This is a genomic window from Acidithiobacillus ferrooxidans ATCC 23270, assembly GCF_000021485.1.
Classification (GTDB): Bacteria; Pseudomonadota; Gammaproteobacteria; order Acidithiobacillales; family Acidithiobacillaceae; genus Acidithiobacillus; species Acidithiobacillus ferrooxidans.
Window position 1 is genome coordinate 2,509,648 of the sequence record NC_011761.1, and the last position, 115,343, is coordinate 2,624,990.

105 protein-coding genes, 1 tRNA gene and 1 riboswitch (2 of these 107 only partly in view) are annotated in these 115,343 nt (G+C 59.9%); of the genes, 55 read left to right on the forward strand and 51 right to left on the reverse strand.

Going from position 1 to position 115,343, the window contains the following annotated elements:
* The 7 genes in view from AFE_RS12970 to cysM are tightly spaced (at most 25 nt apart) and all read right to left on the reverse strand, a layout consistent with a single transcriptional unit that may run on beyond the window.
* Positions 1 to 297: the 5' portion of an APC family permease gene (locus tag AFE_RS12970; RefSeq protein ID WP_012537413.1), read on the reverse strand. 1,845 nt of this gene lie to the left of the window's left edge; only the first 297 of its 2,142 coding nucleotides appear in the window; it begins with the start codon at positions 295 to 297; the stop codon falls past the left edge of the window.
* The gene (locus tag AFE_RS12975) at positions 298 to 840 is read right to left on the reverse strand and encodes a L,D-transpeptidase (protein WP_226833929.1); all 543 of its coding nucleotides are present in this window, start codon (positions 838 to 840) and stop codon (positions 298 to 300) included.
* The gene (rlmD, locus tag AFE_RS12980) at positions 821 to 2,143 is read right to left on the reverse strand and encodes a 23S rRNA (uracil(1939)-C(5))-methyltransferase RlmD (protein ID WP_009564760.1); all 1,323 of its coding nucleotides are present in this window, start codon (positions 2,141 to 2,143) and stop codon (positions 821 to 823) included. The genes AFE_RS12975 and rlmD overlap by 20 nt, the downstream gene beginning before the upstream one ends.
* Positions 2,118 to 2,951: a 3'-5' exonuclease gene (locus AFE_RS12985; RefSeq protein ID WP_012537415.1), complete on the reverse strand. Its 834-nt coding sequence runs from the start codon at positions 2,949 to 2,951 to the stop codon at positions 2,118 to 2,120. Before AFE_RS12985 ends, rlmD begins: the two co-directional genes overlap by 26 nt.
* Positions 2,936 to 3,628: a DUF1318 domain-containing protein gene (locus AFE_RS15830; RefSeq protein WP_012537416.1), complete on the reverse strand. Its 693-nt coding sequence runs from the start codon at positions 3,626 to 3,628 to the stop codon at positions 2,936 to 2,938. Before AFE_RS15830 ends, AFE_RS12985 begins: the two co-directional genes overlap by 16 nt.
* Positions 3,629 to 3,633: 5 nt before the next feature.
* Positions 3,634 to 5,673, reverse strand: coding sequence for a hypothetical protein (locus AFE_RS12995; RefSeq protein ID WP_012607543.1), 2,040 nt, complete (start codon positions 5,671 to 5,673; stop codon positions 3,634 to 3,636).
* Positions 5,674 to 5,698: 25 nt separating this feature from the next.
* Complete coding sequence (gene cysM, locus AFE_RS13000; protein WP_012537418.1) at positions 5,699 to 6,583, reverse strand: cysteine synthase CysM; 885 nt, start codon at positions 6,581 to 6,583, stop codon at positions 5,699 to 5,701.
* A gap of 105 nt (positions 6,584 to 6,688) precedes the next feature.
* Here cysM and pgl point away from each other — a divergent pair, with 105 nt between their 5' ends.
* Positions 6,689 to 7,399 carry a 6-phosphogluconolactonase gene (pgl, locus tag AFE_RS13005; RefSeq protein ID WP_012537419.1) on the forward strand — a complete coding sequence of 237 codons (711 nt, stop codon included), beginning with the start codon at positions 6,689 to 6,691 and terminating at the stop codon, positions 7,397 to 7,399.
* Positions 7,400 to 7,472: 73 nt separating this feature from the next.
* On the opposite strand, the gene AFE_RS13010 is transcribed toward pgl, so the two are convergent.
* From AFE_RS13010 to glgB, 3 genes are read right to left on the reverse strand one after another with little or no spacing between them, the layout of a single operon-like run.
* Entirely contained in the window at positions 7,473 to 8,411 is a 939-nt protein-coding gene (locus AFE_RS13010; RefSeq protein ID WP_009562054.1) for an SPFH domain-containing protein, read from the reverse strand.
* Complete coding sequence (locus AFE_RS13015) at positions 8,387 to 8,848, reverse strand: NfeD family protein (protein WP_012537420.1); 462 nt, start codon at positions 8,846 to 8,848, stop codon at positions 8,387 to 8,389. The genes AFE_RS13010 and AFE_RS13015 overlap by 25 nt, the downstream gene beginning before the upstream one ends.
* Positions 8,849 to 8,863: 15 nt before the next feature.
* Positions 8,864 to 11,062 (reverse strand): 1,4-alpha-glucan branching protein GlgB, encoded by a 2,199-nt coding sequence (gene glgB / locus AFE_RS13020; protein WP_009562056.1) that lies wholly within the window; start codon positions 11,060 to 11,062, stop codon positions 8,864 to 8,866.
* 242 nt (positions 11,063 to 11,304) lie between these two features.
* Here glgB and glgC point away from each other — a divergent pair, with 242 nt between their 5' ends.
* From glgC to murI, 5 genes are read left to right on the forward strand one after another with little or no spacing between them, the layout of a single operon-like run.
* Positions 11,305 to 12,612 (forward strand): glucose-1-phosphate adenylyltransferase, encoded by a 1,308-nt coding sequence (gene glgC / locus AFE_RS13030; protein WP_012607545.1) that lies wholly within the window; start codon positions 11,305 to 11,307, stop codon positions 12,610 to 12,612.
* Between the two features lie 5 nt (positions 12,613 to 12,617).
* Positions 12,618 to 14,324 (forward strand): glycoside hydrolase family 57 protein, encoded by a 1,707-nt coding sequence (locus tag AFE_RS13035; RefSeq protein ID WP_012537423.1) that lies wholly within the window; start codon positions 12,618 to 12,620, stop codon positions 14,322 to 14,324.
* Positions 14,321 to 16,339, forward strand: a complete 2,019-nt coding sequence (locus AFE_RS13040; protein ID WP_009565760.1) for an alpha-amylase/4-alpha-glucanotransferase domain-containing protein — start codon at positions 14,321 to 14,323, stop codon at positions 16,337 to 16,339. Before AFE_RS13035 ends, AFE_RS13040 begins: the two co-directional genes overlap by 4 nt.
* Positions 16,332 to 17,279 (forward strand): ROK family protein, encoded by a 948-nt coding sequence (locus tag AFE_RS13045; RefSeq protein ID WP_012537424.1) that lies wholly within the window; start codon positions 16,332 to 16,334, stop codon positions 17,277 to 17,279. Before AFE_RS13040 ends, AFE_RS13045 begins: the two co-directional genes overlap by 8 nt.
* Entirely contained in the window at positions 17,279 to 18,088 is an 810-nt protein-coding gene (murI, locus tag AFE_RS13050; RefSeq protein WP_012537425.1) for a glutamate racemase, read from the forward strand. The genes AFE_RS13045 and murI overlap by 1 nt, the downstream gene beginning before the upstream one ends.
* 12 nt (positions 18,089 to 18,100) lie before the next feature.
* On the opposite strand, the gene AFE_RS13055 is transcribed toward murI, so the two are convergent.
* On the reverse strand, positions 18,101 to 19,393 hold the full coding sequence (locus AFE_RS13055; RefSeq protein ID WP_012537426.1) for a DUF445 domain-containing protein: 1,293 nt from the start codon (positions 19,391 to 19,393) through the stop codon (positions 18,101 to 18,103).
* A 166-nt stretch (positions 19,394 to 19,559) separates the two neighbouring features.
* On the opposite strand from AFE_RS13055, the gene AFE_RS13060 reads away from it, so the two are divergent.
* Positions 19,560 to 19,748: a YqaE/Pmp3 family membrane protein gene (locus AFE_RS13060; RefSeq protein ID WP_009569363.1), complete on the forward strand. Its 189-nt coding sequence runs from the start codon at positions 19,560 to 19,562 to the stop codon at positions 19,746 to 19,748.
* 142 nt (positions 19,749 to 19,890) lie between these two features.
* On the opposite strand, the gene AFE_RS13065 is transcribed toward AFE_RS13060, so the two are convergent.
* Positions 19,891 to 20,361 carry a single-stranded DNA-binding protein gene (locus AFE_RS13065; RefSeq protein WP_012537427.1) on the reverse strand — a complete coding sequence of 157 codons (471 nt, stop codon included), beginning with the start codon at positions 20,359 to 20,361 and terminating at the stop codon, positions 19,891 to 19,893.
* Between the two features lie 86 nt (positions 20,362 to 20,447).
* Here AFE_RS13065 and uvrA point away from each other — a divergent pair, with 86 nt between their 5' ends.
* The 4 genes from uvrA to AFE_RS13085 all read left to right on the forward strand — a co-directional run bounded on the left by uvrA (position 20,448) and on the right by AFE_RS13085 (position 26,513).
* On the forward strand, positions 20,448 to 23,252 hold the full coding sequence (gene uvrA, locus AFE_RS13070; protein WP_012537428.1) for an excinuclease ABC subunit UvrA: 2,805 nt from the start codon (positions 20,448 to 20,450) through the stop codon (positions 23,250 to 23,252).
* 65 nt (positions 23,253 to 23,317) lie between these two features.
* Positions 23,318 to 23,872 (forward strand): hypothetical protein, encoded by a 555-nt coding sequence (locus AFE_RS13075; RefSeq protein WP_009564657.1) that lies wholly within the window; start codon positions 23,318 to 23,320, stop codon positions 23,870 to 23,872.
* A gap of 114 nt (positions 23,873 to 23,986) precedes the next feature.
* Positions 23,987 to 24,856 (forward strand): thioredoxin, encoded by an 870-nt coding sequence (gene trxA, locus AFE_RS13080; protein ID WP_012537429.1) that lies wholly within the window; start codon positions 23,987 to 23,989, stop codon positions 24,854 to 24,856.
* A gap of 136 nt (positions 24,857 to 24,992) precedes the next feature.
* Complete coding sequence (locus tag AFE_RS13085) at positions 24,993 to 26,513, forward strand: Do family serine endopeptidase (RefSeq protein ID WP_012537430.1); 1,521 nt, start codon at positions 24,993 to 24,995, stop codon at positions 26,511 to 26,513.
* A gap of 19 nt (positions 26,514 to 26,532) precedes the next feature.
* Here the strand turns inward: AFE_RS13085 and xerD are convergent, their stop codons facing one another.
* From xerD to AFE_RS13130, 9 genes are all read right to left on the reverse strand, one after another.
* The gene (gene xerD, locus AFE_RS13090; RefSeq protein WP_009564595.1) at positions 26,533 to 27,441 is read right to left on the reverse strand and encodes a site-specific tyrosine recombinase XerD; all 909 of its coding nucleotides are present in this window, start codon (positions 27,439 to 27,441) and stop codon (positions 26,533 to 26,535) included.
* A gap of 51 nt (positions 27,442 to 27,492) precedes the next feature.
* Positions 27,493 to 28,728 carry a hypothetical protein gene (locus tag AFE_RS13095; protein WP_012537431.1) on the reverse strand — a complete coding sequence of 412 codons (1,236 nt, stop codon included), beginning with the start codon at positions 28,726 to 28,728 and terminating at the stop codon, positions 27,493 to 27,495.
* Between the two features lie 14 nt (positions 28,729 to 28,742).
* A complete protein-coding gene (gene rplS / locus AFE_RS13100; RefSeq protein ID WP_009564594.1) occupies positions 28,743 to 29,087 on the reverse strand; it encodes a 50S ribosomal protein L19 in 345 nt (114 codons plus the stop codon).
* 22 nt (positions 29,088 to 29,109) lie between these two features.
* Positions 29,110 to 29,853 carry a tRNA (guanosine(37)-N1)-methyltransferase TrmD gene (gene trmD / locus AFE_RS13105; protein ID WP_012537432.1) on the reverse strand — a complete coding sequence of 248 codons (744 nt, stop codon included), beginning with the start codon at positions 29,851 to 29,853 and terminating at the stop codon, positions 29,110 to 29,112.
* Positions 29,853 to 30,335 carry a ribosome maturation factor RimM gene (gene rimM, locus AFE_RS13110; RefSeq protein ID WP_012537433.1) on the reverse strand — a complete coding sequence of 161 codons (483 nt, stop codon included), beginning with the start codon at positions 30,333 to 30,335 and terminating at the stop codon, positions 29,853 to 29,855. Before rimM ends, trmD begins: the two co-directional genes overlap by 1 nt.
* 16 nt (positions 30,336 to 30,351) lie before the next feature.
* Positions 30,352 to 30,612, reverse strand: coding sequence for a 30S ribosomal protein S16 (rpsP, locus tag AFE_RS13115; RefSeq protein ID WP_009568284.1), 261 nt, complete (start codon positions 30,610 to 30,612; stop codon positions 30,352 to 30,354).
* 70 nt (positions 30,613 to 30,682) lie between these two features.
* On the reverse strand, positions 30,683 to 32,059 hold the full coding sequence (gene ffh, locus AFE_RS13120; protein WP_012537434.1) for a signal recognition particle protein: 1,377 nt from the start codon (positions 32,057 to 32,059) through the stop codon (positions 30,683 to 30,685).
* A gap of 106 nt (positions 32,060 to 32,165) precedes the next feature.
* Positions 32,166 to 32,879: an arsenical resistance protein ArsH gene (arsH, locus tag AFE_RS13125; protein ID WP_009566875.1), complete on the reverse strand. Its 714-nt coding sequence runs from the start codon at positions 32,877 to 32,879 to the stop codon at positions 32,166 to 32,168.
* A gap of 14 nt (positions 32,880 to 32,893) precedes the next feature.
* The gene (locus tag AFE_RS13130) at positions 32,894 to 34,204 is read right to left on the reverse strand and encodes an arsenic transporter (protein WP_009566874.1); all 1,311 of its coding nucleotides are present in this window, start codon (positions 34,202 to 34,204) and stop codon (positions 32,894 to 32,896) included.
* A gap of 93 nt (positions 34,205 to 34,297) precedes the next feature.
* Between AFE_RS13130 and AFE_RS13135 the strand changes: the two genes are divergently transcribed.
* The 7 genes from AFE_RS13135 to AFE_RS13165 all read left to right on the forward strand — a co-directional run bounded on the left by AFE_RS13135 (position 34,298) and on the right by AFE_RS13165 (position 40,785).
* Positions 34,298 to 34,654: an ArsR/SmtB family transcription factor gene (locus tag AFE_RS13135; protein ID WP_012537435.1), complete on the forward strand. Its 357-nt coding sequence runs from the start codon at positions 34,298 to 34,300 to the stop codon at positions 34,652 to 34,654.
* Positions 34,654 to 35,145 carry an arsenate reductase ArsC gene (locus AFE_RS13140; protein WP_012537436.1) on the forward strand — a complete coding sequence of 164 codons (492 nt, stop codon included), beginning with the start codon at positions 34,654 to 34,656 and terminating at the stop codon, positions 35,143 to 35,145. Before AFE_RS13135 ends, AFE_RS13140 begins: the two co-directional genes overlap by 1 nt.
* Positions 35,146 to 35,392: 247 nt before the next feature.
* Positions 35,393 to 36,430, forward strand: coding sequence for an efflux RND transporter periplasmic adaptor subunit (locus tag AFE_RS13145; protein WP_012537437.1), 1,038 nt, complete (start codon positions 35,393 to 35,395; stop codon positions 36,428 to 36,430).
* Between the two features lie 3 nt (positions 36,431 to 36,433).
* Positions 36,434 to 38,212, forward strand: a complete 1,779-nt coding sequence (locus AFE_RS13150; protein WP_012537438.1) for an ATP-binding cassette domain-containing protein — start codon at positions 36,434 to 36,436, stop codon at positions 38,210 to 38,212.
* The gene (locus tag AFE_RS13155; RefSeq protein WP_009562639.1) at positions 38,209 to 39,324 is read left to right on the forward strand and encodes an ABC transporter permease; all 1,116 of its coding nucleotides are present in this window, start codon (positions 38,209 to 38,211) and stop codon (positions 39,322 to 39,324) included. Before AFE_RS13150 ends, AFE_RS13155 begins: the two co-directional genes overlap by 4 nt.
* Positions 39,324 to 40,433 carry an ABC transporter permease gene (locus AFE_RS13160; RefSeq protein WP_012537439.1) on the forward strand — a complete coding sequence of 370 codons (1,110 nt, stop codon included), beginning with the start codon at positions 39,324 to 39,326 and terminating at the stop codon, positions 40,431 to 40,433. The genes AFE_RS13155 and AFE_RS13160 overlap by 1 nt, the downstream gene beginning before the upstream one ends.
* 40 nt (positions 40,434 to 40,473) lie before the next feature.
* Entirely contained in the window at positions 40,474 to 40,785 is a 312-nt protein-coding gene (locus tag AFE_RS13165; RefSeq protein WP_009564528.1) for a hypothetical protein, read from the forward strand.
* 11 nt (positions 40,786 to 40,796) lie between these two features.
* Here the strand turns inward: AFE_RS13165 and AFE_RS13170 are convergent, their stop codons facing one another.
* Together AFE_RS13170 and AFE_RS13175 are read right to left on the reverse strand one after the other, a co-directional pair.
* Positions 40,797 to 41,078 (reverse strand): hypothetical protein, encoded by a 282-nt coding sequence (locus AFE_RS13170; protein WP_012537440.1) that lies wholly within the window; start codon positions 41,076 to 41,078, stop codon positions 40,797 to 40,799.
* Between the two features lie 227 nt (positions 41,079 to 41,305).
* Positions 41,306 to 41,548 carry a thioredoxin family protein gene (locus tag AFE_RS13175; RefSeq protein WP_012537441.1) on the reverse strand — a complete coding sequence of 81 codons (243 nt, stop codon included), beginning with the start codon at positions 41,546 to 41,548 and terminating at the stop codon, positions 41,306 to 41,308.
* Positions 41,549 to 41,627: 79 nt separating this feature from the next.
* On the opposite strand from AFE_RS13175, the gene AFE_RS13180 reads away from it, so the two are divergent.
* Together AFE_RS13180 and AFE_RS13185 are read left to right on the forward strand one after the other, a co-directional pair.
* Entirely contained in the window at positions 41,628 to 42,089 is a 462-nt protein-coding gene (locus AFE_RS13180) for a hemerythrin domain-containing protein (protein WP_009562378.1), read from the forward strand.
* Positions 42,082 to 42,528: a glycine cleavage system protein H gene (locus AFE_RS13185; RefSeq protein ID WP_009562377.1), complete on the forward strand. Its 447-nt coding sequence runs from the start codon at positions 42,082 to 42,084 to the stop codon at positions 42,526 to 42,528. Before AFE_RS13180 ends, AFE_RS13185 begins: the two co-directional genes overlap by 8 nt.
* 45 nt (positions 42,529 to 42,573) lie before the next feature.
* On the opposite strand, the gene AFE_RS13190 is transcribed toward AFE_RS13185, so the two are convergent.
* Both AFE_RS13190 and AFE_RS13195 read right to left on the reverse strand, forming a co-directional pair.
* Complete coding sequence (locus tag AFE_RS13190; protein WP_009562376.1) at positions 42,574 to 43,083, reverse strand: hypothetical protein; 510 nt, start codon at positions 43,081 to 43,083, stop codon at positions 42,574 to 42,576.
* A 314-nt stretch (positions 43,084 to 43,397) separates the two neighbouring features.
* Positions 43,398 to 43,760, reverse strand: a complete 363-nt coding sequence (locus tag AFE_RS13195) for a DUF192 domain-containing protein (protein ID WP_041646595.1) — start codon at positions 43,758 to 43,760, stop codon at positions 43,398 to 43,400.
* Between the two features lie 730 nt (positions 43,761 to 44,490).
* On the opposite strand from AFE_RS13195, the gene AFE_RS16245 reads away from it, so the two are divergent.
* The 3 genes from AFE_RS16245 to AFE_RS16630 are packed head-to-tail and all read left to right on the forward strand — an operon-like array spanning position 44,491 to position 45,771.
* Positions 44,491 to 44,952 (forward strand): hypothetical protein, encoded by a 462-nt coding sequence (locus tag AFE_RS16245; RefSeq protein WP_148208627.1) that lies wholly within the window; start codon positions 44,491 to 44,493, stop codon positions 44,950 to 44,952.
* On the forward strand, positions 44,949 to 45,365 hold the full coding sequence (locus AFE_RS16250) for a hypothetical protein (RefSeq protein WP_146235846.1): 417 nt from the start codon (positions 44,949 to 44,951) through the stop codon (positions 45,363 to 45,365). Before AFE_RS16245 ends, AFE_RS16250 begins: the two co-directional genes overlap by 4 nt.
* Before the next feature lie 4 nt (positions 45,366 to 45,369).
* On the forward strand, positions 45,370 to 45,771 hold the full coding sequence (locus AFE_RS16630) for a DUF6941 family protein (RefSeq protein ID WP_041646608.1): 402 nt from the start codon (positions 45,370 to 45,372) through the stop codon (positions 45,769 to 45,771).
* Positions 45,772 to 45,980: 209 nt separating this feature from the next.
* On the opposite strand, the gene AFE_RS15840 is transcribed toward AFE_RS16630, so the two are convergent.
* Positions 45,981 to 46,904 (reverse strand): LysR family transcriptional regulator, encoded by a 924-nt coding sequence (locus AFE_RS15840; protein WP_009562369.1) that lies wholly within the window; start codon positions 46,902 to 46,904, stop codon positions 45,981 to 45,983.
* 112 nt (positions 46,905 to 47,016) lie between these two features.
* Here AFE_RS15840 and AFE_RS13205 point away from each other — a divergent pair, with 112 nt between their 5' ends.
* Positions 47,017 to 47,640, forward strand: coding sequence for a DsrE/DsrF/DrsH-like family protein (locus tag AFE_RS13205; protein WP_009562368.1), 624 nt, complete (start codon positions 47,017 to 47,019; stop codon positions 47,638 to 47,640).
* Positions 47,641 to 48,396: 756 nt separating this feature from the next.
* On the opposite strand, the gene AFE_RS17015 is transcribed toward AFE_RS13205, so the two are convergent.
* The 7 genes from AFE_RS17015 to AFE_RS13230 all read right to left on the reverse strand — a co-directional run bounded on the left by AFE_RS17015 (position 48,397) and on the right by AFE_RS13230 (position 54,079).
* Complete coding sequence (locus tag AFE_RS17015; RefSeq protein WP_245451231.1) at positions 48,397 to 48,492, reverse strand: hypothetical protein; 96 nt, start codon at positions 48,490 to 48,492, stop codon at positions 48,397 to 48,399.
* 12 nt (positions 48,493 to 48,504) lie between these two features.
* Complete coding sequence (locus AFE_RS13210) at positions 48,505 to 50,616, reverse strand: helix-hairpin-helix domain-containing protein (RefSeq protein ID WP_012607555.1); 2,112 nt, start codon at positions 50,614 to 50,616, stop codon at positions 48,505 to 48,507.
* Entirely contained in the window at positions 50,613 to 51,377 is a 765-nt protein-coding gene (locus tag AFE_RS13215; RefSeq protein ID WP_012537446.1) for a PP2C family serine/threonine-protein phosphatase, read from the reverse strand. Before AFE_RS13215 ends, AFE_RS13210 begins: the two co-directional genes overlap by 4 nt.
* A 6-nt stretch (positions 51,378 to 51,383) precedes the next feature.
* On the reverse strand, positions 51,384 to 52,061 hold the full coding sequence (locus AFE_RS13220; protein ID WP_012537447.1) for a vWA domain-containing protein: 678 nt from the start codon (positions 52,059 to 52,061) through the stop codon (positions 51,384 to 51,386).
* Between the two features lie 282 nt (positions 52,062 to 52,343).
* On the reverse strand, positions 52,344 to 52,496 hold the full coding sequence (locus tag AFE_RS17135; protein WP_009566804.1) for an integrase core domain-containing protein: 153 nt from the start codon (positions 52,494 to 52,496) through the stop codon (positions 52,344 to 52,346).
* A 6-nt stretch (positions 52,497 to 52,502) separates the two neighbouring features.
* Positions 52,503 to 52,790 (reverse strand): DDE-type integrase/transposase/recombinase, encoded by a 288-nt coding sequence (locus tag AFE_RS15395; protein ID WP_012537449.1) that lies wholly within the window; start codon positions 52,788 to 52,790, stop codon positions 52,503 to 52,505.
* A gap of 362 nt (positions 52,791 to 53,152) precedes the next feature.
* A complete protein-coding gene (locus AFE_RS13230) occupies positions 53,153 to 54,079 on the reverse strand; it encodes a uracil-DNA glycosylase (protein ID WP_012537450.1) in 927 nt (308 codons plus the stop codon).
* Between the two features lie 166 nt (positions 54,080 to 54,245).
* Here AFE_RS13230 and AFE_RS13235 point away from each other — a divergent pair, with 166 nt between their 5' ends.
* Positions 54,246 to 55,316, forward strand: a complete 1,071-nt coding sequence (locus AFE_RS13235; protein WP_012537451.1) for a linear amide C-N hydrolase — start codon at positions 54,246 to 54,248, stop codon at positions 55,314 to 55,316.
* A gap of 212 nt (positions 55,317 to 55,528) precedes the next feature.
* On the opposite strand, the gene AFE_RS15855 is transcribed toward AFE_RS13235, so the two are convergent.
* Together AFE_RS15855 and AFE_RS13240 are read right to left on the reverse strand one after the other, a co-directional pair.
* Positions 55,529 to 55,915, reverse strand: a complete 387-nt coding sequence (locus AFE_RS15855; RefSeq protein WP_307871268.1) for a type II toxin-antitoxin system PemK/MazF family toxin — start codon at positions 55,913 to 55,915, stop codon at positions 55,529 to 55,531.
* Positions 55,909 to 56,160, reverse strand: a complete 252-nt coding sequence (locus AFE_RS13240; RefSeq protein WP_012537453.1) for an AbrB/MazE/SpoVT family DNA-binding domain-containing protein — start codon at positions 56,158 to 56,160, stop codon at positions 55,909 to 55,911. Before AFE_RS13240 ends, AFE_RS15855 begins: the two co-directional genes overlap by 7 nt.
* Before the next feature lie 319 nt (positions 56,161 to 56,479).
* Between AFE_RS13240 and AFE_RS16255 the strand changes: the two genes are divergently transcribed.
* The gene (locus AFE_RS16255; protein ID WP_146235847.1) at positions 56,480 to 57,061 is read left to right on the forward strand and encodes a hypothetical protein; all 582 of its coding nucleotides are present in this window, start codon (positions 56,480 to 56,482) and stop codon (positions 57,059 to 57,061) included.
* A gap of 102 nt (positions 57,062 to 57,163) precedes the next feature.
* Here AFE_RS16255 and AFE_RS13250 read toward each other — a convergent pair whose 3' ends face one another.
* Together AFE_RS13250 and AFE_RS13255 are read right to left on the reverse strand one after the other, a co-directional pair.
* Complete coding sequence (locus tag AFE_RS13250) at positions 57,164 to 57,580, reverse strand: PIN domain-containing protein (RefSeq protein ID WP_012537455.1); 417 nt, start codon at positions 57,578 to 57,580, stop codon at positions 57,164 to 57,166.
* On the reverse strand, positions 57,567 to 57,800 hold the full coding sequence (locus AFE_RS13255; RefSeq protein WP_009560865.1) for an AbrB/MazE/SpoVT family DNA-binding domain-containing protein: 234 nt from the start codon (positions 57,798 to 57,800) through the stop codon (positions 57,567 to 57,569). The genes AFE_RS13250 and AFE_RS13255 overlap by 14 nt, the downstream gene beginning before the upstream one ends.
* Here AFE_RS13255 and AFE_RS13260 point away from each other — a divergent pair.
* The 3 genes from AFE_RS13260 to AFE_RS13270 all read left to right on the forward strand — a co-directional run bounded on the left by AFE_RS13260 (position 57,799) and on the right by AFE_RS13270 (position 60,465).
* On the forward strand, positions 57,799 to 58,059 hold the full coding sequence (locus AFE_RS13260) for a hypothetical protein (protein ID WP_012607558.1): 261 nt from the start codon (positions 57,799 to 57,801) through the stop codon (positions 58,057 to 58,059). The two genes, AFE_RS13255 and AFE_RS13260, sit on opposite strands and share 2 nt — an antisense overlap.
* Positions 58,060 to 58,155: 96 nt before the next feature.
* Positions 58,156 to 58,506 (forward strand): DUF4870 domain-containing protein, encoded by a 351-nt coding sequence (locus AFE_RS13265; protein WP_012537457.1) that lies wholly within the window; start codon positions 58,156 to 58,158, stop codon positions 58,504 to 58,506.
* 96 nt (positions 58,507 to 58,602) lie between these two features.
* Positions 58,603 to 60,465: an ATP-binding cassette domain-containing protein gene (locus AFE_RS13270; RefSeq protein ID WP_012537458.1), complete on the forward strand. Its 1,863-nt coding sequence runs from the start codon at positions 58,603 to 58,605 to the stop codon at positions 60,463 to 60,465.
* On the opposite strand, the gene AFE_RS13275 is transcribed toward AFE_RS13270, so the two are convergent.
* From AFE_RS13275 to glnL, 9 genes are all read right to left on the reverse strand, one after another.
* Complete coding sequence (locus AFE_RS13275) at positions 60,462 to 60,785, reverse strand: hypothetical protein (RefSeq protein WP_012537459.1); 324 nt, start codon at positions 60,783 to 60,785, stop codon at positions 60,462 to 60,464. The genes AFE_RS13270 and AFE_RS13275 overlap by 4 nt on opposite strands.
* The gene (locus tag AFE_RS13280) at positions 60,778 to 61,089 is read right to left on the reverse strand and encodes a hypothetical protein (RefSeq protein WP_009566855.1); all 312 of its coding nucleotides are present in this window, start codon (positions 61,087 to 61,089) and stop codon (positions 60,778 to 60,780) included. Before AFE_RS13280 ends, AFE_RS13275 begins: the two co-directional genes overlap by 8 nt.
* Positions 61,086 to 62,840 carry a peptidoglycan D,D-transpeptidase FtsI family protein gene (locus AFE_RS13285; RefSeq protein WP_012537460.1) on the reverse strand — a complete coding sequence of 585 codons (1,755 nt, stop codon included), beginning with the start codon at positions 62,838 to 62,840 and terminating at the stop codon, positions 61,086 to 61,088. Before AFE_RS13285 ends, AFE_RS13280 begins: the two co-directional genes overlap by 4 nt.
* Before the next feature lie 148 nt (positions 62,841 to 62,988).
* Positions 62,989 to 65,049, reverse strand: a complete 2,061-nt coding sequence (locus AFE_RS13290; RefSeq protein WP_012537461.1) for an O-antigen ligase family protein — start codon at positions 65,047 to 65,049, stop codon at positions 62,989 to 62,991.
* 316 nt (positions 65,050 to 65,365) lie between these two features.
* Positions 65,366 to 65,442, reverse strand: a tRNA-Pro gene (locus AFE_RS13295).
* A 10-nt stretch (positions 65,443 to 65,452) separates the two neighbouring features.
* Positions 65,453 to 66,421 carry a polyprenyl synthetase family protein gene (locus AFE_RS13300; protein ID WP_012537462.1) on the reverse strand — a complete coding sequence of 323 codons (969 nt, stop codon included), beginning with the start codon at positions 66,419 to 66,421 and terminating at the stop codon, positions 65,453 to 65,455.
* Positions 66,422 to 66,529: 108 nt separating this feature from the next.
* Positions 66,530 to 67,474, reverse strand: coding sequence for a tetratricopeptide repeat protein (locus tag AFE_RS13305; protein WP_009561999.1), 945 nt, complete (start codon positions 67,472 to 67,474; stop codon positions 66,530 to 66,532).
* Positions 67,475 to 67,575: 101 nt separating this feature from the next.
* Positions 67,576 to 68,982, reverse strand: coding sequence for a nitrogen regulation protein NR(I) (gene ntrC / locus AFE_RS13310; RefSeq protein ID WP_012537464.1), 1,407 nt, complete (start codon positions 68,980 to 68,982; stop codon positions 67,576 to 67,578).
* The gene (gene glnL, locus AFE_RS13315) at positions 68,979 to 70,064 is read right to left on the reverse strand and encodes a nitrogen regulation protein NR(II) (protein WP_012537465.1); all 1,086 of its coding nucleotides are present in this window, start codon (positions 70,062 to 70,064) and stop codon (positions 68,979 to 68,981) included. The genes ntrC and glnL overlap by 4 nt, the downstream gene beginning before the upstream one ends.
* Before the next feature lie 309 nt (positions 70,065 to 70,373).
* Here glnL and AFE_RS13320 point away from each other — a divergent pair, with 309 nt between their 5' ends.
* The 12 genes from AFE_RS13320 to AFE_RS13375 all read left to right on the forward strand — a co-directional run bounded on the left by AFE_RS13320 (position 70,374) and on the right by AFE_RS13375 (position 88,076).
* Positions 70,374 to 71,144: a 20S proteasome subunits A and B gene (locus AFE_RS13320; protein ID WP_012537466.1), complete on the forward strand. Its 771-nt coding sequence runs from the start codon at positions 70,374 to 70,376 to the stop codon at positions 71,142 to 71,144.
* A 315-nt stretch (positions 71,145 to 71,459) separates the two neighbouring features.
* On the forward strand, positions 71,460 to 72,923 hold the full coding sequence (locus AFE_RS13325; RefSeq protein WP_009562631.1) for a circularly permuted type 2 ATP-grasp protein: 1,464 nt from the start codon (positions 71,460 to 71,462) through the stop codon (positions 72,921 to 72,923).
* The gene (locus AFE_RS13330) at positions 72,908 to 73,894 is read left to right on the forward strand and encodes an alpha-E domain-containing protein (protein WP_012537467.1); all 987 of its coding nucleotides are present in this window, start codon (positions 72,908 to 72,910) and stop codon (positions 73,892 to 73,894) included. Before AFE_RS13325 ends, AFE_RS13330 begins: the two co-directional genes overlap by 16 nt.
* A 39-nt stretch (positions 73,895 to 73,933) precedes the next feature.
* Entirely contained in the window at positions 73,934 to 77,296 is a 3,363-nt protein-coding gene (locus AFE_RS13335; RefSeq protein ID WP_012537468.1) for a transglutaminase family protein, read from the forward strand.
* Positions 77,297 to 77,753: 457 nt separating this feature from the next.
* Positions 77,754 to 79,688 (forward strand): PrkA family serine protein kinase, encoded by a 1,935-nt coding sequence (locus AFE_RS13340; protein WP_009566693.1) that lies wholly within the window; start codon positions 77,754 to 77,756, stop codon positions 79,686 to 79,688.
* A gap of 280 nt (positions 79,689 to 79,968) precedes the next feature.
* A complete protein-coding gene (locus AFE_RS13345; RefSeq protein ID WP_012537469.1) occupies positions 79,969 to 81,285 on the forward strand; it encodes an ammonium transporter in 1,317 nt (438 codons plus the stop codon).
* A gap of 101 nt (positions 81,286 to 81,386) precedes the next feature.
* Complete coding sequence (locus tag AFE_RS13350) at positions 81,387 to 82,691, forward strand: YeaH/YhbH family protein (RefSeq protein WP_012537470.1); 1,305 nt, start codon at positions 81,387 to 81,389, stop codon at positions 82,689 to 82,691.
* On the forward strand, positions 82,684 to 84,159 hold the full coding sequence (locus tag AFE_RS13355) for a SpoVR family protein (protein WP_009561017.1): 1,476 nt from the start codon (positions 82,684 to 82,686) through the stop codon (positions 84,157 to 84,159). The genes AFE_RS13350 and AFE_RS13355 overlap by 8 nt, the downstream gene beginning before the upstream one ends.
* Before the next feature lie 181 nt (positions 84,160 to 84,340).
* Entirely contained in the window at positions 84,341 to 85,513 is a 1,173-nt protein-coding gene (locus tag AFE_RS13360) for a porin (protein WP_012537471.1), read from the forward strand.
* 53 nt (positions 85,514 to 85,566) lie between these two features.
* Positions 85,567 to 85,905 carry a P-II family nitrogen regulator gene (gene glnK, locus AFE_RS13365; protein WP_009567505.1) on the forward strand — a complete coding sequence of 113 codons (339 nt, stop codon included), beginning with the start codon at positions 85,567 to 85,569 and terminating at the stop codon, positions 85,903 to 85,905.
* 54 nt (positions 85,906 to 85,959) lie between these two features.
* Positions 85,960 to 87,264 (forward strand): ammonium transporter, encoded by a 1,305-nt coding sequence (locus AFE_RS13370; protein WP_012537472.1) that lies wholly within the window; start codon positions 85,960 to 85,962, stop codon positions 87,262 to 87,264.
* Positions 87,265 to 87,362: 98 nt separating this feature from the next.
* Entirely contained in the window at positions 87,363 to 88,076 is a 714-nt protein-coding gene (locus AFE_RS13375; RefSeq protein ID WP_012537473.1) for a type 1 glutamine amidotransferase, read from the forward strand.
* 4 nt (positions 88,077 to 88,080) lie between these two features.
* On the opposite strand, the gene AFE_RS13380 is transcribed toward AFE_RS13375, so the two are convergent.
* Positions 88,081 to 88,467: a hypothetical protein gene (locus AFE_RS13380; protein ID WP_012537474.1), complete on the reverse strand. Its 387-nt coding sequence runs from the start codon at positions 88,465 to 88,467 to the stop codon at positions 88,081 to 88,083.
* Positions 88,468 to 88,714: 247 nt separating this feature from the next.
* Between AFE_RS13380 and AFE_RS13385 the strand changes: the two genes are divergently transcribed.
* Both AFE_RS13385 and AFE_RS13390 read left to right on the forward strand, forming a co-directional pair.
* On the forward strand, positions 88,715 to 89,086 hold the full coding sequence (locus AFE_RS13385; protein ID WP_012537475.1) for a glycine zipper domain-containing protein: 372 nt from the start codon (positions 88,715 to 88,717) through the stop codon (positions 89,084 to 89,086).
* Positions 89,087 to 89,403: 317 nt separating this feature from the next.
* On the forward strand, positions 89,404 to 90,489 hold the full coding sequence (locus AFE_RS13390; protein ID WP_012537476.1) for a septal ring lytic transglycosylase RlpA family protein: 1,086 nt from the start codon (positions 89,404 to 89,406) through the stop codon (positions 90,487 to 90,489).
* Here the strand turns inward: AFE_RS13390 and AFE_RS13395 are convergent.
* The 4 genes from AFE_RS13395 to pgi all read right to left on the reverse strand — a co-directional run bounded on the left by AFE_RS13395 (position 90,470) and on the right by pgi (position 95,103).
* Complete coding sequence (locus AFE_RS13395) at positions 90,470 to 90,778, reverse strand: superinfection immunity protein (RefSeq protein WP_009568061.1); 309 nt, start codon at positions 90,776 to 90,778, stop codon at positions 90,470 to 90,472. The genes AFE_RS13390 and AFE_RS13395 overlap by 20 nt on opposite strands.
* Positions 90,775 to 92,022: a voltage-gated potassium channel protein gene (gene kch, locus AFE_RS13400; RefSeq protein WP_180830455.1), complete on the reverse strand. Its 1,248-nt coding sequence runs from the start codon at positions 92,020 to 92,022 to the stop codon at positions 90,775 to 90,777. Before kch ends, AFE_RS13395 begins: the two co-directional genes overlap by 4 nt.
* A gap of 180 nt (positions 92,023 to 92,202) precedes the next feature.
* Entirely contained in the window at positions 92,203 to 93,372 is a 1,170-nt protein-coding gene (locus AFE_RS13405) for a D-alanyl-D-alanine carboxypeptidase family protein (RefSeq protein ID WP_012607567.1), read from the reverse strand.
* 111 nt (positions 93,373 to 93,483) lie between these two features.
* Positions 93,484 to 95,103: a glucose-6-phosphate isomerase gene (gene pgi / locus AFE_RS13410; RefSeq protein WP_009568056.1), complete on the reverse strand. Its 1,620-nt coding sequence runs from the start codon at positions 95,101 to 95,103 to the stop codon at positions 93,484 to 93,486.
* Between the two features lie 443 nt (positions 95,104 to 95,546).
* On the opposite strand from pgi, the gene AFE_RS13415 reads away from it, so the two are divergent.
* The 12 genes from AFE_RS13415 to AFE_RS13470 all read left to right on the forward strand — a co-directional run.
* Positions 95,547 to 97,238 (forward strand): ArnT family glycosyltransferase, encoded by a 1,692-nt coding sequence (locus AFE_RS13415; RefSeq protein ID WP_012537478.1) that lies wholly within the window; start codon positions 95,547 to 95,549, stop codon positions 97,236 to 97,238.
* Positions 97,237 to 97,300: riboswitch (Fluoride riboswitch) on the forward strand. It overlaps the preceding gene by 2 nt.
* Before the next feature lie 51 nt (positions 97,301 to 97,351).
* On the forward strand, positions 97,352 to 97,729 hold the full coding sequence (gene crcB / locus AFE_RS13420; protein WP_009569543.1) for a fluoride efflux transporter CrcB: 378 nt from the start codon (positions 97,352 to 97,354) through the stop codon (positions 97,727 to 97,729).
* A gap of 10 nt (positions 97,730 to 97,739) precedes the next feature.
* Positions 97,740 to 98,057: a DUF190 domain-containing protein gene (locus tag AFE_RS13425; RefSeq protein ID WP_009569544.1), complete on the forward strand. Its 318-nt coding sequence runs from the start codon at positions 97,740 to 97,742 to the stop codon at positions 98,055 to 98,057.
* Positions 98,058 to 98,150: 93 nt separating this feature from the next.
* Complete coding sequence (locus AFE_RS13430) at positions 98,151 to 99,029, forward strand: prenyltransferase/squalene oxidase repeat-containing protein (protein ID WP_012537479.1); 879 nt, start codon at positions 98,151 to 98,153, stop codon at positions 99,027 to 99,029.
* A 101-nt stretch (positions 99,030 to 99,130) separates the two neighbouring features.
* A complete protein-coding gene (locus tag AFE_RS13435) occupies positions 99,131 to 100,390 on the forward strand; it encodes an SAM-dependent methyltransferase (RefSeq protein WP_012537480.1) in 1,260 nt (419 codons plus the stop codon).
* A gap of 93 nt (positions 100,391 to 100,483) precedes the next feature.
* Positions 100,484 to 101,065: a TMEM175 family protein gene (locus tag AFE_RS13440; protein WP_012537481.1), complete on the forward strand. Its 582-nt coding sequence runs from the start codon at positions 100,484 to 100,486 to the stop codon at positions 101,063 to 101,065.
* Between the two features lie 130 nt (positions 101,066 to 101,195).
* On the forward strand, positions 101,196 to 104,588 hold the full coding sequence (gene recC / locus AFE_RS13445; RefSeq protein WP_012537482.1) for an exodeoxyribonuclease V subunit gamma: 3,393 nt from the start codon (positions 101,196 to 101,198) through the stop codon (positions 104,586 to 104,588).
* Complete coding sequence (recB, locus tag AFE_RS13450) at positions 104,585 to 108,181, forward strand: exodeoxyribonuclease V subunit beta (RefSeq protein ID WP_012537483.1); 3,597 nt, start codon at positions 104,585 to 104,587, stop codon at positions 108,179 to 108,181. Before recC ends, recB begins: the two co-directional genes overlap by 4 nt.
* 8 nt (positions 108,182 to 108,189) lie before the next feature.
* Positions 108,190 to 110,130 carry an exodeoxyribonuclease V subunit alpha gene (gene recD, locus AFE_RS13455; RefSeq protein WP_012607569.1) on the forward strand — a complete coding sequence of 647 codons (1,941 nt, stop codon included), beginning with the start codon at positions 108,190 to 108,192 and terminating at the stop codon, positions 110,128 to 110,130.
* 302 nt (positions 110,131 to 110,432) lie between these two features.
* A complete protein-coding gene (locus AFE_RS13460; RefSeq protein WP_229129743.1) occupies positions 110,433 to 111,227 on the forward strand; it encodes a winged helix-turn-helix transcriptional regulator in 795 nt (264 codons plus the stop codon).
* 112 nt (positions 111,228 to 111,339) lie between these two features.
* Entirely contained in the window at positions 111,340 to 113,745 is a 2,406-nt protein-coding gene (locus AFE_RS13465; RefSeq protein ID WP_012607571.1) for a TonB-dependent receptor, read from the forward strand.
* 195 nt (positions 113,746 to 113,940) lie between these two features.
* On the forward strand, positions 113,941 to 115,343 hold the 5' portion of the coding sequence (locus tag AFE_RS13470; protein ID WP_012607572.1) for a TonB-dependent receptor domain-containing protein. It continues 250 nt past the right edge of the window; only the first 1,403 of its 1,653 coding nucleotides appear in the window; it begins with the start codon at positions 113,941 to 113,943; its stop codon lies beyond the right edge, outside the window.

The window sequence follows — 115,343 nt, forward strand, 5'->3', positions numbered from 1 at the left end:
CAGGGTGGACGCAGTGTGATATCCGCCACCACCATCGGGGAACAGGGCGATGACCTGTCGGTAACCCGCCGAGATGACAAACACCGAAATCGGGATGCCGATGGCCAGGAAGACGGCCAGATATTCATGGCCCTTCAGGGCATAATAGATTTCCGGTGGACCGTAAGCGGAGGAAGACAAGGCATCCGAACCCAGGCCGACCCAGGCCAGAAAGGCCGCAAGCGAAAGGTTTTCGAACAACTTTGGATTGAACACGTTCACGGCGCGACGGAAACGGGGGAAACGGAGCCAGGCCATTCAGGACATCCTCAGCGGGGGGAAGTGCAGCGGTGGCTGCAGGCCGACAAAAACGGGGGTATTCACGGCACATTCGGCGAAGAGGGCGCATACCGCATCGGGCGCCATCCGCACGCAGCCTGCAGATACCGGTTGACCGAGATGGTCCACATCGGCTGTGCCATGGATGTAGATATAACGGCGAAAGGTATCCTGAAGGCCACCACGATTAAAACCCATTTCGCTGCCCGAGAGCCAGAGGATGCGCCCGAGAATCCAGTCCCGATGCGGCTGGCCGGCCGCCCACTCCGCACTGTAACAGGTACCGGTCCAGCGCCGGCCGCGCAGAATGGCCGTCGCGGGCAGGCCGGCGCCGATGCGCGCGCGCACTACGTGCCAGCCGCGCGGTGTGCATCCGCTGTCGATCTCTTCGCCCAGCCCCTTACGGGCCGTGGATACGACATACTCGGCGCGCGATTCGGCGCCGTGCATTTCATGCAGGCGTTGGGCGGAAACATCCACCCAGAGCCAGCGCGCGGGCCGCTCAGCGTTCGAAGAGGGCAATGGATTCGACATGGGCAGTATGGGGAAACATGTTGACGACGCCTGCCGCTCGCAAACGATAGCCGCGCTCGTGTACCAGATACTCGGCATCACGGGCCAGGGTCGCCGGATTGCAGGAGACATACACCAGACGGCGGACGCCGGGAGTCAGACTGCGCAACACTTCGATGGCTCCACTGCGGGGCGGATCGATGAGCATTTTGTCGATGGCGCCCGCCGGAGCAAAATCTTCCATCCGGGCCTGGGTGAGATCGGCTACGGCATACCGGGCTTTATCCGCCAGGCCGTTGGCGGCGGCATTCTCCGCAGCCAGCGCGACCAGCCGGGCATCCCCTTCGATGCCAAGCACCTGCGCTCCCAGTCGGGCGATGGGCAGGGTAAAATTCCCGAGCCCACAGAAGAGGTCCAGAATGTGCTCCCCCGGTTGTGGTTGCAGCAACGCCATGGCGCGGCGCACCATCACCTGATTCGCCGCCTGATTGACCTGAGTGAAGACCAGGGGATCAAAACGCAGGCGCAACCGATAATCCGGCAGGTCGTAATGGAGAGGCTCCGGCTGCTCCGGCCACAAGGGATACAGGGTCTCGGGCCCGCGCGGTTGCAACCATATCTGCAGGTCGTGTTGCTCACCAAAAGCACGCAGGTGCTGCAGATCACTTTCCGCCAGCGGCCGCATGTGACGAAACACCAGCGCGACGGCATCCGGCGTGGCCGCCACTTCGATCTGCGGGAAATCCTGGGGCGATTGCATCTGCCCGATCAGCGTCCGCAGGGACAGAATGCGTTGCCCGACGCGGGGGTCGAGGGTCAGACATTGCCCCATATCCACGACATAACTGCTGTTGCGTTCGCGAAAACCCACCATGGCACCCCGGGTTTTCGGCGTGCGCACCGAGAGCCGTGCCTTGCTGCGATAGCCCAGGCTCGGGCCATGAATGGGTGGCAGGACGCGTTCGGGGCGGACCTTGCCGATGCGCCAGAGATGATCTTCCAGCTGTCTTTGCTTGATGGCCACCTGCGCCGCCGGTTCCAGATGCTGCAGGCTGCAACCCCCGCAGACACCAAAGTGAGGACAAGGCGGCGACACCCGCAGGGAGGACGCCTTGTCCACCTGCAGCAACTCGGCACGATCGAAGCTCTTGTGGTTCTGGGTACGCCGTGCCCAGACCCGCTCGCCGGGCAGCGCCCCATCGACAAACAGTACCTTGCCCTCCACACGGGCAATTCCGCGTCCCTCGGTATCCAGACTTTCGATGAACACTTGCTCAGGCTGAGCGTTATGAATGGGCTTGGGACGCGACATGCAGATTCTCTGGCCACAGGGTGAGAAATTCCTGGACGTGGGCCTCGTCCCGGCCTTGCAGGTAAGACCGCAACCGGGTCTGGCAAACATCATAAGCCGATCTGTCGAGATGCCCGCGGGTCAGTTCAAAACGCAGGTGGACCAGGGCCGTGTTGAGCACATCGACTTCGCAGTAGTGGCGAATGCCCGCCAGCTCCCCTGCCTGATAATGGGTCCAGACCTCCGCACCGCTCATTCCCAGCTTGCCGGGCAGCCCCAGCAGCAACGCGATGTCCTGGAGACGGGCGACATTGCGCGCCTGATAGGCGGAGAGGACATCCATGAGGTCGAGATGGCGCTCGTGGTAACGGCTGGTGTAATTGTTCCAGCGATAGTTCTGGTCCTGTTCGCCGTGCTCCCAGTAGCGGGCGGCAGGAATGCCGTGGAGCAGGGCCCGATAATGCAGCACCGGGAGGTCAAAGGCCGCGCCATTCCAGGATACCAGTTGCGGGGCATGGCGCTGAATGAACTGGAAAAAGGCCGTGACCAGAGCGGCCTCGTCGTCGTCCACCTTGCCGAAACTGCTGAGCTTGACCTGTCCGCCCTGCCACCAGAGGGCGGAAATAGCGACTACCCGGTGCAGATAGGGGCGCAGAAACTCCGTTGCGCCCTGGGTTTCGATGCGACGCTGGTGCTGCAGCAATTCCGCCACGCCCGCGTCGTCCGCCAGTTCAATGCCATGCGTCCGCCGCCCGCCGGCAACGTCGGGCACCGTCTCGATGTCGAAAACCAGCACATTCTGCAAGGCAGTGGCTATTTCTTCTGCCATTGACCACTGGGCGACTGATACCAATATCCCGCCGGTGCCTTGTTGATCCAGGCCTGGGCAAACGTCTGCTGAATTTGACCCTCCCACTCGGGATGACCATTGGCATCAGCGATCTGCTGGTAGAGGTTGCTGAGTGCGCTGTTATTGCTGTTCACAAGACCATTCAGGGCCGCCCGCTGCTGCAGGGGCACGGCCGCGGCATCATGGATAGCAACCAGACCATTGGCGGTAAAACCCACGGCGCCGCTGACAAAATAAGGGCGCATCTGCGCCGCTATCGCCTCGAGCTGCGCCCTGGCCGACTGCACTCCGGGGCTGGAAGCATCGAGGTTGGCGGCGGCCTCCGCCGTGCCACTGATGGCGGAGAAGCCCATGGCGAGCAGGTAGCTGGCCGCATGGTAGGGGGATGCCATGCTCAAGGCGTTGCTGGCTGGGGCTGCGGACCGTGTGGGGGCCGCCGGCGGCGCGGGTACCGATACGGCGGGCGCAACCGGAGCCAGCAGGGCGCCTTTGGCGGCGGCCTTATACACCTCGCCGACCACCTGATCCGCCAGCTTCTGTGCCGCTGCAGCCGGGAAGTAAATGTTGACGGTCACACAAGCGGACAGCGCCATAAGCAACCCCAGTACCAGCACACTGCGCCAGCCCTGCGTTTTCAGCCAATCCTGCCTCGTCATAATGCTTACTCTCCTGTCTGAACCTGGGCGCCACTGCGCATGGCGGTTTGCAGACGCGCCAGCAGTTCGTTCCAATTTACCCGGCGATTGTACCCCACTATATCCACCCTGGGCAGCCCTTGGCCCTGGAGGATCACAAAACCGGAATCTTCGATCCCCACTCCGGACAATTCGGCAACACCATGCCTGAGCCGCACCCCCATCCCCAAATGCGCATAAGCAAAGGTTTTGAACATCCGCAGAAACAGGCCCTGAAAAAATCCGCCGATGCCGTCACCTCCACCCAGTCGGGTAAGGCTCTGGACCGCAGCGTAGCTGATTTCCTGACGTACGCCAGGAACGGGAACCGTATGGAACTGCGCGTCAAAGGCCTCCGGCGACCAGTTCAGCAGGGCGAGATCTTTTACGTCGCCATCGAGTACGCCGCTGATGTAGCCGAAGTGAAAAGCGTTGGTCAGAGGCTTCAGGCGCACCCCGGAAATCTCGATGTTGGCGCGCAACAGGGGCAAAACGCCAAAGAAATTCTCAACGTGCAGGTCATGCACTCGCACTGTACCACCAAATACGTGGGCGGAAAGTGCGCCGCTGGTGCTGAGATCCCCCGCATGATACTGCAGCTCCGGTATGGTCGCCGACACCGTTCCGGTAAACGGCGGCCAGTGCATGATCCTGGTCAGCTGGGCCATGCTGGCCCCCTGCAGGTCGCCGCTCATGCTGAAACCCGATCGGGGCCCCGCCCAACGCGCCGCCAGTTGCCGGAAATGCAGTGCGCCCCCCAACATGGTCAGGGTAAAGGGCTGCTGCAGATGGAAACCCTGGGGATTGACCACCAGATCCGCATGCAGCGGACCCACAGGGATACGATAGAGCGCCGCCGACTGCCAACGGAGTGTGGCAGCGGAAATTTTACCGGTACGACTCCATGCGCCCCGGCTATTCACGCCGGTCACCGCAAGAAGCCTGTTCGGGCTGGAAACGGCCGCATTGCGCAGATCCCATCGCAGCGCGTTCAGCCCTCCTTCTCCCGCCACGGAAAACCGCACCTGCCCCGAGGCCTGCAACCCGGCCGCCAGACCTCCGGGAAGGGTCAGCGGTTTGATCCAGTTCGCATACAGGGGCGCCATGGCCACATTCATATCCCGGATCTGCCAGCGCAGCAGTCCGCCCTGGGTCGGCCAGTACAGCGCAAAACCGCCCTGCCCGAGGCCGGGCCAACGGAGGCTTCCCTCGTCCAGTTGCCAAGCCTTGGACGTCTGTTGCCAGTTGGTTTGTACCTGCACCGGTTCTGCGGGGGCCGCCCAGTACCACGGACTCCAGAGAACGTCCCCTGCGGTCCAGCGCAGCCGGGCGCTGCCATGCCACCGCCCGCTGTAGACACCCGCCCCCCGGAGCTGCAATGCGACACCCTGGGCGCCCTGCAAACCGTCCGGGCTGCCGAACTGGAGCTGGCTGCCCTGCAGTTCAAAGGCCACCTGACGGGCCTGTGCCCAGCTTGCGCCCTGCGCCCGGACTCGCCACCGGGCCTGCCCCGAAGTCTGCCAGGAGGCGGGCAGCAGGGTGAAGGCGCGCACCAGACCGGCGACCGGCAGGCTACCCGCACCCGTCAGATGCCACTGTCCGGCGGCGGTACTTTGCGCCTGCACCCGGGCGCTGCCGAATTGCACACCACGCACCGCCAGCACGGCCTGGCCACTGCCGCCCACCCACCGCAACTGTACTTGCCCATCGCCATGCAGTGCGCCCCAGGGGCTGCCGTCCACCACCAGATGGCCCCGACGACACGCCCAACCCTGCGTCGTCCGGAGCCCGCATTGCAATCGGGCACGCCGCCAAAGCTTGCGCCTGCCCGCCCGCACGACACCCACCGCCAGACGCAACTGGTCGCCCTGGGCCGATGTGGCCAGCGTCACACGCGGGTGCTGCGCCGTCCAGCCTGCTCCGCTGACGTCTGCGGCGCTGACTTCCAGAATCTGCGCCCCGGCGCCGTTGCTGACCGCAAGTCCCAGGCATGTCCACAGCAGCCACCGGACGATTCTCGGCAACACCCTGCTGCGCCCTTGCATCATTCCGTCAGGCCGGAAAAACGCCCGTAGAGAGGTAGCGGTCACCCCGATCGCAGATGATGACGACGATCACGCCAACCTCCAGATGCTGCGCCACCCGTATCGCCGCCGCCAGCGCTCCGCCCGAAGAGATGCCCGCGAGCACTCCTTCTTCCCGCGCCAGGCGCCGGGTCATCTCCTCAGCTTCTTCCTGACTCACATCGACAATCCGGTCCACAGACCCGGGATGATAGATGCGCGGCAGATAGGCTTGCGGCCAACGGCGGATACCGGGAATCTTAGCCCCCTCCGTCGGCTGTACACCGATGATCTGGATACCCGGAGAGACTTCCCGCAAATAGCGAGAGGTACCCATGATGGTCCCCGTCGTCCCCATGGACGATACGAAATGGGTCACGGTACCGCGGGTATCGCGCCAGATCTCCGGTCCGGTCCCGAGGTAATGTGCCTCGGGATTATCAGGGTTGGAAAACTGGTCGAGCATGAAGCCCTCTCCCGCAGCCACCATCTGGTGCGCAAGATCGATGGAACCTTCAATACTCCGGGCCGCAGGGGTGAGAATCACCTCCGCACCGTAGGCACGCATCACCTGGCGCCTTTCGATGCTCATATTGTCTGGCATGATCAGCGTCATGGACAATCCGCGTACCGATGCCGCCATGGCCAGGGCGATGCCCGTATTCCCGCTGGTCGGTTCGATCAGACGTGTAGCGGGGGTGATGGTGCCCCGCTCCAGCGCCCGACGAATCATGTTCAAGGCGGGACGATCCTTGACCGAACCGGCGGGGTTGTTCCCCTCCAGCTTTCCGAAAATCCGCACCCCCGCATGGGGCGACAGACGCCGCAACTCACACAGGGGGGTATTGCCCACCCAGTTCTCCAGACCACCCATCTCTGCCTCCTTCAGGGCAATATTCAATAAGCAGCATCATAGACCCAAGCTGCAAAGTGGGGCTATCCTTTGCAAAAGATCGGGAGCACACGGGAGCACATCCGCATGGAAACAGCTCGGCATCGCAATACCTGGCATATTCATCCCGATCCGGAAGCGCTCGCCCGGCGACTCGCGGCCGCTGTCGCCCGTATGGCACGGGAGGCCATCACCGCCCGCGGCGCCTTCCATCTGGTGGTTGCCGGTGGCACGACCCCCCGCGCGGCTTACGCCCTGCTTCCGCAACTGGGCAGCGACTGGCAGTGCTGGCACCTCTACCATGGGGATGAGCGCTGTCTGCCGCCCCAGGATCCGGATCGCAACAGCCTGATGCTGGACACGGTCTGGCTATCCCGGGTGCCCATCCCGACACGGCAGATTCATCACATCCCAGCGGAACGGGGTGCCGATGTGGCCGCCCGCGACTATGCTGCGGTTCTTCCGCCCCATGCCTTCGACCTGGTCCTGCTGGGAGTAGGGGAGGACGGTCATACGGCCAGCCTGTTCCCCGGCCACGACTGGGGCATGGCAAAGAACGGCCCCGCCACGATCGCCGTCCACGACGCCGCCAAGGCGCCACCCCAAAGGGTGAGTCTGAGCGGCTGGCGCTTACAGTACACGCGGGAAATGTTTTTTATGGCTGCCGGCGGCGGCAAGCGCTCGGCACTCACGGCCTGGCGGCAGGGGGAGCCCATTCCCGCCGCCACGGTAGGCACGACAGCGGATATCTGGCTGGACAATACAGCCTGGCCGGAAGTAGTGCCCGGGACCATCTGACCCCATGCCCATGGCAACACCCTTTGTCCCTATGCCCCGCAACTCCCGGTTTCGCACGCACATCAGGCGGTGTTCAGGCTTTCGCTGCCCTATCCTGCCCGCTCGACTGTTTGACCATGGAGAGCGCCGTACCCACCAGTGCACCGATATTGCCCAGATCCGCCGGGATCACCAGACTGGTGCCCGCCTTGGCGAGGTTGCCCCATTTTTCGATATAGTCCTTGGCCAACTGCATCTGTAGGGCCTCGATACCGCCCGGGGCTTGCGCCGCATCGCCGATGACCCGGATGGCGGCTGCAGTGGCTTCTGCCACCAACTGGATGGCCGCAGCCTCACCCTGAGCACGAAGCACTTCCGCCTGCTTGCGGCCATCAGCGACATTGATGTCCTGCTGCCGTTGTCCCTCGGAGGTGTTGATCTGTTGCTGCCGTTGCCCTTCGGACTTGGCGATCAATGCCCGTTTTTCCCGCTCGGCCGTGATCTGCAGCTCCATGGCGCGGATGATCTCCTGAGGCGGAGTAATGTCCTTGATCTCATAGCGCAGTACCTTGACGCCCCAGTTGATCGCCGCCTCATCCACCGATGCCGCGACAGCGGTATTCAGCAACTGCCGGGACGAGAGCGCCGCATCCAGATGCAGCTTGCCGATCTCTGAACGCATGGTGGTCTGCGCCAGCTGTATCACCGAGGTAAAGGGGTTGCTGGAGCCGTAGGCCGCCTTTACCGAATCCGTAATCTGCAGATAGAGCACGCCGTCCACGGTCATCGTGGTATTGTCCAGGGAAATACACACCTGCGCCGGCACCTCCATGGGCACCTCGCGCATATCAAAACGGAAAGCGATGCGGTCCAGAAAAGGGATGATAAAATTCAGCCCCGGCTCCAGCACTGCATGATATTTACCAAGGCGCTCCACCACCCAGGCGCGCTGTTGAGGCACGACCCGAATGGTGGTTCGCAGGATGAAGAAAGCCGCAACGACAACGATCAGGACGACGATGAGGGAGGACATAGCGGCTCCTTGCCGGAATCTTGCTTGGGTAGCACTCCTAAATGTAGCAGATTATCGGTCTTGGCGATGATAACGGCGCGGTCTCCCGGATGGGGGGGCGGGCCATCATCGACGACCGCCAGCCACTCGGCACCGCGATAACGCACACTGTATTGCTGATTGCTGTCCGGTCCGCTGACGACATCCACCCCCTGCCCCAGATCAAAATCACCGAGGTCTCCGCTTTTGCCCGCCAGGCGATGCCGCAGCCACACTCCGGCGGGCAGCAGAACCAGACAGAATCCGAGAAAAACCCAGTGCAGCACCGCACCCGGCAGGAGCAGCCCGGTGATCGCGGTAAACAGCGCCGCCAGCGCTACCGCCGCGAGGTAGAACGTGCCCGTAAAAAGCTCCGCCAGCCCGGCGCCAAACGCAATGACGATATAAATGATCAACATCGTCACCCCCTGGGTTCAGCCTACTCCGGTAAGCTGTAGATAAATCGCGCCCAGGGGCGGCAGGACCAGTTCCAGCGAATGGGACAGACCCATCCACGACTGATCCTGGGCCTGCTGCGGCAGATTGCCCACATTGCTGCCGTGATAGGCGCCCGCGTCGCTGTTGAAGATCTCCCGGTACCGACCCGCAGCCGGCACCCCCAGACGATAATTGCGCCGAGGCACCGGCGTAAAATTGAACACCGCCAGCACGAAACCGCCGTCCCGGTCCCAGCGCAGAAAACTCAACACCGACTGATCGGCGTCATGGCAATCCACCCAGGAGAAGCCCTCGCCCTGAAAATCCTGCGCATACAAGGCCGGAATATCCCGGTAGAGACGGGCCAGATCTCGGCTCAACCGCTGAATGCCCTGATGCCAGTCCCAATGCAGCAGGTCCCAGTCCAGGGCCTGCCCGCAATCCCACTCCCGTCCCTGGCCGAACTCGTTGCCCATAAAATTCAGTTTCTTGCCGGGATGCGCAAACTGGTAGCTGAACAGCAGGCGCAGGTTGGCAAAACGCTGCCAGGCATCCCCCGGCATTTTGTCCAGCAATGAACGCTTGCCATGCACCACTTCGTCATGGGACAAGGGCAGCACGAAGTTTTCCGAATAAGCGTAAAGCTGGCTGAAGGTCAGGTCGTTCTGGTGAAAGCGCCGGTAGACCGGGTCCTGTTCCAGGTAGGCCAGGGTATCGTTCATCCAGCCCATATTCCACTTCATGGAAAAACCCAGGCCGCCCACATAGGTGGGGCGGGAGACCATCGGCCAGGACGTGGACTCTTCGGCAATGGTGAGGATGCCCGGATGACGCTCATTGAGGATCACATTCATCTCGCGCAGGAAATCAATGGCCTCGAGATTTTCCCGGCCACCGTACTGATTGGGAATCCACTCGCCCTCCTGACGCGAATAATCGCGGTAGAGCAGGGACGCCACCGCATCCACGCGCAACCCGTCGATATGGAAACTGTCCGCCCAGTAGCAGGCATTGGCCAGCAGAAAACCACGCACCTCGTTGCGTCCGAAGTTGAAAATATAAGTGCCCCAGTCGCTGTGCTCGCCCTCGCGCGGATCGGCATGTTCATACAACGGGGTGCCATCGAAGCGCGCCAGCCCCCAGTCATCCCGGGGGAAATGCCCCGGCACCCAGTCCAGAAGCACACCGATGCCCGCCTGATGAAACTGATCCACAAAGGCGCGGAAGCCGTCGGGCGTACCGAAGCGGCTGGTGGGTGCAAAATAGCCGCTCACCTGATAGCCCCAGGATTCGTCCAGAGGGTGCTCCATCACCGGCATCAGTTCGATGTGGGTATAACCCATATCCTTGCAGTAGGACACCAGACTTTCCGCCAGCGCCGCGTAACTGAGGAAATGGCCCGCCGCATCACGCTGCCACGAACCGAGATGCACTTCGTAGATGTTCATGGGGGCGTGCTGCCAGTCCTGACCGGTCCGAGCCGCCATCCAGTCCTGATCCTCCCAGACGTGGTCATTTTCCACCACGCGTGCCGCCGTACTCGGTCTGAGCTCAAAGGCATGGGCGTAGGGGTCGGTCTTGACGAATACCGCCCCGGAATCGCGGTGACGGATCTCGAATTTGTAGATTTCGCCAGTGGCGAGGTCCGGGATGAACAGTTCCCAGATGCCGCTCTGGCCACGCGCGCGCATGGGGTGGGCGCGGCCGTCCCAATCATTGAAATCACCGACGACACTGACCCGTCCCGCATTGGGCGCCCATACGGCGAATAACACCCCATCCACTCCCTCGTGATGGCGACGGTGCGCACCGAGGTGACGATAGGCTTCATAGAGGCGCCCCTCGCCGAAGAGGTACACCTCCACATCCCCCAACACCGGGCCGAAGACATAAGGGTCATGGCGTTCGTGGAATCCGTGCCGATCCTCCCAGCGCAGGCGGTAAGGCACCGGTATGACCTCGCCCTGATGGGTGAAAATGCCGGCCGGATGGCTCTGTTCCATGACCACCCATCCCGCTGGCGTCTGTATCTCCACGCCGAAGGCTCCGGGCAGAAAGGCCCGCTGCACGCTCCGCCCATCAACCGTATGCTGGCCCAGCCAGGCGAAGGGGTCGTGATGACGAGCCTCACGAATGGCCAAACCGTCTTCACTGTCGCCGGACGGACCGCCCCCCGTACTGCCACGCTTTTGCATTGCCGTCACTGCGCCCTCCTTCACCCGCCATCCAGAATGGAACCATTCCTGCTTCATCGTCATGCCAACACTTCTGAGCATAACACATCCGCAAAGCGGCGCCGCTCCACCCGGCGCCCGGCTTGTTCATGCATAGGCCCTTGCCGCCAACGGACAAGTTCAGTATCTTAAAAGCCAGCGCGCCGGCAATCTCACCTATACTCCAGGTAAGGTCGTATTCCGTGCCCGAAAAGGAGATGGTCATGTCGGAAGAAGGCAGTCTCGGAGTAACCAACTCACCCCGCTTCGTCAGCAACCTGACCAAAAATACCTTGGCTCTGGTGCTCGCCGGGGGGCGAGGCAGCCGCCTCGGTCCGCTGACCGACTGGCGCGCCAAGCCCGCCGTTCCCTTCGGCGGCAAGTTCCGCATCATCGACTTCTGCCTCTCCAACTGTCTCAACTCCGGGATTCGCCGCATCGGTATCCTCACCCAGTACAAATCTCACAGTCTCATCCGCCATATCCAGCTTGGCTGGGGTTTTCTCCGCGGCGAGTTCAGCGAGTTCACCGAGATTCTTCCCGCCCAGCAGCGCATGAATACCGGCTGGTACAAGGGCACCGCCGACGCCATCTTCCAGAACATCGACATCCTCCGTGCCCACCGCCCCCGTTTTGTGATCATCCTGGCGGGTGATCATATTTATAAGATGGATTATGGACAGATGCTTGCCGAGCACGTCCAAAACCAGGCCGACATGAGTGTCGCCTGCATCGAGGTGCCGCTGGAAGAAGCCAGGGCCTTCGGCGTGATGTCCGTCAACAGCGAGGATCGCATCACCGCCTTTACCGAAAAGCCCCAAGATCCGGTCCCCACCCCCGGCAATCCCGATCGCGCCCTGGCGAGCATGGGTATCTACGTATTCAACACCGACTTCCTCTATGAACAACTCATTCGCGATTCCGACAGCCCCGATTCCACCCACGACTTCGGCAACGACCTCATCCCTTATATGATATCGCGCTACCGGGTGATCGCGCATCGCTTCCGCAATAGCTGCATTGCCAGTTCCGAGGGGGCCAACAGCCGCTGTTACTGGCGGGATGTAGGCACGGTGGATGCCTACTGGGCCGCCAATATCGACCTCGTACACGTCACACCCGATCTCGACCTCTATGACAGCCGCTGGCCGGTCTGGACCTATCAGGAACAACTGCCGCCAGCCAAATTCGTATTCGACGACGAAGGCCGACGGGGCATGGCGCTGGACAGCATCGTCTCGGGCGGATGCATCATCAGCGGCGCCACCGTCCGCCGCTCCCTGCTCTTCTCCAACGTGCGGGTCAAGGACGGTCATACCTTGGTCGAAGACTCGGTCATCCTGCCCAACGTGCGCATGGGCGAAGGCGCCCGGCTGCGCAAGGTGGTAGTGGACAAGGGTACGATCATCCCGAACGGACTGGTGGTCGGCGAAGACCCGGCCGAAGACGCCCGCCGTTTCCATCGCACGCCCAACGGGGTAACCCTGATTACCCCGGAACTGCTGGGCCAGCAACTGCATTTCGTGAGGTAACCCCCATGCCCCCGGCGCGTGCGCTTCATGTCATTTTCTGCTGGCACATGCACCAGCCTGATTACCGCGATGCCGACGGCTTCTACACCCTGCCGTGGACCTACCTGCATGCCTGCAAGGACTACGCGGATATGGTGGCACATTATGAGGAGAACCCCCTCGCCCGGGGAGTGTTCAACTTCGTGCCGATATTGATCGAGCAGTTGGAGGACTATACCGAGCAATTCCGGAGCGGGCAGTTTCGCGATCCGCTGCTGATTGCACTGGCCACGGGAGACCTCAAGACACTGCCCAACGAACAGCGGCATTTCCTTCTGGAGCAATGTTTTCGCCTCGACCACGAGCACATGCTCACCCCCTTCCCGCCCTATCGTCGCCTGTATGAGATTTACCAGCTCATATTGGAGGACGTTAAGGAGATGGCGGATTATCTCTCGGTACAATACATCGCGGACCTTCTGGTCTGGTACCACCTGGCCTGGACCGGGGAAACCGTGCGCCGCGGCAGTCCCTTTCTCCAGTCACTGTTCGCCAAAGGCCATGCTTTCAGCCAGGAAGACCGCCGGCAACTGGTGGCGTTTCTCGGCGAACTCATCGCCGGCCTGATTCCCCGCTATCGCGCCTTGGCGGAAGCGGGACGTATCGAAATTTCCACCACCCCCTACTACCACCCCATCGGCCCCCTGCTGCTCGACTTTGCGGTAGCGCACGAGGCGGTGGCGGACGCGCCGTTGCCGGACTGTCCGGTCTACCCCGGCGGCACCGAGCGTGCCCGCTGGCACATCGACCGGGCGCAGAATAGCCATCCCCGGCATTTCGGGGTACCGGCGCAGGGCATGTGGCCAGCGGAAGGAGGGGTCTCTGCCGCCTTTGTCGAAATGATGGGCAGCGCCGGCGTGCGCTGGACGGCCTCCGGTGAAGGCATATTGACCCACAGCCTGCTGCTCGGCAACGACGACAACGGTCCCCGCGGCCGGGCGGAATACCTGTACCGCCCCTACCGACTGCAGGGGCAGGGTCCTGTGATCTTCTTCCGCGACGATGCCCTCTCCGACATCATTGGCTTCGATTACAAAACCTGGTTCGGCCACGATGCAGTCACGGACTTCATCCACAAACTGGAGGCGATCTGGCGGCAGACGGAACATGAGGAAAACCCCGTTGTCAGCATCATTCTGGATGGCGAGAACGCCTGGGAATACTATCCCTACAATGGCTACTACTTTCTCTCCGAGCTTTATAAATCCCTGGCCAATCACCCCCACATCCAGATGTGCACCTTCAGCGACTTCGTCAACCACCATGCCGATGGTATCCAGAGCATACCCCATCTGGTCGCTGGGAGCTGGGTCTACGGCAGCTTCAGCACCTGGATCGGCGAGGCTGCCAAAAACCGCGCATGGGACCTGCTCTGCGCCGCCAAACAGGAGGTGGATCAGCATATCGGGCAATTTCCTGCGGAGCAGCAGGCGCGCATCCTCGAACAGCTTGGCCGCTGTGAGGGCTCCGACTGGTTCTGGTGGCTGGGTGATTACAATCCCTCGGACTCGGTCCGCGATTTCGATCATCTATACCGCCTCAACCTCCGCAAGCTCTACACCCTGATGCAAATCCCCGCCCCCGACAACCTCAGCGAGTTCATCAGCCACGGCGGCGGCGCGGCGGAGGCCGGTGGTACCATGCGCCGTACCCACACCAAGGACCCTGAATGACCCACAGCACCCCGCTCCTCCTGGGCGTCCATGCCCACCAGCCGGTCGGCAACTTCCCCCACGTCATCGACGATGCCGTGGTCCGCTGTTATCACCCGTTTTTAGAGACGATGCACCGCTTTCCCGACTTTCCCTTCGCCATCCACATCAGCGGCTGGCTGCTCTCCTATCTGCTTGACCGGCACCCCAGAACCATCGCCCTGCTGCAGGAGATGGTAAGCCGTCAGCAGGCGGAACTGGTGGGGGCCGGCGATACGGAACCGGTGCTCGCCGCCATCCCCCACCTGGACCGCGTCGCGCAACTGGAGGCCATGGCCGGGCGTCTGGAGAAACACTTCGGACAGCGTCCTGCCGGAGCCTGGCTCACGGAACGGGTCTGGGACCCCAGCGTCGTGCCGGCGCTCAACGAAGCCGGAGTGAAATATGTCATGGTGGACGACTACCACTTCCTCTGCGCGGGCGCAGCAAGAGAGCAACTCGGTGGTTTCCACCGCACCGAGGAGAACGGCCAGTGTATCGATGTCTTTCCGATTTCCGAAGATCTGCGTTATCGCCTGCCCTTTTCCGAAGCGGCCACCACCGTTGCCCACATAGAGGGCATCGCTGAACAGCATCCGGACAGCGCCGGCATTTACTTCGACGATATCGAAAAATTTGGCCTCTGGCCGGAAACCTATAGCTGGGTCTATGAGAAGGGCTGGCTGGAACAGTTTCTGCGCGGCGTCCTCGATTCGCCCCACATCCAGCCCATGCACTACCGGGATTATCTCGCAGGAAACCGGCCCAGGGGCGTCATCTACCTGCCGACGGTGTCCTACAGCGAGATGAACGAGTGGACGCTGGCTCCCAAGGCGGCCCGTTGCTATGCCGCCTTCCTGGAGCAGGAAAAGACGGCGGGCCGACTCGAAAACCGCAAGGCATTCATCCGCGGGGGCATCTGGAAGAACTTTCTGACCCGTTATCCGGAGTCCAACTGGATGCATAAACGCATGCTGCAGCTATCTCGGCGCTTCCATGCCCTGCCCGGGCGCCAGCAGAGCAAAACCCTGCGCGCAGACCTACACGAAGCCCAGGCCAACGATGCCTACTGGCATGGCCTGTTCGGCGGCATCTACCTCCCGCATCTGCGCCGTGCGGTGTTTAACGCCATCGTGCGCCTGGAGGCCGGACTCGATCGGATCCAGCCCCGTCCGGAACTGGAGCGCATGGATCTGGATATGGATGGCAGCGATGAACTGCTCTATCACAATCACGCCCTGCAGATCATCATCCGCCCCGAATCCGGCGCCGCCGTCACCGAGTGGGATTGCTACGGGTTGCAGCATAATCTGGGAGATACCCTTGCCCGCCGCGATGAAGCCTACTACGACAAGATCCGCAACGGCGCCGTCAGCCCGGAACATACTGGCGAAGGCATCACTTCCGCCCATGACCGTATCGCCTTCAAGGCAGAAATCGGTCCGGACGATCTGACTCCGGATGCCTCTCCCTGCCACAGCTTTCAGGATTGGCTCGATGACGATGCCGTCAGTTACGGTGAGCACTCCCTGCAACAATCGCCCCACTTTTCCGGAGGTGTCGCCGATGCCTGGGCCGTCAGCAAACGTTACACCCTGACAGACAACCGCCTCACCGTAAATTATCGCGTCGAGTCGGCCCGCAAGGGCGCGGAATCTCATCGTTTCAGCACCAGGCTCTTTCTGGCGATGCCCAGTTGTGACGGCCCGGCGGGGCAGTTCTTTGCCAATGGCCGTTCTCAGGGCGGCTTTGGCAGTCCCATTCAGGGCGAAGGGACGAGTGAAATCGTGCTGGAGGATGCGGTCATGGGCGGCAAAATCATTCTGCGCTTCCATCCGCCCGTGCAGTGGCAAGGCGCACCCCACCTGACGGTATCACAGTCGGAGGCAGGATTCGAAAAAATCATGCAGGCCTTGCGCCTGGATCTGGAATGGCCTGTGCAGATGGGCAAGGCCCATGTCATAGAGGTACAGACGGAGGTTGTTCCCCATGACTGAGGGCCTGACCATCGGCATCGATGTGGGCGGCACCAACCTGCGTTTCGGCGTCTTTCGCGGTAACGAACTTCTGGACTCCACCCGCAGTGAAGTGGATTTGCGCGAGAAGTGCCGCCAGGCACCGGACCCGGAGGGTGCAGCGGCGCTGGTCACCACCCTCCTGACCGAAGGCATCGCCGACCTGCGTCGCCATCATCCCAATATCGCGCGAGTCGGTATTGCTTTCCCGGGCTTTATCGATGATGACGGCGTATTGCTGCAATCCCCCAACATTCCGCAATTGATTCAGTTCGATCTGCAAACCGCCGTCGGCGCGGCCTGCCAACTCCCCGTCCTCGTCGAAAACGACGCCAACGCTGCGGGCTATGGTGAATTCTGGGAGGAGAGGCAGGAGCACCCGGAACTGCAAAATCTGCTCTACGTCGGCCTCGGCACGGGAGTCGGCGGCGGCTGGATTCATCAGGGCCGACCTTGGCGGGGGGACCACGGCAGCGCCATGGAAATCGGTCATATCATCGTGGTGCCCGGAGGGCGGCGTTGTGGTTGTGGCAATCAGGGCTGCCTGGAACAGTACGCCTCGGCGCGCGGGGTGCAATCCACCTACGTGGAGCTGACCGGCACGGCCCCGGACGCCATGGTCATTGCCCAGATGGCCGGCGATGCCCACAGTGAAGCCGCCAGCGCCTTTCGGATGGCTGGTGGCTATCTGGGACAGGTGCTGGCCCACGTCGTCAAGGTAACCGATGTCGCGGTGGTGCGGATTGGCGGCGGCATGAGCGCCGCATGGGACCGCTTCGCCCCGGCCATGCTGCAACGCCTCGACGCGGATATGATTCCCGCGTTGCGCGGTAACGTCGAAGTGAAACGCGGCAATGACGACGACCTCGCCGGCATGCGCGGGGCCGCGCTACTCGCCGATCAAGAGTTTCTCCATAGCTGATGCGCATCGGCATATTCGACTCGGGCATCGGCGGCCTCAGCACGCTGCTCAGTTGCCTGCGCTACCTGCCTGACGCGCATTATCTTTTCTATGGCGACAGCGCCCACGCGCCCTACGGCGACAAAAGCCCTGCGCAGGTGCGGGAGTGGACGGAAGCAGCCTATGCATGGTTCATCGCCGCTGGCGTGGACGCGGTAGTGCTCGCCTGCAATACCGCCACCAGCGCCGCCGTCGCGCCGTTACGGGAGCGCGCCGACGTCCCCATCATCGGCATCGAACCAGCCATCCGGAAAGCGCTGACCGAGCACCCCCAGGGGGGCGTTCTCCTGCTCGCCACCAGCATCACCGTCGGCGGCGAAAAACTGCGGAACCTTCTGAACCTGCTGGAAAACGGGCAGGAACGCGTCCGCCCGCTGGCCTGCTCCGGGCTCGCCGAGATCATCGAGGCGCAGGACGCGGACTGGAGGCTCCGCGCCGGTCGTTATCTACAGGCGCAGGTCCGGCCCGCACGAACTGCGGATATCGGCGTGGTCGTCCTGGGTTGTACCCATTACTGCTGGATCGACGACCTGATACACGACACCTTGGGCGGGGATATTACCGTCGTCGATGGTAATGAAGGAGTTGCCCGTCAGTTATGTCGCCGACTGGGCGTCCCCATCCGGACGGACACGGCGCCGCCACTACCCCGTCACGCCCGGATATCCTTGTACTTCACCGCCAACAATGACGTAAAAAGCCACCTGGCTCGCCAGCTTTTGGCCGCAAGCGGGGTGCGCATGGATTCGCAGCCCGATTCGCCCCTCTGACCCATAGGGAGGCTATATCAGCAGCGGCACCGCCAGAGCCAGGGCATGAATGGCAATACCGATCATTCCGCCCACCAGCGTCCCGTTGACACGAATATACTGCAGATCCGTACCCACCCCTTCCTCCAGGAGGCGGACCATGTCCTTATCCGGCCAGGCATGTATCGTCGCTTCGATATGCTGGGCCAGACCATCGCGCAGGGCAGGCGCCAAACGACGGGCGCTGTCCTCCAGGTAGCCATTGAGTGCATCGCGCAATGCCGGTTGCTCGCCCAGGAAAAGGCCCAGTTGCTGGGACAGACGCTGCACCTGCCCCTGTAGCCGGGAATCCGGGCGCTGCAGGTCCGTTTCCAGCCAGGAACGCAAATCGCCGAGCAGGCCATCCACATAGGCCTGCGCCGCCGGATGAGTGATCAGACCATGCTGCCAGCGCTGCACCCGCGCCTGGAAGGCGGCATCCGTCTGCAAACGCAGAATGGCATCCTGCATCCATCGGTCAAAAGCCAGACGGCGCGGATGCTCCGGGTCATCCGCGATTTCCTGCAACAACTGATGCGCCGCCTTCACCAGATTGCGGGCCAGATTCTCACTCAGCGTGGCCGGGTCCATGACTGTCCCCATCCACGCGAACAGGGTCGGGTAGGCGCGCTCGAGCATCGCCCCGATCTGATCCGCCAGCAGGCTTTGGGTATCTTCACCATCCAGCCAGCGACGCAGGCGCTGAATGCCATCGTCGAGCAGGGTCTGATGGCGGTGATCTTCGGTCAGCAACGCCAGAATACTCCCCACCCAGCGCGCACCGTCCATGCCCTGCAGTTGCCGCCCCAACGCGGCACGCAGGGCGCTGCGCAATTCGCGGTCGTCACTGAGGGCCAACCCTTGTTGGAGCAAGACCGTCATCTGCCGGGCCAGCAGCGCGCTGTTCCCGGCATCACTCAGCCACTGCGCCAGCCAGGTGGCCGGATCGGCGCGTCGCAACAGGCGCACAATGGCCTCGGCCTCCAAAAAGTGATCGCGGATGAACTCCGCCAGACGGCGCGCCAGACGCGCCTTGTTCCGCGGCAGGATCGCCGTGTGTGGAATGGGCAATCCCAGGGGATGCCGAAAGAGTGCGACCACCGCAAACCAGTCCGCCAAAGCGCCCACCATGGCCGCCTCCGCAAAGGCCCCCACCCAGGCCCAGGGCCCGGCAAAGTCATGTGCGGCCGCCACCAGAAACAGCGCCAGCGCCCCCAGCAACAAACCCAGCGCCCAGCGGCGCAGCACACGTAGTCTTCGAGTCCGATCTGGTTTAACAGCGGTCACGACAGCTCCTGTAGGTGAGGGCGGGCCCGGGCATCCCTGGGGTATCTGGCCCGGAGTTTAGCAGAAGGCAGCGCATGCCCGTAAAAGTGCGGCAAGGGCTTGAAGCGCTGACAGCACCGGTCGTAATATGGACAGACGACAAAAGAAAGTCCTGCGGAGGGAACACATGCGTCTGTTTTTAGCTATTTTTCTGCCATTTCTGGTATTTTTCACCATTGGCCGCCCGATTGCGGGGATTATTTGCCTGATTTTGCAGATCACGCTGATCGGCTGGGTGCCCGCGGCCATCTGGGCGGTATATGCGCTGAGTCAGTACAAGACGGACAAGAAGATCGAAAGGGCGTTGGGGAGGTGACATCCCGAGAAAACTCATAAGCCGCACAATAGTCATCAGGAGTTCATTCGGCATCTTTCTCTGACAAGAGTGCCATTCAGATGGCCAAGCCCGCATTTCTGCAGGCTTGGCGACCATCGCAACACCCTACTCCAGGTAGTCCTCAGAACGGAATATCATCATCAAAATCCTCCGCCGGCGCGGGCGGCATCTCATTTTTCCGCGCGCCCCCGGCACTGCTGCCGCCACTCGGCCGGGACGGATCTTCCTCATCGAAGCTGGCCGCGCCGCCGCCACCGCCCCCACGCGCGCCCACCAGTTGCAGACGGTCTCCCACGATCTCCGTGGTGTAACGCTCCTGCCCTTCCTTGTCGGTCCACTTGCGCGTCTGCAGGCGGCCTTCCACATAGGCCATGCTGCCCTTGCGCAGATATTCGCCGGCGATTTCCGCAGTGCGTCCGAAGAGCACGACGCGATGCCATTCGGTGCGCTCCTGCTTGTTGCCTTCCTTGTCCTTGAAGGTCTCGGAAGTCGCGATGCTGAAGTTCGCGATGGCGCCGCCACTGGGCTGATAACGCATCTCCGGGTCCCGTCCCAGATGCCCCAACAATATGACCTTGTTCACTCCCGCCATCGTCTGATCTCCTTATGGTCAAGGGGACGGGCGTCCCCGAAAGCTTTATACTAACCCATTGTCCCAAAAAAGAGCATGTCGGCTGCATGGAACACATCCACATCCGGGGCGCCCGCACCCACAACCTCAAGAATATTTCCCTTACCTTACCGCGCGACCGCCTCATCGTCATCACCGGGCTGTCCGGATCGGGCAAGTCGTCGCTGGCCTTCGACACCCTCTACGCCGAGGGTCAGCGCCGCTATGTGGAAAGCCTCTCGGCCTATGCCCGCCAGTTTCTCTCCCTCATGGGCAAGCCCGATGTGGATGCGATCGAGGGGCTCTCCCCCGCCATCGCCATAGAGCAGAAATCCACCTCCCATAATCCTCGCTCCACCGTCGGCACCGTCACCGAGATTCACGACTATCTGCGCCTGCTCTATGCCCGTGCCGGTACCCCCTGGTGCTGTGGCGCGCCCATTCAGAGCCAGACCATCAGCCAGATGGTCGATCAGCTCCTGGCCCTGCCCGAGGGCGAAAAGCTCATGATCCTGGCGCCGGTGCTGCGTGACCGCAAAGGCAGCCACGAGGACGTCATCGGCAGCCTGCGCGCACGCGGTCTGATTCGCGCCAGGGTGGATGGTCAACTCCTCGAACTGGACGAAATCCCCGCCCTGGACAAGAAGCGCAAGCATCGCATCGAGGCCGTCATCGACCGTCTGGTGCTGCGCGGCGACAGCGGGCCGCGCCTGGCCGAATCGCTGGAAACCGCCCTCAGCCTCGCCGAGGATCAGGCCATCGTCGTCCTCATGGGGCCACAGCATGAGGAAGAGCGACTGTTTTCAGCTCACCATGCGTGCCCCAGCTGCGGGCGTTCCTTCCCGCCTTTGGAGCCGCGCCTCTTCTCTTTCAATAATCCCGCCGGGGCCTGCCCACGCTGTGACGGCCTCGGCGAGATCACCTTTTTTGACCCCGACCTCATCGTCCCCGATCCGGAACTGAGCCTGCGTGACGGGGCTATCGCCGCCTGGACCAAGCGCCATCAGGAGCACTACGCGCCCCTGCTCACGGCGCTGGCCGAGCACCTTCATTTTTCCCTGGATACCGCCTGGCAGGATCTACCCTTCGACATCCGCGAGCATATCCTCCATGGGAGTGCCGAACGCATCACCGTCCAGCAAGGGACGCACCGTCACAAGCTGAGCTTCGAGGGCGTCATTGCCGGGCTGGAACGCCGCCTGCGCGAAACCCAGTCCAACCTCATCCGCGAAGAAATCATGCGCTATATGGGCCGTCTGCGTTGCCCCGTCTGTAATGGCAGCCGCCTACGCGAAGAGGCGCGCATGGTCAGGGTTGGCCCGCTGGCCATTCAGGAGGTCTCTGCCCTCTCCATCCGTGACGCCTTGCAACACTTCACCCACCTGCAGCTGGAAGGGCAGGAAGCCCTCATCGCCGAGCGCATCCTCAAGGAAATCGGCAGCCGTCTGACGTTTCTGGTGGATGTCGGCCTCGACTACCTCAGCCTCGACCGCTCCGCAGAAACCCTCTCCGGTGGGGAAGCGCAGCGCATCCGTCTCGCCTCGCAGATCGGAGCCGGGCTGGTGGGCGTGATGTACGTCCTCGACGAACCCTCCATTGGCCTGCACCAGCGCGACAATGATCGACTCATCGGCACCCTCAAGCATCTGCGCGATCTCGGCAACACCGTCATCGTCGTCGAGCACGATGAAGACGCCATCCGCGCCGCCGATTATGTGGTGGACATGGGCCCCGGCGCCGGCACCCACGGCGGCGAAGTCATCGCCCAAGGTACACTGGAAGATATCTGCACCAATCCCAACTCCCTCACCGGGCGCTATCTGACCGGCGATCTGTGCATCGCCGTCCCCGGACGGCGCCGCGCCAATGTCAGCCAGCGCTGGCTGGAAGTGCAGGGCGCCACCGGCAACAATCTCAAGTCGGTGGACGTGCGCATTCCCATCGGCCTCTTCACCTGTATCACCGGGGTCAGCGGTTCCGGTAAATCGACCCTCATCAACGACACCCTCTACCCCGCCTGCGCCCGCGTGCTCATGGGCAGCAGCCAGAATCCTGCGCCCCACAGGCAGATACGCGGCCTGGAAGAACTGGACAAAGTCATCGCCATCGACCAGAGCCCCATCGGCCGCACCCCGCGCAGCAACCCGGCCACCTACACCGGCCTCTTCACCCCGATCCGCGAATTGTTCGCCGCGACCAGCGAAGCCCGTACCCGCGGCTACAATCCCGGCCGCTTCAGCTTCAACGTCAAGGGCGGGCGCTGTGAAGCCTGCGAGGGCGACGGCGTCATTCGGGTGGAAATGCACTTTCTGCCGGATATTTATGTGCCCTGCGACGTCTGCGGCGGCAAGCGCTACAAGCGCGAGACCCTGGATGTGCATTACAAGGGCAAAAGCATTCACGACGTCCTGGAGATGACCGTGGAGGATGCGCGGGCCTTTTTTGACCCTGTCCCCGCCATCGCCCGCAAATTGCAGACCCTGCTGGATGTGGGCCTCGGTTACCTGCGTCTGGGCCAGTCGGCCACTACCCTCTCCGGCGGCGAAGCACAGCGCGTCAAGCTCTCCCGGGAACTCTCCCGTCGCGACACCGGACGGACCCTCTACATCCTTGACGAACCCACCACCGGCCTGCACTTTCATGACATCGCCCTGCTCCTGGAGGTACTGCAGAAGCTGGCCGATGCGGGCAATACCATCGTCGTTATCGAACATAATCTGGACGTCATCAAGACGGCAGACTGGGTCATCGACCTCGGCCCCGAAGGCGGCTCGGGCGGCGGCCAGATCATCGCCACCGGCACACCGGATGAAGTGGCACACAATCCGTCTTCCCACACCGGGCGTTATCTGGTGCGGCATCTCCATCGTTGAGCTTTTTTGCACAGCCGCAGCCGATGCCGCAAAATAACCGGCAAACATTGACTGGAGTTCACCATATGCCCGTCCTCCCCGAACGCCGAGAGCAGATCCGCAGCGCCCACGCGGCACTCATCCTGCAGGTCGTCGCCGCCTGCCAGAATGTCCATCTCCGGGCGCCACTGGAAGAAAGCCTGCGCGTGGCGGCAGCCAACGGCTGGGGAGATCTGGTTGGCGTCATCCGCCATATATTGGCCGGGCAACGGGAGCCCGACCTGCTCCAAGGGCTGGACGAAGAAGACGGCACCATCATCGAATCCATTCTCATGGGCTTGCAGAATCCCGAAACCTTGCCCAAGGCCAGTGATCAAGCCGACCCCACGCTTGCCGCCCCTGGCCTTGCGAGCGTCATCCTCGCCACCCGCCGCGGTGAGCCGGAAGCCTTGGCGTGGCTGGGCCGTATGGCCACCCAGATGCAGCGGGCCGGCGGCGACATGGCACGCATGGGCGCGGCCCTTGGCCCTCTTTCCCGGGGCCACTACGATCGCCGCAAACTGGAGCGCGGCATGGGCCCCCTCGGGCGTAGCCTGCTCCAGGCCGTGCTGGACGCCTTGGCTAAAGCGGAACAGCAATAGCCGCCCCGGAAGCCAGCCGCGTCTTGAAAGCGCCCGGTTTTGACCATACCTGAAACGGTAAAGGAAAGCAGTACGGTCTATCCTCTTCTTCACCTCTTCTTCTCAGGAGTTCGTATGGCAGTCAGTGGACACGTTCTCGAAGTGAATCTCGATAATTTTCAGGAAGCCGTCGTAGGGCTGTCCCGGAAGGTGCTGGTACTGGTCGACTTCTGGGCACCCTGGTGCGCACCCTGCCGCGCTCTGGGTCCGGTCCTCGAAAAACTGGCGGAGGAGATGGGCGGCGCCTTCGTGCTCGCCAAGGTCAACTCTGACGAGAACGCCGACCTGTCGCGCCAGTATCAGGTGCGTGGCATCCCCGCCGTCAAGGCCTTCAAGGATGGCAAAGTCGTCGACGAATTCACCGGGGCGCTGCCCGAATCCGCCGTGCGTCGCTTCATCGAAAAAAACCTGCCGTTGCCAGGTGACGACCTGCGTGTGCAGGCGCTCGACGCCATCGCCCAGGGCAAGGCAGCGGAGGCCCAAGCATTGCTGGAACAGGCCATCAGCATCCACCCTGGGAACGATCCTGCGCGCCTGGCGCTGGCGCACCTGGCCATCCAGCAGGGCCGCCATGCCGACGCCCAGGCCCAGATCGACGCCATGTCTCCTACCTTCCAGATGGAAACCGAAGTCGAAGGCCTGAAAGCCCTGCTGGAATTCACCGAGACCGCCCACAGCGCGCCGTCCATGACCACACTGGAGGCCACCATCGCCAGCGAAAAGGGCGATCTCCGTGCGCAGGCCATGTATCAGCGGTCCTTGCTCCTTCTTTTGCAGGGGCAGGAAGAAGCAGCCCTGGACCAGCTCATCGAGATGGTGGAACGCCACAAAAACTACCAGGACGGCCTGGCCCGTAAAACCGTGCTGAAAATATTTGCTTTGCAGGGTAACCGGGGGCCTCTGGTGGAACGCTACCGGTCCCGTCTGTCCCGCGCTTTGCACTGAGGGCATTGCTAGCCATATCGTCTCTCATCGAGGTTTTATATGTTATGTTGTGATCGCTGGCCGGAACCCCGGCCTTTTCCCGGAGTCCAACCTGGAACGTACCAAGCTGCAAGACAAAATCCCGAAGGAGAGTCCTATGGCGAATGATCGCCCGAGTGTGATGTTGAAGCGCCCCAAACTGGTAATCACTGCCGTCGTGGCGGCATGTTTTGGTTTTTCACTGGGTGCAGCGGAGTGGGCGCAAGCCGACGCCCCCGCGGCCCCGGCCCTTTCCATCTCGACCAACACAGTTCCCCAGAAGGCGCTGGTCGCCTTGCCGGATTTTACCCCGATTATCGACCGTTATGGTCCCGCGGTGGTCAACATCAGCAGCACCACCAACAAGGTCATTCACCAGCAGGCCAATCCCTTTCCGCCAAACTCGCCTTTTTACCAGTTTTTCCATCACTTCATGGCGCCCGGACAGGGCGGTGGTCCCGGACCACAGCAGCATGAAAAAATCCAATCTCTCGGTTCCGGCTTCATCATCAGTCCCGACGGCTATATCGTCACCGCCGGTCACGTCGTTCGCGGCGCTAACCATATCGTCGTTACCCTCACCACCCACCACGCCTATCCGGCCAAACTGATCGGCCTGTCGGTGCGTTACGATACGGCACTGCTCAAAATCAACGCCAAGAACCTACCCACTGTGCCCATCGGCAACTCCGACGATTTGAAGGTTGGCCAGTGGCTGCTCGCCGTTGGCGCGCCGTTCGGTTTCTATAACACAGTGACCCAGGGTGTAGTCAGCGCCATGAATCGCCCGTTACCCGATGATGAATACATCCCCTTTATCCAGAGCGACGTACCCATCAATCCCGGCAACTCGGGTGGGCCACTCTTCAACATGAATGGCCAGGTGATCGGCATCAACGACCAGATCTATACCAACAGCGGTGGCTATATGGGTCTGTCGTTCTCCATCCCCATCAATACCGTGATGCGGGTGGTGCAGGACTTCAAAAATCACAAGGCAATTCAGTTTGGCTATCTGGGGGTCGAGGTACAGGACGTCACGCCGCAAATGGCGCAGGCGCTGCACCTCACGGAACCCGTCGGCGCCCTCATCGCGTCCGTGGAACCCGGCAGCCCGGCGGCCAAGGCGGGCATCAGGCCCGGTGACGTCATCGTCACCTATGATAACAAGCCGGTGTACAATGTCGGACAGTTGCCACCTATGGTAGGCAACACCCTGCCAGGCACCCACGCCAAGGTCGGCATCCTCCACCGCGGAAAAGCGGAAACCAAAGATGTCCTGATTGCCGCCCTGCCCAAAAACATGGAAGGGCCTTCCGGCAGCCAGGAACCTTCCACGGCCGCCAAAGTGGGCAAAGTCTCCCGCATGGGCATCCATGTCCAGTCGCTGACCCCCAGCATTGAGAAGCAGTTGGATGTGCATCATGGCGTCGTGGTGGTCGGCGTTAGTGAAGGCGCGGCTGCGGAGGCAGGGATCATGCCGGGTATGATCATCCAGCAGATCGATCAGCAGGACGTCAACAGTCCCGCCGAGTTGGAGCATATCGTTGCCGGTCTGCCGGCCGGTCAGCCCATCCCGCTGCTGGTGCGGCAAGGCAAGGCCAGCATCTACGTGGTGGTGACGCTACCCAAGAAGTAGAGGCGCGACAATACAGGCATCACCCGCGCGGGTGATGCTTCGCGTGCAGCGCCTTGAGCCGCGCCTGCGCCACATGGGTATATATCTCCGTGGTGGACAGGGCGGCGTGTCCCAGCATCAACTGCACACTGCGCAGGTCCGCGCCGTGATTCAGCAGGTGGGTGGCAAAGGCGTGACGCAGGCTGTGCGGCGATACGGTCTGAGTGATTCCCGCAGACCGGGCGTAACGTTCAATGTTTTGCCAGAAACGCTGGCGCGTCATGGCAGCCCCCCGCCCAGTCACAAAAAGGGCGGCACTGATGCGCTGACCCAGTATCTGCGGGCGACCCATCTGCAGATACTGGGTCACGCGGCCGGCCGCCACTTCTCCCATGGGCACCAAGCGTTCCTTGCGACCCTTGCCAAAGACCACCACCATATCGGCGCTGAGGTCCACTTGGCGCGTCTCCAGATTCACCAGTTCCGATACCCGCAAACCGCAGGCGTACATCAGTTCCAGCATGGCTGCGTCACGCAGGCCCAACGGGTGGGTACAATCGGGGGCCGCCAGCAGGGCCTCTATTTCCGTTTCGCTGAGAACGTGGGGTAGTACGCGGCCGATACGAGGACTCTGCAGGTTGCGACTGGGGTCACGGGATACCCAGCCCTCCCGCTCCGCGTAACCGTAAAAACGGCGCACACTGGAGAGCAGGCGGACTACGGAGCGCAGGGCGGCCCCGGACTGTAACCTCTGTCCCAGTATGCGCGCCAGGGCGCCGTCGTCAGCGGTAGTCAGGGTCAAATCCCACTCCGCGAGCGCGGCGGCTACCTGCAGCAAATCCTGACGATAAGCGGTCAGGGTATTTTCACCAAGGTTTTTTTCCAGCCACAGGGCGTCAAGAAAGGTGTCGATCCGCTGCCGTTCGGCGGACAGACCGGCACTAGGCATCGAATCCCCCCGCCGGATTATCGTGACACCAAGCGTCCGGGCGCCCCCGGGTCAGCCCGGAAACAAGCGTAGGACCACCAGAGGATGAATCCATGCCAACGCTGCTCCTCCCGTCAGGGAACCAGCACGCCGCGCCGTGCGCCACAGGGACCAGAAGCCGGGCAAGCCCGTTTGTGCTACTCCGCGCTCTGCCACCTGTAACCACCACTGGGGACCGGAGCCCGATGCCGCAGCGTATAAAGGCCCCTGCCAGCTAAAAGGTTCCGGCACCGGTTCGATGGCGGCCCGTTCACGATAAGCGGCCAGCATACTGAAGTGCGGCCAGTCTTCCTGACGCTGCCATCCGGCAAAACCAAAAGTGGTGGCTGCGGCACTGAACAGCACTTTCCGCGCCTGCCGCAGGCTGCGGTGGGGTAATGCCAGCAAACTGCCGAGCCAGACGTAAAGGCGCAGCAGCGGCAGGGGTTCCTTGCCGCCGCCGCCCTCGATGATCATCAGGGTAACCGTCAGGAAGAGCTGACGGATGGCATCTAAAGGCTGATCGCCGAGCGCGCGGATACGTCCCATGAAGGCAGGCAGATCGCGCTCCCGCAGGGCATGGAGCAGGGGTTTGTCTACCGCCGGATCACGACTGGCCCGCCCTTCGGGGACGACCACCGCCACTCCGGAAGGCAGTTGCCAGTGACTCTGCAACAGCGCCAGAGCCCCCAGCGAAAAAGTTCGGGCCGGCAGATCAGCCGCAGCGCCCTGCCACTGCCCGTAGAGGATAGTACGCAGGCCCTGGGCGTGGTTATCATCGGCCAGACGCTGGGCCAGACGATGGAGGACAACCCGCCGGGCATTGTCGTCCGCCGCCATACTGAACAGTAGCGGCGCCAGCGTCTCCAGATCACGGTCCTCAATAGCCTTGGCAAAGGTATCCGCCTCCATGTCCAGGGGCATGGGGTTGGCGGCCTCGGACATCAGCGCAGCCGGCAGCATGGCTGCCGGCTTCACCAGCGACGTCTCCTGCACCTGTAGGGCAGCCGCTAACAGTGCCGGGGGCAAAGATTCCGCCTCGGCGAGAAGGGCCAGGGTATCCGCCACAACCTGTAGTGCCTGCGCGTCTGCGGCGGCGGCCCACCAATGCGGCAACAAACTCTGCTGCCAAGCGGCGCGCAAGGCCAACCGCCGGGCGGCGTCGGCCCAGAGAAATTCCCACTCCGGGACAGAAGCGGAATGCCAGTGTTCGAGGATCTCCCGCGAACCCGGCGTCAGCACTCCTGCCCCCAAGCCGAACCCGGCCATGGCCGAGTGCCGCGTCAGCCCAGCTTTTCTTTAATGCGCGCAGCCTTACCCGAAAGATCGCGCAGGTAATAAAGCTTGGCGCGGCGCACATCACCACGGCGCTTTACTTCAACCTTGGTCACCAGCGGGGAATAGGACGGAAAAACCCGCTCCACCCCTTCTCCGTTGGAGATCTTGCGGACCGTAAAGGCAGAGTGCAGGCCGCGGTTACGGCGGGCAATGCAGATACCTTCAAAAATCTGGACACGCTCGCGGTCACCTTCCTTCACTTTCACGTGAACGGCCACCGTATCACCCGCACCAAAAGCCGGCAGTACCGACTGCATTTGTTCCTGATTGATTTCGTCAATGATGTTCATGCCCAACTCCTTAAGCCTAGTATTACTGCGCTTCGCCGCGCTGACGGCGATACTCTTCCAACAATATTTGCTCATCTGCCCGCAGCCCTCGCTGCTCCAGCAAATCCGGGCGCCGCTCAGCGGTGCGGCCCAACGACTGCTGCAGACGCCAGCGCCGGATACGTGCGTGATCTCCGGAAAGCAGCACCTCCGGGACTCCTTCCCCCGCCACCACCTCGGGCCGGGTATAATGCGGGCAATCCAGCAGGCCAGACGCCGCGAAACTGTCTTCTGCTGCGGAATCCGCATGACCCAGCAGACCCGGCAACTGCCGCGCCACAGCCTCCATCAGCACCAGCGCCGGCAATTCCCCGCCCGCCAGCACGTAGTCGCCGATGGACCATTCCGCATCCACTGCCGCCAGCACCCGCTCATCAATACCTTCATAACGACCTGCCAGCAAAATCAGACCCGGTGCCGCTGCAAAATCCTGCACCGCCCGCTGCTGCAGGCGCTGCCCCTGGGGTGACAAGTAAATCACCGGCGCCCCGGAGTTGGCCTGTCGCGCCGCCGCAATCGCCGCCAGCAAGGGTGGAGCCATCATCAGCATACCCGGCCCACCGCCGAAGGGGCGGTCATCCACCCGCCGGTAAGCGCTGTCACTGAAATCCCGAGGGTTCCAGGTATGCACCTCGATCAGCCCGCGGCTCAGCGCGCGTCCGACAATGCCTTCCTGCAAGTAGCCGTGGATCAGCCCAGGGAAGATGGTGAGGACGTCAAAACGCATCACCAGTCGGCTTGCCAGTCCACGACAATCTGCCCGGCAGGCAAATCCACGCCCGCAGAGGCTTCGGCCGACCACGGAATGAGCAGTTCACCACCCTTGCCATCGTCGATCACCATCACGTCATTCGCGCCGGTCTCCAGAAAAGCGGACACGGTGCCCAGAACGATGCCTTCCCGGTTCAGCACCCGAAGCCCGGTCAGCGTACTCCAGTAAAACTCACCGGCACCCAACTCAGGCAAATCAGCCCGGATCACGGCGATCTCCTGCCCGATAAGGGCGCGCGCCTGCTCACGGTCCTCTACCTGCGCCAGCTTGGCCACCACACCCTCGCCCTGCATACGTCCATCTTCCAGCACCCAGGGGCGCCGGTCGGGCCCGAGGTACCAGGGCGAGTAGTCGAGGATACTGTCACGCGACTCAGTGAAAGAAAAGACTTTCACCATGCCGCGCACACCGTAGATGCCGGAGACACGTCCCAGCACCACCCACTCCCCGGCTTCAGACGCTGGCAACACCCGTCTTGCTCACGCCTTCTTTCTTCAGAAAGCCGGCGACGGTATCGGACGGCTGGGCGCCCTGGCTCAACCAGTAAGCGGCGCGTTCCTTATCGATCCGCAACTCCGCTACCGCGCCAATGGGATTGTAAAAACCCAGACGCTCAATGAAACGGCCATCCCGACGGCTACGGCTATCGGCCACCACAATGTGATAAAAAGGCCGCTTCTTGGCGCCGCCCCGGGCCATACGAATGACTACCATGTATTCTCCTTAACCATGATCCTCTCCCACTGTGCGGGAGAAAGGCGCGTATCGTAACTAAAAACAAGCTCTAACGGAAGGGTAAACCGCCCTTCAGCATGGATTTGGGATTCATCCCCAGCAAACGGCTGAGTCCCCGGCCCCCTTTACCCATTTTTTTGAACATCTTTTGCATCATTTCGAACTGCTTTAGGAGCTTGTTCACTTCGGTCACGGTCGTCCCGGAACCCGCAGCAATCCGCCGCCGTCGCGAGGCCTTGATGATGTCCGGATGATGTCTTTCGCCGGGCGTCATAGAGTTGATGATGGCTTCCAGGCGGCGCATGGGCTTGCCATCCTGCATCGCGCTCTGCGCCTCGGCGGACAACTCACCCATACCCGGCAGCTTGTCCATGATGCTGGCCATACCGCCCATGCGCTCGAGCTGACGCAACTGCTCACGGAAGTCTTCCAGATCGAAGCCCTTGCCGCTGCGCAACTTCTGGGTCATTTTCCGGGCCTGATCCTCATCCACATCCTGCTGGACCTGCTCCACCAAACTGACGATGTCACCCATCCCCAGAATGCGCGAGGCCATGCGCTCGGGATAAAACGGTTCCAGACCCTTGCGAATTTTCTCACCGATACCGATGAACTTGATGGGCTTGCCGGTAATGGCTCGCACCGATAGAGCCGCGCCACCGCGGGCGTCGCCGTCCGCCTTGGTGAGAATCACGCCGGTCAGCGGCAGAGCGTCATTAAAGGCCTTGGCGGTATTCACCGCGTCCTGACCGGTCATGGCATCCACCACAAAGAGCAGTTCCACCGGCTTGACCGCCGCCGTCAGTGCCTGTGCCTCCGCCATCATCTCGCCGTCCACATGCAGACGCCCCGCCGTATCGACGATGAGCACGTCATAGACGCCGCGCTGCGCCGCCTCCACCGCATCCTGGGCGATACGCACCGGCTGCTGGCCGGGGCTGGAGGGAAATACATCCACCTCGATGTCCTTACCCAGATGCACCAACTGTTCCATGGCGGCCGGACGATAGACGTCGGTACTGACCATCAGCACGCGCTTCTTTTCCTTGTCCTTGAGCCACAGGGCGAGCTTGGCACTAGTGGTAGTCTTACCCGAACCCTGCAAACCCGCGAGGAGAATCACCGCCGGGGGACGGGCGCTGAGATCGAGACTGTCGTTATGCGCGCCCATCAACTGTACCAGTTCGTCGTGGACGATCTTGACGAAGACTTGCCCCGGCGTGAGGCTTTTGACCACGGCTTCGCCCATGGCCGATTCGCGCACGTTGTTGATAAAGTCCTTGACCACCGGCAGGGCAACATCCGCCTCCAGCAGCGCCAGGCGCACGTCGCGCAGGGCGTCACGGATGTTGTCCTCGCTCAGCCGTCCCTGGCCGCGCAGATTCTTGAAAGTCTGGGTCAGTTTCTGGGTCAGATTGTCAAACATGGGTCCCCCTCGTGTAGGGGTGGATTTTGGACTGTATGGAGCAGTCGCGCAATGCGTCAGTTGGCTCTTGCGTACCCCCAACCTCATGCCTTGCAACAGCCATGCGCTATAGGTTCTGTAGATTGACGCGCCGGGAAAGTTCCTCTGCGGATTCTTTGCGCTCGGAATAGCGATCCACCAGATAATCGCTGTTCCCGCGGGTAAGCAGGGTGAATTTCATGAGTTCTTCCATGACGTCCACGACCCGGTCGTAGTAGGCAGAAGGCTTCATCCGGCCACCATCGTCAAACTCCAGAAAAGCCTTGGGAACGGAGGACTGGTTGGGGATGGTGAGCATGCGCAGCCAGCGGCCCAGAATGCGCATCTGGTTGACCGCATTGAACGATTGCGACCCTCCGCAAACCTGCATTAACGCCAGCGTTTTGCCCTGGGTAGGGCGAATTGCCCCAGAATTGAGGGGAATCCAGTCCACCTGCGATTTGAACACCCCCGTCATGGCGCCATGACGCTCCGGAGAACACCAGACCTGTCCTTCCGACCATTCTACCAACTCCTGCAACTCCACCACTTTGGGATGTGTCACCGGGGCATCGTCGGGCAGGGGTAGTCCCGTCGGGTGAAAGACGCGGGTTTCCGCGCCGAAGTATCGCAGCAGACGTTCCGCCTCCAGCGTCAGCAGGCGACTGTAGGAACATTCCCGGTTGGAGCCGTACAGCAGCAGGATGCGCGGCGGGTGATCCGTTTCGGCGGCACTGCGCAAACACCGGACATCCGGCACCTGCAGCAGCACATCGTCGGTATTGGGCAAATTTCCAGACATGATGACCATCCTCCTCAAGCCAGCGGCAGCCACCAGGCCAGGGCCAGTAGCGTGACCAGCAGTACCGGCGGGGTAATGAGCAGACCCGTTCTCATGTACTGTCCCCAGGTCACGGTCATACCTTTGCGACTCAGCACATGCAGCCAGAGCAGGGTCGCCAGGCTGCCGATCGGGGTAAACTTGGGGCCGAGATCACAGCCGATAACATTGGCGTAGACCATGATCTCCCGGAGCAAGGGGTCTGTTGCTACCGAGGACAGTTGATGGATAGCCAGCGCTCCCACCAGTACCGCTGGCATATTGTTCATGATGGAAGACAGCAGGGCCGCGAGAAACCCCGTGCCCAGCGCCGCTGCTACGGTCCCGTGACCAGCAAACCAGTGCAGGGCCATGGCCACATAACTGGTGAGTCCGGCGTTGCGTAATCCATAAACCACCAGATACATACCCAGACTGAAGACCACGATCGCCCAAGGGGCTTCCCGCAGCACTTTGCGCACGGGAATCCGCGCGCCGCGCCCGCCCTGTAGCCAACGCCCGGCCAGAGCCAACAGGATCAACGCACCGGTTCCGGTCACCACGGAGACCGGAACCTGCCATTGCGCAGTGACAAAATAGGCCACCAACAACAGAATCAGAACCGGGAAACTGGCCCGAAAAACCACGTGATCCATGATGACAGAAGCAGGTTCGGGCAGGTCACGGGTCAGATATCGGCGTGGCACCACCCGCCGGAAATAGAGCCAGAGCACGCCCAGCGTCGCCGCCAGGGCCACCAGATCCACGGGCACCATCACCGTCGCATAACGGTCAAAACTGATGTTGAAATAATTGGCACTGACAATGTTCACCAGATTGGAAATCATCAGCGGCAGGCTGGTGGTATCGGCCACGAAACCCGTGGCGATGACAAAGGCAAAGGTGGCCGCCGGGGTGAAATCCAGGCGCAGCAATATGGCCATGACGATCGGGGTGAGCAGCAACGCCGCGCCGTCGTTGGCGAACACCGCAGCAATCATGGCCCCCAGCACGACGATCAAAGGAAAGAGCAGGCGCCCGCGACCACCACCCCAGCGAACCACATGCAGTGCCGCCCAGTGAAAAAATCCTGCCTCATCGAGGATCAGCGAGATGATAATCAAGGCCACAAAGGTAAAGGTGGCATCCCAGACAATGTGCCAGACAATGGGAATGTCACTCCAGGTGATGACGCCGGTGGCCAGCGCCACGACAGCGCCACCCATGGCGCTCCAGCCGATGCTGAGGCCCTTGGGTTGCCAGATGACGAGAATCAGGGTGACGAGAAATATGGCGACGGCCAGCATGCTTGGAGGAACTCCGGAGGTAAAACACAGAGCCAAGTCTTGACGAGCGCCACGGTCTTGTCAATACTGCAAGAAATATTCGTGGATAATACGATGGAACCACTACAAGACCCTGCACAAATCGTCGCCCGCCTGGAGGCCCTGGCCTCGCCGGTGCGCCTGGAGATTTTTCGCCTGCTGGTAGAACAGGAGCCGACGGGTCTGGTATCCGGCGATATTGCCGAGCATCTGGGGCAACCGCACAACGGCATTTCCTTTCATCTGAAAAACCTCCAGCACGCCGGGCTGGTCACCGTGCAGCGCGAAGGACGCTATCAGCGTTACCGGGCAGCCATGCCCGTGGTGCGCGCGCTGGTCGCGTATCTCACAGAAAATTGCTGCCATGGTACCCGGGACTGTGCCCTATCCGGTGAAACCCGCTCTCCCTCAGTCCAGGAAGGAAACCAGTGATGAAAACCCCGGAAATCCTTTTTCTCTGCACCGGCAACTCCTGCCGTTCCATTCTCGCCGAAGTCACCTTCAATGCGCTGGCCGGGCCGGGCATGCATGCCACCAGCGCCGGCAGCCATCCTGCAGGGTACGTCCACACTCGTTCCATAAACCTGCTAGAGCGTGAGGGCTTTCGTACGGACGGTCTGCACAGCAAATCCTGGGAGGACCTGAAAGAGACCCCGGACATCGTCATCACCGTTTGCGCCGATGCGGCCGGCGAAACCTGCCCCGCCTATCTGGGGCCAGCCATCCGTACCCACTGGGGCGTGGAGGATCCGGCCAAAGTGACCGGTACGGAAGCGCAGATCGAAGCGGCTTTCGATACTGCCTACCATATCCTGCGCCACCGCATCGAAGCCTTGCTGCAGTTACCGGTGGCGGAACTGCTGGAGAAAGATCCGGCAAAACTGCGGCAGGAACTGGAGCGCATCGGCACTTTGCTGCCTTAAGCCACCCATCAAGGCGCACAGCGCATGGGTACGATGATTCTGCAAACGAACGGCTTGGTGAGCATCCCCGTCACTTAATGCGTTTCTCCTAGAGGGATCCGGCTGGCTGTGACCCAGTCGATCCCGACATCCAGACCCCCCCCCAACTCCCGGGCAGCGCGGCGCGACCGTATCTGGAATCCGTCAATATCCTGTCAATAGGGCGCGAAGCGTTCTAACATAACGCGCATAATCATCGGAGATAAATATGGCCATTTCCCCCAAAAAACGTGCTCTGGCACTGGTAGTAGTGCTTATCGTTGCTGGTGCGGTCGCCTATTATTTTCTGAGCCGCCATCACGCCCCAGAAAAAACCGTCACCATCTACGGCAATATCGACATCCGCCAGGTACAGGCGGCCTTTGACGACAACGGCCGGCTTCTCGATCTCCGGGTACAGGAGGGCGACCGGGTAAAAAAGGGACAATTGCTGGCGGATCTGGACCCCGTACGGTTTCAGGACGCCGTAGATAAAGATGCCGCAGGTATGGCCGCGCAAGAGCAGGTGCTGGCGCGCCTGCTGGCGGGTTCCCGTCCGGAAGAAATCGCCGAGGCCCGGGCCGAAGCCGCTGCCGCTCAGGCGACCCTGAGCAATGCCGAGATCACCTGGCAACGCCAGCAGGCCCTTGCCGCACGGCAATATGTGCCCAAACAGAGTCTCGACAACGCCGCCGCCGCCCTGAAAACGGCTCGCGCCAATCTGGACCGCGCCCAGCAGGCACTGACCCTGGCCATCAAGGGGCCGCGCAAAGAAGATATTGCGGCGGCGCGGCAGCAGTTACAAGCCGATAAGGCAGGTCTGTCTCTGGCGCGCCGCGAACTCACGGACACCCGTCTTTATGCGCCAGAAGACGGTGTCGTTCAGGACCGTATTCTGGAGCCGGGCGACATGGTTTCCCCGCAGACTCCAGTATTCACTTTGGCATTGGACAATCCGGTCTGGGTGCGCGCCTATCTGCCGGAAAAGGCATTGGGGCAGGTGCGGCTGGGCATGAAGGCGACGATTAGCAGTGATTCCTTCCCGGGCAAATCTTTCCCGGGCTGGGTGGGTTTCATTTCACCCACTGCGGAATTCACGCCCAAGACCGTGCAAACCACGGAGTTGCGTACGGAACTGGTGTACCGGGTGCGGGTCTATGCCTGCAATCCGCAGCATCGCCTGCGCCTGGGTATGCCCGTCACCGTTCATATTCCGCTGACAGACAATCAGCCGCAAAAGCTTTCTGCGCATCCCTGCGGAAACTGAGCCGTGGCTGAGGCGGATACCCCACTGCGTTTTACCGAGGTCAGCAAGAGCTTCGCCCGCGGCCCGGCCCGGGTGCAGGCACTGGACCGACTGGAAATTGCGCTGCAGGCAGGCACCGTCACCGGTCTGCTGGGTCCCGATGGGGCCGGCAAAACGACGTTGATGCGTCTGGCGGCGGGTCTGCTCCGGCCGGATACCGGAATAGTGACGATCCTGGGCGCAGACACCCGCAGCCAGGCCAATACCATTCAGCGCGAAATCGGCTACATGCCCCAGCGCTTCGGCCTTTATGAAGACCTCACGGTACAAGAGAATCTGGATCTCTATGCCGACCTGCAGGGACTCGGCCGGGAGGATGCCCGCACCCGCCAGCAGGACCTGCTCAAGCTGACGGCCCTGGGTCCCTTTGGTGCGCGGCGTTCCGGTGCCCTTTCGGGTGGCATGAAGCAGAAGCTCGGCCTCGCCTGTGCGCTGTTACGCGCTCCGCAATTGCTGCTGCTCGACGAACCTACCGTTGGTGTCGACCCCATCGCGCGCCGCGAGCTCTGGGATATTGTTCAGGGATTGCGGGACAAGGGCGTGACGGTCCTCATGAGTACGGCCTATTTTGATGAGGCGGAGCGCTGCGACGAGATCATCCTGCTCCATCAGGGCAAACTGCTCAAGAAAGACACCCCCAAGGCCTTCAGCGCGCCCCTGCGGGGACGCTGCTTTCTGGTGACCAACAATGCTACCAGCAAGCGGCATCTACGCGAGGCGTTACAAGCCCGTCCGGGTGTTCAGGATGCCCGCATTCTGGCGGAGGGCGTGCGGGTGCTCTGCCGGACCACTGCGCAGCCCGCTGCTACCGAGGGCGAACAATGGCAACCCGTCGATCCGGCCTTTGAAGATGCGTTTGTGGATTTGCTGGGCGCGCCGGTGGCCGCAGCAGCTACCGCGGCGACCACCACACCTGCAACTGCGACATCCACCCCACCCCAGGCATCGGCCAGCGCACAACCGGGCCAGGAATCCGCGGCGAAAACCGTCATCGAAGTACGCGATCTCTGCAAATTCTTCGGTCACTTCGAGGCCGTCAAAGGCAACACCTTCAGTGTACGGAAAGGGCAGATTTTTGGCCTGCTGGGCGCCAATGGCGCCGGCAAGACCACGACGTTCCGCATGCTCTGTGGCCTGTTACCTGCGTCCTCCGGCACCTTGCGCGTCGCCGGGGTCGACATGCGCCACGCCAGCGGCCGGGCGCGGGCACGCATTGGTTACGTATCTCAGAAATTTTCGCTCTACGGCAACCTCAGTTGCGATCAGAATCTCGCCTTTTTCTCGGCGGCTTACGGCTTACGCGGCACCCGGCGGCAGGATCGTCTGAACTGGGCGCGTCAGGAATTTCAGTTGCGCGACTACCGCGACGTAAACGCCGATGATCTACCTTTGGGTATCAAGCAGCGTCTCGCCCTGGCCTGCGCGCTGCTGCACGAACCGCCCATCCTCTTCCTCGACGAACCCACCTCCGGTGTCGATCCTCTGGCGCGCCGGGAATTCTGGCAGCGGGTCAATGCCCTTGCCGAGTCGGGTGTCACCGTAATGATCACCACCCACTTTATGGATGAAGCCGAATACTGCGACAACCTGGTGCTGATGTCCCTCGGCGAAGTTCTCGCCCAGGGCAGCCCCGAGCAGGTGCGTGCCCAGGCCAAAGATGCGGAGCATCCCGACCCCAGCATGGAAGACGCCTTCGTTCTCCTGATCCAGGCCCACGAAGGCCAGATCCGGAGGGCGTCATGAATCTGCAACGCCTGCGCGGACTGATCCGCAAGGAATTCATCCAGATCCTGCGCGACCCTTCAGCCATCGCCATCGCCTTTTTCATGCCCGTATTTCTGCTGTTTCTGTTTGGCTACGGTGTATCTCTGGATGCCAAGCACGTGCCGGTCGCCGTCGTAGTGGACCAACCGACGGCGGAAACCAGTGCCTTCGTGGGCGGCTTGCAACAGTCCCGCTATTTCGAGCCACAGATATACACCAGCATGCACAGTGCCCGGCAGGCACTGATGGCACGCAAGGCCGATGGCATCCTCTGGCTACGCTCGGACTTCAGCCGCCAGATACTACGGGGAAATACCGCCTCCATCGGTGTTCTGATCAACGGGGTAGATGCCAACAATGCGCGCATTCTGGAGGGCTATATGCAGGGCATCTGGCAGAACTGGCTGCAACAGCGCGCGTTCAACGCCGGAGCCCCGCTGATCATCCCGGTGAACGGCGAAGACCGCATCTGGTTCAATCCCGCCCTGCGCAGCCGGGACTATCTGGTGCCGGGTCTGATCGCGGTGATCATGACCCTCATTGGCGCCTTGCTGACCGCCTTGGTGGTAGCCCGTGAGTGGGAACGCGGCACCATGGAGGCCCTCATGGCCACTCCGGTCACCATGAGCGAGATTCTGCTGGGCAAACTGATTCCGTATTTTATCATGGGCATGGGCGGCATGCTGCTCTCCGTGGCACTGGCCGTCTGGCTTTTCACCGTCCCCCTGGTCGGTAGTTTCTGGGTGCTGCTCGCCTGCTCGGCGCTCTTTCTGCTGACGGCGCTGGGCATGGGGTTGCTGATTTCCAGTGTCGCCCGCAATCAGTTTGTGGCCGGGCAGATCGCCATCATCGTCACCTTTCTGCCCGCCTTTATTCTTTCGGGCTTCATCTTCGATATCCAGTCGATGCCGGCGGCCATCCGCATCATCACCCATATTGTCGCCGCCCGCTATTTCGTGAGTATCCTGCAGACCATCTTCCTCGCCGGGGACGTCTGGCCCATCATTCTCTGGAACAGTCTGGCGCTGCTGCTGATGGCGGCGTTTTTCCTCGGCGTCACCTTGCGTCGTTCACACAAGAGGCTGGACTGATGCCGGCACGGATCTGGGCGTTGGTCATCAAGGAGTTCCTCGCGCTCTTGCGGGACAAGAAAAGCCGTTTCGTGCTCATCGGCCCACCCCTCATCCAGTTACTGGTCTTCGGCTATGCCGCCACCTTTGACCTGAGCCATATCCCCTATGCCGTCTACAACCAGGATACCGGATTCGCCTCCCGGGAACTGCTGGGGGATTTTCAAGGCTCTCCGGCTTTTCAGCAGGTGGCGACCATTGAAAACGAGGGGCAGATAGCCCCGCTCATCGATAATGAAAAGGCCTTGCTCGTCTTGCAGATCGGCCCCCACTTCACTCGCGACCTGCTGCTGCATCGGCCGGCTCCCGTGCAGGTGATCATTAATGGCCGCAACTCCAACACGGCCACTTTGGCCCTGAATTACGTCAATACGGTGCTGCTGTCCTTCGATACCCATTGGGCCGCGGACCATCATTGGGGCCGGCCGCCGGCGCAACTGGTGGTCCGTTCCTGGTTCAATCCCAATCTGCTGTCCCGCTGGTTTATTGTGCCGGGCATTGTGGCCCTGCTCATGCTGGTGGTAACGCTCCTGGTGACCGGCCTGTCGGTGGCGCGCGAGCGGGAGCAAGGAACCTTTGATCAGCTCCTAGTGACTCCCATGGGTCCGGTGGAGATCCTGGTAGGAAAAGCCCTGCCGGGTTTCATCATCGGCGGCATGGAGGGATTGCTCATCGCTCTGGTGGCGGTATTCTGGTTTCAGGTGCCTTTTGTGGGCAGCATACTCGCGCTACTGGTGGGTATGGCCCTGTTCCTGCTGGCGGCGGTAGGCATCGGCCTGATGATCTCCTCACTGGCAGTGACCCAGCAGCAAGGACTGCTGGGCGTGTTCCTCTTTCTGGTACCCGCCATTATCCTCTCGGGATTCGCCACCCCTATCGCCAATATGCCGGAACTGGTGCAGGATCTGACCTATATCAACCCCATGCGCTATTTTCTGGTGGTCGTGCGCGGGGTGTTTCTGGAGGGGGACAATATGCCCATGCTCTGGTCGCAATACTGGCCCCTGGCGCTTATCGCGATTTTCTCCATGAGTGCCGCCGCCTGGCTCTTCCGGCACAGGATGCAATGATGCGCCCGCTCTCTCAACACGCTTCCCAGAGGAATTGAAAATGCTGCGTATCCTGTTGATCGAGTGTTTGTTCAGCGCACTGCTCGGCGCAGTCATTTTTCGTCTGGCTTACGCCTTCCTGCAAAAACGCTGCTGCGCCTGGGCGGTTGCACTACTGACCGCCTTGCTGCTGGGGATCGGCGTCAGCGGTGTGCTGCATCCCTACCTGGTGAGGAGTCTGGCGGAAGCATCGAACAGGTGGATCCCGCCTCCGTGGTTTTCGCAACTCTCCCGGTCTCTCTGCTATCTCGTCGGAGCCTGGCTGGCCGATCATGTCGTACGCAGACGGGAGCGTCTCCAGCCCCGCCCTTAGGTCACCGTTCCTCAGAGCGTTTTCGTGGAACGTGCCATGGCTGCGGTGATTTCTTCGGGACTCAGGTCTCCCGCAATATGGATCTGGGTGCCGTTCTCTCCCTGAACCACCTCCATACCCGTCACCTTGGCTTTGGTTTCAGTGCTCATGCAGTCGCATTGACCGGTCTGGCAGTTTTCCACGATGGCAAAGACCTTTTTGGCCTCTACCGAGTTGTCGACGTGTACGGCTACACCCTCGGCCGTTTTTTGCACGGTGCTGACATCCTTGATGGTGCGATCACAGCAGGACATGGTAATGCTCCTTTTCGGTTAAAGAAATGCTGAGCGTATTCAGGGCCAAGGTATCCCGAGCCAATACCGGGTTTACCCTGCTCCATCCTTCAGATTAAATAATGCTTGTACAATATACGTACTTTCATTGATTCATTGCAATAGCGCCCTTCATGGAGCAATGTCACTTTCTCATCGTCGGGGCCTTCACTGCGATCAACGCCCTCGGTGCCCCGCTTCCAAGCGCGTCAGGCGCCGAGCAATTTCAAAACGTCACCTAACGGCTGGACGCCCACGGCTTTCAAAGTGCCATCCACCACCACCGCCGGGACGGTTTTGATGCGCAGTCGGCTGACGACCTCGCGACCATCCCGTTCAGCGACATCCAGAATCTGCAGGTCCATGGGTAATTTTTGTGCGGCTTCTGCCCAGATTTTTTCTGCCTGTGGGCAGGTGGGGCACCATTTCGACACCAACAGTTGCACTTTCATTTCCGACCTCTCTGGCGACATTGGGCTATGATGAGCCTTGTAACCGCTTTACCCGTTCCGCACTCAAAAGGAGAGCACCGTGAGTAGCATAGATCAGATCATGCAACACGACCATGAACGGCTGGATGCGCTTCTGGAAGCCTGCGCTACCGCCGTGCAAGAAAGTCGATGGCAAGATGCTGCAGGGCTGTTGGAACAGTTTCGTCGCGGCATCGTGGAGAGACATATGTTCGTGGAGGAAACGATGCTGTTTCCCGCATTCGAAGCGCTGGAGGGCGACGGCGAGCATTCCCTGACGGCCCTGCTGCGCAAAGGGCATCAGGACCTGCGGGTGTTCTTTCAAGAGATGGCCGAGGCCATAGAGGCGCGGGATGCCGAGGAGTTCAACGACTTCCTGAGCACGGTGCAGACCATTCTCAAGCAGCATGACGCCAGGGAGGAGGCGGAACTCTATCCCCATCTGGCGGACGCCATGCCGGATCACGGCGCCGCCGCAGCGCAGCGCATGGCGGATGGACAAAGGGAGAAAGGGCATGAGTGAGTTTCAAGGCTGTCAGTTGCCGGAAGACCTCCATTATGATCTGGACTATGTCTGGGCACGTCCCGAAGAGGATGGCACCTTCACCATCGGCGTCACCGATCCGGCCCAGACGATGTCGGGGCGCTTGCAAAAGGCCCGCATCAAAAAGGTGGGCACCCACCTGGAGGCCGGTCGACACGTGGCCACCCTGGAGAGCGGCAAATGGGCCGGCGGCGTGCCGGTGCCTTTTGCCGGGTCGGTGGTAGCGCGCAACGACACATTGCTGGAAAATCCCCATCTCATCAACATCGACCCCTACGGCGATGCCTGGATCGCACGGGTGCGGCCTGATGATCCGGCCACGGCCCTGGAGCGCCTCCATACCGGGCCGGATGCCGTCGCGGCGCTCCAGGCCTGGATCAAGCGCTACGACGTGCAATGCATGCGCTGTTCCGACTAAGGCGACAGCGCGCGGAAGCTTACGAACCGGCTGCCCGGAATTGGCTCATGGAGACACGCCGTTGCGGCGCCGACGCGGCCAATGATCGATGATACTGAACGCCAGATGCAGTACCCACAACAACAACAGAAAAGCGGCCAGGGTGCGGTGCCAGGGCAAAAGATCTCCCGCTCCCCGCCACAGCAAAATACCCAGGATCACGGTGACACTCGCCAGGAGCAGAAAGATCCCCGCCACGGCGGCGTCCAACCCCTCGCGCAGGGGAGTGCCATCGCGCCCCAAATTGCGCCACTGGCGAGCGACCCGCCGCCGTGTCGTCGCCGAAAATAGAAAGATCCGCGCCGCACTCCGCCGACCCACGCCATAGCCAAGGAGCCAGGACCATTCACCGGCGAGGAAAAGCGCGGCAACCAGACCATCGATGATGTGGAAGGGCAGAAGCCAGATCCAGCCCAAGGCCAGGAGCAAACCCGAGACGAGTTGCAGCGTCACCGTCAACACCACGCCGAGGAGCAGGAATAAGGCCCAGGTCGGCCGACGCTCATCCCTCGCCATTGCGCTAGATCCCGCCCGCGCGGCGCCCGGCGTCATACAGAAAACTTTCGGCCGCGGGGAGCGCATCGGCACGCAGGCACTGGTGTAAGACGACATACATGGCACAGGTCCCCAATCAAGCTAACGTCCATGCATTATTGGACAATTTTTACAGCCATTCCTTGATCTTGAGCAAGGAAAAGGCACCTCGCGGTCCCCGGTGTCCAGCGACCGTCTTCACGGGCACGGTACAGGTCCGCACAGAATACCAGAAAGGCCCTCCGATCCGGGGAACCACGGAATCCCGTTGCAGTCCTCTGGCCTATTCAAATCAGTCAAGGCCGCAATGATGCAGCCCGCCACGTAAGACACTGTCCCGAAGCCACCCCATGACGTTCCATGCCGCCCGCCGCCACCTCCAGCGTCATGCGGGCGCCCCGGCAGGATTTGAACCGCCATGGCCTGACACGCGAATGGCACGCCAATACCTTGAGGTCGGCATCCAGGAAAATGATATCGATGGGGAAACGCATACCTGCGGTGTGTACACTCCCGCAAGCAGTCAGCAACAACCCCTGCTGATCAGAGAGCCCGGCCTTGCCCAGCAAACCCTGCAAACGGTCGAGAAAACCGTCCGCCATCTGCGCCTCAGACCAGAGTACCTGATCCTCCCGACAAACCACGCCTCGTTGTGTCAAAAGCCGCCTTCCTGAAGAAACTTCATGTAGATGATACGCGTTCCAAAGTTGGACGGGAATGACTGCACACACTGCCCTGCCGCCGTTCATCTCTGAAGGACAGCGGCAGACTGGAAGCAGACGTTGAGTTGGATTACTCTTCGACGAGGATGATGGGTGGTGCTCAGGGCCAGCCTGCAGGGCGGGTCAAGACTGATTGCTGACATTGGATTGTCCAGATACCTGCTCTCCAGGTTTTTAGGAACCGATCCAGTAGTGGGTGATTTGGTCTGCTGATATAAACTATGATTTCCAGGAGCTGGCATATATGCATCAAGCTTTGTAGGACAAGCATGACGAAGTACTGGAGAGGCGCATGATGGTTCACGTCGACCCCGAGACGGACACCGATCTGCGTATCAGTGAACAACCTGTAGCAGAAAGCGACGAGCACGGCCTCTGGCGTGATTCTGGACTGTGGTAGCGGTAGCAACATTGAGTATATAATCGTTTATGCCTGTATGCGTTCTACGCATCACAACGGATACAGCAGCGACAGAATAATCCATAAGGCCTATAAATCTGTTCAGTGCCGCGTCGGGCATAAAGACGAGGATGCCAATGATTCATAAAGTTGCGTTACTGAACGTTCGACTCAGTGAACGCTCTGCATGTAAGCAACTGTTCGACCAAGCTCTTATTGCCTCAGTGTTAAGCTATATCTATGATTTTATAAAATAGGATTGCAGTCATGACAACACGAATAAGGCTTGAGACGTCATTAAGGCGGGGTATTGATAACTTGCAGGGCTTACCATTAATCAAATCAGATATTTATTCATTATCAATCATAACACAAAGCCATCCAAATGCTAGGCTTCGCACAAAACCAACAACGAGATATAACTGTCATGGGATGGTATTTGCGTCACGAAGAACGCAGGTTTTTAAATCCACAGACATAAGAAATATTATCGCAGATGATGGTTATGTTAGAATACAAAATGCGAGAGACGCAATTCCTGGTGACATTGTTTTGTATGTTGATGGTAGCGGTGACGTTAATCATTCGGGGATTGTTTTAGAAAGCGGTCAAAATCTTATTGCACCTATCGTTCTTAGTAAGTGGGGGCTTCATGGTGAATTTATACATGCTGTTCACGATGTTCCAAGCTACGGACCTAATTACGAATACTATAGGTGCAACCCATGATTAAAATAAGAAGACGCCAAATAGTTGAGGTTATTTCCATATACGCGATTTCAAATACGCCATCATTTTTATATAATAATTTACTGAAATGTTCGGCCGTAACAGAAATGATTACCCGAGAAAGCAGGTCTGAGATGATCGCGTATTATAACAAAATAACGTCTAAAGCAAAGCAAAATTTGATGACCATCGCATTAAGCTATGCTGTAATTACTGCTATATTATTTAGTGACGACACTTCTGGAAGCGTCAAAGATGTTGACTTGGGTATACTAGAATTTGGAGAATACATAAAAGAATGCGCAAAGTCCAAGCCATCAAATTCTACTATTTCAATGAATGCAGTTAACAGCACATTTAAGTATGATAATACTGGTTTTGGAAATATAATTATTCCTGAAAGGAGGACGTAAAATTATGATACGCGCTAAATATTCTTTAGTGGCAGAAGGTGCATGCATAGACGGTCAGACTGGACAATGCAGTATATTTAGTGTTCTCGATGATATTAACGCTGTCGCATTCCCAACCTTCATAGCAAAGGTTTGTTTTATATGTTTGTGGGAAAGAGATGATGTCGACACGGATGTAAAGGATGGTGAATTTATCATAAATGTCGGAGATCATGAGTTTATGAGAAATAAAATAAAAATTGAGTTTAATGGCAGAACAATGAACAGAAGTATATATCGTGTTAATGGTATAATTATAACAGAGCCTGGGATTGTCAAATTTATGGTAAAAATAGACAACGATGTATCTTGCGAATACTCGATGAACGTTAACCTTGCGAGAACTTCATCTGTTGATGATGTATAAAACGAAGACATTTGAACACTTTTGGTCTCGATCCGACTGGTCGGAGTGCTTATTTACTCGTCCATCTTTCTATGCCTAATAAATAATCACGATCACAGCGTTATGAGCGGAAATCGTCAGTCCCTGGACGGCAGCTTTCGCTGCACAGTCGACATTTGGTCCTTTGCGGGTGGCATCTGTCATGAATGATTTTCCATACGATAAAGCATCTAGCTTTCATTCCTGGTATCCCAGTATGGCACCTCACCGAATGTTTCAACCAGAAGCTCGATAAATACCCTTACCTTTGATGGCAAATGGCGGCGACTTGGATATACTACTTTTACATCAAACGAATACGGCACATAATCCCTCAATAAAGCTATCATTCTTCCAGATAAAATATCCCTCCATATATCCCAGGTAGGGCGAAGTGCAATACCGATGTCCGCCAAGATAGCCTCTCGCAAGGCGTCGCAATTATTTGTTTCGAAGTTACCGGATACCCTCACGGAATGTTGCTTCCCAAACTTGTCACTAAATCTCCATAGGTTTGAGGTGGTAGAATGAGCGAAGAGTAAGGCGTTATGTTTTATTAGATCGTCAGGCTGCTCAGGTGCACCATATTTTGCTATATATGAAGGTGTTGCAACGACTAAGCGTTTGTCAACACATAGATTCCTGGCTACGAGGTTAGAATCTTTCATTTCCCCTATGCGGACTGCTACATCATACCGTTCCTCAATAATATCTACGACATTATCCGATAGATGTAGGCAAAGATGCAGGTCGGGATGTCGGCGCAAAAACACTGGGACTAAAGGTGCAATATGTAATCTTCCAAATGCGGCAGGAACAGTTACACGAAGGGTGCCCTTTGGTTGGCGACTTCCAACAGTTATCAATGACTCAGCTTCTTCAAGGTCAGATAGCACACGAATACAATAATCGTAATACTCTGCCCCCTCGTCAGTCAGCCCTACCTTCCTTGTCGAACGATTGAACAGCCGGACTGATAACTGGTCTTCAAGGCGCTGTAATCGCTTGCTAACAACCGCAGCAGAAAAGCCTAACTCTCTGCCTGCAGTAGAAAAATTTCCGGCCTTTGCTGCATGTACAAAGATTGTTAGATCAGAAATGTTTTCAACGAGCATATTATTAACCTCACGGAGAAAGTGATTCAACAAGCCAATGCATTATCGATTCTTAGGAAACAATATATGATTCATATTCAACTTACAAGCCAGAACTTATGAGGATAAATTAATGGCACAACTAGATGAACGCTTGAATGGCTCTGACACTATTACGATATCAAAGGAAACCTTTGATCAATGGTTTAATGAAAAATTCACGATGGCCATGGATGATCGAGAGGCATCCCGCACACGCTCAATGGTGGTTATCGCAACAAAAGGGACTATGGATTGGGCATATCCGCCATTCATTCTCGCCACCACCGCCGCAGCAATGGGGTGGGACGTCACTATATTCTTTAGCTTCTATGGATTGGAGTTGCTTAGAAAAAAGCTATCTATTGGCATAACGCCAATAGGGAACCCAGCTATGCCCATGAAAATGGCGAGCGGGCCAGCATGGTTTCGTGATATAAAATGGAATATTCCGAACGCTATAATGGGCAACATGCCTGGTTTCGAAGCGATGACCAGGGCGATGTTTGAAGAGACTCTAAAGAAAAAAGGTGTGGCAACCATTGCAGAGTTGCGCGCCCTGGCTATTGAGGCGGATGTCCACATTGTCGCCTGCCAAATGACCGTTGATCTTTTTGGCTATAAACGGCATGAGTTCATTGATGAAATAAATGAGTGGGGCGGTGCTGCAACGATGTTGCCGATGGCTGCTGTGGCGGATATCTGTTTATTTATATAACTCTAGAATCTGATATGGTGAAGCCGAATTATTGGTCGATCGTTTTAGCGTGCCTTGCTAGCAGAAATGAATCTTCTGCATCACGGATGCCAAGATCATCAGATTTCTTCGATCGCTCCCGTCGAAAGTTGAACGGCAGGTTACGCTGCGACCCGGTCATTCGCATCCGCAGGTCGGGCATGATTAACCACTAGGCAGAGAATTTGATCACCGTGCCACGACCGCTTGTTCAACCCTGTTCTGCACAGAACGGCATATATTGAGAATGTTTCCAGTCAATCACTTTTTGCACACTACAGGCATTTCTCCCTTCACCACTACCTCATGGTTGCTAGTCAACCTCTTTTTGCATACAGCAGAATTTTCACAGGGTAGTATCAATCGTATTGGGATGTTATCAGAAGAGTGTGGTTTATAAGAGAACGGAACGCAAGAAAAAGCTGGCCAAACGATGCTAAACGCCGCGTGTTCCCTCTGCCCATCTTTCGGGTCACAAGGACCGCTACAAGATCAAGCTGCGGGGTGTCGGGTATCGGCTGGTTTTATGAAGTCAAAGACGCTGACATTTTGATCGTGGTCGTCGCGGTAGGTCAGCGCTAGCGTAATGAGGTCTATAAAAGGGCAGACGCCCGCAGTGTCACTTAGTTGCCTGTCTATCATGCACAAGATGCCACTGGCGCGGCTCGCCGCGCAAAGCTGGCAAAGCGGGGTAGAAGGGCCGGAGGCATCCCTTCGACGCGGAGGATGGTCTTCGCCCTAGATTGGCCGGGTTCCCGTGCAGCTTGGATAGCGTGAACAACCCCAAAATGGCCTGCCTGCGCGGGAGCCTCTGCGGGCGGTCCGTCGCACCATCCGGCTACCGCATTATGGGCAAGTGACCGCATGCGGTTGGGTCGGAGAGGGAGTAGCCTGCGTCCCGGCGATGGATGTCGCTCCGAAGTTTGTTGGCCGCCCGCCGCGCTGAAATGTTGAAACCGGGAGCACCGGCAGCGGCGTAACATTGGGTCGGGAGGGCACCGGAACCCCTAGGTGCGACAGGTCTGCTTCCGCTTGGGCGAGTTGCTGGGCTAGCCGAGTCAATTCAGGATCGTGGCTTGTTTTCCATCGTTCAAAGCCCTGCGCTTCCTGACGAAACTCACCGACCAACCTCTTGAGGCGCTCCTCAAGACCCTGCTGCTTCGTGATGATTTCATTCTGCGCTTTCTGGATATCGCGCTGATCTTCTGGCGTATAGGCGCTCTGAAATTGGAATTTGGCCTCCGCACGCCGAATCCATGCAGCGATGTTGGAAGCCTTGACCGGGCCGATGCCGCGGACCTGCTGCACGTCGCGCCGCCTTGCGTCGAACGCAGTAGTGAAACCGTAGGACGCGAGTTGGGCAATATCACCAGAACTAACCTTGGGGATGCGCGCGCGCCGGATAGGAAATTGTGAGAGGTGATCGTCTAGCTGCTTCTGCCGCCTGTGTTTCTCATACTCGCTTCGGATGTTTCTGAAGGCCGATGCGAGTTGCTTGAACTCGTCAATGGCATCCAGCGCCTCCGCCTTCTTCCGCAACACTTGCTCAATGGGACTTGTACGTTGAAGCTGCTCAATATGCGATGATACGGCATTGGTGGCTTTTCGATGTTCTGCCAGCAAACCATCTGCCGGGGAGGATGAGCGGAACATAAGCCAGCCGCCGAAACCGGCGATGCCCAGAGCGATAAGAACGGGGACATCGGATGCGAACGCATAGGCTGCGCCGAACATGATGCCGACCCCGGCAATTCTGGAGAGCGGGGCGAACCTCTTTTTTGACCGAGCTTCGCTTGCCCCCCGACTTGGCTTGGGCGTGCCCGGCACCTGAGGGATGGGGATGGATATGGAGGACGGGATGGCGACGCCGTTGATCGCAGAGAGGAGCGCAGGAATGTCCAAGACAAGCCCTGCCGCCAGGTCCAGACGACCATTCGGGACGTGGACGTTGGTGAGGTCCGTATCCAGAAACAGGGGGCGGCCATATTCGTTTTCCATCCGGCACCACGGACATTCCTTGGCGTTCCGGGCATAGCGATGGAGTTTATTGCGGCTGCAAACCCGCAAGGCGGATTCCAGTTCGCCAAGAGCTTCAACCCATGCTGGCGCGGACGGGCGTTTCCCGACATGGCTGGGAGAGAAGGCCAACTCAAAATAGCTGGCGATCTTCGGGGTAAAGTCATCAAGCCGAACGGTGCCAGGAGGCGGAATCATGCCAGTGTTTCGGGAGGAATAGGCGAAGCGGTATTCCAAGATGGCCTTTTCCAGCGGCATGTCCCCATGGCCCGTAAATCGGCCAGAAAACGGATGCCGGTCCATGCAAAGTAGCTGGAATAGGCACACAGCCAGCCCGAAAGCATCGTGGTCAGTGGTACGAACGATGGTTTTCAGGGATTTCCCCTGCAATTCGGGAGGCGTGTATTCGGGAACGCCGACGACGCACAGATAGCGTTGCGCGCCGTCGCTAACCTGAAAGCTGTCGGCGTCGATCAGCGCAACGGTAGCAGTTGGGGATACGAGAATCCCACGCTGATTAATGTCGCCAACCACGCAGCCCGTGGCATGGACTTGTGCGAACACGCGGGCGATATTTAGCGCGACGCGCACAATGAAGGCATAATCTGCTTTGGGGAAATGCTTTTGCCGTGACGACGGAGTTTGAAGCTCGTGGATTTCCTTGTGCTTCTCGACAAGGCGCATTACGAATCCGACAAAGGTTCCACGCCCGTCAACGGCGATCTGGTGGGGAAAGGCGACGAGAGGCGCGTTGTCGGCAAGTCGTGTGCTGACCATTGCGCGAATTTTCTTTTCGCGTTCTGCGACGATGCCGGGCAGATAGGTCTTCACCGCAAAACCCGGCATATTGCTGATGGCGAACACCTCTCCTTCGCCGCCTTTGCCGATGCGCTTTTCAATGTGCAGTTCGTGGCTACCTACGAACAGCTTGGCGGTCTTCATTTCAGTACCGCGACAATCAAGGTCTTGTCGTCGTCCGTCCGTTCATTGAGGCGGTCGCTGGCAAGGAAGGAGGCAAGGCTTCGGCTCAACGCGCAATCCCTGCCGGTGGCGGTCGAGGTGTCCAGCGGTTTTGCCATCGGTGTGAAAAATGCGGCTGACGCTGCACCGGTAACGCTGTCGAGGACAAGGTTTTCGATACCGTCAGAAAAGACCGCGATGGCATTGAACTGGTTGGGACACCTGCCGATGCGCAAGGTTGGCTGCGGGTCATCCGTAACGAAATAGGTAGTCGATGCGTATTCGCCGTGATGCGGTTTGCTAAGGACCCTCCAAAGGGCATTGTCCCTGTCGCGGACGACGATTGCGCCGTCGCCTATGTGCGCCGTGACGACGGCCTCCGGCGACGCCATGAACAGAACCAGCGTTGTGGCGAAATCTCTCGAGGTCAGTTCACGCTTCTTCGCGGCCCGTTGTATTCGGTCACGGGCAATATCCAGCCATGTCCAGATCGTTTCGTCATCCGGCAGCTCCGCTGCGTCGCGCAACGCGCTTCGGGCTTGGCTGGCAAGAGTGCGGCATATGATGGATGCGCCCTGTCCGCCGAAGTTGGCCGATCCCGCCCCGTCGGCAACCACGGCGAAAAGCACCCGCCGACCGTCGGTACCGCTGGCAACAAAGCAATGCTTGGCGTCCTGAAGTCTGGTCCCGGTGCGAATGTGTGACAGACCGACCACGGACGCGGCCGCGTAACACCACTCCATAAAGAGTTATCCGGCGGTTGCCCAACCATCCGGCGCGATGGGGTTCTCAAGCGGAACCTGATCGCCCGGATTGGACCGGGACATTGCGCCCAGCGAGTTGGAAAGCCATTGGAAGAACTCCTTGAACTGGAGTCCCTTGAGCTTGAGGGGCTGGCGGACGGAGATTTGCGCGAGGGTTTCGAGGTTCGCGCCTTCCACGCCGATTGCATAGAACATAAAGGCTTTTGACGTTTCGCCTTCCCGTATTTGTTGGGCTGCGTTTCTCCAGTCGTCGGTCGGTGCGCCATCGGTAATGAGGAAGACCCACGGACGATAGAAGCTGACGCCGTTGGCGCGGTAGCGGTCCTTGCGCTCACGCAGCATACGCAAAGCGGTTTCGATAGCTTCGCCCATGGGCGTGTTGCCCTGTGTGGACAAATGCGGCGGAAAGAAATTGGTGGCGCTGGTAAAAACCATTTCCGTGTTGACAGGGCCGAAGGTCACGATGGCAAATTCAACACGTTTGGCGGCAAGACTATCGCTCTGGATTTCCTCTTGCAGATGGCGCAACCCCTCGTTCAACTGGTCAATGGGTGCGCCCAACATTGATGCAGAAACGTCAAGAAGTAGGATACACGGGCATCGCGCCTGCGGGTTGTCGAGAAATTCTGCATCGCCGAACGGTTGTTGCTCAAAGTTAGTCATGTACCCCCCGCAAATAGGTTTCGCCCGTGCCAAGCTTGACACACAATACAACTTCCGGGCAGAGGAAAAAACCCGTTGTCTTACACTGTCTCGGTGATTCTTGACGATTGATAGGAAGCCGGGGAGATCCGGTGCAGGTGGAGCCTAGGAGCCTAGGAGCCTATCGGATTATTCATGTAACTCTTGGATTTATTTAATATCGAGGTGGCCCCTGTGAGTTGGGCAGCCTGAAAGGGGGAATAATCTCTGGACGATAGAATTTGCAGGTCAGGCTGCCTGCCGTTAAATGCCTGCAGCATAGACGGCATCCGGGGTCCTGTCACCCAAGGCGGAATCGGGGCGTTGAGCGTTGTACCAAGTGAAATAGGCCTTGAGGCCGCACCTGAACGCCATGCCGTTGTCCGCCGGGTTCAGGTAGATGTGCTCGTACTTCACCGTCCGCTAGGCCCGTTTCACCAAGACGTTGTCCAGGGCCCTTCCTTTGCCGTCCATGCTGATCCGAATCCCATGCCCCTTGAGCTTCCCGAGAAAGGCCTCGGAGGTGAACTGGGCGCCCTGATCGGTGTTGAAGATCTCCGGCAGACCGTAACGGTGCAACGCGTCCTGCAGCGCCTCTAGGCAAAAACCCATATCCAGGCTATTGGAGACCCGCGGGACAGGACGCGGCGCAAGTACCAGTGTCACGGGCCGGCAATATGGCGCCACCGAAGGTCGGCGTAATGGCGCCATTTCAAAGTGCCTAAATCGGGGTCTCAAACAGGCCTAAGCTTGGGCCATTTTGGGGCGCTTCGCAACGTCCTTTCTGGGGGGCTCCAGTAGAGGCATCCCGTCTGATGGACCTGATAGCCCTCGCCTGGCGTCGCCACCCCTGCAGCGTCACAGCGAGGACAGGCTCTTCCCAAAATGGGCCGCGCCACCAACCACACCAAGAATCCGGACGTCTGCTTACGCTGCATACCGTCCATTCACCCAACTATATGGCCTCTAATTTTAGTGGCTGTGGCCTATGGTGGACCCATAGAAGCCCCCAGACAGTTAGGAATATGGCCATTCCAGACCCCAGACGGACCTAACAACGAGACAATGATCCGTTATTTCTGCAACTCCGCAAACACCCCCAACGCCCGCTTCAGATCCTCCCAGACCTTGCGCTTGTCGATGGGGTTACGCAACAGATAGGCGGGGTGGTAGGTGACAATCAGGGGAATGCCTTGGAAGTGCTGGGTGGTGCCACGCAGTTGGCTGAGCGGCGTATTCACCTGAAGCAAGCCCTGCGCAGCAAAGCGTCCCAGGGCAACGATCACACGCGGCTGTAAAAGCGCGATCTGGCGCTGCAGATAGGGCGTGCAGGCATGCACTTCCGGACCCAGCGGATCACGGTTGTTGGGGGGGCGGCATTTGAGGATATTGGCAATGTAGGCGTCTTTGTCGCGACTCAGGCCCATGGCCTGGAGCATGTTGTCGAGGAGTTGACCGGCACGACCCACAAAGGCTTCGCCGCGGCGGTCTTCTTCCGCGCCCGGCGCCTCGCCGACAAAGAGCCAGGACCCGTGCGGGTTGCCCGCACCGAATACGGCATGTTTGCGGGTTTGGCCCAAGGGGCAGGCCTGACAGGTACTGACCATGTTACTGAGGTCACGCCAGTCCAGGGTGGCGATGCGGGCGGTGCGATGCGCCTCCACCGCAGTGACGCTGGCCTGATCAGCAGGTACCGGCGGCGGTGTGCCGCTGACCGGAATGGGGGCGGTCCCTGAGGATGGGAGTGCCGTGCCTGGTGCTACGCTACCTGCTACCGGGGGCTGTTCTTCGACGGGGGGCGGGCGCGGCACGGACGTCTCCACAAGGGGCGTCGGAACAAACTCCGACGCTGATGGCGCAGGTACAGATCGGTTCGCTGCGGCATCAGCGGCGGTTGCCGTCGTTTTGGCCTGCGCCAGCTCCGGCGGCGGATCGCCGGGCACGGGCATGCGCAAAAGTTGCAGGAACTGGCGCTGTTTGTCGCTGAGGATGTCGGGCATGGGTCTATGCTAAAGGTCCGGCCCATCGGTGGCAATCATTCTGCCAACGAGAAGGGACCGAGGGAGGAAACACCAATACCCACAGTTCTATCCGGCTGAAAAACAAATTATTATGGAAATCTAGTATATGATGTCATATGTTAGTGAACTGCATAGGAGAATGACCATGAGAATAAGCCTGCAGAGGGTCGTCTTTGGTGTAGCCGCCACACTGCTCTCGACCGTCACTGCTGCAGATGCCTGCACCCGCGTCGTATACCACGGCAATGACGGGCTGGTGATCACCGGTCGAACCATGGACTGGAAGGAACCCATGCATTCACGTTTGTGGATTTTCCCTCGAGGCCTGTCCTATGATGGGGGAGCTGGTCCCAACTCCATCCGCTGGACCTCTAAATACGGAAGTGTCGTGGTGACATCAATGGACTCTGCCGTGAGCGACGGCATGAACCAGAAAGGACTGGTTGCCAATATGCTCTGGTTAGCCGGTAGCAAGTATCCGGATGACTGTGGTAATGAGCCACGTCTGAGCTTGGCCGCCTGGGCACAATATTTTCTGGATAATTTTGCCACGGTCAAGGAAGCAGTTGCGGCGTTTAAGTCTCATCCATTTTGCGTTGTTTCAGACCGCATGCCGGGAAGCAATCGTTATACAACGCTACATCTATCCTTATCTGACGCACAGGGTAATAGCGCTATTTTTGAATATATCAATGGCAAGGTCGTCATTCATGAAGGTCGCGATTACCAGGTTATGACTAATGACCCAGAATATTCTGAACAATTGGCTATTCAGAAATACTGGAGCCAGATTGGCGGAACCACATTCTTGCCAGGGACCAATCGTCCTGCCGATCGCTTCGCCAGAGCAGCCTTTTATATTCACGCCATTCCCAAAACTGCCCATCAATTGCAAGGTGTGGCAGAAGTCATGAGTGTTTTGAACAATATTTCCGTACCCATAGGCATTTCGACACCAGATCAGCCGCACATTTCTTCTACCCGATGGCGCGTAGTGGCGGACCAGACGGGGTTGCGCTACTATTACAATTCTGTTACTAGCATGAGTACTTTCTGGGTGGATCTGAATAAAGCAGACCTGAAAAAAGGAGCTCCTATCCTACAATTACCGATGGGAAATAGCCAGGTTTATTCAGGAGATGTGACGGCAGATTTTAAGCCGGCCCCTCACCACTTTGAGTTTGCCACAGTACCACAAGAAAAATCGGACCAATAGATATTCAAGTAGATCATTTCTGCCTTATCCAACGGCTGACCGCGTGGGTGATTCTTATGAGTGTCTTGGAAAAACCTTTTCGGCGCTGGTTAGGATAGAATAAACCCCAATCCTGACGTGCGGTTTTGAGGGGCAGGACTTGGTGTTGATGGTACACCATCAGGCATTGCCCTTTGCATGATTTTCTCGGTTATTTTGTTGGTTTTTTGGTATCACGACGCGGATGGCGTTAACCCGATGATCTGATCCAGTATGCTGCACACCTGCCTGAACAGGGATTCAGGGAGGTTCCCGTGCGGATGAGGAGCGGCCTTTCTCGCGCGCCAGTCAAAGGATTTTGGCTGATGGCAAAGGACATAGCTGGTTTTACCCGCTTTGCGCCCCGATGCCGCACCAACAGATACCGCAAACGGATTGGTGGCGTTGTATTCAGCCGTGGTCATAGGCAAGCCGATAACCAGAGAGGTTCGGTCGTTGAACGCTTTTGGCGACAACACCAGAAAGGGGTGACGGTCCCGCATTTCCCTCCCGGCATGAGGGCTGCAGTCGATCCATAGGATTTCCTGCCGGTTTGGCACCCAGCCCACTGGCGTCACCACAATTCAGCACCAACCGGCTCAGCCGCCATGACCTCGCCACCATGTAAGGCGGGATCAAAGAGGTTGAGACGATCCTCCAGCGTCAAATCGGCGATTGTGCCGACTGGCTCGACGATAACACGTCCATGCTCAACGAAAAGCCTTACCTCCTGATCCGCATGGAGTCGAGCTTCGCTGGCAATGGTAGCGGGCAGCCTAACGCCCAAGTTATTACCCCATTTCTTTATGATGAGCCGAGTTCCCATGGAAATACCCCTTTCGTTTGTTTATACAAAAGTATAAACATATTGTGCGCGCCTGGCAAGGCGGCAATCCTGAGTAGCCAAGTGTGTCTCATGCGATCCTGCCAACGCCGTGGGGAGCTTCAGACTTCTCGCCGGACACGCCGTTGCTATTAACCTGATGCCTCTTGCTTCAGACGTTAGTCATCCAAAAGCCAACGCAGAAAACCCGCATTGGCCTTGTTACGACGCGGTGCGCTACCCGCGCACCACGGCGTGTCGAAGTCGTGCAACTGCTGGCGGCTGTATAGGGAATGGGGGCCGCAACCCAGCATCCAAACTATTGCCAAGACCAAAAAAGCAGGGCAAAATCATACCATTTTTGAGGATATTACGTGCCAAAGATCAAAAACTCGCCGCATCTTTAGCCATAGCCGCCACGGTCGCCGGATGCGGCATAATCGAACATCAGCCATACCCATACAAAACCAGCACAAAAAACTCGGCATTAGGCGCTTGGGAACTGGTACAGACTAGGATGAATAGTAAGTTCATGCCACTTTACCAGATCAAAACGGTGAAACCTGACAATATCTTGTTCGTCGGCAAAAAACATGCATGCCATGTTTCTCTCTATCAGGGCAAACCCACCGTGTCGCACATGGAAGCGGAGTCTGCAGGGGGCGCGTTGACTTTGGCCATGGGTCCCATTATCCCCGGAGAGGATACCGTCACCTATCGCGGCGCCACACTCAAAATGCGCCTGGAATCAGGGCCTTCTTTCCTTCTCGGTGGAACCATTTTGCGCCGATTGCCGATTGCCAATGCTCATGATGCCATTAACTATATCGGAAGCGCCCTCAGCGTTCCACATAAAGAAGCTAGACATATTATGGATTCGTGTATCCTTGGCGCAAAAAGCTAGAACGGTTTCGGCTCCACAAGCGTCAGAGTTGCTGTTAACGGACAATAAAGCATCATCCCGGAAAAGGTGTGTCTCTGAGAGAATAGCGCATTCCTAGAACAATCACTCGTCGGCCCGCAAAAATGGATTGATCAGTTGCAAGCGGTCTTCGAGGATCTGGCCGTGGTGCATATCCTCCGTGTAAAGAACGGCGCAATCAGCCAACAGGGCCGATGCGACAATCATTGCATCCCAAACATTGTATTTGTATCGCTCCGCAATCCTGAGGCCATGAATGTGCGTATCCAGGGTAAGATGCGCGACATCGCAAATTCGATGAATGGGGGTCAGCACCTCTCTGATTTCCAGAAAAGACATGCCCATCTTGCGCTGGGCAACGGAAGCAAATTCGTTCAACACCTGGGCACTGATCACACCACCATTCACCATGATGCCTTCTGCAACATCTGCCTTGGCCGTGTCCGCCGAAAGCAGATAAAGCAGCACGTTCGTGTCGAAGAACGCCTTACCGCTCGCCATGCGCTTCCAACCGGTCGAACCTGAAATCGGCAGGGAGCCTCCCTCGATAACGCCTTAACCTGGCCAACAACTCTTCCGCTTGAGGCGTTCGTTGAATCTGAAAACGGCGTTCGCCCACGACCTCAACCTCAATGTCGTCACCCTCTTTGATACCCAGCGCCTCTACCACGGAGGTTGGTATACGGACGGCCAGACTGTTGCCCCACTTGGATACCTGCATGATATTCTCCGATAGGTTGCGGCAAGATAAACATTACGTTTCATTGTATATCATGCTGCCCCTGATTGCGCAAGGGACCCGCAATCCAGCTCACCCACCAAAAAAAGCCAACGCAGAAAACTCGCATTGGCCTTGTTACGACGCGGTGCGCTACCGCGCACCACGGCGTGTCGAAGTCGTGCAACCGCTGGCGGCCATATCCGGCAATATCCTCCATCTCATTCTTGCTGACGGCTTTGATCAAAAGGCTATTCTTTGACAAAAAATTCAGTATGATAGTGAGCACGGGCCACACAGACTGGAACGCCACCCGGCAACCCCGGGCAAAATCCATCACCCTACAGGGAGCGTGAACATGGACAGCAATGACCTCGTTGAATCAGTCAGTAAGGACGATCGCAATATCGCTGCGCTCACCCACGCCGGCGGTATCATCTTCGGGTTCATCCCGTCGCTCATCGTCTATCTCCTCAAAAAGGACAGCGGCTCCGCCTGGCTGGTGCAGCAAAGCAGAGAGGCGCTGAATTTCCAGATCACGGTATTGATTGCCTGTGTGGTAGCCAGCATTCTCAGCGCATTCCTGATAGGCCTGTTCATTTTCCCGCTGATTTTTATAGGGAATTTAATATTCTGCGTGATCGCGGCCATCAAGGCCAGCAACGGCGAGGTCTACCACTACCCGCTCACCCTGCGTTTGCTGAGTTGACGCGCAGAACCCGAGAACATCCTTTCGGCTTGCGCCACTGCAGCGCGCCCCGTACCCTACGCCTTTATTTTGCATAACAAGGATGGGGTCGGCTGAATGTCTATTCTGCGGCTGGAGGCAGGGCAAGTGGAATGGGGTGGCCGGGCGCTGCTGGACCATGCCGAGTTGAATCTGGAGGCCGGCGAGCGGGTCGGCCTGATCGGCCGCAACGGTGAAGGCAAGTCTACCCTGCTGCAAGTGCTGGCAGGTCTCTGTCCCCTCGATGCGGGAACGCTGTGGGTGGCGCCCGGTATACGCCGGGCCTACTTGGCGCAGGAGCCAGAACTGGCCGGTGAGCACGACCTGCTCACCGCCATCAAATCCGGGCATCCTGCCTGGCGGCACTTGCAGAATGCCGATGCGGACGACGCCCATGCCCATGCCCTTGCCGACCATCACGATGCCTGGCAGATCGACTACAAGGCGGAGGCCCTGCGCGACAGCCTGGGGCTGCCCGCTGAAGGGGTGGTCAGCGCTCTTTCCGGCGGCCAGCGCAAGCGGGTAGCCATCGCCGCCACCCTGGTCGCCGAGCCGGATCTGCTCTTTCTCGACGAACCCACCAACCATCTCGATCTGCCCGCGATCCTGGCGCTGGAACAATCCCTGCTGCGCCATCGCGGCACGCTGGTCTTCGTCACTCACGACCGGCGTTTTCTCGACCGGCTGGCGACCCGCATCATCGAACTGGACCGTGGGATACTACGCAGTTTTCCCGGCACTTTTGCGGCTTATCTAAGCCGCAAGGCCGAAGTCCTCGCTGCCGAGGCTGCGGCGGACAGCCGTCTGGAAGGTCAACTGGCGGAAGAGGAGGCTTGGCTGCGCCAAGGGGTCAAGGCCCGCGCCAAGCGCAACCAGGGCCGCCTGCGCCGTCTGGAGGGGCTGCGTGAGGAGCGTGCCAGCCGTCGCCAGCAGCAGGGGCAGGCCACCCTGCAAATCAGCACGGCGGATCGTTCCGGCGTACTCATTGCCGAGCTGGATCATGTGTCTTTTGCCTATGGTGGGCGTCCGGTCATTCGCGATTTTTCCACCCGCATCGAACGCGGCGACCGGGTTGGCATTATCGGCCCCAATGGGGCGGGCAAGACGACACTGCTGCGCCTGATCCTGGGCGAACTGGAGCCACAGGAGGGTACCGTCCGCCGCGGCACCAAGCAGGAGGTCGCCTACTTCGACCAGATGCGCGCCACCCTCGACCCGGAAAGCCGGGTGTTGGACGCCATTGCGGACGGGAATGATTTTATCGACATCAATGGCGAACGCCGTCACGTGCTGAGCTATCTGCAGGATTTCCTCTTCCCGCCCAGCCGGGCGCGGGGGCTGATCAAAGCGCTCTCCGGCGGCGAGCGCGCACGTTTGCTGCTGGCCCGCCTGTTTGCCCGCCCCGCCAATATTCTGGTGCTGGACGAACCCACCAACGACCTGGACCTGGAGACGCTGGAGGTGCTCGAAGAACGTTTACAGAGTTACGCCGGCACGATCTTCCTGGTGTCCCATGACCGAGACTTTCTCGATAACGTGGTCACCCAGGTGATCGCCTTCGGGGAAGACGGGCAGATCAGCCAGAATGCGGGCGGCTACGAGGACTGGCTGCGCTGGCAGATGGAGTCGCAGCGCACGGCAAAATCGGTAGAAGGTGGCGGCGGCAAGGGTTCCGGCAAGCGGGATGGCGGCAAGGGCAGAAAATCCGCCATGAGCTACAAGGAGAACCAGGAACTCGCCGCCTTGCCGGCGCAGATCGAGGCGCTGGAGAAAGAAGAGGGTGAAATCGCCGCCTTGCTGGCCCTGCCGGAAACCTACCAGAACCCGGAGCGCTTGCGCGAGGTGCAGGCCCGCGCCGATGTCGTCAGTGCGTCTTTAAAGAAAGCTTATGGGCGCTGGGAGGCGCTGGAAGAAAAGGCGGCCCGGGCTGCCGACTTTTAGGAAGAAGACTTCGGTGTGCCATGCCCCTTGTCGCGCAGCAAAAAATGCAGCGCCACGCCGTCGACAATGGCCAGGAACAGGGTCGCGATCAGGCCCGCGGCCATGCTGGCCCAGGGTCCGGGGGGCACCTGGGGGTCGGGAACGAAACCCTGCCAGTGCCAGGCCATCCCGGTTATCCCATAGGCGATGATCAGCCCCGGAATCAGCAGCAGACCATCCACGGCCAGCAGTACCAGCACCGCCAGCAGCACGAGCAGCACCATACCCGCGCCTGCGATCAGCTCGCGCAGCCAGCGCAACCAATCACGTGGTTCAGCCACGGTACACCCAAAGCACGATATCCCGGCGCGGCAGAGTGACCGGAGCCCCATTTTGGAAGTCCAGGGTAGCGTTGGGCCAGAAGGCCGTATCGGCGAAACGCGGGGTCACCAAATAGGTCCCCGGCCAGTCGGGCGCGGCCACTGCCTGATGCCCTCCGACAATAATGGTGCGCGCCCCGGCCTCGTTCACATAGATGTGCGCCACAGGGATGCGGGTAAACACCGCCGTCATCAAGATCCCCAGCAGGATCGCCACAATACCTGCCGTAAGTACTCCCGCGACCCATTTGTCCAGCCTGCTCAATTACCGCCTCCTTCCGCCCAGATTTCCGCCTGGGTGGCCGTGATATGGTTTTCTTTGGAGGCACAGGCCTTGCCTCCGCACCAGCGTGGTGCAATGTTCAGCTCTTCCAGGGCATGGCGCATGGTCACCCGGAACACGGGGGCCGACTCCACGCCACCGAAGTTCCAGTAGCGACTACTTCCGCGCAAGGTTACCGCCATGACCAGTTTCGGTGCAAAGCCCGGTGCAAATCCGACAAACGTCGCATTGGTCTTGTTCTTCAAAAACCCGTCCTTTCCGTTGGCCAAGTTGGCGGTGCCCGTCTTGCCCGCCACTGCATAACCGGGGATCGCCGCGAGGATGCCCGTGCCGTTGGCGGCGCAGACCCCTTCCAGCCAGTGCCGCAGGTGCGCAGCGATGGGAGCGGGCATGATGCGCACGCGCTGCGCGGGCTGGCCGGCGATCAGTGTCGGCGCGACGTGATAGCCCCCGTTGGCGATGGCCGCATAACCTTCCGCCAGTTGCAGGGTCGTCACCGACACGCCGTAGCCCAGCGCTATGGTGGCATGGCGCGCCTTGTCCCAGGTCTGGGGCGGAGGCAGCACACCACTGGTTCCACCGGCAAAACCCAGATCCGGCTCCTTGCCATAACCCGCCGCCCGATACATGTCGTAGATGGCCTGGGCAGGTGTCCGCAGGGCAATCTTGGCTGCGCCGATGTCGCTGGAGTATTTGAGAATATGCGCCACGTTCAGTTCATGGTGTACCACATCGTCGCGAATACAAAACCCGCCCACGGGCAGGCAGTGGGAGACGTTAAAGCGTTGGTCCGGCTGGATACTGCCAGTTTCCAGGGCGGCCGCCACCATAAATGGCTTCATTACCGAACCGGGCTCGAAGGCCTGGTGCACGGCGTTATTGACATAATCCGCGGGATCGCCGCAACTGCCGCGCGCATTGGGATTACAGGACGGCACGCTCGCCATGGCGAGAATCTGCCCGGTATGTACATTCATTACCACCGCCGAGCCTTCGGTGGCGCCGAAATGTTGTTGCGCAGCCAACAACGTCATGTAGGCCCAGTACTGAATCTGAGGGTTGATGGTCAGGCGCAGGTCGTGGCCGGGTACCGGCGCCTGCCGCGCGCCGAGGAGGTGGAGCACTTCGCCCTGTCCGTCTACCAGCACCTTCTCACGGCCCGCCTTGCCCGACAACCAGGAGTTATAGCCCATCTCCAGGCCGGCAGCGCCCTGGTGATCGAGATGTACCAGGCCCAGCAGCGGTGTGGTTACCGCCCCCAAAGGATAATAAGTACGACTGGTCTTCTGGACATAGATACCGGGCACATGGAGGGCCTCCAGTGTGCGCCCCAGTTGCGGCTGCACCTGACGCAGGATATAGGCGAAGCCCGATCCACCGGACCGGACCCGCGCCGTCAGCTCGTCGGGACTGAGGTTCAGGGCCTGCGCCACCTTGTTCCAGTCCTTACGGTGGGCATTGAAGATGCGCGGATCCGTCCAGATGGTCACGGCCGGCACATTCACCGCCAGCGCATCACCGTTGCTACCGTAGATCACGCCACGGGCAGCGGGCAAAGGCCGCGACTGCAGGTAGCGCATGCGCCCCTGGACACGCAACTCGTGGGCTTGCCGCCATTGCAGTTCCGCATCCCGCGCCAGCACCACCACCAGCCCCACAAGAATGACGGCAAGGAGCAGTATCGCCCGCCAGCGCGGCAGCATGCGTTGCAGGCTTAAGCGTTCCGACGGCATGCGCAGCTCCTCGGCGATGTCCCCCGGTCGTCCCTATGGTAAGGCAAGGGCGCGCCGGCGGGATGTAGAATGAGCACCGCCGGCTGTTCGCGGTCGTCCTCCCCACGAACGTCACACGCAGCGAAGATGCCGGTCGGGATATCCATACTCAGTGCGATATTGCCGCCTCCTTCGCAGTCTGGCGATGAATGGATTGCAGCCAGGAAACAGCCGGAGTATAGCCCGGATTCGCGCGCAACAATTGCAACAGGGTGGCTTCCGTCGCATGTTTTTCACCTGCCCGCCATTGGGTGAGGGCGATTTCCATCTGCAGATTACTGCGCGGGTAAGGAAAGAGCGGCCGCCGTAACCCGGCAGACAAAAAGGCTATACCCTCCCCGACGTGCCCCTGATCCACATAGGCCAGTTGGGCGATTTTGTTGCGCAGGCCGACACTTTCGGGATTGATCGCCAGGCCTTTACGCCAGGCCAGCAACGCCAACCGGTCCTGCTGCGCCTTGTCCAGGCCGAGCAGGGCACCCTGCTCCAGATAGAGCGTGCCGATGGAATTCCACACGCCCGACTGCTGCGGAATTCCCACCAGACTCTGGCGATATTGACGGAGCGCCGCTTTTACCAGGGAACGGCGTTGGGCAATATCCGTCTGGTTTCCGCGATCTGCGAGGCTGAGATAGGTATTGGCCAGATACACATGGGGTTGGGTCGCCAACGGTCGTACCAGCGTCAGCGCATCCGCCGCTTTGAGTAGAAACACGGCACGCTGGTTCGCGTTGCTGATCAACCGGTTGAGCCAGCCGTTTTCGCTCAGCAGGGCGAAAGTCGCGCCATCGGCGGTCAGATTCCAGGAAGCCGCCACCACCGCCAGCACCAGGAGCGCTTGCACGATGAATCCATGGTTAATGCCGATCCGTGGTAGCAAGGGCATAGTCTCGGCCTGGATACCGTAGAACCGCCAGGCACGTGCCAGAAAGAGGCCAGCCAGCAGACTCAGGGGTAGATTGTAGAAAATGAAATTCCCCAGGGCATGGCCGGTAACGGCAAAAACCCCGAGCACCAGACCCAGGGCCTGCAAGCGGCGTTCATCCGGCACCTGCAAGACCTTACCCGCACGGTAAAGCAGACGGTACAGGGCGTACATCAGGGTCGCGGCAAAGCCGAGGAGAAAGCCCAGATTGATGAGCCCTCCCTCGGCCAGATATTCCAGGTAATCATTGTGGGCGTACGTACCCGCCGACGCCAGTTCGCCGGGCAGACGGTAGGCAGGATAATTCAGAAAATAAGACCCGAGGCCGGTACCCAGCCAAGGATGGCTGAGAAACATATGCCAGGTCGCCACCCACATCAACCCGCGGGCAACCGTAGAAAGGTTATGGGTAATGAAGCCTGGCGCCAGATGTCCCAGAAGGTCATAGCCCTGGGGATAACCCAGCAGGGAAAAGCTGATCAACGCCACAGCGGTTATCACAGCCATACGCGCCCAGCCGCCCGGGCGCCTTCCGAACGCCCAGAAAACAAAAGGCATCGTACTGACCCACGCCAGCAACCCACCCCGACTGTTCGTAGAAAAAAACGCGAGAAGGATTACGGTAAGCGTGGCGAGATAAAATAACCCGACCATGTTTAGCTGAAGCGACCCAAAGCGCGTACCGCGTTTCTCATCATCGATGAGGTAAACGGCAAGAATGGGGAAAAACAGGAGATTCAGCCACGCTGCGAAACTGTTGGTATCCAGTAGCGGACCATAAGGCCGCAAGCCGGATAGGCCAACGCCCTGCCCCATCCAGTGGTAATACTGCCAGAGCGCCATGCCGCTCAGAATCCAGGCGCTCAGCAGGATCCCTCGCCAAAACCAGGGCCAGGCCCGTTCTGCGACCGGCGCCGGGATCATCACGCTGATGAGAAATGTCAGCGGCAGAGCACCCAATACCCAAAAGTAGAACCAGCTCGTGTAAGGCGATCCGCTCCAGAACAGGGTCAGGCCAAACCACAGCAGCCAGAGCAGCATGAAGATCGGCAAAAACCCCCGCGGCCAGGCCAGTCCCTCCCCCAGGCGCGGCCACCAGACCAGGGCACCCCAGACCATCAAAACCATGCTGGTGACTGCCAGCAGCGGGATCATCTGACCGTTGTAATACCAGGAAAGAAAATAGGCGATCAGGGGAAAGGCCGCATAGAGCCCGACCCGATATGAGGGTACGGCAGGATTCACTGATCATCTCCGGCATGTTGTGGGCAACAGAAATCGCCGTCAGCCCGGCGGACCGCTTCCTGTAGTGGCAGATGCCGATTGCAGCGCGCGCATCGCACCAGTCGATCTATCCGAGGTGCCCGGGGGCGGCGGTGCCGCCGGCCATACCACAGCAGCGCCACAAACGCCATTAGAATCAGCCACTTCAGCATAAATACAGGTACCCGTGTGGTGCGGACTGACAGCGCCATGCCCTCCGCGGATCCGCCACAAAAACAGACTCGACGACCGCCAAGTCCTTATGAAAAAGGCCCGACAATGCGGGCCTTTCCTCAATTGGTCGGGGCGAGAGGATTCGAACCTCCGACATCCGCCTCCCGAAGGCGGCGCTCTACCAGGCTGAGCCACGCCCCGATGACATACTTCAAAAATCACGCCGCACGGCAAATGCCGCCAAAAAAGCCAGAGCTTCCTTCTCCATACCTGCCGGAAACCCGGACAGACAAGCAATGGCCTGATCCGCCTTTTCCTTCGCGACGCGCAAAGTGTAATCAATTGACCCTGTTCTGGCAATGATTTCCCAGACCGTTCCAAAGACGGCTGGCGCATTGCCGCTCAGTGCTTCACGCAAAATGGCCTGCTCCGCCGCCGTGGCATGCTGCATGGCGTGGATATAGGGCAGGGTTGCCTTGCCTTCCGCCAGATCGTCGCCCCGGTTTTTGCCCATTTTCTCGGCGCTGGTGGAGTAATCCAAGGCATCATCCATCAACTGAAAGGCGATGCCGAGCAGCGAGCCGTATTGCGCCAAGGCCTTCTCCGCAGCGGCATCCAGTTCGTTTACCAGCGCCCCGATACGGGCGGCGGCCTCGAAGAGCTTGGCGGTCTTGGCTTCTATGACCGCGAAGTACGCCTCAGGACTCAGATCGGGATCGTTGGCATTCTCCAGTTGCGCAACCTCTCCCTGGGCAATAACGCTGGTGGCCTCCGCCATGGTGGCGAGGATACGCATATCACCGTCCTGTACCATCATCTCGAAGGATCGGGCGTAAAGAAAATCCCCGACGAGTACGGCGGCGGCGTTGCCCCAGCGTTGATTGGCAGTCGCATTGCTGCGCCGCAGTTCGGAACCATCGACTACGTCATCATGCAGCAGCGTCGCCGTATGGATAAACTCGACAACAGCCGCCAGAGAGATCGGACGCGGACCACGCTCACCACCCATGCGTGCGGCGAGCAGCAGAACAATGGGCCGCAGCCTTTTGCCGCCGGCATTGATCAGGTAAGTCCCCATGGCCGGAATGGTCGGCACCCCCGAACGCAATTGTTCCTGGATAACGCTGTTCACCGCCGCCATATCGGCCCGTACGAGGCGGTTGACTTCCTCCAGATTCATGCCCTTGCTGCTCCCTGTCTGCCTCAGCACCCGCCACACACCGGTATGGTGCGGAGCCGTTGATTGCAGGCGATTGTCGTTAGCGCGGCACAAGCTTGTCAAGCGCGGTCATCCGCCTTGTGCCGCAGCGCCGGACAACCCGACCGGAATCTCCAGTTGGCGTGATCTGGCCAATCGTCTCAATACTTCCGGGTCGCCATTCCATTGTGCAAGGGTATCCCACAGGAGGTGCGGGCCGAGGTCTTCACCTGCCCGCAACATGCGTTCACGCAAGGTTTTGCCACCACTGCCCACCGCCAGGAAGAGCAGAATCAGGGTATTGATATAATCCTCGATACGGCGTTGCTGGTAGGTTATGCGCAGAAGTTCGGCATACAACGGCAGTCGCCGCGGTTCATGGGCGATAGCCCGCCACAGGATCGCCATGCCGTAGGCCGGATCGTGGTTGCGGGACACCAGGGCCAGCGCCATCTCCGCGGTCATGACGGCATCCGGAGTTCGCACTTGCGGAAGAGGGATGGCCATGCCCACTTTCTCGGCAAGCACGAGGAGTTCAAGATTGCCGGGATCCTGACTCAGACCGGTATTTACCCGTTCCCGCCACCAGGACTCGTCCATGGGGGCAGCCCCCGGCTTTTCTCCCAGACTTTCGAGCAGGTCGGCATAGCTGTCGATATCGGCCATGGCAAGATAGGCATCCAGGAGCATGTTGATGGGTTTGGTCACATGCGGGTTGATATCCACATACCAGCGCAACACGGTCGCGGCCTGCGCATAGTGGCCATACTCCAGGTAAATGGTCGCTTCATTGAGGAGGTCGTCAATGCTGAGCGCTTGCTGCTCGGCGCCACCGGTAGTGGTTACGGGTGGGACAACAGCATTTACGCCGGACACTTCGGGTCGAATCTGCAGCACGTCTGTGGCGGGTGCCGAACGCGCTGCTGAGGAGACTGGCGCGCTGCTTTTGTTCTGTAAACGGCGGCGCCGTGCCCTCAGACGAATGAAAACCTCCACCAGTAGCAGCAGGACGACAACGATTTCCAACAGTAACATTACACCTTGCATAGACACCCCAAGCGCGACCAAGCATACCCTTTATAACCACATACAAGGGGGTTTTAGTCGAAAGCCCGGGATTCGCCAGAACCGACGCCTTACGTATCCTCCGCCATGCCCAACTCTTTCAGCTTGCGGGTGAGCGTATTGCGCCCCCACCCGAGTTTGTGCGCGGCGCTCTGCTTATGGCCACGGGTATGTTGCAGGGCCGCTTCCAGCAGACAGCGTTCGAACAGCGGCTGAATCTTGTCCAGCAAGGCTTCTTCACCGCCAGCGAGACGCTGCCGCACCACCGCCCCCAGCAGCAGGCGCCAATCCTGGGTGTTCGGATCCGGCATCATGGCGGACATCGGCGATGCGGCCATTTCCGGCGGCAAATCCGTCACCTGGACCTCGCGGGTGGGTGCCATCACCGTAATCCAGCGACAGACGTTTTCCAATTGGCGCACATTGCCGGGCCAATGCCAGTTCATGAAGGCGGACTCCGCCTCCGGGCTCAATATTCGCCGCTCGACATCCAGTTGCTCCGCGCTACGACGGAGAAAATGGCGGGCCAGACGCGGAATGTCCTCACGCCGCTCGCGTATGGGCGGAAGATGGATATGGATGACGTTGAGACGGTGGTAGAGATCTTCCCGGAAGCTGCCATCGCGCACCTTGGCTTCGAGGTTCTGGTGGGTCGCGGCGAGGACGCGGACGTCCGCACGCTGGGGCGCGTGGCCACCGACCCGATAGAAAGTGCCGTCGGAAAGCACCCGCAGCAGGCGCGTTTGCAGGGCGGCCGGCATATCGCCGATTTCATCCAGAAAGAGGGTTCCCCCGGAGGCCTGCTCGAAGCGCCCCTGCCGAGTCTGCACCGCCCCGGTAAAAGCGCCCTTTTCATGGCCGAAAAGTTCCGATTCCAGCAACTCGGCGGGAATGGCCGCCGTGTTGATGGCAATGAAAGGTCCGCGCGCACGGGGGCTGTGCCGGTGCAGTGCACTGGCCACCAGTTCCTTGCCGGATCCCGATTCGCCGGTAATCAGCACATTGATCTGTGAGCGCGACAGACGCCCGATGGCACGAAACACCTCTTGCATGGCCGGAGCCTCACCGATCATTTCCGCCGGATCGCTCTCCTCCACACCCGCCGCGCCCGGTCCAGCCCGGCTGCCGAGGGCGCGCTGCACCAGCGTAACCGCCTCGTCCATGTCAAACGGCTTGGGCAGATACTCAAAGGCCCCACTTTGAAAAGCGGCGACGGCATTGTCGAGATCAGAGTGCGCCGTCATCACGATCACCGGCAGTTTTGGCCAGCGCGACTGAACTTCGCGCAGAAACGCCAATCCGTCCAGGCCGGGCATACGCAGATCGGTGACAACGGCCCCTGGCTGCTCACGCCCCAAGGCCCGCAGCGCGCTGTCGGCGTCTGCAAAGCTGCGCACCAGGATATCGGCCTGAGTCAACGCCTTCTCCAAAACCCAGCGAATGGAAGGGTCGTCATCGATAATCCAGACTTGTGTCATGCGGATGCCTCCCGGTGCGGTGACAGGGGCAGAGAAACGGAAAATACCGTTTCTCCCGGTTGTGAATGGCAGTGGACCACGCCGCCATGCCCGCGCACCAGTCCCTGTACGATGGCGAGCCCCATTCCCATACCCTCGGCACGACTGGTGACCAGGGGCAAAAAGATCCGTGGCAGCAGATCCGGGGAGATTCCCGGGCCGTTGTCGACTACATCCACACGCAGCGCCAGGCGGAACTTGTGGTGCAGCAGGGTAACGTAGCGTTCGACCCGGGTACGGATCAGAATTGCACCGTGGCGGTCCAGCGCCTGTTGGGCATTGCGCATCAGATTCAGAAAAACTTGCACCAGTTGCTCCTGGTCCGCCATAAGGTCGGGAATGGAGGGGTCGTAGTCGAAACGCACGGCAATACCGGTGGGCAATTCCGCATTCAGCAGACGACGCACGTGCTCCAGCACCTGATGGATATTCACCTCGGCAAAAACCGGGCGGCTACGGGGTCCCTGGAGGCGATCCACCAGATGATGCAGACGATCCACCTCATGGAGAATGACGCGGGTGTAATCTTTCAGTTCCGGGCGTTGCAACTCGCGATCCAGGAGTTGCGCAGCCCCGCGCAAACCGCCGAGGGGATTTTTGATTTCGTGGGCGAGGCCGCGCAGCATCTCCTGCGCTGCCCCGTAAATGCGGTCCTGCATTTCCTCCTCGGCGTGCCGCGCCGGCAGTTCCATGGGCCGCATTTCAATAATGAGGCCGTCGGTTGGTGCCGGTGTCACCACCAAATCCACCACGGCGCCGCCGCCCTCACTCAGCGCCAGGGGCAGGGCTCTACGCAGCGTTGCCGTGTTCGCCGCGATGGTATCCACGAAAAGTGTGGCAAATCGCTCTTCGCCAACGACGCTGCACAGCGCCGGCAAATATTGCCCCAATGCCTGGTGCTGGCTGATGCGCAGCAGATTCTCGGCGGCGGGATTCATATATCGGATATGGTAATCCGCTCCCAGAACCAGTACCGCTGATTCCAGGGCGTCCAGCACCATATTCTCCGCGGGCAGGGTGGTTATGTTTTTGCGGCGCGCCATGCAAGCTCCGATCTTATGATTCACCAAACAGGCTCCGTGCTCAGTAAAGCAAAAAGCGCACCAGACCGTCAGGAACACAGCCCCCTGCACCCGGCATACCATGGACATGCTTCCGCATCCCCGACGCAAACACCAGGCATGCCCTTATCGTGCGGCAGCCGGTTGCAGACGCATATGATGCACCATAATAGTGCATTATGGACGAGGCGCCTAGCGCCATTGCCGGCCGACCTCTTGGTCGGGCTTCCCAAGGACGGTATTTTCGGCGACTATCATCCATCCATGTCGTCGGGCTCACAGGAATACTCCATGACCTATTGCCTCACCACCCACGTCACCGGGGGTCTGGTTTTCTGCTCAGACTCGCGGACCAACGCGGGCACCGACAATGTCAGCATCTACTCGAAAATGCATCACTTCTGCTGGCCCGGGGATCGTTTTCTCTGCCTGCTTTCAGCGGGCAATCTGGCGACCACCCAGGGCGTGGTCAAGCGGATGCAGCAAGATATCGACCAGGACGCCGAAATCCATCTGCTCAATCTGGGCAGCATGGCGGAGGCGGCGGATTATGTCGGCCTCATCAATGCCGAGGTGCAGCGCAACCAAGCCAACCGCGATACCGCCAACACCAATTTCGAGGCGACCTTCATACTCGGTGGGCAGATCGGGGCAGAGATGCCAGCCACCTATATGATCTATCCACAAGGCAACTATATCCATGAATCGTCGGACCATCCCTTTCTGCAAATCGGCGAAATCAAGTACGGCAAACCGATCCTGGACCGCGTAGTCAGGCCCGACCTCTCGCTGGAGGCTGCGGCACGCTGTGCGCTGGTCTCCATGAATTCCACCATGCGCAGCAATGTCACCGTAGGTCCTCCGGTGGAACTGCTCATTTACCGCGCCAACAGCCTGCAGGTAGGGCGCTACCTGGCCTTTTCCGAAGAAGATCCTTTTTACCGCAGCATCGGTGAACGCTGGAGCCAGGGGTTGCTACGGGCGTTGGATGACCTGCCGCGCTTTGCCTGGGAAAGTGCGGCCACGAATCTCACGGAAGAGACAGAAAACGGCGGCCGTTGACGGACGAAATCAACCCTGCACTACGGCTGAGCCAAGCGCACCGTATTGGTGCATATCTCTTCTTTACTGCGACGCGGCCCCGCCGGAAATCCGGCCATTCAGGTGCAATCGACATCCAGGGACCACGAACTGCAGGAAATGCGATGACTGGTGACCGGAGAAGGAGGCGATCGCCCAGCCGGCATCTGGCATAATCTTTGCTGATATCACTCCAGCGACCACAGCACAGCCCGATCCGGCATCGGAACGAGGACGTCGTCTCACCGCCTTATTCAAAAGCGTGAGCGTGCATCACGCGAAGAGGAGAACCGGTTTATGGATTGGCTGAGCAAGCATTATCAACAGCAGAAGGGTTACGATGAGCTGGTAGGCGAAGGTGCGGTACCACGTCTGCCCGCAGCCCCCCTGTTTGACTACCTCAGCACCCTGGACAGCAGTGAACTGCGTGCCCGCCGACAGGCCGCAGATGCCGCCATCCTCGCCATGGGCATCACCTTCACGGTGTACAGCGAGGCGGGCGACATCGACCGCGCCTGGCCCTTTGATATCATTCCCCGCATCCTCTCCCGGCGAGAGTGGATGCGCATCGAAGAAGGGCTCAAGCAGCGTTTACAAGCCCTCAACCTCTTTATCGACGACATCTATAACGCACAGCGTATCGTTGTGGACGGTGTTTTCCCGGCCGAGGTCCTGGCCAGTTCCCGCAATTTCCGGGAGGCCTGCCGCGGCGTGCATCCACCTTTCGGAGTCTGGGCACACATCTGTGGGAGCGATCTGGTCCGCGATGCGGACGGCACGGTCTATGTTCTGGAGGACAACCTGCGGGTTCCCTCCGGCGTCTCCTACATGCTGGAAAATCGACAGATCATGAAGCGGCTCTTTCCTGAACTATTCAAGTCCTCGACTATCCTGCCCGTGGACGACTACCCCAACCGGCTCTACGACACCCTGGCCGCACTGTCGCCACGCGAGGGTGAGCGGCCCGTGGTCGCCGTGCTTACCCCGGGCATCTACAACTCGGCCTACTTCGAGCACAGTTATCTGGCGCAGCAAATGGGGGCTTATCTGGCGGAGGGCGCGGATTTCTTCGTCAGCAGGGACGATATCGTCTATCTCCGGACCATCTCCGGCCCACAGCGGGTGGATGTGATCTACCGCCGCATCGACGACGAATATATGGACCCCGAGGTCTTCTTCACCGATTCCGCTCTGGGTATTCCCGGATTGCTGCGCGCCTGGCGACGCGGCACGGTCGCCATTGCCAACGCACCCGGTGCCGGCGTCGCCGATGACAAGGTGGTATACGCCTTCGTGCCCGACATCATCCGCTACTATCTGGGCGCCGAACCCATCCTGCCCAACGTGCCGACCTACTTGTGCATGCGCGAGGCAGACCGCGATTATGTACTGAGTCACCTGCACGAACTGGTGGTCAAGCCGGCCAACGAGTCAGGCGGTTACGGCATGCTCATCGGACCGCGCGCCACATCCGAAGAGCGTGGGCGCTTCGCGGAACTGATCGCCGCCAACCCGCGTAATTATATCGCCCAGCCCACCTTGAATCTTTCCACCGCGCCAACCCTGGTGGAAGACCATCTGGAAGCCCGCCATCTCGACCTGCGTCCCTTTATCCTGCAGGCGGACAAGCTGTATGTGACCACCGGTGGCCTGACCCGGGTGGCCATGCAACCGGGGTCGCTGGTGGTGAACAGCTCCCAGGGCGGCGGCAGCAAAGACACCTGGATTGTCGATGAGGAGGCCCCATGCTTTCGCGCGTAGCTGAAAACCTGTACTGGATGGCCCGCTATCTGGAGCGGACCGAAGACATGGCCAGACTGATCAACGCCACCACACTGCTGCTGCTCGACCTGCCCCAGGGCGCCGAGTTCGGCTGGGACATTCTCTTGCAGGTGACGGGCGACGCCAAACTCTACATGGAGCACTACGGCACGCCGGAGGAAGGCCGCATCATGCGGTTTCTCATTGCCGACGAGCGCAACCCCAACTCGGTGATGGCCGCCATCCATCAGGCCCGGGAGAATTGCCGCACCTTCCGCGACCTGCTTCCCGCGGAGTTCTGGGAGCGCCTGAACACCCTCTTCCTCTTCGTCCGCGAACATGCCGGCACCAGTTCAGACAGCCGTCATGCACGTTATGCCTTTCTCAACGAGGTCATTTCCCGACGCCACGCCCTGGTGGGGCTGCTCATCAGCAGCATGAGCCAGGACAACGTGTACCAGTTCATCAAGCTGGGCCGCAACATGGAACGCGCCGACATGACCACCCGCATCGTCGACGTGACCAGCGCCGTGATCCTGCCCCAGGACCAGGGGCTACAGAAAACGACCACCAGCAGCCTCTGGCTGGGCGTGTTGCGTGCGCTCAGCGCCTTTGAGATGTACCGCCGTCATGTCTCGGTACAGGTGCGCAGCAATCAGGTGGTAGACTATCTGCTCAAGGATAACAAGTTTCCGCGCAGCATGAAGTACTGCCTGGGGGAGATGGAGGTGGCGCTCGCCTATCTGCCCAATGCAGGCATCCCCGCCGAGGCCGTGCGCCGCGCGCGGCGGCGCCTGGATGCCCTGAAACTGGCGAATTTGCGCCCGGACCTGCTCCACGAATATCTGGATCAGGCACAAAAAGATCTCGCCATGGTGCACCGCACGATTCATGGCACCTATTTTGCCCGGGATGATACCGGTTTCGACGGAGTGCCGAGCGGGCTGCTCCTGAATGCCGCGCAGGCCTGACCGCAGACGCGGCACCCACCCACTTCGGAGGAAATCATCATGGGCATCCATGTCGTACTGCGACACCAGACCGTGTATGACTTTGACCGGCTGGTGGATATCCACCCCCATGTGCTGCGCCTGCGCCCTGCGCCCCATTGTCGCACCCCGATCCTGGCCTACTCGCTCCATGTCGAACCGGCCAGGCATTTTCTCAACTGGCAACAGGACCCATTCGGCAACTACCAGGCGCGCCTGGTCTTTCCCGAGCGCGCGCGCTCGCTGAAGGTGGAGGTAGAGGTCATCGCCGATTTGACCGTGATCGACCCTTTTGATTTCTTTATAGAGCCCGAGGCCGAACACTGGCCTTTCCCCTATGATCCCATCCTCCGCAAGGAACTCGCACCCTACCTGGAACAGGAAGAGGCCGGCCCGTTGCTACGGCGTTTTCTGCTCGATATCCACCGCCAGCGCCAGCGTACCGTGGATTTTCTCGTGGCCATCAATCAACGCCTCCAGGGACAGATCGGCTATACCCTGCGAATGGAGGCCGGGGTGCAGACACCGGAGGAGACCCTGAAAAAGGCCAGTGGCTCCTGCCGCGACAGCGCCTGGCTGATGGTGCAGGTACTCCGCCACATGGGGCTCGCGGCTCGCTTCGTGTCCGGCTATCTGGTGCAACTGGTGGCCGATCAGGCGCCCCTGGACGGACCCGCAGGCCCCGCCAGCGATTTCACTGATCTCCATGCCTGGGCAGAAGTTTATGTCCCCGGCGCCGGCTGGATCGGTCTCGACCCGACCTCCGGACTGTTTGCCGGGGAGGGCCACATCCCGCTGGCCTGTACCCCGCATTATAAAAGCGCGGCCCCCATTACCGGCGCCACCGGTGCCTGCGAGGCCGGGTTTCACTTCACCAACACCGTGACCCGCCTGCTGGAAACGCCCCGCGTCACCAAGCCGTACACCGACGGGCAATGGGAACAGATCATGGGCCTGGGCGATGCGCTGGATAAGCGTTTACAGGCCGCCGACATGCGCCTCACCATGGGCGGCGAACCAACCTTCGTCGCCGCTGAAGGAGTGGATGCCGCCGAATGGAATCAGGACGCCCTCGGCATGCATAAGCGGGAACGCGCCGAAACGCTGGTGCGTCGCCTCGGCCAGCGCTTCGCGCCCGGTGCATTGCTGCACACGGGCGAAGGCAAATGGTATCCCGGCGAACCGCTGCCGCGTTGGGCGCTTGGTCTGTACTGGCGCAAGGATGGTATCCCCCTGTGGCGCGAGCCCCGGCTGCTCGCCGAGCCGCTGCACGACTACGGCTGGCAGGCCGATGACATCCACAGTTTCGCCTGTACCCTGACCCGCCATCTGCAGCTCGACAGCAACCGCCTGCTGCCCGCTTACGAGGACGCCTGGCATATCCTGCATCAGGAAGGCCGCACCCCGGTTAATATCGATCTCAGCACCCATCGCCTCGACGACCCGCTGGAACGCCAGGCGCTGATCGGCAAATTGCAGGCGGGACTCGATCAGCCGGTGGGCTGGGTACTGCCCCTCGCCTGGGAATGGAAACAGCAGCGCTGGTACTCGGCGCCGTGGAGTTTCCGGAGCGGGCGGCTGGTTCTGCTGCCTGGCGACTCCCCGCTGGGCATGCGTCTGCCCCTTGACAGCCTGCCCTGGGTGGTCGAAGCCCACAAAAAGTGGCAGCCGGAGACTGACCCCTTCGCGCCCATGCCACCATTGCCGGATATCCACGGCGAGATCACCGCGCGCAACAGCCACGTCCCTGAAGCGCAGCCATCGTCCAAGACGGACCGGCGACTCTGGGAGGAGATCCCCCATACCGCAGTCACCCTGGAAATCCGCAAGGGTTGCCTGTACTGCTTCTTTCCGCCCTTGCAGGTGATGGAACACTATCTGTACCTGCTCGGCGCGGTCGAACATAGCGCCACCGAACTCAATATGCCGGTGGTCATCGAGGGTTATGCGCCGCCCAGCGATCCACGGGTGGAGAAGCTGCTCGTCACCCCCGACCCTGGGGTCATCGAGGTCAATATCCATCCTTCCACGCACTGGCAGGAGATGGTGAAAAAGACCACGGCCCTCTATGACGACGCCCACGCCTGCCGACTGACCGCCGAAAAATTCATGCTGGATGGGCGCCATACCGGCACCGGCGGCGGCAATCACCTGACACTCGGCGGCGCCACCCCCGGCGACAGTCCCTTTTTGCGCCGCCCCGATCTGCTGCAGAGCCTCGTCACCTACTGGCAGCATCACCCGGCCCTGTCCTATTTTTTCAGCGGCATGTTTATCGGCCCCACCAGTCAGTCGCCGCGGGTGGATGAGGCGCGCCATGAGGCCCTTTACGAGCTGGAGATCGCTTTTGCTCAGGTGCCGCCCGGCATCGTGCCGCAGCCATGGCTGGTGGACCGTCTCTTCCGCAATCTGCTGGTGGACATCACCGGCAACACCCACCGCGCCGAAATCTGCATCGACAAGCTCTATTCGCCGGTCGGGGCCGCCGGCAGGCAGGGGCTGGTGGAACTGCGAGCCTTCGAGATGCCGCCCCACGCACGCATGAGCCTCGCGCAGCAACTGCTGGTGCGCAGCCTCTTGCTGCGTTTCTGGGAAACCCCCTATCGTCATGAACTGGTGCGCTGGGGCACCGCCCTCCACGATCGCTTCATGTTACCCCATTATATCTGGGAAGACCTGCGCGAGATTTGCGCGGACCTGCAGGAACACGATATTCCCTTCCATCTCGACTGGCTGGCGCCCTTCTCCGAGTTTCGCTTTCCACGATACGGTCACATCCGGATCGGCGAGATCGACATTGAACTGCGCGCCGCCATCGAACCCTGGCACGTTCTCGGCGAAGAGATGACGGATAGCGGCACGGCGCGCTATGTGGACTCATCGGTCGAACGGCTGCAGGTGCGGGTAACGGGCATGACTCCGGGACGCCATGTACTCGCCTGCAACGGACGACGGGTGCCACTGCAGGCCACTCGTGCGCACGATGCGCAGGTAGCCGGGGTACGTTACCGCGCCTGGCAACCGCCATCCGCGCTGCACCCCACCATTCCGGTGCATACGCCGCTGACTTTTGACCTGATCGACACCTGGAACGGGCGTAGCGTGGGCGGTTGCAGCTACCACGTCATGCATCCCGGCGGGCGCAATCCCGAAGCCTTCCCGGTCAATGCCTGGGAAGCAGAGGCGCGGCGCCAGAGCCGCTTCACCACGACCGGCCACAGTCAGGGCCCGCATCCGGAGCCAATCCTGCAGGGTCCGGGCGCGAGCCTTTTCGTGCCAACCGGCAGCGGTGAGCACGCCTGGCTGCCCCCCCATGCGGAAGATCAACCTGACTATCCCCATACCCTGGACCTACGCATGGCGCGGCCCATGGCCTCAGGCTGAAAGACCGCGTCGAACATGGCACGCTTCCTGCTACATAAATACCGATCATGGTCATGTGATCACTCCTCCTCAAGTGGCTTCCAGGGCGGTTATTCCGCCCTTTTTTTCGTCCTCAAGGCAACGTTCTTGAAAAGGACATGCATAACAATATGTTAAAAACACTCGCCATTCCCGAACCAAGCATCTACCAGGGAGAAAGCACCCGTGCTGCACTGGCGCACCCCCAGGATCTGCACCATACTTGTGCAATGGCGCACCACTCCAGCGCACCCTGTTCGGGGTGATTGCACACGATCATCTCCATGGTGGAACGGCAGGCAACTGGAGCAGCAAATTTCAGACTGGCACGGGAAATGCTAGTTTCATGGTGTACACGGGGTCTTCCCCATGAGCGAACCGCGATGACCGATGCAGGTCTAACCAATCGCAGACGCGGCAATGCCGCAAGGAGTGGCAAATGGCGTTATTCGACCGTTACCAGGAGCGTTTCCTGCAGCAGCAGGAAGTCACCCTTTCCATCGATGCCTATCTCGACCTTTGTGCCCGGGAGCCCATGGCTTACGCCACCGCCGCGGAGCGGATGCTGGCGGCCATCGGCGAGCCACAGGTGGTGGACACCCAGGCTGATCCCCGGCTGTCGCGCATTTTCATGAACCGTAAACTGCTCACCTATCCCGCCTTCAAGGACTTCTATGGCATTGAAGACGTGGTGGAAAACCTCGTCGCGTATTTTCGTCACGCAGCGCAGGGACTGGAAGAGCGCAAACAGATTCTCTATCTGCTCGGTCCGGTGGGCGCCGCCAAATCGTCCCTGGCGGAACGCCTGAAAAACCTGATGGAGCACTATCCCATCTACTGCCTCGCCGCCCATGGCAAAGTATCGCCGCTCTTCGAGTCGCCGCTGGGGCTCTTCGATCGAGATGAAGATGGTCCGGTACTGGAGGATCGCTTCGGCATTCCCTCCCGCGCCCTCAATGGCGTAATGTCGCCCTGGGCGGCCAAGCGGCTGCGCGAGTTCGGCGGTGACATCCGTAAATTCACCGTGCACCGCCTGATGCCGTCCCAGTTGCACCAGATCGGCATCACCAAGGTGGAACCGGGCGACGAGAACAATCAGGATATCTCCAGCCTCGTCGGCAAAGTGGATATCCGCAAGCTGGAAGATTTCTCCCAGGACGATCCCGATGCCTATTCCTATGCGGGCGGCCTCAACGTCGCCACCCAGGGCGTGCTGGAGTTCGTCGAGATGTTCAAGGCGCCCATCAAGATGCTCCATCCCCTGCTGACGGCCACCCAGGAGGGCACCTATAACGGTACCGAAGGTTTCGGCGCCATGCCCTTCCAGGGCATCATCCTGGCCCACAGCAATGAATCGGAATGGTCCGCCTTCCGCAATAACAAGCGCAACGAGGCTTTCCTCGACCGCGTCTATATCGTCAAGGTGCCCTATTGCCTGCGCGTCACCGAGGAGACGCAGATCTACCACAAGCTCCTCGAAAGCAGCGCCCTCAACACCGCCCCCTGCGCTCCCGATACCATGGACATGCTGGCCCGTTTCTCCGTCCTCAGTCGTCTCAAGGAGCCCGGCAACAGCAGTCTGTGGTCCAAGATGGAGGTCTACGATGGCAAGTCCCTCAAAGATAAGGACCCCAAGGCCAAAAGCCTGCAGGAATATCGTGATGCGTCGGGCGTGGACGAGGGCATGGACGGCATTTCCACGCGCTTCGCTTACAAAATCCTGTCACGCACCTTCAACTTTGACAGCGACGAGATAGCGGCCAACCCGGTACACCTCCTGCATGTGCTGGAAACACAGGTCCGTGCCGAACAGTTTCCGGCAGAACTGGAGTCCCGCTATCTCGCCTTCCTCAAGACCGAATTGGCTCCCCGTTATGCCGAGTTCCTCGGCCTGGAAATTCAGAAGGCCTATCTGGAGAGCTATGGCGATTACGGCCAGAATCTCTTTGACCGCTACATCCAGTACGCCGATTTCTGGCTGCAGGACACGGAATTCCGTGACCCCGATACCGGGCAGCTCATGGACCGCAGCCTGCTCAACGAAGAACTGGAAAAAATCGAGAAACCGGCGGGCATCGCCAACCCCAAGGATTTCCGCAACGAAGTAGTGAACTTCGTGCTGCGGGTCAAGGCATCCAACGACGGCGTCAGCCCGGCCTGGACCAGTTATGAGAAGCTGCGCGCGGTCATCGAGAAGAAGATGTTTGCCAATACCGAGGATCTGCTACCGGTGATTTCCTTCGGCAAGAAGAGCTCCTCGGATGACGAACGCAAACATCAGGACTTTGTCGCACGCATGACTTCCAAGGGCTACACCGAAAAGCAGGTACGCCTGCTGGTGGACTGGTATATGCGTTATCGCAAGCATCATTAGAGGCCCCGTGCCATCGCAAAGAGGGCCAACGGCCCGCGCTTCGACCTCTCCCGATATCCTGCCCGCACCCGCGGGCTTTTTTTGACCGGGAGGACCGGCTCCACCGTCGCGCGGTGGATAGAGCGCACCATTTTGGTGCGTTCGGCATTCCCGGTCTCCTGTCACGATCCATAAGCCCTTATTTTCCTTTAGCCTGCCTGGCTTGCACACTTATTGCTTGACGCTATCTGAGCAACCACGGGGCGAACGGCCCCATAACGGTCAAAAAAGGAGCGACAAGATGCAGAAGGGAGCGAAACACCAATTTTTACCGGTGGCGTCGGGAATCGGCGCATGGATATGGTTGGCCAGCCCGCTGGCCCAGGCCGATACCACCACACCCTTTAACAGCGGCGATACGGCATGGATGCTGAGCTCCACGGCTCTGGTGCTGCTCATGACCGTCCCCGGCCTGGCCCTCTTTTATGCGGGCATGGTGCGCAAGAAAAATGTCCTGGCCACGGCGGCGCAGAGTTTCGCCATCACGGCCCTGGTTTCCGTACTGTGGATGTTCATAGGCTACTCACTGACCTTTACCTCAGGCAATGCGTTCATGGGCGGGCTGAGTCGACTTTTCCTCAACGGCATGGGCCTGGATTCCGCCAATGGTCTGGCCCCCACCATTCCGGAATCGGTTTACATGACCTTTCAGATGACCTTCGCCATCATCACGCCGGCCCTGATCGTCGGCGCCTTTGCCGAACGGATGAAGTTCTCCGCCCTGCTCTGGTTCACCGGGCTCTGGTCGTTGCTGGTCTATGCGCCCATCGCGCACATGGTCTGGGGTCCAGGCGGCTGGCTGGCGGCGGATGGCGTCCTCGATTACGCGGGCGGCACAGTGGTGCATATCAACGCCGGTATCGCCGGGCTGGTCGCGGCGCTCGTCATGGGCAAGAGGATCGGTTACCGGCATGACGCCATGCACCCCAATAATCTGATGTATACCCTGATCGGCGCATCTCTGCTCTGGGTGGGCTGGTTCGGCTTCAACGCCGGTTCGGCAGTGGCAGCCAGCGACCGGGCGGGGATGGCCATGTCCACTACCCAGATTGCGACCGCCGTGGCGACCCTCTCCTGGATGTTTGCGGAATGGCTGGCGCGCGGCAAGCCGACGGTGCTGGGCATGACTTCTGGCGCCGTAGCCGGTCTGGTCGCCATTACCCCCGCCTCGGGTTTTGTCGGCCCCATGGGTGCATTGTGGATCGGCCTTGCGGCGGGCGTCATCTGTTTCTGGGCTGCGGTCTACCTGAAGAACCGGTTGGGTTACGACGATTCTCTGGATGCCTTCGGCGTCCATGCCATCGGCGGCATCATCGGCGCGTTGCTAACCGGCGTTTTCGCGGTGAAAGCCATCGGTGGTACAGCGGGCATGCTGGAAGGGAATACCGGACAACTGCTCATTCAGGCGACGGGTGTTGGTGTCACGATTGTCTATGATGCCGTCGTCAGCTTCATCATCCTCAAGGTCATCGACTGGACCCTGGGCCTGCGCGTCATAGGTGAGCAGGAACGGGAGGGGCTGGACATCACCCAGCACGGTGAGCAGGTCTACGAATAAACCGCGTTCCCGGTGGACCATCCATGGGGGAGGTCCACCGTAACCATTCGCCCCATTTTAGGTCATAATGAGGGTGAGGCGTCGCCACCAGGGAGTCTGCCATGAGCATGATCATCGACCGGCGCAGTTCCGGAACCCGATCCACGGCCAATCAGGACCGCCTGCAAAGACGTGTCCGCGCCCGACTCAAGGTCGCCGTCGAAAAAATGGCCCGCTCCGGCTCCATTGAGGATCTGGCCAATACCGACCAACCCGTTTCCATCCCCACCCGCGATCTCCATGAACCCAGCTTTCGCCGCGACCTCAGCGATACCTCCTGGGAGCGGGTGCTACCCGGTAACAAGGAATATCAGCGTGGCGACGAAATCAACAAGCCCGAGGGAGGCGGTTCCGGCAAGGGTCGGGCGGGGGCTCCGGACGGTCTGGGAGAAGACGAAGTCGCCATCGTCCTCTCCGCCGACGAGTTTCTGGACCTGCTCTTCGACGGACTGGCGTTACCCAATCTGCGTAAAATGGCGCAGGGGGATATCCAGGCCGATCAATGGCGGCGGGCGGGTTTCATCAAGGACGGCAGCCCCTCCCGCATGCACGTCGGCCGCACCATGCGTGCCGCCCGTGCCCGCCGGCTGGCCTTGCGTGCCGGAAAACGCCGGGAATTGCAGGATCTGCTGGATGCTCGCAACGTCCTGCAGGAGGAGATTCAAGGCCGTCTGGCACAGAAGCAGGATGTCTCCGTAGAGCAGGAGCGTCTCAGTGAACTGAATCATCAGATCGACGCGTTGGAGCGCAAAATCAAAGCGATTCCATTCATCGACGAGGCCGACCTGCGCTTCGCCCATATCGACCAGCAACCCCACCCCATTACCAACGCGGTGATGTTCTGCGTCATGGACGTTTCGGGCAGTATGGGTGAAAAGGAAAAGGACCTGGCCAAGCGCTTCTTTCTGCTGCTGTATCTGTTCCTGCACCGGCACTATCAGGCCGTGCAGATGGTGTTCATCAAGCACCACAGCACCGCCTCGGAGTGCAGCGAACAGGCCTTTTTCGGCGCCCGCGAGGGAGGTGGGACGCTGGTCTCTCCGGCCATCATCCTGAGTGAAGAAATCATGCGACAACGCTTCCCCCCGGATCGATGGAATGTCTACCTGGCACAGGTGTCCGACGGTGACAATTATTTTGCCGACAACGCCGTGGTGGAAGAGCACCTTCTGAACCTGCTGCCGCGCCTGCGCAACCTCTTCTATCTGGAGGTCAACCGGGACAGCGAGAGTGATCTTCTGCGACTCTACGATGCCATTGCCCAGGACTTCCCGGAGCTGGTCACCGCCCGCGCCAGCGAGCGCGAGGATATCTACCCGATGTTCCGGACACTCTTTGCCACTGAGGAGACGCCAAGCCATGTCTAGGTTCCTCTTTACCGACAACGACTGGACCTTCGCGCGGATCGATGCGGTCACCGAAGAAATTGCGGCCATCGCCGCAGATGAACTTCAGCTCGACACCTATCCCAACCAGTTGGAGATCATCAGCGCCGAGCAGATGCTCGATGCCTATGCCTCCATCGGGCTTCCGGTTTATTACGCCCACTGGTCTTTCGGCAAGCAACGTGCCATCGAGTCCGGGCAGTACCGTCGCGGCGAAATGGGTCTGGCGTATGAACTGGTGATCAACAGCAATCCCTGCATCAGCTACCTCATGGAAGAAAACACCATGACCATGCAGACTCTGGTGATCGCCCATGCGGCTTATGGGCATAACGCCTTTTTCAAGAACAACGTCTTTTTCCGGCAATGGACGGATGCGGAGGGCATTCTGGATTATCTGGCGTTCGCCCAGCGCTACATCGCCCGCTGCGAGGAACGCTATGGGATCGAGGCGGTAACCGACATATTGGATGCAGCCCATGCCATCAGCCGCAATGGCGTGGATCGCGCCCGCCGCCCGCGCCAGCTCTCGGCCCGCGAGGAAGAGCAACGCCGCGAAGAACGTGAACGCTACCTGCAGCAGCAGCTCTTGGAAATATGGCGCACCCTGCCTCCGCATGACACCAGCCAGCCCGTTGATTCCAACGTATTCCCGCCAGCCCCCCAGGAAAACCTGCTCTATTTCATCGAAAAAAACGCCCCACACCTGGAGGGCTGGAAGCGGGAAATACTGCGTATCGTGCGCAAGATCGCCCAGTATCTCTATCCCCAGGGACAGACCAAGATCATGAACGAGGGCTTCGCGTGCTTCGTGCATTACCATATCCTGCACAGCCTGCATGCCCGGGGGCTGATTACCGACGGCACCCTGCTGGAGTTTTACGCCAGCCACACCGCCGTCACCTTCCAGCCGGACTTCGATGATCCGCGCTACAGCGGAATCAACCCCTATGCCCTGGGTTTTGCCGTGTTCCAGGACATCAAGCGGATTTGTCTCGCGCCCACGGACGAAGACCGCCGCTGGTTTTCCTTTGCCGGAGACCCCGACTGGCGCAAGCAGATTCACTTCGCCATGCGCGAATTCCGTGACGAAAGCTTCGTCCTGCAATACCTCTCGCCCAAGGTCATGCGCAACCTGCACCTCTTTGCCCTGAGCAACGACCCAGACGCTACGACATACCGGGTCAGCGCCATCCATGATGACTCGGGCTACCAGTATCTGCGCCAGGCTTTTGCCCGACAAATCGCGGAAAGCGCCCGCCCGCCGGACATTCAGATCGTGTCCGTGGATCGCTGGGGGGACCGTCATCTGCGTCTACGGCAGATGGATTCTCAGCCCCTCGATCAGGATGAAGCCCAAAAGACCCTCCATTTGATTCACACCCTCTGGGGGTATGATGTTCATCTGGACATGGAAGAGCTTTCCCTGAGCGAATCCGGCGCACCCTGAAGATCCGACTCCGACAACCCCAAAGGTTGCACCATAATAGTGCGTGGCGCATTGAACTGGTGCACCAAATGCGGTCACTTCCATGCCATTTTCCAAAAAACGTTAAGTTATAGCCTGTTATAAGTTGGCACCAAGTTTGCTAGAAGCTCCCTGTAATTTCACACAAATGGGAGCAGCAAACATGAAGAGTTCCAAAAGGAGTTATGGTCATAAAATCATTCCGCTGACTGTACTCGCCCTATCGCCGCTGGCGATCGGGACTGGTCATGCATCACCTCTGGCATTGCCCAGCCCCCTGACCTTCCAGGCCGGCCCTTTGGGCACGCTGAACGTGCAGGGCGTGGCCAGCGGCTACGCCGTCTGGCAGGACAACAAGTTCGCAGGATCAGGCAATCCCGGCAACAAATCTGCGTCCGCCGACATCAGCAACGGTCAGGTGATCATCCAGAAGAACTCCGGTCTGGTGCAGTTCTATCTGCAGGCAGGGGCCTATAACGTCATGAGCCTCGGGTCCAATTTTGTCTCCACCGGCACCTTCACCCAGAACACCTTCGGTGCCCTGCCCGTCGGTTATCTCGAAATTGCCCCCACCGATAACTTCAATGTCCAGATCGGCAAACTCCCGACCCTGATCGGCGCGGAATACACCTTCAGCTACCAGAACTGGAACATTGAGCGCGGCCTGCTCTGGGGCCAGGAGAATGCCGTCAACAAGGGCATCCAGGCCAATTACACCATGGGGCCGGTCACCGCCTCGGTATCCTGGAATGACGGCTTCTACTCGAATCGCTTCAACTGGATGACCGGCATGTTGACCTGGGCGATCAACAAACAGAACAGCGTGTTCTTCCAAGGTGGCGGGAATCTGGGACAGACCGATTATGCCTACTCCTCCATCGCCACTACACCGCTGCAGAATAACGAAAGCATCTTCGACGTGGGTTACACCTACACGGGCGCAAACCTCGTCGTTACGCCCTACGTGCAGTATACCAGCGTACCGGCCAGCGCCATTCAGGCGCTGGGTGCCGGCACCAGAAAGACCAGCACCCTCGGGGCCGCCATTCTTGCCGATTACAGCCTGACGGACAAAATATCCATCGCCGGGCGGGTGGAATACATCAGCAACTCCGGCAACCCCAACGATGGCGCCGCCAACCTCACCGGCTTCGGCCCCGGTTCCCATGCCTGGTCGCTGACCGTGACACCGACTTACCAGGACGGCGGCTTTTTCGCTCGGGCTGAGCTTTCTTATGTTACCGCGTCCATGCAGAGCGGCACTGGTTTCTCGGGTAGCAACAGCCTCGCCCAGAACCAACTCCGGGGCATGGTCGAAACCGGCTTCATGTTCTAACCCCCGGGGTCGTTGCCCCCGCGATGTTCCAACCCTGCGCAAGAGGTGTCGTCATGAAATTGATTACTGCCATAGTTAAGCCCTTCAAGCTCGATGATGTCCGTGAGGCATTGTCGGCAGTCGGGATCCAGGGCCTCACGGTCACCGAAGTCAAAGGCTTCGGTCGCCAGAAAGGTCATACCGAACTCTACCGCGGCGCGGAATACGTGGTGGATTTTCTCCCCAAGGTCAAAATCGAGGCGGTAATCAGCGATGACGCCGTCGACCAGGCCGTTGAAGCCATCGAAAAAGGTGCCCGCACCGGCAAGATTGGTGACGGTAAAATCTTCGTCTCCGAAGTGCTGGAGACCATCCGTATTCGCACCGGAGAATCCGGTAATGATGCACTGTAATCACCTATAACCGTTTTACAACCGCTCCGAATCCTTATAGGGAGGAATTTCTTCATGTCAGTAGCTTGGCTTAATACCGGCGACAATGCGTGGCAGCTTACCGCAGCGACTGTCGTTGGCTTGCAGAGTGTTCCCGGGCTCGTCGTCCTGTACGCGGGCATCGTCAAGAAGAAGTGGGCCGTCAACTCCGCTTTTATGGCCTTTTACGCCTTTGCCGCAGTACTGATCGCATGGGTCCTCTGGGCTTATAACATGGGCTTCGGCAATCAATGGTTCCCTTTCGTCGGTACGCCGCATCCCATCATCAGTATGCAGGATGAGCTCAAACAGGCCCTGATTCCGGCCTCCAACACCAGCGCCGCCTTTCCCATGTCCACCATGGTATATTTCCAGTTTGTCTTTGCCGCCATTACTCTGGTGATTATGGCCGGCGCCGTATTGGGACGGATGAGCTTCAGGGCATGGATGATTTTCGTTCCCTTATGGCTCACCTTCTCCTATACCGTTGGTGCCTTCAGTTTGTGGGGTGGCGGTTTCCTCTCCAGCCTCGGCGTCATTGATTACTCCGGTGGTTATGTCATTCATCTCTCCGCAGGTGTCGCGGGCTTTGTGGCGGCCGCGGTGATTGGACCACGCCTCGCGCGTGACCGCGAAAACTTCCAGCCCAACAACGTACTGCTGATGTTGGTCGGTGCCGGTATCCTCTGGCTCGGCTGGAACGGTTTCAACGGTGGTGATCCCTACGCCGCCAGCCGCGATGCGGGTGCGGCGGTACTGAACACCAATATCGCCACGGCGGTCAGTGTCATTGTCTGGACCATCATGGACATCTTCTACTTCAAGAAGCCATCTGTCATTGGTGCCGTGCAGGGCATGATCACCGGGCTGGTGGCTATCACCCCGGCGGCGGGCGTGGTCGATGGCTGGGGTGCGATTGCCATCGGCATCAGCTCCGGCGTCATCCCCTGGCTCAGCATGAACCTGCTTGGCAAAACCGCACTGTTCCGCAAGGTGGATGATACCCTGGGGGTCTTCCATACCCATGCCGTGGCGGGTCTCCTCGGTGGTGTGATGACCGGTTTACTGGCAACCAAGGCGGGTTGTGCAGCCTTCAGCCTGAGCACTCCGGGCGGCGCCATCGAGGGCAACTGGCATCAGGTCTGGCTACAACTCGTCGGTGCGGCATTCATCATCGTGCTGAACATCGTAGTGACGTACATTCTGCTCAAGCTCATCAGCCTGGTCGTGCCTCTGCGCATGTCGGAAGAAGAACTGCTGATCGGCGACGATGCGGTGCATGGCGAGGAAGCCTACGCCTTCTTCGGTGACGGCGAACGCCGGCCGGTGACTGGTGACTGAACGCAACCACCCAACACCCCTACGGTCATACAACACGGCGGGCAACCGCCGTGTTGTATGTCATCATGGCATACCGGCATCACTGAAGGGCCTGCATCATGACCAAGATTCTTGTTTTACAGCATCATCCGGAAGAAGGGCTGGGAAGCCTGCACAATATTCTTGCGGCAGAGGGGCATCAAACGGACGTACACCGCCTCGATCTGGGCGTGCCGGCTCCCGATGACCTGGCCGACTATGGCGCCTTGATCATCATGGGTGGACCCATGAGCGTCCACGATACGGACCGGTACCCGTGGCTGCTCACCGAGCAACGAATCATTCGTCGGGCAGTGGTCGAAGAACTCCCCGTCCTGGGACACTGCCTCGGCGGGCAACTGATTGCCCAAGCGATGGGCGGCGAGGTGACCCCTAATCCGGATGGCCCGGAGATCGGCTGGTGGCCCGTCACCAAGACCCCCGAAGCAATGGGCAGCACCTGGTTCACGGAGCTTCCCGACACGTTTACGCTCTTTCACTGGCACGGCGAAACCTTTTCCCTGCCATCCGGTGCAGTGCCCCTGCTTTCCAGCGACCTCTGCGCCCAGCAGGCCTTTGCCATCGGCAAGCACTGCCTGGCGCTTCAAGGCCACCCGGAAGTCACCCCCACCACGGTGCAAGCCTGGACCGAAAGCATGGCGGATGACTTGCAACAAGCCGGTGCGGGCGTACAGAGCCGCCAGACCATTCACGACCATCTGGAGCGCCGATGTGAAGCATTGCTGGCCAGCGCTGCGGCCATCTACCGCCCGTGGTTGGAGCAGTTGCGCTGACCGTTCAGGGCCGCGCAATGGCCTGCCCTACATACTGGCCCATCCAGTGCTCGATCTCTTCCACCTCACGGAGGTGCCCATACAGACCGATACGTGCCGAGAATTTTGTCACCGCAGCACCCTTGGTTTGCAGGGTGATCAGGATGGCATTACCCTCTGGATCGTAGCCATGCACTTCTACGGTATCGGGACTGATCTGTTTGGATCCGGTAAACCGCATCCCCGCCTGGGGCAGTGCCTTCTCCGCCGCTGCCGTGACGACGCTGAGAGATGCCGGGTAAAAAGTATAGTACGGTACGGGGTTGACTTGCGGAGCCCAGCTGGCGGTGCAGCCACTCAACCCAAGAGCCAGCACCAAAGAAGCTACTGCAAGGCGTAAGGATAAGGTCATAGCATTCTCCATAGCGAAATTATGAGGCTGGTCCGGGGTGAACCTGGCTTTCCCATTATACGGCAAAAGACCGCGCAGGGGATTCCTTCGGGAAGGGACTCACCATGACGGCGCCCCGCCCCCGGAGCAGGCATCGCGACCGGCTGGGCCGTGGGGGTGTACCCCATTCACCACACTGGCATACCTGTGGGATTTTGCTTCATAATGAGACGTAACTGGCTCAAAACGATATGAGGAGATGATGACCATGAACACTGCACGCTGGTTAATGATTGCTGCACTGCCCCTGACGCTTGCGGGCTGCGCGAATAATCCCTACGCCACCAACGGCACTACGGCCAACACGGCGGGCGGTTCCCTGCTCGGCGCCGTCGCGGGCGCGGTCATCGGGAATCAAACCGGCTCGCCGCTGGCTGGTGCCGCCATCGGTGCCGGGCTGGGCGGACTCGCCGGTTACGGCCTCTCACACAGCCAGCAGCAGCCGGCGCCACAACCCGGCTATTATGCCGCGCCACAAGGTAACGTACCTTGCCCCTCCGGCTATGTGTGTACGCCAACGGCCCCGCAATACCAGCAGCCACCCGCCTGCCCGCCAGGATATACCTGCTCCCCGCAATAAGCGGAACCCAGAGAGGGTAGTCCGTCCCTCCGGCACCCCGCTGCAACCCATGCAGGGGAGACTGGAGGGACGGTGCGCTCCGGCGTGCCGGAGTCGCGCCGGCAATCTCCACGATAAAACCGATATGGCCCATAGCGGTAGAAGTCCCGGCAGTACAGACTCGTTGGCTGGCATTTCTAGCCTACAGCTTGAGGATAAACATCCAACCCCTAGCCTTGCTTGAACTTTTCAAATACTATGGCCTAAAATGCAGGGGTATTTCCAGACGGAGACCGCGCATCGGCAAACGTCCAGAACGGTTCCGACCAGGGGGAGACATGCGCGTACGGTTTCATCTGCGGCTTTTGAGGCTGGGGGCTTTTGGCCTTGGTGCCGCGGCATTAGCGGGTTGTGCGAGCATGCCTGATCATGTTGCGGGCCAGCCGCGCAATAGCTACGGTTCGGCCATGGCGGGCTCGGGATATTCCACCGGACAGGACTGCTTTGCCACCACGCCTGACCTGAATGCCGCCTACAACCAGCCTTACGAAATCAACGGTCGCTGGTACCATCCGCTGCGCGGTGACGCGGATTTCTCTGAAAATGGCATCGCCTCCTGGTACGACCGGCAGTCGTCCAGCGACGTGACCGCCATGGGTACCGCCTTCCACGCCCGGCAAATGACTGCCGCGAGCCGGACATTGCCACTACCTTCATGCGTGCGCGTCACCAACCTGAAGAACGGGCGCAGCATCGTCGTCCTGGTGAATGATCGCGGCCCCTTCGTGAGCGGCCGTATCATGGATATGTCCTATGGTGCCGCCAGCCGGTTGGGCATGCTCAGCCGAGGCACGACACCGGTACATATTCAGGTGATTCCCAGCAGTCCGGCACCTGGCGCACCGTTGCCCAGGGTACTGCCCGTGGTCCAACGCACCGTGCCCGGAACGGTACCCGCACCGGTCCCGCAAGCACCGGCGGCGATACCGATACCCGCCTATACCGCTCCCTCCACTGCCCATGCCAATGCCAGGCTGACGGCGGTTGTGGACGATACGTTTGCCAGCGGTCCGGTTCGCGCCATGCCTGCCGCCGCCCGCACGGTCCCGCCCGCTCACCTTCCACCACATAGGGAGACCACCGCCCATACTTTGGGACAGTGGCGGCAGGCACCGCGATCTGAGCAAATCTATCTGGAAACAGCAAGCCCCATGCATCTGCAGACCGCGGTTCGTGAGCGCAGCAAACTGCAGGATTTCGGCATAAGCACCGCGCAGATGGTGCCGGTACCCTCCACGACCGCGGGCGGGCTGTATAAGATCAAGATCGGTCCCATGGCCCCCACCGCCGCCCCGGAGGACTACGCGGCCAGCCTGCGACGCCTGCGCCTCGGGACCTTTGTGGTCAGCGAGCAGGAGGGTTAAAGGCGTCGGCGCCCAGCCTGCGCAGGGGTGGTTCCCTCCGTTCGCCGAGAATGGCCCAGACAATCAGAGCAATCCAGGCGATGCCCGACCAGCCGAGTACGATGTTCAATATCAGCACCCATAGAAAATGCTCGTGGTGGCGTGCGGCGGCGATGATGCTGGGGATAAAATAGATCAACAGACCGAGTATGGCAGCCAGCAACCATACCACCATGTGCAAAAACAGCGCCGCAACGCCCAGTGCAATCAAGGCAAATATGGCAATGCTTATGGCGATCAACGCGCTCAAATCTCAGCTCCTTCCGCCTTCGCGGTAAACAATTTATGGATAATGACATCTCCTGCCAGATTCTCACCGCTCAGGGCCAGCGCCAGCAGTTCCCCGCCCAACACTTCCGGAGAGATGATGAGGTCGACCCCGATCTGTCGCAGACGTTCCAGATGCTTGGCGTTCTGAACCGCCGCCACGGTTTTCCCGGAAACACCCAACTCTCTCGCCGCGAGAATGATAAAGGCATTTTCACTGTCATTCGCCCGCAATGCGAGCACTCCCAGGGCATACTGGGCTCCCGCCCTACGCAATACATCCAGGTCCGTTGCATCACCGATCATGAGATCTTCCGTGGCCATCCAGAGTCGCTCCGGGTGCACGGGCACCAGCACCAGTGCCGACAAATGCCTGGCGCGCAGCGCGCGGTAGGTATTCTGGGCCAGTGCGTTATCCCCGATGATCAGATAGTGACTACGGTGACTGCGCCGCTTCTCTCCCATGAGCAGACGCTGCATCCTGCCGTTTACCAGCGGTACCACAACCGCGGAAATAGAGGTTGCGAAAACGGTGATGCCCAGGATGATGATGGAGATGACAAAAATCCGGGCGTCTTCGCTTTTCGGCACGATATCTCCATACCCGACGGTGGACATGGTAACCACGGAGAAATACAGGGCATTCACCAGATTCATGATGGGCGGCGAAAAGCCCGCGCCCAGCACGTAACTGCCCAGCACCGCGTAACTCATCAGCAGCAAAATGGATATCGCCGCAAACAGGGTTCCCGCAGCCACGCTCGTATGCGCAAAATGGCGCCGGAACACCAGCAGAGCCATCAGAATCGCCGCATTGTAGGCAACGACGCCACTCCACACAAAACCGTAGTGGTGCAGCAACATGGCCAGCATCGCGGCCGCCAGCATCAGAGTAATGGCCCAGGAGAAGCGGGAGCGGAACAACAACCCGATGGCCATCAGCAACAGGACGATACCGACAATCGCCTCGGGTACCGTGCCCAGTGCCGACAAGAGCGGGGCCTGGGTCAGGCTGGCGGAGGGGGCAAGGCCTGCAAGCTCCGGAAAGATCCGGGTCAGGCGCGGCAATGCATTCAGGATCGCCAGCCCCCCCAACAGCCCAACGGCCAGCGCCATCGGAATCTGTGGAAACCAGACATCCAGATTCAATACCACACGCGCCTTGGCCACGAAGCGAAAAAACCGCTGTCGCAGTGACCATCTCATCACATCGGGGATTCTGATCATGGACAGACCCTTACTTTCGGAGGCCGGACACTTCTCAGCCCAAACATCGTCCGTACGGAACTGTAGCATTTGCGGATCGCTGCAGCGACCTATGGCTGGCGCAGCGCCCTGTGCATGCCGGCGCGACGAACCGTCAGCTTTTGATTTCCAGGGGTGTGGACACGCCCGACAGCACGGAGATCACAGCCAGGATTCTCCTTCGTGTAACAGGCGGGTGAACCATCCCGCCGGCTGCACGTCGCTCCGTGCAACCACCGGCACACTCTGCAGGATACGGCCGTGCCAACGGACAGACAGGGTACCGATGGGTGCACCGGCGCGAATCGGCGCCTTGAGACCGGCGGCGGGAATAAACCGCGTGTTCAGCCTGACACCCTGTTGCTGTTTGGGTTCAGACACCACGACGGCGCGGGTGGTCACCCCCTCCACCACTTCCGGACTCCAGTCCACATGACGGATTTGCGCGACCACCTGTCCGGCCTTATACAACGGAAGATTCTGCCAGCCGTTCCAGCCGTAATCCAGCAGCGCGCTCGCATCACTGCCCGCCGCACTGCGTGAAGGCGCCCCCAGCACGACGGCCACCAGGGTGCGTCCGCCGCGGGTCGCGCTGACATCCAGATTCCAACTGTTCTTTGCCGCCAGGCCGACACCCAGACCATTGATGTTTTCCTGACCGGCAAGCGGGTTGTAGTTGTACTGGGTGATATGGTTGTAAGTGTAAGAGACCTTCCCCGCCACCTGTAACACGTGCGGATACGCCTGGATCAAGCGTTTCGAGAGTCGCGCGATGTCCAGCGCTGTACTCGTCTGGCCCGGCTGGGGCAAGCCATCGGGGTTGGTAAAGTGGGTGTGTTGCAGCCCCATCGCCGCCGCATCATGATTCATCAGATCGACGAAACCACCGACGCTGCCGGCCACCGTTTGAGCGATGGCGACAGCCGCATCATTCCCCCCGTCAATCAACAGGCCATGCTCCAGTTGGGTCATGGTCACCGGCAGGTGGGGTTGAATAAACATGCGCGAACCCTGCGCATGCCAGGCCTCGTTGGAGACATGAACCGGCCGCTGCGGCGGCACCAGTCCCTGCTTTTCCGCCTGATACATGACGTAGGCCGTCATCAACTTGACCAGCCCGGAAGGGTTGAGGGGTTTTTCGGCGTTCTCCGCCACCAGTACCTGACCGCTGTTCACATCCAGGAGGACCGCGCCCTGTATGCCCGTCAGTTGTGGCGCCGGCATGGGTGGTGGCGGGGGCAGGGTTGGCAATGGGGGTAAATCCGGGGTCGCCGCGTTGGCACCCCCCCACACAAGCAGCGCCACGAGGGCCAGAATGTTTGGCGATTTCATTGTTTTTGGCGGTTCTTCAATCCGGCGGATAATACTGGGTTGGAAACCCCCTGACAGGGAAAAGTTCCCGGTCGGCATCGTAAATTTCCAGCAGCGGCACACCCGCCGGGATCAGCCACCCCGGCGCTGCAGATAGCGCTGCAGCAATGTGGCAGTCGAGGCATCGTGGGGATGGCGGGCCGTACTCTGCAGTTCCGCCACGATCCGCTGCGCCAACGCCTTGCCCAACTCCACGCCCCACTGATCAAACGAGTCGATACCCCAGATAACCCCCTGGGTAAAGACGCTGTGCTCGTAAAGTGCGACGAGCGCCCCCAGAGTATGGGGGTCGAGACGATCCCCCAGAAGGACGCTGCTGGGCCGGTTGCCGGGGAAAACGCGGAATGGCACCAACGCCTCGGCCACCCCTTCGGCACGCAATTCCTCCGCCGCCTTGCCAAAGGCCAGCGCCTCGGCCTGGGCGATGAGGTTAGCCATCAGCAACTCGTGCTGTTCGGCCAACGGACTGAGTGGCTGACAAAAGCCGATGAAATCACAGGGAATCAGCCGCGTACCCTGATGAATCAATTGATAGAAGGAATGCTGCCCGTCGGTGCCGGGCTCACCCCAGATAATGGCGCCCGTATCGACCGCAACCGGTTGACCATCCTCATCCACGCCCTTGCCGTTGCTTTCCATCTGCAGTTGCTGAAGATAAGCGGGGAAACGCGCCAGATCATGGGCATAGGGCAATATGGCCAGGGTCTGGGCACCCCAGAAATTGTTATACCAGAGCGCCAGCAAACCCATGAGCACCGGCAGGTTCTGCTCCAGGGGCGCCGTCTGAAAGTGGTTATCCATGGCATGGAAACCCGCCAGCATGGCGGTGAAATGCTCAACCCCCACCCCCAGCATGGTGGACAGGCCGATGGCCGAATCCATGGAATAACGCCCGCCGACCCAATCCCAGAAACCGAACATGTGTCCGGTATCCATCCCGAAGGCCTCGACAGCTTCGACATTGGTGGATACGGCGACGAAGTGCCGGGCCACGGCCGCCTCGCCCAAGGCCGAGGTAACCCAATGGCGGGCCTGTTGGGCGTTGGTCATGGTCTCCAGGGTGGTGAAGGTTTTGGAAGAGACGATGAACAAGGTTTCGGCAGGGTCCAGATGCGCCGTAACGTCGGTAAAAGTCGCGCCATCCACATTGGCGATGAAACCCAGCTCCATGCCGGGGTGACGATACGGGCGCAGAGCCTTCCAGGCCATTTCCGGCCCCAGGTAGGAGCCGCCAATCCCAATATTGATGATCTTGCGAATGGGCTGACCGGTCGCCCCTCGCCAGGTGCCATCGTGGATGGATCGGGTGAAGGCGGCCATGTGGTCCAGTACCTTATGGACTTCTGGCACCACATCCACCCCCGCCGTGCGCATGACATGGCCTTTGGGTGCGCGCAGAGCCACATGAAAAGCCGCCCGCCCCTCCGTGCGATTGATCCGTTCACCCGCGAACATCGCCGCACGGCGTTCTTCCAGGTGCCGCGCCCGCGCCAGGGTGATCAGCAGACGCAAGGTCTCCGGGTTGATGAGGTGTTTGGAATAATCGAGATAAAGGCCGCAGGCCTCGGCGGAAAAATTCCGGGCGCGCTGCGGGTCGTCCTGAAAGAGCTGACGCAGGGTCACGCCCTCCCAACTTTGCCGATGCTGCTGTAAATCCCGCCAGACGGATGAGGTATTCAAGGGTGCGGACACGAAAAAACTCCTTGCGCAAAACGGGACGGACGCGGAATGGTACTGACCCAAGAGTAGGCAAGGCGCGTCTCCACTGCAAGGGCAACGGTTTTGCACCGAAAAAATTCGCAGCATCATAGCGTTCAGGCAATGGCTTCGTGCCGTATACCGCCTTCGCCTGCGGGTCTGCGCCGATATTTCCCGTCCCGTCCAATTTCACCAGCTTATATTAATATTCATTTTTTATGATTTAATGTGTGAGAAAATTTGGCTACTTGGCAGATCAGCCCGTTTTTGCGCGTTTTTTGAAAAACCGGCTGAGCAGCTTATACTGCGGGTCTTTGTTGATCCGGAACCTCTATTCGCCTTGATTGTTGCCTCACTACCCGCCGTTTCGCGCGATAGCCCGTCCTGGTTTTCCGAGTCGCCGCCTGACGCCCGTGTAACTCCTCGGGGAGCTGCCCATGTTCTCCCGGAGTAGTGCCGTCGGACGAGTCTTCGGACTCAAGGCATCCGCGGTTTTTTTGCTGGCGCTGCTGTTTTTCGGCTGGGACGTGGGCAATACCAGTCTGTGGAACATCGATGAGCCCATCTATGCGCAATCCCTGAAAGAACAGATCGCCCAGCACAATCTGGTGGTACCGACCTTCAACGCACGGCTGATGCCTGACAAGCCGGCGCTGAACTACTGGCTGATGTGGACCGGCGTCAAAATGCTGGGAATGAACTCCTGGGGTTTACGAATGGGTTCCGCCGTTGCCGGCGCCCTGCTGGTTCTGTATCTGATCATCGGATTGCGGCGTCTGTATGGTGAAAACATCGCACTGATCAGCGGGCTGATGACCGCCACGGCACTGCACAGCACCGTGATTTTCCGCAGCGCCACCCCTGATCCGCTGCTGATCCTGACGGTGACGATCGCCCTGCTGAGCTACCTGCGCGGTTATCTGTTCCCGGACATACGCAGCCGCGAAATCCTCATCGCCTATGCCGCCATGGCCCTCGCCACGCTGGACAAAGGCCCCATTGGATTTCTCTTGCCCGGCCTGATCATCGTCCTGTTTTTGCTGCTGCGCCGGGAACTGTCCTTTCTCTGGCGGGAAGGCCGACTGACCTGGGGAGTACCGATCTTTCTGATCATCGCCCTGCCCTGGTATCTTGCCGTCGGCGTCGAAACCCACTGGGCCTGGGATCGCGCTTTCGTCTTCAAGCAGAACATCGGCCGCTTCAGTGACAGCATGCAGGGGCACCGTGGGCCTTGGGTCTATTATCTCATCAGCACCTTCCTCGGGATGCTGCCCTGGTCGATTTTTTTACCCCAGGTTTTCCGTGATGTATGGCTTTCCCGGCGGCAATTTTTGCGCAGCCATCCGAAGACATTGTTCCTGCTGGTCTGGGCGGCAGCGTGGATCGGCTTTTTCACCCTCTCCGCTACCAAACTCCCCAATTACGTCTGGGAAGCCTATCCGCCGCTCTTCATTCTGCTGGCCGCCTATTTCGAGAAAATCCGGGCGGGTACCACTCGTCCTGCGCGCCGGGGTTTGATCCTGTCGGCCGGAGTGCTGTTCCTGATCGGACTGGCCATGAGCCTTTTTGCGGGCTTGGTCCTACCGCTACGCGAGCCGCACCTGCCGGACATGGTGGAGATCGGCCTGCCTTATCTGCTGGCTGCGGCCGGCGCCGGCGCCCTGCTCTGGCACCGGCGCTGGGTGCCGGCATGGGCGACTTTGGGCGTCGGCGGCATGGCGCTGACTGCCTTGCTGGTCTTTGTCATCACCCCGTCCTTGAATGGGGTGAAGCCCTCCCGGGAGATGGGGCAACGTATTGCCGCCCTGCAAGGCCCGCAACCTTATCGGCTGGCGTCCTGGCAATGGTTTCAGCCGAGCTTTCTGTTTTATGCCGGGCGCGGCAACATGCCCATCCGTCATTTGCAGACCCTGACGGAATTACCGGCGGTGCTCGGTCCGGAGCCGCTCTATCTCGTCTGCCCGGAACACGCCGTCGCCGCAGTTCGCGCCGCCGTGCCCGCGGCATACCGGCAGCAGACCGTCCTGCTGCGCTACGAGATCTATAACCACGAAAATATCGCCCTGTTGCGGATCAGCCCGCGCACGAAAGGCCTTGACCATGCCATTGCGCCTTACTACCATGAATAAAACGTGTGGCGATGGAGTCCGCCCAATAACCGCCTTTATAGGCTGATGACTGCTACTGATCCCGATCGCAAGGTCGGGCGGTGGGGAGTTGGAAATCATATGAAGGGGTAGAGATGTTCGCCACTTTCGGCTTCATTGCGCTGTTCGCCGTGCTCGGCGCCTGGGCGCGTTATGGACAGACCCTGTTGGTGCAGGCGGCATTCGGCCGCGGTTTTCCCTGGGCCACCCTGAGCATCAATGTCCTGGGCTGTTTTCTCATGGGTTTTCTGTTTTTCGAGACCTTGGAACGTATTTCCGTGAGCCCGGAATTGCGCACGGGCATGCTCACCGGCGGCCTGGGTGCCTACACCACCTTTTCGACATTTTCCCTCGAAACCCTGGTGCTTTTTGAAAATGGCGAGGCCGTAAAAGGCTTGCTCTATATGTTTACATCACTGTTTCTCTGCGTCGGTGCCGCTTTTGCCGGGGCCTGGATTTCCCACAGTACCTGAGAGGTGCATCATGACGACCGTCTCTGTAGTACGCGTTTACATCAAGGAAGGCGACAAGCATGGCGGACACAATCTCATGGAGGAAATCTTCCGCATGCTCCACGACCAGTACAAGGTCCAAGGCGTTACCGCCTTTCGCGGTATCGCGGGCTTTGGCAGCAAGGGGGTGGTACATGCCGACGATGTTCTGCGCCTCAATGTGCATTTGCCGCTGGTACTGGAGTTTTTTGACGAGCCGGAGACTGTGGATGCGGTGATGCCGCACCTGCGGGAGTTGGTGCCACCGGGCCACATCCTGCGCTGGGAAGCCGATTGCGGTTGCGAATGAACCATCATCACTGCCCACTCTGTCATGCGGAAATATCCCTCGGCGCGATGGCCTGTCCGGCTTGCGGGTGGGATATCAGAGCGTTGGATGCCGATGACGGGCACGGACATGGACGATGACCAAAAACTCTGGGCACGGGCGCAAAACTATGTGCTGAGCCGTCAGTCGGCGGATAGCGGCTTTTGTTTCTACCGGGTCTGGGGCGTGGAAGAGTCCACCGCACCGGACACCTTTTATGCCGTCGCCATGCTTCGCCTCTGGGGCATGGCCATCCCCCACCGCGCCGAGTTGATCCGCTGGCTGCAATCCCTGCAGGACGATCAGGGGCGGTATTCCAGCCTGACCAATGCCAGTTTTGGCGTGCGCGCCCTGAGTCTGTTGGCCGACACCCCTCTCCGCGATCCGCGCCCTCATTTACTGAATTGGGCGACCCAGGCCACAGGCCATAAAAATGCAGCCAGCAGCGAGACGCTGCGGGACTGGCAGCGCTGCGTCCAACTGCAGCGCATGCTCGCCCCGGATGAGCCCCTGCCCGAAATCATGCGTAGCGGCGCCGAAGCGATTCTGCACGGCATGGAGGCCGCCGCCGGAGGCTTCGGCAGTCACCCCAACCTGGTCGACAGCGGCATCGCCTGGGCCTTGCAGCGGCTTCTGGGTCAGCCCCTTCGCCCGCAGGATCGAATCTTCCTGCATGCCTGCGAAGATGCCACCCTCGGCCTGCGTCTCAGCCCCGATGGCGCCAGCACCCGTCTGGAGGCCATCTTCTGGGGGATACTACAGATGGCGCATCTCCACATCGCGCCGCGGTATCCAGAGGCCGTCATGGCCTATGTGCGCGCATGCCAGCCGGTGAATGGCGGTTTCGGACGCCGCGCTGGCGCCATTGCCACCCTGGAGGGCACTTTTCATGCAGTAATGATCGCAGCGGGCTTATCCCGTAACCCGCTGTTACAGACATTGACGGGAATTTGAACGAGCGGGGATGTTCTACACTGAATTGGGGGGCAGACATTCGCACTGATGAGCAGGCATTTCTGCCGTTCGGCTTGGCTTGAAAGGACAGGAGTCTCAACGTGAAGGATCTACGCACCAACTTTTTGGACCACGTCAAAAAGGGTCTCAACGGAAAACCGCTGTTTCTGCGCATCATCTTCTGGGATGGCCATGAATACGCCTTCAACCAGGACATCCGCGTCACCATGCACATCAGCTCCGCCAAACTCATCTCGCGCATGCTCATGGGCAGTGCCCTGGATGTGCTTGGCGAAGGGTACGTAGAGGGCACCATCGGCATCGATGGTCGCTATCAGGATATTCTCGCGGTGGCGGAAGGGCTGAGTGACGCATTCCCCGCCAAAAAACCCAGGAGCGGCATTTTCCGCAAATATCACGCCGCCCACAGCAAATCCCGGGATGCCGACGCGATTCACTACCACTACGATGTTTCCAACGACTTCTACAAGCTCTGGCTGGACCGCAACATGGTCTACTCCTGCGGCTACTTCAAAACCGGCGCGGAAGATATCGACACCGCCCAAGAGCAGAAGCTGGACCATATCTGCCGCAAACTCCATCTGCAGCCGGGTGAAAAGCTTCTGGATATCGGCTGCGGCTGGGGTGGTCTGCTGAGCTGGGCCGCAACACATTACGGGATTCAGGGCGTGGGGGTCACCCTCAGCGAGCAGCAGTTTGCCTACGCCAAGGAACGTATGGAACGCGAGGGTCTGGCGGATCGGGTGGAAATCCGCCTGCAGGATTACCGCGACATTCCAGAACGGGATTATTTCGATAAGGTCTCTTCGGTAGGGATGTTCGAGCATGTCGGCCGCGCCAAGCTCGGAGAATATTTTGGCGTCATCAACCGGGTGCTCAGGGAAGGTGGCTGGGTGATGAATCACGGCATCACCGCCAGCCAGCAGGATGACGAAGACGGGCACCATTCCGGCAGCGATTTCATGGACAAGTACGTCTTCCCAGACGGCGAAATCCCGCATCTGTGGCGCCTGGTGCTGGAAATGGCGGGGCAGGATCTGGAAGTCCTGGACGTGGAAAATCTCCGCCCCCACTACGCCCAGACGCTCATCCACTGGGTACAACGTCTGGAAGCACACAAGGACAAAGCCATCGCCATGGTGGGGGACAAGCGCTATCGCATCTGGACCATCTACATGGCGGGCTGCGCCTATGCCTTCTGGCGCAACTGGTCGGCCCTGCACCAGGTGCTGGCCGTCAAACAGGGCGGTGCCGAGCTGACGCCGCGGCCCTGGGAGCGGCATTACCAGTATCAGGAGGACAGTTTCCGCCTGGCCGCGCCAGATTGGGGGGATTTGTAAAAATGACAGACTTGCAAAAATCAGCACGGCAAGTTATCTAACCAACAATCTTTATGGGCGCGGAGTCATCCGCCTGGGACACGGGAATACCGTATGGGCAGAAATCGACTGGAAGCCTTTAGCGATGGTGTGATCGCTATCATCATCACCATCATGGTCCTCGAAATGAAAGTGCCCCATGGTGAGCACCTGCATGCCCTCCTGCCGGTGCTCCCGGTGTTCCTCAGTTATGTGATGAGTTTTATCTACGTCGGCATATACTGGAATAACCATCACAACATGCTGCAGGCCAGCGGAAAGGTGAACGGCGCCATTCTCTGGGCCAATCTGCACCTGCTCTTCTGGCTCTCTTTGTTCCCGTTTGTGACGAGCTGGATGGGTGAAAACCATTTCGCCGTCGCTCCTACCGAACTGTACGGCGTCGTACTTTTTATGGCTGCCGTCGCCTATCTTATCCTCCAGTCCTGCATTATCGCCGCCGGGGCGCCGACATTGCGCCGCGCCATCGGTCGAGACTGGAAGGGGAAGGCCTCGCCCGCCCTCTACTTCATAGGTATTGTTTCCGCCCAATGGTCCCCCACGGCGGCCAAACTCGTCTATCTGGGCCTGGCCTTGTTGTGGTTGATTCCGGATCGCCGGATAGAAAATCTCCTCATCGACAGCCCTGAGCGATGATACATGTGGCAAATGAGGAGGCGGGAATGAGCCTGTACAGACGTTTACCGGATTGCTTTCATGCAGATGCCCGCAAACGGTCAAAGGATCTGTACCGAATCACACCGGTCGGCTCGGCGCCCGCCCCCGCATGAATCATCCGGAAATCGAACCGGGCTTTATCGTCCTCCACGGCGACCGTCTGGAGTGGCTCAGCGATGCCGTTCTGGAGTGGCTGCGCGCGCACCCGCTTCGGCCACTGGAAGAGGAAATCTTCCTCGTCCAGAGCAACGGCATCGCCGAGTGGCTGCAATGGACCCTGGCAGCCCATGAGGGCATCTGTGCCGCGGTGCGCGTCGCCCTGCCGGGGCGTTTTCTCTGGGAAAGCTATGCACGGGTGCTGGGCACCGGCATCGTCTCGGCCCGCTCGCCGCTGGACAAGGCACCGCTCACCTGGCGACTGATGCGGCTCTTGCCGGAACTGCTGGCCCATGCCGATTTCGCCCCCTTGCGGCATTTTATCGGCCAGTCACAGCGGCCGGACGGCGCATTGGAGCGGCGCTGGCAAATGGCCGCGCAGATCGCCGATCTGTTCGACCAGTATCAGGTCTATCGTGGCGACTGGCTGGCGGACTGGACCACGGACCAGTCCCTGCTGCGGCGGGGCGATGGCGAGCGGGTGACTCTGCCCGCCGACCAGCGCTGGCAACCCCGGCTCTGGCAGGCGTTACGGCAGGATCTGCACAGCCGCGGGCTGGACCAGGCTCCGGGCCGGGCGCAGGTGCATGAGCAATTTCTCGCCGCCCTGAATGCCGGGCGCCCCCCCGTAACGCCCTTGCCCCGCCGCGTCGTCATCTTCGGAGCAGCCACCCTGCCGGAACAGAGTCTGACCGCGCTGGCGGCGCTGGGCCGGCAGATGCAGGTGATCCTTGCGGTGCCCAACCCCTGCCGCTACCACTGGGCCGACATCGTCTCGGGGCGCGAATTGCTCAGACGCGAACGACGTCGCCAACCCCCGCGCAACGGCCACGATCTCTCCGCCACCGCCACAGAGGACCTGCATCAGTTCGGCAATCCCCTGCTCGCCGCCTGGGGCCGTCAGGGCCGGGATTTTCTCGATCTGCTGGACCAGTTCGATGAAACGGCGGCATTGCAGCGGCAGATGGACATCCCGCGCATCGATCTCTTCAGCGAAGATCAGGGCGACACCCTCCTGCGCCAGTTGCAGGTACAAATCCGCGATCTGGAAGGTATCAGGCCGGAAACCTGCACCGCACTGGACGACAACGATCACTCCGTGGTCTTTCACATCGCCCACAGCGCCCTGCGCGAGGTGCAGATCCTCCACGATCAACTGCTGGACCGCTTTGCCACTGGCAAACTGCAGCCCCGCGACGTGATCGTCATGGTCCCGGAGATCGGCGGCTTTGCGCCCCTCATCCGCGCCACTTTCGATCAGTATGACCGGGAGGACAGGCGTTACATTCCCTACCACATCGTCGATCTGCAGGCCCGCGACGAACAGCCCCTGCTCCTGGCCCTGGACTGGCTGCTGCGGCTGCCCGAGCAGCGCTGCCGACAGAGCGAAATCCGTGATCTCCTCAACTGCCCCGCCCTGCGCCGGCGCTTTGGTCTGGAACTGGAGGACCTGCCCATCGTGCAACACTGGCTGGCCGGAGCCGGCTGGCGCTGGGGGCTCTCGGCAGAGCACCGGGCCGCGCTGGGCATGCCCCATTGCGGTTCCCAGAACAGCGGCGACTTTGCCCTGCAACGCCTCTGCCTCGGCTATGCCAGCGGCGACGACAGCCATTTCTCCGGGATCGAGGCCTACGGCGAGGTGGGTGGGTTGGACGCCGCGCTCCTCGGCCCCCTCGGTCAATTGCTGGAGAAGCTGGCGCACTGGCAGCACGTTCTGGGCGAATCCCTGGTGCCGGAGCACTGGGGTGAAGCGGCCCGCAATCTGCTCACGGACTTTTTCAGCGCCAGCGATGACGACGATGAAGCCCTCCTGCAAAATCTGGAAGAGGCCCTGCGCCAATGGCAGACGGATTGCGCGGCGGCAGATTTTAACGAAGCGCTCCCCCTCGCGGTATTTCGCGGCGCCTGGCTGGAGATGCTGGATGCGCCGGATCTGGGGCGCAGCTTTCTTGGCGGCGGAGTCACCTTCTGCACCCTCCTGCCCATGCGCGCGGTGCCCTACCCGCTGGTCTGCCTGCTCGGTATGAACGAGGGCGATTACCCGCGGCGCAGCCCCCGTCCGGACTTCGATCTCATGGCGCTACCCGGCATGGCCCGCCCCGGCGACCGCTCCCGCCGCGATGACGACCGTTATCTGATGCTGGAGGCCCTCCTGGCCGCCCGTCGGGAACTCTACGTCAGTTGGGCGGGAAGGGATCAGCGCAATAACCATGAACGGGCGCCCTCCCTGCTGGTGGCGCAGTTGCGGGAGGCCATTCGCGACGGCTGGCCGCCGGCCCTGGAAAAGCGCACTTTCGAGCATCCCCTGCAACCCTTCAGCCCCGACTATCTGGCCGGCAAACCCGGCCTGCGCACCTGGGCTCGCGAGTGGTATCCCTCTCCGCACAGCGCCCCGGAAAACGCCGCGCTACCCGACCCCGCCGAGATCACCCCCCGCAGCATCCGCGAGCTGCTGGAGTTTTTTCGCCTGCCCGCTCGTGCCTTTTACCGGCAACGCCTGCGCACGGACTTCAACGAAGAAGATCCGGCTGAGGAGGACGACGAACCCTTCACGCTGGACAGCCTTGAGACCTATCATCTGCTTGAAGACCTGCTCCGCGCCGCGGAAAAAAACGGCCCTGACCGGATTGCCGAAAGGGTGCGGGCACAACGGCGCAGTGGTCGCTATCCCCTCGCGGGCATGGCGTCGAGGACCGCGACCGCACTGCTCGACGACGTCACTCCCGTCCTGACCGTCTGGCGGGAGATCGGCACGGAATGGACCGCAGCGCCGCAACGACGGGTCGTTCACCGTGCCCGCGGCCGGATATTGCTGGAGGACTGGCTGCCCGCCTTGTACCAAAACAACGCAGGAGACCTCGCCTTCGTCCAGCTCCGCGCCAGTCGCCTGCTGAATAAAGACAGCAAAAAACCCGAAGGGGATAAACTCGCAGCCCTCTGGCTCCAGCAGTTGCTCGCCAACGCCGTCGGCCTGCGCTGCGGTGGCATCGTGGTGGGCCGGGATGTGCTTGTCCGCGCCGCGCCACCGCCACCGGGCGCCATTGCCGCACTGGACGATCTGCTGGATCTCTGGCAGGAAGGTCTCTGCGAGCCCCTGCCGGTCACCCTCAAAACCGCCCTCGTCAGCCTGCAGGGCAAAAACCCGGCACCCATTTACGACGGCAATGACCGCCTGCCCGGAGAAGCCCGGAAAGATCTCAGCCTGTTCCGCGATTATCCCGACTTCGCCACCCTCAGCAGCGCCCGAACCGGGCCGCAACGACGCGGCTTTGCAGAATACGCCGCAGCCCTCTACCGCCCCTTCGCCGGCTGGCTGGAAACTTTGGAGTGGCAGGCGCATCCATGACCACCATCCTCGACCCCCTGCACCTGCCCCTGCACGGCAGCCGCCTCATCGAGGCCAGCGCCGGCACCGGCAAAACCTGGACCATCGCCGCCCTCTATCTGCGCATGATCCTTGGACACGGCAGCGAAGGTGAACATTTTCCCCGCCCCCTCCTGCCCGAAGATATTCTGGTGATGACCTTCACCCGCGCCGCCACCCAGGAACTCAAGGAGCGTATCCGCGATCGCCTGCAAACGGCTGCCCGATATTTCCGCGGCACCGAACACCCAGCGCAGCCGGATCCCTTTCTCGAAGCGCTGCTGGCCGACCATCCCGACCCCGAGGTCCGCGCCCGCGCCGCACACCAGCTTACCTTGGCGGCCGATGCCATGGATGACAGCGCCATTTTTACCATCGACGCCTGGTGCCAGCGCACCCTGCGCGAGCACGCCTTCGCCACTGGCAGCGATTTCCGCGAAACCCTGCTCCTGGATGAGACCGACCTGCGCGACGATGCCGTACGCGACTTCTGGCGGCAGGAAATCTACCCGCTGGGCGAACCCGCCCTCGATGAGGTCCTCCAGCTCTTTTCCGGCCCCGATAAGATCCGGCAGGAGACAGCAGCCCTGTGCAAACTCGATCCGCCCCTGCCCGCCCCCGCATCGAGGCTGGCGGACTGGCTGCCCGATGCCCTCGCCGCGCCCCGACGGCGACTCGCCACCCTCAAGGCGCAATGGGCGGCGGAGCATGATGCCTTTGCGGAGTGGCTGTCAGGGCTCGTAAACGGTCCCAAGGCAGACAATCCATTGAATGGTAATACCCTAAGCGCAGCTATTGTCAGTCGGGCCCTCGCCGCATTGCGTGATTGGGCCGACCGTTCCGATCCATTGATTCCCGACGAACTGGATAAATGCCAGCGCCTTTCTGCCAGCAAACTGCCCGAGTATTGCAAAAACAAACCGCCTCCCGTCCTCCACCCCGCTGCCGAGACACTGGATACCCTGTTCAGGGAGTTGGAGACCATCGCTCAACAGTTCACCCGACTGCACGGTGAAATTCGCACCCACGCCGCCGCCTGGATCAACGCCCGGCTGAGTCGGCTCAAGGCCCAGAGCGGACAGGTCAGCTTTGCCGACTATCAGCGGCGCCTCGCCAGGGTACTGCACGACAAAACCCAGGGACCGGCACTCGCCGCCCGCCTGCGGCAGAAATATCCCGCCGCCCTCATCGACGAGTTTCAGGATACCTCCGCCCTGCAATATCAGATCTTCGACGACATCTACCACGCCGCCGACAACAACCCCGACACTTTGCTTCTGCTCATCGGTGACCCCAAACAGTCCATCTACGCCTTTCGCGGCGCGGACATCGACAGTTATCTGCAGGCACGTCGCCTGACCGAGGGCCGCCATTACGCCCTCGGCACCAATTATCGCTCCAGCCACGCGCTGGTCAGCGCCCTCAACGCCATCTACACCGCCGCCGAACACGACGACCCGCAAGGCGCTTTTGCCTATGCCGCCCCCGGTGCCGACAACCCGCTCCCTTACCAGCCGGTGCAGGCCCATGGCCACCAGAAAGTCTGGCGGATCCATGGCAAAGCCGCCCCCGCCCTGACGTTCTGGGGTGCCGGCGAGAAGCTGAACAAAGGCGACTATCTGGAACGCTGCGCAGCACAGGCCGCAGAATGTATTGTCGGACTGCTCGACAATCCGGAAGCAGGATTCGCGCAGGAGGGAGAAATCACCCGACGGCTGGAGGCCAAGGACATCGCCATTCTCGTCCGCGATCGTCATGAAGCCGCCAGCATCCGTCAGGCCCTCCACCACCGCCAGTTACGCAGCGTCTTTCTCTCGGAGCAGGATTCCGTCTATGCCAGTGAGGAAGCCCGCGAACTGCTTCTCTGGCTGGAGGCGGTGGCCGAACCCGAAGATGCCCGCCGTCTGCGCGTCGCCCTCGCCCTGCCGCTGCTGGGACAACCCCTCAGCGCCCTGGATGCCTTTCATCAGAACGAAACGGCCTGGGAGGCGCAACTGGAGCAGTTTCAGGATCTGTCCCGGCAATGGCGGCGGCAGGGCGTGCTGGCCATGCTCCACCACAGCATCCATCAGTTCGGCATTGCCGCCCGCCTGCTGACGCAGCCCGAGGGCGAACGTCGCCTCACCAACCTGCTCCATCTCGGCGAACTCTTGCAGCAGGCGAGCGCCACCATCGACGGCCCCGAGGCCCTCGTTCGCCACCTGCATCAGGCCATCGCCGCCGGAAGTGATCAGAGCGATGCCCACATCCTGCGTCTGGAGAGCGATGCCGGACTGCTGCGCGTGGTCACCATCCACGCCGCCAAAGGTCTGCAATATCCCCTGGTTTTTTTGCCCTTCATCGCCACCTGCAAGGCCGCCAGGGCCAACCCCTTTACGGTCATCCACAGCGCGGAAGGACAGCCCGCCATCCACTGGGAAAGTGGCGACACGACGGCGGCGGAAAGGGCACGGTTGCAGGAAGATCTCCGCCTCCTCTACGTCGCCCTCACCCGTGCCGAGCACGCCCTCTGGCTGGGCCTCGCCGCACCGAAGACGGCGGGAACACCGATCTTTGCCGGCAGTGCCATCGCCCATCTGCTGGGTAGCGAACGCACCGCCCGCGATCTCGCCACCTTGCTCGAAGACTGCGCCCGCCTCTCTCCGGAGATTGTCGTCGAGACGCTACCGGACAGCATCCCCACGACGCTGTTCGTGCGGCCCCGCAACAACGCCCACAACCCGCCCCCAGAGTACACCGCCAGCTTCGAGAAGCACTGGGGCGTTGCCAGCTTCTCCCATCTGGTGCGCGAACTCCCTGCCGATCCGGCGGCGCCACCGACGCCCCGGCGCGCCCAGGCCGGCGCCCCCTGGCATCGCTACCCGCAAGGCATGAACGCCGGCACCTTTCTCCACGACCAACTGCAACGCCTCGCCCAGAATGGCTTTGCCCAAATCGGTCAGGACCAATTTGTCGAACAACTGCACAAGGCCTGTACCCAGGCCGGCCTGGGCGACTGGGTCGGGGAGACCGCCGAATGGCTGCAAGCCATCGTCCATAGCCCCCTTGCCCCCCTCACGGCGGCGCTCTGCGATCTCAGCGACACCCTGAGCGAAATGGCCTTCTGGTTTCCCAGCGACGCCTTGCGCAGCGACGACCTGGACAGGCTCTGCCAACAGCATATTTTCCCCGGTGCCGATCGCCCCAGGCTCCCCCAGCGGGTCATTCACGGCATGATGCGCGGCTTCATGGACCTCGTCTTCGAGCAAGGAGGGCGTTACTACGTCCTCGATTACAAATCCAACGTCCTCGGCAGCGAGGATGCCGATTACCACGCCAAAGCGCTGCGCGACGCCACCCTCGGTCATCGCTACGAACTGCAATCCAGCCTCTACCAACTGGCCCTGCACCGCCTGCTGCGCCAGCGCATGGGCAGCCGCTACCGGCCCGAGACCCATCTCGGCGGCACCCTCTTCTTCTTCCTGCGCGGGCTGCAAGGACCGGAGCGAGGCGTGCTCCATCTTCCCGCCGACCTCGCCCTGCTCGATGCCCTCGACGGCCTCTTCGGCTGGCCGCAGCGGGCAACCCAGCCATGAACCAGCCCATGACCAGCCTCATGATCGACCAACTCCGCGCCTGGACCAGCGCCGGCTGGCTACGGCCCCTCGACCTTGCCTTCGCGCAGTTCCTCATCCGCCTGGACCCGCAGGCCCCGGCCCTCCTGCCCCTGGCGGGCGCTCTCCTCGCCCGGCTGGAGGGAGAAGGCCACACCTGCATCGCGCTGGAAGACTTCCTCGGCGCACCCGAACGCTTCCTGGACTGGCCTGCGCCGGGGCACGCCATGCTGGCAACCGCACTCGGTGACTGGCCCCATGCCGCCCAATGGACAGAAACCCTCGCCCGGAGCCGCTGCGTACAGGTCACCGAGCGCAACGCCCCCGTCCCGGCAAACGGCGCAGAAACGCCCCTGGTCCTCAGTGCCGCCCGCCTCTATTTGCGCCGCTACTGGCGTGACCAGCAATTCATCGCCGAGGCCCTGCGCCAGCGCGCCCAACAGCGCGTCGCCGATGCCGCCAACCCCGAGGCATTAAGACCCTGGCTGGAGCAACTTTTCCCGGCGTCTGACGAACCCGGCGACGCACTCCCCTGGCAAAAAATCGCCTGCGCCCTCGCCCTGCGCAGCCACTTCAGCATCATCACCGGCGGCCCCGGTACCGGCAAAACCTACACCGCAGCTCGCTTCATGGCCTTGCTCATGGCGACCAGCAGCACACCCCTGCGCATCGTGCTTGCCGCCCCCACCGGCAAGGCCGCCGTGCGCATCGACGAATCCCTGCAGAGCGCGGTCGGCACTCTTCCGCAATTGAGCCAAATACCCGATATGACTGCCGCCTTCGCCCGCCTGCGTCCGGCGCGCACCCTGCACAGCCTGCTCGGCGCCCGCCCCGACAGTCGTCGCTTTCGCCACGATGCTGCCAACCCCCTCGAACTGGACGTACTCGTGGTGGACGAAGCCTCCATGATTCATCAGGAGATGATGGCCGCCCTGCTCCGCGCCCTGCCGCCTGCGGCCCGCCTCATCCTCCTCGGCGATCAGGACCAGCTTGCCTCCGTCGAAGCGGGCGCGGTGCTGGCCGAACTCAGTCTCGGCAGCGGTAAATATGATGCCGAGACCTGCCACTATATGCAGGCCAGTTGCGGTGCCGCGCCGCGGCCCGGCGACAACGGCCCCAGCCCCCTTGCCGCAAACATCATCCGCCTGCAACGCAGCCATCGCTTCAATGCAGAAATCGGCGCGCTGGCGGATGCCGTGCATGGCGGCCACCCCGAAACCGCCGTCCGCATCCTGCAAACGGCGCACACTGGCACTCTCGCCTGGCAACCCGCCCCTGCCATCCACCGGATACTGGAACTGGCCCGCCCGGAAAGCGCCTATGGTCGGGTCTGGCAAGCCGCGGGCCAGCCGCCACCCAAAGACCGGCAACAACATAGCGCATGGGTTAAAACCATCCTCAACGACTACGCTGGCTTCCGCATCCTCTGTGCCCTGCGCCAAGGCCCCTGGGGCGTTACCGGCATCAACCGCGCCATCGAAGACTACCTGCAGCGCCAGGGCATCCTGCAGAGCCGCGGCCTTTGGTATGCCGGCCGCCCCACCCTCGTCACCCGCAATGACCCCAACCTCGGTCTCAGCAATGGCGACATCGGCATCGCCCTGCCCGACCCGGATAAACGCCTGCGCGTCTACTTCCCCAATAGCGAAGAGGCCCCCCGCGCCATCCTCCCCAGCCGCCTCAACCACACCGAAAGCGCCTGGGCCATGACCGTCCACAAGGCACAGGGTTCCGAGTTCGCCCACACCGTCCTCATCCTTCCTCCGGAAGACAGCCCCGTCCTCAGCCGCGAACTGCTCTACACGGCCATCACCCGCGCCCGCAAATGCTTCACCCTCATCGCCCCCCGGGAGCGACTGGAAAACGCCATTCAGCGCCAGACGCGGAGGATGAGCGGATTACACGCGGCGTTATATGATCCCAGGCGCTGAATGTCACCGACATCACTTTGAGTAGGCTTGAGCGAATCTCGACAGGTCAGATTTCGACACATCGTTATTGTCATAACAAAGTCATGCAATCTTCATACTAGTGTCACATAAGCCAGTTACGCTAAGGGGAGCCGTCATATCAACCCCCATAAGGAGATCTGCATGAGTCAACCCATGGGCACGCACGTACCCCAAACGGGCGTCATCGAATCCCTCAACAATGCCCTGGTGAGTTTCTTCCACTTTTTCGCCGCAAGTATGAGATTTTTACTATGTTATTGCTTTTACTAAACAGTATTGCTGTGCATACAGTACATGTGCTACGTGCGGCGATGCTGGCGCAGACGCGCGCGCCCCTGCCGATCCGGACCGAATCACCGCAAGGCCCACGAATCCTTTTGCTGGTGAATGCACGGACCAACGGTAAAACGATCGTCTCCGTCGAAATGGCCCTGGAACGCACCGGCGGCAGGGTAATGCGGGTCACCGAGCGTGCCGAAGCCGAGCAGTTGGTGCGCCGCTGGGATCCTGAAGTAATGGTCCTGCTCGGGTGGTCTACCACGACGGGCGACTGGCTGCGGCATCTGCAATTCGCATCGCGTCAGGGCGAATTGCCCTTCCTGGTGGTCGGCAATAGTGCGGGAGAAGACCGCGAGGAAACAAACGCCGTAGCGGCTCTGGAAGTAGGTGCACAGGCATATATCCCTGCTGGTATGGGGCTGGGAATCTTAACCGCCCAGGTATGCGGTCTCCTCAAAAAGCTGCGCACACAAGCACCTGCCCCCCGATTGGTTCAAGAGGAAAACCTCTGCATCGATCTGGTATCACTGCGTGTCTGGATATTGGGACAGGAAATTCATCTACCGCGACGGCTTTTCTATCTGCTGTACTATTTCGCCACCCATCCGGACGAGGTCGTTTCCAACGAGCAGATCGCCGATATCCTGTGGGGGGGCAAGGGCACCTATCTCGCTCCCAATACCCTCGTGGTCAAGATTTATCGTTTACGCAAAATTCTGGAAAGTGCCGGCGCCAAAGGCTGGCTGGAAACAGTGCACAGTTTCGGATACCGCTTTTCACCACCAAAGAATGGGTGAAACGTCACAATAACGTCATAACAATGTCACAATAACGCCACCTCAGTGACACACGGATGCAATATTCGGCCGTTAGCATGGGGCCATTCCAAGAGGCAAAAGGCGTATATCCGTGAAACATCAATATCGTTATCATCCTTTATTTAGTGCATTGATTGCTGCTGGTTTGTGTGGGATGTCCGGCATGGCGCTCGCTACCGGTGTAACCGCTCCCACCACCTCGTCCAGTATTAGTGTCGGAGAAGTATCCTCTACCACCGGCGCTTTAAACACGCTGGCTCATCTCCCCACCAAAAAACAGGTGTTCAATTCCACCCAGTCGGTAAAAGTCATCAATAGGCGTCAGATGGCTACCGCAGGACCTGCGGGTGGGGCGGCACAAGCGCTCGCCGTGGCACCGGGCATCAATGTCGTCACCGATGGCCCCAGTGGCGCGCCGCGCTCATCGATCAGCATCAACGGCATGAAGACCGGCTGGGGCAACATCGCAGGCAATGCGAATGATGGCACGGTCATGGTCACTTTTGACGGCGTACCCATGGTCGATCCGGCTTACGGCGTCTGGCAGGGCTCAGAGCTGCCCCAGATGTCCATGATCAAGGGCATTACCGCAACCTACGGCCCGGGCTATCCACTGAATCGCTGGTACAACAATATTGGCGGCTCCGTTAATTTTTCGCCGCTGCAACCGACCAGGAAGGCCGGGGCATCCATAGGCATGTACTATGGGAGTTTTGATTCCAAAGGTATCCACTTCAATGTTCGCACCGGCGAACACGATGGCTGGTCAGGGATCATTGCGGGTGGGGTAGGCAGCAGCGGAAACTATTTGAACGGGTATGGGTTCAACAATCCCGGCAATAATTATGCCTATTATGGAAAAGTCCGGAAAAGCTTTCGTGGCGGCCACATAAGTTTTGGTGGCTACGTTGCACGTTCTGTGGCCTACAGACCATTGCCAATCCCGGTAACCGCCAATCCCAATGTCACGATCTACGGGGTCGACCCGAATACCGGAGCCGTGAATCCCGGGCCCATCTACAGTCAACAAACTACGGGGTTTTATACCACCCTCCCGTATTCCGTTTACTGGAAGGAAGCTTTTGTAAAGACCTACCTCATTTATTCTCGCTTCGAACAACATCTTACACCCAGCATGGTGATCCATAACCTGTTATGGTATCGCTATGGCGACCGCGTGCATCTGCACTACAACAATACCGGCAATGCTGCCAACGTGCTGAATCAGTATTATAACGCCTCCGACCATACCTACGGGGACAAGCTTTATCTGACCGTAAACGCACCATACAACAATATTTCGCTCGGCGGGTATTTCCTGAACTCGAAATACAACTCCCTGTTGTATTTCTATAATCAGAACCAGATTGCGACTTATGATTCGCTCAGCCCCAATGCCGGAAATAACGTAATCATCAATGGTTCTCCGGTATACAACAGCCCATCCTTGCCGAGCGCATTCCATAGTTCGTATCTCTACATGACCGACCTTGCGGCCTTTGTCCAAGACGTCATCCACCCTATCCATGGTCTGCGCATTACCCCCGGTATCCGCGTGGTTCAGTTTCAAACCAACTTTGTGAACAACTCTGCTGCCCAATTCCCCACGAGTGTGGCTAACCTGATCGGTCACAACGGCGATTATCAACCGAACTCATCGACGAATTTCACCGAGTTCGAGCCGTCCATCGGCGTCAACTATAAGGTGACGCCCAATGTTGCACTATATGGAAACTACGCCACCGGCTACAAGGCACCGGCCGGCGCTACCGGGACGTATGCTCATGAATTGACATCCACGTTACAGCCGCAAAAGTCGACACAGTACCAGATTGGGGTAAAGGCGTATGTCAAAAGTTATGGACTGCTGCATCACGCAGTCTTCAATGCCAATTACTACCATCTGAATGATACCAATGAAATCATTCCCATCCCGGTTGTCAACCATCTTTACTCGCGCTTCGCATCTGGTTCGTCGGTATTCAGCGGTGTCAATCTGTCGATGGACGACAATCCGCTCTACAATCTATACCTGTTCTCCAACGTGAGTTTCGAGAAGGCCACTTACTCAAACTACACCACAGGTCATGGCGTATCCTACGCTGGCCTGCCTATTTCTAATGTGCCGGCGCAAACCGCCAACATCGGCGCCTACTATCAGATTTATAATTCGGGCATCCTTTATGAGCCAAGAGTCTGGTGGCAGTATACCGGTGTCCAGAACATCTACAACAACAACACCGGAGCCCCCACAAGTCAGAAGTTGCCCAGTTTTGGGATATTCAATGCCTCGCTGCGGGTCAAGGTATCCAAAAGATATCTGTTTGCCGGGATGCATGATGCCTCGGTTAATGTAACGGTCCTTAATCTTCTGAACAAGCAATACAACAATTACGAGTATATTTCGGGTGGCGGCTATTATGGCGTGGCCGGCCAGATACTTGGGGAACCAGGTATGCCACGCGCAGTTTATCTTAGTGTAAACGCCTCATTCTAGCGTCACTAAGTAACGCGGTTCGCCGGGGCGAGTCATTCCTTCGCCCCGGTTTTTAAATGTTTTATTGTCATACAATGGTCATTGTAACGTAATAATTGTGTCACAATTCTCCTGTATCATTTTTCCTGTTGCTTTGGCAACATTCAATGAAGTCATATAGCTTTATACGATCATATTCTTATACAGGAGCTAGAAATGAATAAGCGGAATCGTATGAACCCGTTATTGTTCGCAATGTGCACCGCAGGGTTTTGCACCTGGAATACCATAACAGCAGCTTATGGTGCCAATTCAGGCAGCCAATCCACCAGTGTCGGCGAGGTAAACGCTTCGGCCAGCGCACTTTCTGAATCTGCCAAGGCGCTGGCCAGCACTGACGGCAAGCTGACCAGGAAGAAAATCTTCAAATCCACCCAATCCCAGGCGGTTGTCGGGAAGCGTGAAATTCAGGGTGTAGGTCCCGCCGCAGGGGCGGCCCAGGCACTCTCTCTGGCACCCGGCATCGCCGTTCGTGGTTATGGCGGCATCTCCTCGACCGCGCGCTATGAAATCGCGGTGCGCGGCGTAAAGGTAGGCTGGTCATCCGTGAATGGCGACGTCGAACGCAATGGCTTGACGGTGCTGTTTGACGGAATCCCCATGAACAACCTGATTTCACATAACGGCGGCTGGGATTCCAACGAAATCCCCATTCTCCAGATGATCCATGGCATCAACGTGACCTACGGCCCCGGAAATCCCGCCGGCCGGTGGTTCGACAGCGTCGGTGGCACCATCAACTTTGTGCCGCTGCAGCCATCCGTAAAACCGAGCGCCGAGATAGGTACCACCTTTGGCAGTAACGGCACCCTCGGCTACAACTTCGATCTCAAAACGGGAATGTACGATGGCTGGTCCGCGATCCTGGCCGGAGGTTATACGAAAAACAATACGTTCCGCACAGGTACGTTCAATGCGCCGTCCCAGTCTCTCGCCTATTTTGGCAAGGCGGTGAAGACCTTCCGGAGTGGCACCTTCAGCCTTGGCGGCTATGTCGACAGTTCGCGCGAGTTCAGGCCCAATTTCATACCGGTTACCCCGATACAGGGCATCACCACCCAGGGCCTGAACGCCAATGCGCCTTTGTATAGCCAACAGACCAGCGGGTTTTACGCATCACTGCCTGAGTCCATCTGGTTTAAGCAATTGAAAGTGCAAGGCTACATGCTGTACTCCAAGCTGAACCTCCGCCTCAGCAGGGACGTCACGCTGCACGAAATGGCCTGGTATCGCCATGGCCACCGGGTGCATTACCGCATCACCAACTTTGTACCAGGAAGCAGCGTAAATTCCGAGTATTACAACCCGAGCTCGGATACTTATGGGGACAAGCTGTATTTCGACTGGCGCCTGCCTATGAACCTCGTGAAGGCCGGAGGGTCATGGATTCATCAGCAATACACCACACCTTATGCGGGATACAATACGCTTCTGGGCACCAGTCCCTCCTTCCCCATTCAGTACAATAGTGACGTTCTGTATAACAACTATCTGACAGGCTTCGTTCAGGACACGTTCACTCCGTTCTCCGGCTTCAAGATTACTCCGGGCATTGCTGC

What these genes read in the sequence shown, in the direction of transcription:
- rlmD (WP_009564760.1), bottom strand. Translation starts at nt 2,143, where the DNA reads ATGTCGCGTCCCAAGCCCATTCATAACGCTCAGCCTGAGCAAGTGTTC.
- AFE_RS12985 (WP_012537415.1), bottom strand. Translation starts at nt 2,951, where the DNA reads ATGGCAGAAGAAATAGCCACTGCCTTGCAGAATGTGCTGGTTTTCGAC.
- AFE_RS15830 (WP_012537416.1), bottom strand. Translation starts at nt 3,628, where the DNA reads ATGACGAGGCAGGATTGGCTGAAAACGCAGGGCTGGCGCAGTGTGCTG.
- cysM (WP_012537418.1), bottom strand. Translation starts at nt 6,583, where the DNA reads ATGGGTGGTCTGGAGAACTGGGTGGGCAATACCCCCCTGTGTGAGTTG.
- pgl (WP_012537419.1), top strand. Translation starts at nt 6,689, where the DNA reads ATGGAAACAGCTCGGCATCGCAATACCTGGCATATTCATCCCGATCCG.
- AFE_RS13010 (WP_009562054.1), bottom strand. Translation starts at nt 8,411, where the DNA reads ATGTCCTCCCTCATCGTCGTCCTGATCGTTGTCGTTGCGGCTTTCTTC.
- AFE_RS13015 (WP_012537420.1), bottom strand. Translation starts at nt 8,848, where the DNA reads ATGTTGATCATTTATATCGTCATTGCGTTTGGCGCCGGGCTGGCGGAG.
- glgB (WP_009562056.1), bottom strand. Translation starts at nt 11,062, where the DNA reads ATGCAAAAGCGTGGCAGTACGGGGGGCGGTCCGTCCGGCGACAGTGAA.
- glgC (WP_012607545.1), top strand. Translation starts at nt 11,305, where the DNA reads ATGTCGGAAGAAGGCAGTCTCGGAGTAACCAACTCACCCCGCTTCGTC.
- AFE_RS13035 (WP_012537423.1), top strand. Translation starts at nt 12,618, where the DNA reads ATGCCCCCGGCGCGTGCGCTTCATGTCATTTTCTGCTGGCACATGCAC.
- AFE_RS13040 (WP_009565760.1), top strand. Translation starts at nt 14,321, where the DNA reads ATGACCCACAGCACCCCGCTCCTCCTGGGCGTCCATGCCCACCAGCCG.
- AFE_RS13045 (WP_012537424.1), top strand. Translation starts at nt 16,332, where the DNA reads ATGACTGAGGGCCTGACCATCGGCATCGATGTGGGCGGCACCAACCTG.
- murI (WP_012537425.1), top strand. Translation starts at nt 17,279, where the DNA reads ATGCGCATCGGCATATTCGACTCGGGCATCGGCGGCCTCAGCACGCTG.
- AFE_RS13060 (WP_009569363.1), top strand. Translation starts at nt 19,560, where the DNA reads ATGCGTCTGTTTTTAGCTATTTTTCTGCCATTTCTGGTATTTTTCACC.
- AFE_RS13065 (WP_012537427.1), bottom strand. Translation starts at nt 20,361, where the DNA reads ATGGCGGGAGTGAACAAGGTCATATTGTTGGGGCATCTGGGACGGGAC.
- uvrA (WP_012537428.1), top strand. Translation starts at nt 20,448, where the DNA reads ATGGAACACATCCACATCCGGGGCGCCCGCACCCACAACCTCAAGAAT.
- AFE_RS13075 (WP_009564657.1), top strand. Translation starts at nt 23,318, where the DNA reads ATGCCCGTCCTCCCCGAACGCCGAGAGCAGATCCGCAGCGCCCACGCG.
- trxA (WP_012537429.1), top strand. Translation starts at nt 23,987, where the DNA reads ATGGCAGTCAGTGGACACGTTCTCGAAGTGAATCTCGATAATTTTCAG.
- AFE_RS13085 (WP_012537430.1), top strand. Translation starts at nt 24,993, where the DNA reads ATGGCGAATGATCGCCCGAGTGTGATGTTGAAGCGCCCCAAACTGGTA.
- xerD (WP_009564595.1), bottom strand. Translation starts at nt 27,441, where the DNA reads ATGCCTAGTGCCGGTCTGTCCGCCGAACGGCAGCGGATCGACACCTTT.
- AFE_RS13095 (WP_012537431.1), bottom strand. Translation starts at nt 28,728, where the DNA reads ATGGCCGGGTTCGGCTTGGGGGCAGGAGTGCTGACGCCGGGTTCGCGG.
- rplS (WP_009564594.1), bottom strand. Translation starts at nt 29,087, where the DNA reads ATGAACATCATTGACGAAATCAATCAGGAACAAATGCAGTCGGTACTG.
- trmD (WP_012537432.1), bottom strand. Translation starts at nt 29,853, where the DNA reads ATGCGTTTTGACGTCCTCACCATCTTCCCTGGGCTGATCCACGGCTAC.
- rpsP (WP_009568284.1), bottom strand. Translation starts at nt 30,612, where the DNA reads ATGGTAGTCATTCGTATGGCCCGGGGCGGCGCCAAGAAGCGGCCTTTT.
- ffh (WP_012537434.1), bottom strand. Translation starts at nt 32,059, where the DNA reads ATGTTTGACAATCTGACCCAGAAACTGACCCAGACTTTCAAGAATCTG.
- arsH (WP_009566875.1), bottom strand. Translation starts at nt 32,879, where the DNA reads ATGTCTGGAAATTTGCCCAATACCGACGATGTGCTGCTGCAGGTGCCG.
- AFE_RS13130 (WP_009566874.1), bottom strand. Translation starts at nt 34,204, where the DNA reads ATGCTGGCCGTCGCCATATTTCTCGTCACCCTGATTCTCGTCATCTGG.
- AFE_RS13135 (WP_012537435.1), top strand. Translation starts at nt 34,298, where the DNA reads ATGGAACCACTACAAGACCCTGCACAAATCGTCGCCCGCCTGGAGGCC.
- AFE_RS13140 (WP_012537436.1), top strand. Translation starts at nt 34,654, where the DNA reads ATGAAAACCCCGGAAATCCTTTTTCTCTGCACCGGCAACTCCTGCCGT.
- AFE_RS13145 (WP_012537437.1), top strand. Translation starts at nt 35,393, where the DNA reads ATGGCCATTTCCCCCAAAAAACGTGCTCTGGCACTGGTAGTAGTGCTT.
- AFE_RS13155 (WP_009562639.1), top strand. Translation starts at nt 38,209, where the DNA reads ATGAATCTGCAACGCCTGCGCGGACTGATCCGCAAGGAATTCATCCAG.
- AFE_RS13160 (WP_012537439.1), top strand. Translation starts at nt 39,324, where the DNA reads ATGCCGGCACGGATCTGGGCGTTGGTCATCAAGGAGTTCCTCGCGCTC.
- AFE_RS13165 (WP_009564528.1), top strand. Translation starts at nt 40,474, where the DNA reads ATGCTGCGTATCCTGTTGATCGAGTGTTTGTTCAGCGCACTGCTCGGC.
- AFE_RS13170 (WP_012537440.1), bottom strand. Translation starts at nt 41,078, where the DNA reads ATGTCCTGCTGTGATCGCACCATCAAGGATGTCAGCACCGTGCAAAAA.
- AFE_RS13175 (WP_012537441.1), bottom strand. Translation starts at nt 41,548, where the DNA reads ATGAAAGTGCAACTGTTGGTGTCGAAATGGTGCCCCACCTGCCCACAG.
- AFE_RS13185 (WP_009562377.1), top strand. Translation starts at nt 42,082, where the DNA reads ATGAGTGAGTTTCAAGGCTGTCAGTTGCCGGAAGACCTCCATTATGAT.
- AFE_RS13190 (WP_009562376.1), bottom strand. Translation starts at nt 43,083, where the DNA reads ATGGCGAGGGATGAGCGTCGGCCGACCTGGGCCTTATTCCTGCTCCTC.
- AFE_RS16245 (WP_148208627.1), top strand. Translation starts at nt 44,491, where the DNA reads ATGACAACACGAATAAGGCTTGAGACGTCATTAAGGCGGGGTATTGAT.
- AFE_RS16250 (WP_146235846.1), top strand. Translation starts at nt 44,949, where the DNA reads ATGATTAAAATAAGAAGACGCCAAATAGTTGAGGTTATTTCCATATAC.
- AFE_RS16630 (WP_041646608.1), top strand. Translation starts at nt 45,370, where the DNA reads ATGATACGCGCTAAATATTCTTTAGTGGCAGAAGGTGCATGCATAGAC.
- AFE_RS15840 (WP_009562369.1), bottom strand. Translation starts at nt 46,904, where the DNA reads ATGCTCGTTGAAAACATTTCTGATCTAACAATCTTTGTACATGCAGCA.
- AFE_RS13205 (WP_009562368.1), top strand. Translation starts at nt 47,017, where the DNA reads ATGGCACAACTAGATGAACGCTTGAATGGCTCTGACACTATTACGATA.
- AFE_RS17015 (WP_245451231.1), bottom strand. Translation starts at nt 48,492, where the DNA reads ATGGTGCGACGGACCGCCCGCAGAGGCTCCCGCGCAGGCAGGCCATTT.
- AFE_RS13210 (WP_012607555.1), bottom strand. Translation starts at nt 50,616, where the DNA reads ATGAAGACCGCCAAGCTGTTCGTAGGTAGCCACGAACTGCACATTGAA.
- AFE_RS13215 (WP_012537446.1), bottom strand. Translation starts at nt 51,377, where the DNA reads ATGGAGTGGTGTTACGCGGCCGCGTCCGTGGTCGGTCTGTCACACATT.
- AFE_RS13220 (WP_012537447.1), bottom strand. Translation starts at nt 52,061, where the DNA reads ATGACTAACTTTGAGCAACAACCGTTCGGCGATGCAGAATTTCTCGAC.
- AFE_RS15395 (WP_012537449.1), bottom strand. Translation starts at nt 52,790, where the DNA reads ATGGCGCCATTACGCCGACCTTCGGTGGCGCCATATTGCCGGCCCGTG.
- AFE_RS13230 (WP_012537450.1), bottom strand. Translation starts at nt 54,079, where the DNA reads ATGCCCGACATCCTCAGCGACAAACAGCGCCAGTTCCTGCAACTTTTG.
- AFE_RS13235 (WP_012537451.1), top strand. Translation starts at nt 54,246, where the DNA reads ATGAGAATAAGCCTGCAGAGGGTCGTCTTTGGTGTAGCCGCCACACTG.
- AFE_RS13240 (WP_012537453.1), bottom strand. Translation starts at nt 56,160, where the DNA reads ATGGGAACTCGGCTCATCATAAAGAAATGGGGTAATAACTTGGGCGTT.
- AFE_RS13250 (WP_012537455.1), bottom strand. Translation starts at nt 57,580, where the DNA reads ATGGCGAGCGGTAAGGCGTTCTTCGACACGAACGTGCTGCTTTATCTG.
- AFE_RS13260 (WP_012607558.1), top strand. Translation starts at nt 57,799, where the DNA reads ATGATATTCTCCGATAGGTTGCGGCAAGATAAACATTACGTTTCATTG.
- AFE_RS13255 (WP_009560865.1), bottom strand. Translation starts at nt 57,800, where the DNA reads ATGCAGGTATCCAAGTGGGGCAACAGTCTGGCCGTCCGTATACCAACC.
- AFE_RS13265 (WP_012537457.1), top strand. Translation starts at nt 58,156, where the DNA reads ATGGACAGCAATGACCTCGTTGAATCAGTCAGTAAGGACGATCGCAAT.
- AFE_RS13270 (WP_012537458.1), top strand. Translation starts at nt 58,603, where the DNA reads ATGTCTATTCTGCGGCTGGAGGCAGGGCAAGTGGAATGGGGTGGCCGG.
- AFE_RS13285 (WP_012537460.1), bottom strand. Translation starts at nt 62,840, where the DNA reads ATGCCGTCGGAACGCTTAAGCCTGCAACGCATGCTGCCGCGCTGGCGG.
- AFE_RS13300 (WP_012537462.1), bottom strand. Translation starts at nt 66,421, where the DNA reads ATGAATCTGGAGGAAGTCAACCGCCTCGTACGGGCCGATATGGCGGCG.
- AFE_RS13305 (WP_009561999.1), bottom strand. Translation starts at nt 67,474, where the DNA reads ATGTTACTGTTGGAAATCGTTGTCGTCCTGCTGCTACTGGTGGAGGTT.
- ntrC (WP_012537464.1), bottom strand. Translation starts at nt 68,982, where the DNA reads ATGACACAAGTCTGGATTATCGATGACGACCCTTCCATTCGCTGGGTT.
- glnL (WP_012537465.1), bottom strand. Translation starts at nt 70,064, where the DNA reads ATGGCGCGCCGCAAAAACATAACCACCCTGCCCGCGGAGAATATGGTG.
- AFE_RS13320 (WP_012537466.1), top strand. Translation starts at nt 70,374, where the DNA reads ATGACCTATTGCCTCACCACCCACGTCACCGGGGGTCTGGTTTTCTGC.
- AFE_RS13325 (WP_009562631.1), top strand. Translation starts at nt 71,460, where the DNA reads ATGGATTGGCTGAGCAAGCATTATCAACAGCAGAAGGGTTACGATGAG.
- AFE_RS13330 (WP_012537467.1), top strand. Translation starts at nt 72,908, where the DNA reads ATGCTTTCGCGCGTAGCTGAAAACCTGTACTGGATGGCCCGCTATCTG.
- AFE_RS13335 (WP_012537468.1), top strand. Translation starts at nt 73,934, where the DNA reads ATGGGCATCCATGTCGTACTGCGACACCAGACCGTGTATGACTTTGAC.
- AFE_RS13340 (WP_009566693.1), top strand. Translation starts at nt 77,754, where the DNA reads ATGGCGTTATTCGACCGTTACCAGGAGCGTTTCCTGCAGCAGCAGGAA.
- AFE_RS13345 (WP_012537469.1), top strand. Translation starts at nt 79,969, where the DNA reads ATGCAGAAGGGAGCGAAACACCAATTTTTACCGGTGGCGTCGGGAATC.
- AFE_RS13350 (WP_012537470.1), top strand. Translation starts at nt 81,387, where the DNA reads ATGAGCATGATCATCGACCGGCGCAGTTCCGGAACCCGATCCACGGCC.
- AFE_RS13355 (WP_009561017.1), top strand. Translation starts at nt 82,684, where the DNA reads ATGTCTAGGTTCCTCTTTACCGACAACGACTGGACCTTCGCGCGGATC.
- AFE_RS13360 (WP_012537471.1), top strand. Translation starts at nt 84,341, where the DNA reads ATGAAGAGTTCCAAAAGGAGTTATGGTCATAAAATCATTCCGCTGACT.
- glnK (WP_009567505.1), top strand. Translation starts at nt 85,567, where the DNA reads ATGAAATTGATTACTGCCATAGTTAAGCCCTTCAAGCTCGATGATGTC.
- AFE_RS13370 (WP_012537472.1), top strand. Translation starts at nt 85,960, where the DNA reads ATGTCAGTAGCTTGGCTTAATACCGGCGACAATGCGTGGCAGCTTACC.
- AFE_RS13375 (WP_012537473.1), top strand. Translation starts at nt 87,363, where the DNA reads ATGACCAAGATTCTTGTTTTACAGCATCATCCGGAAGAAGGGCTGGGA.
- AFE_RS13380 (WP_012537474.1), bottom strand. Translation starts at nt 88,467, where the DNA reads ATGACCTTATCCTTACGCCTTGCAGTAGCTTCTTTGGTGCTGGCTCTT.
- AFE_RS13385 (WP_012537475.1), top strand. Translation starts at nt 88,715, where the DNA reads ATGAACACTGCACGCTGGTTAATGATTGCTGCACTGCCCCTGACGCTT.
- AFE_RS13390 (WP_012537476.1), top strand. Translation starts at nt 89,404, where the DNA reads ATGCGCGTACGGTTTCATCTGCGGCTTTTGAGGCTGGGGGCTTTTGGC.
- kch (WP_180830455.1), bottom strand. Translation starts at nt 92,022, where the DNA reads ATGATCAGAATCCCCGATGTGATGAGATGGTCACTGCGACAGCGGTTT.
- AFE_RS13405 (WP_012607567.1), bottom strand. Translation starts at nt 93,372, where the DNA reads ATGAAATCGCCAAACATTCTGGCCCTCGTGGCGCTGCTTGTGTGGGGG.
- AFE_RS13415 (WP_012537478.1), top strand. Translation starts at nt 95,547, where the DNA reads ATGTTCTCCCGGAGTAGTGCCGTCGGACGAGTCTTCGGACTCAAGGCA.
- crcB (WP_009569543.1), top strand. Translation starts at nt 97,352, where the DNA reads ATGTTCGCCACTTTCGGCTTCATTGCGCTGTTCGCCGTGCTCGGCGCC.
- AFE_RS13425 (WP_009569544.1), top strand. Translation starts at nt 97,740, where the DNA reads ATGACGACCGTCTCTGTAGTACGCGTTTACATCAAGGAAGGCGACAAG.
- AFE_RS13430 (WP_012537479.1), top strand. Translation starts at nt 98,151, where the DNA reads ATGACGGGCACGGACATGGACGATGACCAAAAACTCTGGGCACGGGCG.
- AFE_RS13440 (WP_012537481.1), top strand. Translation starts at nt 100,484, where the DNA reads ATGGGCAGAAATCGACTGGAAGCCTTTAGCGATGGTGTGATCGCTATC.
- recC (WP_012537482.1), top strand. Translation starts at nt 101,196, where the DNA reads ATGAATCATCCGGAAATCGAACCGGGCTTTATCGTCCTCCACGGCGAC.
- recB (WP_012537483.1), top strand. Translation starts at nt 104,585, where the DNA reads ATGACCACCATCCTCGACCCCCTGCACCTGCCCCTGCACGGCAGCCGC.
- recD (WP_012607569.1), top strand. Translation starts at nt 108,190, where the DNA reads ATGACCAGCCTCATGATCGACCAACTCCGCGCCTGGACCAGCGCCGGC.